The 110,864-nt window shown below is 65.0% G+C and carries 117 protein-coding genes and 2 pseudogenes; 91 read left to right on the forward strand and 28 right to left on the reverse strand.

The features are described 5' to 3' along the window. The 31 genes and pseudogenes from tuf to galE form a co-directional block, all read left to right on the forward strand. Window positions 1-121, forward strand: a pseudogene (tuf, locus tag RBT54_RS05070) (elongation factor Tu); the annotation flags it as partial. A gap of 91 nt (window positions 122-212) precedes the next feature. Continuing rightward, entirely contained in the window at window positions 213-524 is a 312-nt protein-coding gene (gene rpsJ, locus RBT54_RS05075) for a 30S ribosomal protein S10 (protein ID WP_004332388.1), read from the forward strand. A 112-nt stretch (window positions 525-636) separates the two neighbouring features. Continuing rightward, window positions 637-1,275: a 50S ribosomal protein L3 gene (gene rplC / locus RBT54_RS05080; protein ID WP_320364775.1), complete on the forward strand. Its 639-nt coding sequence runs from the start codon at window positions 637-639 to the stop codon at window positions 1,273-1,275. Between the two features lie 10 nt (window positions 1,276-1,285). After that, window positions 1,286-1,906: a 50S ribosomal protein L4 gene (gene rplD / locus RBT54_RS05085; RefSeq protein WP_320364777.1), complete on the forward strand. Its 621-nt coding sequence runs from the start codon at window positions 1,286-1,288 to the stop codon at window positions 1,904-1,906. Between the two features lie 5 nt (window positions 1,907-1,911). Beyond that, window positions 1,912-2,208, forward strand: a complete 297-nt coding sequence (gene rplW / locus RBT54_RS05090) for a 50S ribosomal protein L23 (RefSeq protein ID WP_320365063.1) — start codon at window positions 1,912-1,914, stop codon at window positions 2,206-2,208. A 6-nt stretch (window positions 2,209-2,214) separates the two neighbouring features. After that, the gene (gene rplB, locus RBT54_RS05095; RefSeq protein WP_320364779.1) at window positions 2,215-3,042 is read left to right on the forward strand and encodes a 50S ribosomal protein L2; all 828 of its coding nucleotides are present in this window, start codon (window positions 2,215-2,217) and stop codon (window positions 3,040-3,042) included. A gap of 10 nt (window positions 3,043-3,052) precedes the next feature. Further along, window positions 3,053-3,328, forward strand: coding sequence for a 30S ribosomal protein S19 (gene rpsS, locus RBT54_RS05100; RefSeq protein WP_320364781.1), 276 nt, complete (start codon window positions 3,053-3,055; stop codon window positions 3,326-3,328). 9 nt (window positions 3,329-3,337) lie between these two features. Next, a complete protein-coding gene (rplV, locus tag RBT54_RS05105; RefSeq protein ID WP_281050842.1) occupies window positions 3,338-3,667 on the forward strand; it encodes a 50S ribosomal protein L22 in 330 nt (109 codons plus the stop codon). Window positions 3,668-3,676: 9 nt separating this feature from the next. Next, window positions 3,677-4,444, forward strand: coding sequence for a 30S ribosomal protein S3 (gene rpsC / locus RBT54_RS05110; protein WP_320364786.1), 768 nt, complete (start codon window positions 3,677-3,679; stop codon window positions 4,442-4,444). Further along, window positions 4,444-4,860: a 50S ribosomal protein L16 gene (rplP, locus tag RBT54_RS05115; RefSeq protein WP_320365065.1), complete on the forward strand. Its 417-nt coding sequence runs from the start codon at window positions 4,444-4,446 to the stop codon at window positions 4,858-4,860. Before rpsC ends, rplP begins: the two co-directional genes overlap by 1 nt. A gap of 2 nt (window positions 4,861-4,862) precedes the next feature. Then, entirely contained in the window at window positions 4,863-5,057 is a 195-nt protein-coding gene (gene rpmC / locus RBT54_RS05120; RefSeq protein ID WP_320365068.1) for a 50S ribosomal protein L29, read from the forward strand. Further along, window positions 5,054-5,323, forward strand: a complete 270-nt coding sequence (rpsQ, locus tag RBT54_RS05125; RefSeq protein ID WP_320364788.1) for a 30S ribosomal protein S17 — start codon at window positions 5,054-5,056, stop codon at window positions 5,321-5,323. The genes rpmC and rpsQ overlap by 4 nt, the downstream gene beginning before the upstream one ends. Before the next feature lie 152 nt (window positions 5,324-5,475). After that, entirely contained in the window at window positions 5,476-5,844 is a 369-nt protein-coding gene (gene rplN / locus RBT54_RS05130; RefSeq protein WP_075148071.1) for a 50S ribosomal protein L14, read from the forward strand. Between the two features lie 11 nt (window positions 5,845-5,855). Continuing rightward, window positions 5,856-6,173: a 50S ribosomal protein L24 gene (gene rplX / locus RBT54_RS05135; RefSeq protein WP_320364792.1), complete on the forward strand. Its 318-nt coding sequence runs from the start codon at window positions 5,856-5,858 to the stop codon at window positions 6,171-6,173. A gap of 9 nt (window positions 6,174-6,182) precedes the next feature. Further along, complete coding sequence (gene rplE, locus RBT54_RS05140) at window positions 6,183-6,722, forward strand: 50S ribosomal protein L5 (protein ID WP_320364794.1); 540 nt, start codon at window positions 6,183-6,185, stop codon at window positions 6,720-6,722. Between the two features lie 7 nt (window positions 6,723-6,729). Continuing rightward, a complete protein-coding gene (gene rpsN / locus RBT54_RS05145) occupies window positions 6,730-7,035 on the forward strand; it encodes a 30S ribosomal protein S14 (RefSeq protein ID WP_320364796.1) in 306 nt (101 codons plus the stop codon). Between the two features lie 13 nt (window positions 7,036-7,048). Beyond that, window positions 7,049-7,444, forward strand: a complete 396-nt coding sequence (rpsH, locus tag RBT54_RS05150; RefSeq protein WP_320364798.1) for a 30S ribosomal protein S8 — start codon at window positions 7,049-7,051, stop codon at window positions 7,442-7,444. Between the two features lie 10 nt (window positions 7,445-7,454). Continuing rightward, the gene (gene rplF / locus RBT54_RS05155; protein ID WP_320364799.1) at window positions 7,455-7,988 is read left to right on the forward strand and encodes a 50S ribosomal protein L6; all 534 of its coding nucleotides are present in this window, start codon (window positions 7,455-7,457) and stop codon (window positions 7,986-7,988) included. Window positions 7,989-7,999: 11 nt separating this feature from the next. After that, window positions 8,000-8,353 carry a 50S ribosomal protein L18 gene (rplR, locus tag RBT54_RS05160; RefSeq protein WP_320364802.1) on the forward strand — a complete coding sequence of 118 codons (354 nt, stop codon included), beginning with the start codon at window positions 8,000-8,002 and terminating at the stop codon, window positions 8,351-8,353. A 12-nt stretch (window positions 8,354-8,365) separates the two neighbouring features. Beyond that, window positions 8,366-8,890: a 30S ribosomal protein S5 gene (gene rpsE, locus RBT54_RS05165; protein WP_320364804.1), complete on the forward strand. Its 525-nt coding sequence runs from the start codon at window positions 8,366-8,368 to the stop codon at window positions 8,888-8,890. Between the two features lie 3 nt (window positions 8,891-8,893). Beyond that, window positions 8,894-9,076, forward strand: a complete 183-nt coding sequence (rpmD, locus tag RBT54_RS05170) for a 50S ribosomal protein L30 (protein WP_320364806.1) — start codon at window positions 8,894-8,896, stop codon at window positions 9,074-9,076. A gap of 1 nt (window position 9,077) precedes the next feature. Then, entirely contained in the window at window positions 9,078-9,515 is a 438-nt protein-coding gene (gene rplO, locus RBT54_RS05175) for a 50S ribosomal protein L15 (RefSeq protein WP_320364807.1), read from the forward strand. A 14-nt stretch (window positions 9,516-9,529) separates the two neighbouring features. Continuing rightward, window positions 9,530-10,855 carry a preprotein translocase subunit SecY gene (gene secY, locus RBT54_RS05180; RefSeq protein WP_320364809.1) on the forward strand — a complete coding sequence of 442 codons (1,326 nt, stop codon included), beginning with the start codon at window positions 9,530-9,532 and terminating at the stop codon, window positions 10,853-10,855. A gap of 6 nt (window positions 10,856-10,861) precedes the next feature. Then, window positions 10,862-11,080 (forward strand): translation initiation factor IF-1, encoded by a 219-nt coding sequence (gene infA / locus RBT54_RS05185; protein WP_320364811.1) that lies wholly within the window; start codon window positions 10,862-10,864, stop codon window positions 11,078-11,080. Between the two features lie 27 nt (window positions 11,081-11,107). After that, complete coding sequence (rpmJ, locus tag RBT54_RS05190; protein ID WP_002931619.1) at window positions 11,108-11,221, forward strand: 50S ribosomal protein L36; 114 nt, start codon at window positions 11,108-11,110, stop codon at window positions 11,219-11,221. A 53-nt stretch (window positions 11,222-11,274) separates the two neighbouring features. Continuing rightward, window positions 11,275-11,637, forward strand: a complete 363-nt coding sequence (gene rpsM / locus RBT54_RS05195) for a 30S ribosomal protein S13 (protein WP_320364817.1) — start codon at window positions 11,275-11,277, stop codon at window positions 11,635-11,637. A gap of 12 nt (window positions 11,638-11,649) precedes the next feature. Next, window positions 11,650-12,039, forward strand: a complete 390-nt coding sequence (rpsK, locus tag RBT54_RS05200; RefSeq protein ID WP_002931621.1) for a 30S ribosomal protein S11 — start codon at window positions 11,650-11,652, stop codon at window positions 12,037-12,039. Window positions 12,040-12,053: 14 nt separating this feature from the next. Continuing rightward, a complete protein-coding gene (gene rpsD, locus RBT54_RS05205) occupies window positions 12,054-12,683 on the forward strand; it encodes a 30S ribosomal protein S4 (RefSeq protein ID WP_320364822.1) in 630 nt (209 codons plus the stop codon). A 39-nt stretch (window positions 12,684-12,722) separates the two neighbouring features. Further along, on the forward strand, window positions 12,723-13,703 hold the full coding sequence (locus RBT54_RS05210; RefSeq protein WP_320364824.1) for a DNA-directed RNA polymerase subunit alpha: 981 nt from the start codon (window positions 12,723-12,725) through the stop codon (window positions 13,701-13,703). Window positions 13,704-13,728: 25 nt separating this feature from the next. Further along, the gene (gene rplQ, locus RBT54_RS05215) at window positions 13,729-14,127 is read left to right on the forward strand and encodes a 50S ribosomal protein L17 (RefSeq protein WP_320364826.1); all 399 of its coding nucleotides are present in this window, start codon (window positions 13,729-13,731) and stop codon (window positions 14,125-14,127) included. A gap of 132 nt (window positions 14,128-14,259) precedes the next feature. Continuing rightward, complete coding sequence (gene galE, locus RBT54_RS05220; RefSeq protein ID WP_320364829.1) at window positions 14,260-15,282, forward strand: UDP-glucose 4-epimerase GalE; 1,023 nt, start codon at window positions 14,260-14,262, stop codon at window positions 15,280-15,282. Here galE and uvrA read toward each other — a convergent pair. Then, window positions 15,267-18,125, reverse strand: coding sequence for an excinuclease ABC subunit UvrA (gene uvrA, locus RBT54_RS05225; protein ID WP_320364831.1), 2,859 nt, complete (start codon window positions 18,123-18,125; stop codon window positions 15,267-15,269). The genes galE and uvrA overlap by 16 nt on opposite strands. Before the next feature lie 95 nt (window positions 18,126-18,220). On the opposite strand from uvrA, the gene RBT54_RS05230 reads away from it, so the two are divergent. The 8 genes from RBT54_RS05230 (at window position 18,221) to RBT54_RS05265 (ending at window position 27,121) form a co-directional block, all read left to right on the forward strand. After that, window positions 18,221-19,426 carry an MFS transporter gene (locus RBT54_RS05230; protein ID WP_320364833.1) on the forward strand — a complete coding sequence of 402 codons (1,206 nt, stop codon included), beginning with the start codon at window positions 18,221-18,223 and terminating at the stop codon, window positions 19,424-19,426. Between the two features lie 73 nt (window positions 19,427-19,499). Continuing rightward, the gene (gene ssb / locus RBT54_RS05235) at window positions 19,500-19,997 is read left to right on the forward strand and encodes a single-stranded DNA-binding protein (protein ID WP_320364835.1); all 498 of its coding nucleotides are present in this window, start codon (window positions 19,500-19,502) and stop codon (window positions 19,995-19,997) included. Window positions 19,998-20,114: 117 nt separating this feature from the next. Next, entirely contained in the window at window positions 20,115-21,080 is a 966-nt protein-coding gene (locus RBT54_RS05240) for an MBL fold metallo-hydrolase (protein WP_320364837.1), read from the forward strand. Between the two features lie 3 nt (window positions 21,081-21,083). After that, entirely contained in the window at window positions 21,084-21,917 is an 834-nt protein-coding gene (locus RBT54_RS05245) for a tRNA threonylcarbamoyladenosine dehydratase (RefSeq protein WP_320364839.1), read from the forward strand. Continuing rightward, window positions 21,914-22,300 carry a CbiX/SirB N-terminal domain-containing protein gene (locus RBT54_RS05250; protein WP_320364841.1) on the forward strand — a complete coding sequence of 129 codons (387 nt, stop codon included), beginning with the start codon at window positions 21,914-21,916 and terminating at the stop codon, window positions 22,298-22,300. Before RBT54_RS05245 ends, RBT54_RS05250 begins: the two co-directional genes overlap by 4 nt. A gap of 119 nt (window positions 22,301-22,419) precedes the next feature. Then, on the forward strand, window positions 22,420-23,598 hold the full coding sequence (locus tag RBT54_RS05255) for an efflux RND transporter periplasmic adaptor subunit (RefSeq protein ID WP_320364844.1): 1,179 nt from the start codon (window positions 22,420-22,422) through the stop codon (window positions 23,596-23,598). Window positions 23,599-23,612: 14 nt separating this feature from the next. After that, entirely contained in the window at window positions 23,613-26,903 is a 3,291-nt protein-coding gene (locus RBT54_RS05260) for an efflux RND transporter permease subunit (RefSeq protein WP_320364846.1), read from the forward strand. Continuing rightward, window positions 26,900-27,121, forward strand: a complete 222-nt coding sequence (locus RBT54_RS05265; RefSeq protein WP_004367771.1) for a DUF2892 domain-containing protein — start codon at window positions 26,900-26,902, stop codon at window positions 27,119-27,121. Before RBT54_RS05260 ends, RBT54_RS05265 begins: the two co-directional genes overlap by 4 nt. Window positions 27,122-27,125: 4 nt before the next feature. Here RBT54_RS05265 and RBT54_RS05270 read toward each other — a convergent pair whose 3' ends face one another. Together RBT54_RS05270 and RBT54_RS05275 are read right to left on the reverse strand one after the other, a co-directional pair. Continuing rightward, on the reverse strand, window positions 27,126-27,632 hold the full coding sequence (locus RBT54_RS05270) for a disulfide bond formation protein B (RefSeq protein ID WP_320364850.1): 507 nt from the start codon (window positions 27,630-27,632) through the stop codon (window positions 27,126-27,128). 85 nt (window positions 27,633-27,717) lie between these two features. Next, entirely contained in the window at window positions 27,718-28,614 is an 897-nt protein-coding gene (locus tag RBT54_RS05275) for a LysR family transcriptional regulator (RefSeq protein ID WP_320364852.1), read from the reverse strand. Window positions 28,615-28,711: 97 nt separating this feature from the next. On the opposite strand from RBT54_RS05275, the gene RBT54_RS05280 reads away from it, so the two are divergent. Together RBT54_RS05280 and RBT54_RS05285 are read left to right on the forward strand one after the other, a co-directional pair. Next, window positions 28,712-29,311, forward strand: coding sequence for an FMN-dependent NADH-azoreductase (locus RBT54_RS05280; RefSeq protein ID WP_320364854.1), 600 nt, complete (start codon window positions 28,712-28,714; stop codon window positions 29,309-29,311). Between the two features lie 81 nt (window positions 29,312-29,392). After that, window positions 29,393-30,277 carry a pirin family protein gene (locus RBT54_RS05285; protein WP_320364856.1) on the forward strand — a complete coding sequence of 295 codons (885 nt, stop codon included), beginning with the start codon at window positions 29,393-29,395 and terminating at the stop codon, window positions 30,275-30,277. 75 nt (window positions 30,278-30,352) lie between these two features. Here RBT54_RS05285 and ybiB read toward each other — a convergent pair whose 3' ends face one another. Then, entirely contained in the window at window positions 30,353-31,267 is a 915-nt protein-coding gene (gene ybiB / locus RBT54_RS05290) for a DNA-binding protein YbiB (protein ID WP_320364858.1), read from the reverse strand. A 76-nt stretch (window positions 31,268-31,343) separates the two neighbouring features. Between ybiB and RBT54_RS05295 the strand changes: the two genes are divergently transcribed. Together RBT54_RS05295 and RBT54_RS05300 are read left to right on the forward strand one after the other, a co-directional pair. Further along, a complete protein-coding gene (locus tag RBT54_RS05295) occupies window positions 31,344-32,225 on the forward strand; it encodes an NAD(P)-dependent oxidoreductase (RefSeq protein WP_320364860.1) in 882 nt (293 codons plus the stop codon). A gap of 20 nt (window positions 32,226-32,245) precedes the next feature. Next, window positions 32,246-33,106: an NAD(P)-dependent oxidoreductase gene (locus RBT54_RS05300; RefSeq protein WP_320364862.1), complete on the forward strand. Its 861-nt coding sequence runs from the start codon at window positions 32,246-32,248 to the stop codon at window positions 33,104-33,106. Between the two features lie 157 nt (window positions 33,107-33,263). Here the strand turns inward: RBT54_RS05300 and RBT54_RS05305 are convergent, their stop codons facing one another. The 4 genes from RBT54_RS05305 to RBT54_RS05320 all read right to left on the reverse strand — a co-directional run bounded on the left by RBT54_RS05305 (window position 33,264) and on the right by RBT54_RS05320 (window position 36,961). Then, window positions 33,264-33,704 carry an REP-associated tyrosine transposase gene (locus RBT54_RS05305; protein ID WP_320364864.1) on the reverse strand — a complete coding sequence of 147 codons (441 nt, stop codon included), beginning with the start codon at window positions 33,702-33,704 and terminating at the stop codon, window positions 33,264-33,266. A gap of 205 nt (window positions 33,705-33,909) precedes the next feature. Continuing rightward, complete coding sequence (locus RBT54_RS05310) at window positions 33,910-34,665, reverse strand: class II aldolase/adducin family protein (RefSeq protein WP_320364866.1); 756 nt, start codon at window positions 34,663-34,665, stop codon at window positions 33,910-33,912. Continuing rightward, the gene (mtnA, locus tag RBT54_RS05315) at window positions 34,662-35,732 is read right to left on the reverse strand and encodes an S-methyl-5-thioribose-1-phosphate isomerase (protein WP_320364867.1); all 1,071 of its coding nucleotides are present in this window, start codon (window positions 35,730-35,732) and stop codon (window positions 34,662-34,664) included. Before mtnA ends, RBT54_RS05310 begins: the two co-directional genes overlap by 4 nt. A 71-nt stretch (window positions 35,733-35,803) precedes the next feature. Next, entirely contained in the window at window positions 35,804-36,961 is a 1,158-nt protein-coding gene (locus RBT54_RS05320; protein ID WP_320364873.1) for a pyridoxal phosphate-dependent aminotransferase, read from the reverse strand. 176 nt (window positions 36,962-37,137) lie between these two features. Between RBT54_RS05320 and RBT54_RS05325 the strand changes: the two genes are divergently transcribed. The 31 genes from RBT54_RS05325 (at window position 37,138) to pth (ending at window position 73,419) form a co-directional block, all read left to right on the forward strand. After that, window positions 37,138-37,380 carry a PP0621 family protein gene (locus RBT54_RS05325; protein WP_320364878.1) on the forward strand — a complete coding sequence of 81 codons (243 nt, stop codon included), beginning with the start codon at window positions 37,138-37,140 and terminating at the stop codon, window positions 37,378-37,380. Further along, window positions 37,346-38,965, forward strand: coding sequence for a sensor histidine kinase (locus RBT54_RS05330; protein WP_320364880.1), 1,620 nt, complete (start codon window positions 37,346-37,348; stop codon window positions 38,963-38,965). The genes RBT54_RS05325 and RBT54_RS05330 overlap by 35 nt, the downstream gene beginning before the upstream one ends. Continuing rightward, window positions 38,962-40,392 (forward strand): sigma-54 dependent transcriptional regulator, encoded by a 1,431-nt coding sequence (locus RBT54_RS05335; RefSeq protein ID WP_320364882.1) that lies wholly within the window; start codon window positions 38,962-38,964, stop codon window positions 40,390-40,392. Before RBT54_RS05330 ends, RBT54_RS05335 begins: the two co-directional genes overlap by 4 nt. 112 nt (window positions 40,393-40,504) lie before the next feature. Further along, window positions 40,505-41,914 carry an MBL fold metallo-hydrolase gene (locus RBT54_RS05340; RefSeq protein ID WP_320364885.1) on the forward strand — a complete coding sequence of 470 codons (1,410 nt, stop codon included), beginning with the start codon at window positions 40,505-40,507 and terminating at the stop codon, window positions 41,912-41,914. Window positions 41,915-42,263: 349 nt separating this feature from the next. Beyond that, window positions 42,264-42,845, forward strand: a complete 582-nt coding sequence (locus RBT54_RS05345; RefSeq protein ID WP_320364887.1) for an XrtA/PEP-CTERM system exopolysaccharide export protein — start codon at window positions 42,264-42,266, stop codon at window positions 42,843-42,845. Between the two features lie 83 nt (window positions 42,846-42,928). After that, on the forward strand, window positions 42,929-44,473 hold the full coding sequence (locus tag RBT54_RS05350) for an XrtA system polysaccharide chain length determinant (RefSeq protein WP_320364889.1): 1,545 nt from the start codon (window positions 42,929-42,931) through the stop codon (window positions 44,471-44,473). Window positions 44,474-44,486: 13 nt separating this feature from the next. Next, window positions 44,487-45,449, forward strand: coding sequence for an XrtA-associated tyrosine autokinase (locus RBT54_RS05355; RefSeq protein WP_320364891.1), 963 nt, complete (start codon window positions 44,487-44,489; stop codon window positions 45,447-45,449). Beyond that, window positions 45,418-46,959: a TIGR03016 family PEP-CTERM system-associated outer membrane protein gene (locus RBT54_RS05360; RefSeq protein WP_320364893.1), complete on the forward strand. Its 1,542-nt coding sequence runs from the start codon at window positions 45,418-45,420 to the stop codon at window positions 46,957-46,959. The genes RBT54_RS05355 and RBT54_RS05360 overlap by 32 nt, the downstream gene beginning before the upstream one ends. An 11-nt stretch (window positions 46,960-46,970) precedes the next feature. Then, on the forward strand, window positions 46,971-48,065 hold the full coding sequence (locus RBT54_RS05365; RefSeq protein WP_320364895.1) for an XrtA/PEP-CTERM system-associated ATPase: 1,095 nt from the start codon (window positions 46,971-46,973) through the stop codon (window positions 48,063-48,065). Next, complete coding sequence (wecB, locus tag RBT54_RS05370; RefSeq protein WP_320364897.1) at window positions 48,062-49,225, forward strand: non-hydrolyzing UDP-N-acetylglucosamine 2-epimerase; 1,164 nt, start codon at window positions 48,062-48,064, stop codon at window positions 49,223-49,225. The genes RBT54_RS05365 and wecB overlap by 4 nt, the downstream gene beginning before the upstream one ends. 1 nt (window position 49,226) lies before the next feature. Next, window positions 49,227-50,081: an XrtA system polysaccharide deacetylase gene (locus RBT54_RS05375; protein ID WP_320364899.1), complete on the forward strand. Its 855-nt coding sequence runs from the start codon at window positions 49,227-49,229 to the stop codon at window positions 50,079-50,081. A 24-nt stretch (window positions 50,082-50,105) separates the two neighbouring features. Further along, window positions 50,106-51,155: a FemAB family XrtA/PEP-CTERM system-associated protein gene (locus RBT54_RS05380; protein ID WP_320365070.1), complete on the forward strand. Its 1,050-nt coding sequence runs from the start codon at window positions 50,106-50,108 to the stop codon at window positions 51,153-51,155. Window positions 51,156-51,271: 116 nt separating this feature from the next. Continuing rightward, the gene (gene xrtA, locus RBT54_RS05385) at window positions 51,272-52,789 is read left to right on the forward strand and encodes an exosortase A (RefSeq protein WP_320364901.1); all 1,518 of its coding nucleotides are present in this window, start codon (window positions 51,272-51,274) and stop codon (window positions 52,787-52,789) included. Beyond that, window positions 52,786-53,994 carry a TIGR03088 family PEP-CTERM/XrtA system glycosyltransferase gene (locus RBT54_RS05390; RefSeq protein WP_320364903.1) on the forward strand — a complete coding sequence of 403 codons (1,209 nt, stop codon included), beginning with the start codon at window positions 52,786-52,788 and terminating at the stop codon, window positions 53,992-53,994. Before xrtA ends, RBT54_RS05390 begins: the two co-directional genes overlap by 4 nt. A 76-nt stretch (window positions 53,995-54,070) precedes the next feature. Then, on the forward strand, window positions 54,071-56,023 hold the full coding sequence (locus tag RBT54_RS05395) for an XrtA/PEP-CTERM system amidotransferase (RefSeq protein ID WP_320364905.1): 1,953 nt from the start codon (window positions 54,071-54,073) through the stop codon (window positions 56,021-56,023). A gap of 30 nt (window positions 56,024-56,053) precedes the next feature. Next, window positions 56,054-56,266, forward strand: a complete 213-nt coding sequence (locus tag RBT54_RS05400; protein ID WP_320364907.1) for an antitoxin MazE family protein — start codon at window positions 56,054-56,056, stop codon at window positions 56,264-56,266. After that, window positions 56,266-56,586, forward strand: a complete 321-nt coding sequence (locus RBT54_RS05405) for a type II toxin-antitoxin system PemK/MazF family toxin (RefSeq protein WP_320364909.1) — start codon at window positions 56,266-56,268, stop codon at window positions 56,584-56,586. Before RBT54_RS05400 ends, RBT54_RS05405 begins: the two co-directional genes overlap by 1 nt. Before the next feature lie 12 nt (window positions 56,587-56,598). Then, on the forward strand, window positions 56,599-56,799 hold the full coding sequence (locus RBT54_RS05410; RefSeq protein ID WP_320364911.1) for a hypothetical protein: 201 nt from the start codon (window positions 56,599-56,601) through the stop codon (window positions 56,797-56,799). Next, window positions 56,796-57,050 (forward strand): hypothetical protein, encoded by a 255-nt coding sequence (locus RBT54_RS05415; protein ID WP_320364913.1) that lies wholly within the window; start codon window positions 56,796-56,798, stop codon window positions 57,048-57,050. Before RBT54_RS05410 ends, RBT54_RS05415 begins: the two co-directional genes overlap by 4 nt. 2 nt (window positions 57,051-57,052) lie before the next feature. Continuing rightward, window positions 57,053-58,273, forward strand: a complete 1,221-nt coding sequence (locus RBT54_RS05420; protein WP_320364915.1) for a TIGR04063 family PEP-CTERM/XrtA system glycosyltransferase — start codon at window positions 57,053-57,055, stop codon at window positions 58,271-58,273. A 2-nt stretch (window positions 58,274-58,275) separates the two neighbouring features. Continuing rightward, window positions 58,276-60,204, forward strand: a complete 1,929-nt coding sequence (gene asnB, locus RBT54_RS05425; RefSeq protein ID WP_320364917.1) for an asparagine synthase (glutamine-hydrolyzing) — start codon at window positions 58,276-58,278, stop codon at window positions 60,202-60,204. 13 nt (window positions 60,205-60,217) lie between these two features. Next, a complete protein-coding gene (locus tag RBT54_RS05430) occupies window positions 60,218-61,429 on the forward strand; it encodes a TIGR03087 family PEP-CTERM/XrtA system glycosyltransferase (RefSeq protein WP_320364919.1) in 1,212 nt (403 codons plus the stop codon). Beyond that, complete coding sequence (locus RBT54_RS05435) at window positions 61,426-62,742, forward strand: nucleotide sugar dehydrogenase (protein ID WP_320364921.1); 1,317 nt, start codon at window positions 61,426-61,428, stop codon at window positions 62,740-62,742. The genes RBT54_RS05430 and RBT54_RS05435 overlap by 4 nt, the downstream gene beginning before the upstream one ends. Then, on the forward strand, window positions 62,739-63,770 hold the full coding sequence (locus RBT54_RS05440; RefSeq protein ID WP_320364923.1) for a hypothetical protein: 1,032 nt from the start codon (window positions 62,739-62,741) through the stop codon (window positions 63,768-63,770). Before RBT54_RS05435 ends, RBT54_RS05440 begins: the two co-directional genes overlap by 4 nt. Before the next feature lie 47 nt (window positions 63,771-63,817). Continuing rightward, entirely contained in the window at window positions 63,818-64,897 is a 1,080-nt protein-coding gene (locus RBT54_RS05445; protein WP_320364925.1) for a glycosyltransferase family 4 protein, read from the forward strand. Next, on the forward strand, window positions 64,894-66,276 hold the full coding sequence (locus tag RBT54_RS05450) for a phenylacetate--CoA ligase family protein (protein ID WP_320364927.1): 1,383 nt from the start codon (window positions 64,894-64,896) through the stop codon (window positions 66,274-66,276). The genes RBT54_RS05445 and RBT54_RS05450 overlap by 4 nt, the downstream gene beginning before the upstream one ends. Then, window positions 66,269-67,588 (forward strand): putative O-glycosylation ligase, exosortase A system-associated, encoded by a 1,320-nt coding sequence (locus tag RBT54_RS05455; protein WP_320364929.1) that lies wholly within the window; start codon window positions 66,269-66,271, stop codon window positions 67,586-67,588. Before RBT54_RS05450 ends, RBT54_RS05455 begins: the two co-directional genes overlap by 8 nt. 78 nt (window positions 67,589-67,666) lie before the next feature. Then, complete coding sequence (locus tag RBT54_RS05460) at window positions 67,667-68,575, forward strand: polysaccharide deacetylase family protein (protein WP_320364930.1); 909 nt, start codon at window positions 67,667-67,669, stop codon at window positions 68,573-68,575. Next, a complete protein-coding gene (locus RBT54_RS05465) occupies window positions 68,572-70,062 on the forward strand; it encodes a polysaccharide lyase (RefSeq protein WP_320364932.1) in 1,491 nt (496 codons plus the stop codon). Before RBT54_RS05460 ends, RBT54_RS05465 begins: the two co-directional genes overlap by 4 nt. Window positions 70,063-70,099: 37 nt before the next feature. Further along, window positions 70,100-71,287, forward strand: a complete 1,188-nt coding sequence (locus tag RBT54_RS05470) for a hypothetical protein (RefSeq protein ID WP_320364933.1) — start codon at window positions 70,100-70,102, stop codon at window positions 71,285-71,287. A gap of 221 nt (window positions 71,288-71,508) precedes the next feature. Next, on the forward strand, window positions 71,509-73,419 hold the full coding sequence (gene pth, locus RBT54_RS05475) for an aminoacyl-tRNA hydrolase (RefSeq protein WP_320364935.1): 1,911 nt from the start codon (window positions 71,509-71,511) through the stop codon (window positions 73,417-73,419). 457 nt (window positions 73,420-73,876) lie between these two features. Here the strand turns inward: pth and RBT54_RS05480 are convergent, their stop codons facing one another. From RBT54_RS05480 to RBT54_RS05515, 8 genes and pseudogenes are all read right to left on the reverse strand, one after another. Further along, complete coding sequence (locus tag RBT54_RS05480) at window positions 73,877-74,860, reverse strand: hypothetical protein (protein ID WP_320364937.1); 984 nt, start codon at window positions 74,858-74,860, stop codon at window positions 73,877-73,879. 40 nt (window positions 74,861-74,900) lie between these two features. Further along, window positions 74,901-75,758, reverse strand: a pseudogene (locus RBT54_RS05485) (sugar-transfer associated ATP-grasp domain-containing protein); the annotation flags it as partial. 18 nt (window positions 75,759-75,776) lie between these two features. After that, window positions 75,777-76,004: a hypothetical protein gene (locus tag RBT54_RS05490; RefSeq protein WP_320364940.1), complete on the reverse strand. Its 228-nt coding sequence runs from the start codon at window positions 76,002-76,004 to the stop codon at window positions 75,777-75,779. 49 nt (window positions 76,005-76,053) lie between these two features. Next, on the reverse strand, window positions 76,054-77,148 hold the full coding sequence (locus RBT54_RS05495) for a sugar-transfer associated ATP-grasp domain-containing protein (protein WP_320364942.1): 1,095 nt from the start codon (window positions 77,146-77,148) through the stop codon (window positions 76,054-76,056). Between the two features lie 68 nt (window positions 77,149-77,216). Continuing rightward, window positions 77,217-78,116, reverse strand: a complete 900-nt coding sequence (locus tag RBT54_RS05500; protein ID WP_320364944.1) for a polysaccharide pyruvyl transferase family protein — start codon at window positions 78,114-78,116, stop codon at window positions 77,217-77,219. A gap of 71 nt (window positions 78,117-78,187) precedes the next feature. Next, entirely contained in the window at window positions 78,188-79,675 is a 1,488-nt protein-coding gene (locus RBT54_RS05505) for a lipopolysaccharide biosynthesis protein (protein WP_320364946.1), read from the reverse strand. Then, complete coding sequence (locus RBT54_RS05510) at window positions 79,672-80,676, reverse strand: glycosyltransferase family A protein (protein WP_320364948.1); 1,005 nt, start codon at window positions 80,674-80,676, stop codon at window positions 79,672-79,674. The genes RBT54_RS05505 and RBT54_RS05510 overlap by 4 nt, the downstream gene beginning before the upstream one ends. Before the next feature lie 45 nt (window positions 80,677-80,721). After that, window positions 80,722-81,426, reverse strand: coding sequence for a GNAT family N-acetyltransferase (locus tag RBT54_RS05515; protein ID WP_320364950.1), 705 nt, complete (start codon window positions 81,424-81,426; stop codon window positions 80,722-80,724). Between the two features lie 179 nt (window positions 81,427-81,605). On the opposite strand from RBT54_RS05515, the gene RBT54_RS05520 reads away from it, so the two are divergent. Genes RBT54_RS05520 through RBT54_RS05540 form a run of 5 tightly spaced genes read left to right on the forward strand, consistent with a single transcriptional unit; the run spans window position 81,606 to window position 85,506 of the window. Further along, window positions 81,606-81,854 carry an acyl carrier protein gene (locus RBT54_RS05520; protein WP_320364953.1) on the forward strand — a complete coding sequence of 83 codons (249 nt, stop codon included), beginning with the start codon at window positions 81,606-81,608 and terminating at the stop codon, window positions 81,852-81,854. Window positions 81,855-81,862: 8 nt separating this feature from the next. Further along, the gene (locus RBT54_RS05525; protein ID WP_320364956.1) at window positions 81,863-82,684 is read left to right on the forward strand and encodes a hydrolase 2, exosortase A system-associated; all 822 of its coding nucleotides are present in this window, start codon (window positions 81,863-81,865) and stop codon (window positions 82,682-82,684) included. Beyond that, complete coding sequence (locus tag RBT54_RS05530; protein WP_320364958.1) at window positions 82,681-83,553, forward strand: hydrolase 1, exosortase A system-associated; 873 nt, start codon at window positions 82,681-82,683, stop codon at window positions 83,551-83,553. The genes RBT54_RS05525 and RBT54_RS05530 overlap by 4 nt, the downstream gene beginning before the upstream one ends. Beyond that, the gene (locus RBT54_RS05535) at window positions 83,550-84,275 is read left to right on the forward strand and encodes a tetratricopeptide repeat protein (protein WP_320364960.1); all 726 of its coding nucleotides are present in this window, start codon (window positions 83,550-83,552) and stop codon (window positions 84,273-84,275) included. The genes RBT54_RS05530 and RBT54_RS05535 overlap by 4 nt, the downstream gene beginning before the upstream one ends. Window positions 84,276-84,306: 31 nt before the next feature. Continuing rightward, complete coding sequence (locus tag RBT54_RS05540; RefSeq protein WP_320364962.1) at window positions 84,307-85,506, forward strand: GNAT family N-acetyltransferase; 1,200 nt, start codon at window positions 84,307-84,309, stop codon at window positions 85,504-85,506. On the opposite strand, the gene RBT54_RS05545 is transcribed toward RBT54_RS05540, so the two are convergent. From RBT54_RS05545 to RBT54_RS05565, 5 genes are all read right to left on the reverse strand, one after another. Beyond that, window positions 85,493-86,158 (reverse strand): GNAT family N-acetyltransferase, encoded by a 666-nt coding sequence (locus RBT54_RS05545; RefSeq protein WP_320364964.1) that lies wholly within the window; start codon window positions 86,156-86,158, stop codon window positions 85,493-85,495. The genes RBT54_RS05540 and RBT54_RS05545 overlap by 14 nt on opposite strands. Window positions 86,159-86,185: 27 nt before the next feature. After that, on the reverse strand, window positions 86,186-87,121 hold the full coding sequence (locus RBT54_RS05550) for a GNAT family N-acetyltransferase (protein WP_320364966.1): 936 nt from the start codon (window positions 87,119-87,121) through the stop codon (window positions 86,186-86,188). Window positions 87,122-87,126: 5 nt separating this feature from the next. Next, on the reverse strand, window positions 87,127-88,089 hold the full coding sequence (locus RBT54_RS05555; RefSeq protein ID WP_320364968.1) for a hypothetical protein: 963 nt from the start codon (window positions 88,087-88,089) through the stop codon (window positions 87,127-87,129). Between the two features lie 296 nt (window positions 88,090-88,385). Then, on the reverse strand, window positions 88,386-89,744 hold the full coding sequence (locus RBT54_RS05560; protein ID WP_320364970.1) for a UDP-glucose/GDP-mannose dehydrogenase family protein: 1,359 nt from the start codon (window positions 89,742-89,744) through the stop codon (window positions 88,386-88,388). A 274-nt stretch (window positions 89,745-90,018) separates the two neighbouring features. Next, entirely contained in the window at window positions 90,019-90,219 is a 201-nt protein-coding gene (locus RBT54_RS05565) for a type II toxin-antitoxin system RelE/ParE family toxin (RefSeq protein ID WP_320364972.1), read from the reverse strand. 337 nt (window positions 90,220-90,556) lie between these two features. On the opposite strand from RBT54_RS05565, the gene RBT54_RS05570 reads away from it, so the two are divergent. Beyond that, window positions 90,557-90,820: a hypothetical protein gene (locus RBT54_RS05570; RefSeq protein WP_320364974.1), complete on the forward strand. Its 264-nt coding sequence runs from the start codon at window positions 90,557-90,559 to the stop codon at window positions 90,818-90,820. A 37-nt stretch (window positions 90,821-90,857) separates the two neighbouring features. On the opposite strand, the gene RBT54_RS05575 is transcribed toward RBT54_RS05570, so the two are convergent. The 6 genes from RBT54_RS05575 to RBT54_RS05600 all read right to left on the reverse strand — a co-directional run bounded on the left by RBT54_RS05575 (window position 90,858) and on the right by RBT54_RS05600 (window position 98,592). Further along, window positions 90,858-92,099 (reverse strand): pyridoxal-dependent decarboxylase, exosortase A system-associated, encoded by a 1,242-nt coding sequence (locus tag RBT54_RS05575; protein ID WP_320364977.1) that lies wholly within the window; start codon window positions 92,097-92,099, stop codon window positions 90,858-90,860. 51 nt (window positions 92,100-92,150) lie between these two features. Continuing rightward, entirely contained in the window at window positions 92,151-93,257 is a 1,107-nt protein-coding gene (locus RBT54_RS05580; protein ID WP_320364979.1) for a hypothetical protein, read from the reverse strand. A 64-nt stretch (window positions 93,258-93,321) separates the two neighbouring features. Beyond that, entirely contained in the window at window positions 93,322-93,642 is a 321-nt protein-coding gene (locus RBT54_RS05585; protein WP_320364981.1) for a metal-sulfur cluster assembly factor, read from the reverse strand. 63 nt (window positions 93,643-93,705) lie between these two features. Continuing rightward, window positions 93,706-95,439, reverse strand: a complete 1,734-nt coding sequence (locus RBT54_RS05590; RefSeq protein WP_320365072.1) for an asparagine synthase C-terminal domain-containing protein — start codon at window positions 95,437-95,439, stop codon at window positions 93,706-93,708. Window positions 95,440-95,723: 284 nt separating this feature from the next. Beyond that, window positions 95,724-96,923, reverse strand: coding sequence for a hypothetical protein (locus RBT54_RS05595; protein WP_320364983.1), 1,200 nt, complete (start codon window positions 96,921-96,923; stop codon window positions 95,724-95,726). A gap of 82 nt (window positions 96,924-97,005) precedes the next feature. Continuing rightward, complete coding sequence (locus RBT54_RS05600; protein WP_320364985.1) at window positions 97,006-98,592, reverse strand: acyl-CoA ligase (AMP-forming), exosortase A system-associated; 1,587 nt, start codon at window positions 98,590-98,592, stop codon at window positions 97,006-97,008. 245 nt (window positions 98,593-98,837) lie between these two features. Between RBT54_RS05600 and dnaX the strand changes: the two genes are divergently transcribed. From dnaX to RBT54_RS05645, 9 genes are all read left to right on the forward strand, one after another. Beyond that, complete coding sequence (gene dnaX / locus RBT54_RS05605) at window positions 98,838-100,922, forward strand: DNA polymerase III subunit gamma/tau (protein WP_320364987.1); 2,085 nt, start codon at window positions 98,838-98,840, stop codon at window positions 100,920-100,922. A 106-nt stretch (window positions 100,923-101,028) separates the two neighbouring features. Beyond that, the gene (locus RBT54_RS05610; protein WP_320364989.1) at window positions 101,029-101,352 is read left to right on the forward strand and encodes a YbaB/EbfC family nucleoid-associated protein; all 324 of its coding nucleotides are present in this window, start codon (window positions 101,029-101,031) and stop codon (window positions 101,350-101,352) included. Between the two features lie 13 nt (window positions 101,353-101,365). Next, window positions 101,366-101,959: a recombination mediator RecR gene (gene recR / locus RBT54_RS05615; protein ID WP_320364991.1), complete on the forward strand. Its 594-nt coding sequence runs from the start codon at window positions 101,366-101,368 to the stop codon at window positions 101,957-101,959. 184 nt (window positions 101,960-102,143) lie between these two features. Next, a complete protein-coding gene (gene petA / locus RBT54_RS05620; RefSeq protein ID WP_320364993.1) occupies window positions 102,144-102,737 on the forward strand; it encodes a ubiquinol-cytochrome c reductase iron-sulfur subunit in 594 nt (197 codons plus the stop codon). Window positions 102,738-102,740: 3 nt separating this feature from the next. Continuing rightward, window positions 102,741-104,009, forward strand: coding sequence for a cytochrome bc complex cytochrome b subunit (locus RBT54_RS05625; protein ID WP_320364995.1), 1,269 nt, complete (start codon window positions 102,741-102,743; stop codon window positions 104,007-104,009). After that, entirely contained in the window at window positions 104,006-104,761 is a 756-nt protein-coding gene (locus tag RBT54_RS05630; protein ID WP_320364997.1) for a cytochrome c1, read from the forward strand. Before RBT54_RS05625 ends, RBT54_RS05630 begins: the two co-directional genes overlap by 4 nt. Before the next feature lie 108 nt (window positions 104,762-104,869). Continuing rightward, window positions 104,870-105,466 carry a glutathione S-transferase N-terminal domain-containing protein gene (locus RBT54_RS05635; protein ID WP_320364999.1) on the forward strand — a complete coding sequence of 199 codons (597 nt, stop codon included), beginning with the start codon at window positions 104,870-104,872 and terminating at the stop codon, window positions 105,464-105,466. Between the two features lie 64 nt (window positions 105,467-105,530). Further along, the gene (locus tag RBT54_RS05640) at window positions 105,531-106,001 is read left to right on the forward strand and encodes a ClpXP protease specificity-enhancing factor (RefSeq protein WP_320365001.1); all 471 of its coding nucleotides are present in this window, start codon (window positions 105,531-105,533) and stop codon (window positions 105,999-106,001) included. A 9-nt stretch (window positions 106,002-106,010) separates the two neighbouring features. Next, the gene (locus RBT54_RS05645; RefSeq protein ID WP_320365003.1) at window positions 106,011-106,514 is read left to right on the forward strand and encodes a bacteriohemerythrin; all 504 of its coding nucleotides are present in this window, start codon (window positions 106,011-106,013) and stop codon (window positions 106,512-106,514) included. Window positions 106,515-106,528: 14 nt separating this feature from the next. Here RBT54_RS05645 and RBT54_RS05650 read toward each other — a convergent pair whose 3' ends face one another. Continuing rightward, a complete protein-coding gene (locus tag RBT54_RS05650) occupies window positions 106,529-107,782 on the reverse strand; it encodes a D-amino acid dehydrogenase (protein WP_320365074.1) in 1,254 nt (417 codons plus the stop codon). 226 nt (window positions 107,783-108,008) lie between these two features. Between RBT54_RS05650 and RBT54_RS05655 the strand changes: the two genes are divergently transcribed. Both RBT54_RS05655 and RBT54_RS05660 read left to right on the forward strand, forming a co-directional pair. Then, window positions 108,009-109,010 (forward strand): class 1 fructose-bisphosphatase, encoded by a 1,002-nt coding sequence (locus tag RBT54_RS05655; RefSeq protein WP_320365005.1) that lies wholly within the window; start codon window positions 108,009-108,011, stop codon window positions 109,008-109,010. 29 nt (window positions 109,011-109,039) lie between these two features. Further along, complete coding sequence (locus tag RBT54_RS05660; RefSeq protein ID WP_320365007.1) at window positions 109,040-110,779, forward strand: autotransporter assembly complex family protein; 1,740 nt, start codon at window positions 109,040-109,042, stop codon at window positions 110,777-110,779. The last annotated feature ends 85 nt before the right edge of the window (window positions 110,780-110,864 follow it).

Genomic DNA, 110,864 nt, shown 5'->3' on the forward strand with positions numbered 1-110,864 from the left:
CAACGTGTCGATCACCGTCAAGCTGATCGCCCCGATCGCCATGGAAGAAGGTCTGCGCTTCGCGATCCGCGAAGGTGGCCGTACCGTCGGCGCCGGCGTCGTCGCCAAGATCATCGAGTAATCGACTTGATCGAAGGGGTGGTTGCATGCAATCACCCCCGCTTTGTTCTTTGCGCTCTTTGATTGCAGTACCAGCTCTTTAGGGGAACCCCATGCAGAACCAGAAGATTCGTATCCGTTTGAAGGCCTTCGACTATCGTCTGATCGACCAGTCGGCTCTCGAGATCGTCGAAACCGCCAAGCGCACCGGCGCCGTTGTTCGTGGTCCCGTACCGCTTCCCACCCGCATCGAGCGCTTCGATCTGCTGCGCTCGCCGCACGTCAACAAGGCGTCGCGCGACCAGATGGAAATCCGTACGCACCAGCGCCTGATGGACATCATCGATCCGACCGACAAGACGGTCGATGCCCTGATGAAGCTGGACCTCCCCGCGGGTGTGGATGTAGAGATCAAGCTCCAGTAAGCAAACCCTGCTTGCGGAAGTTTGGAACAGGCCGGTATAATCCGGCCTTTGTGCCTTCTGGCGCATTAATTGTGACCCCCGGTCAATCGCAACCGGGATTCAGGAGAAAAAAATGAGTCTAGGCCTTGTAGGACGCAAGGTCGGCATGACTCGCATTTTCGCCGAGGATGGCAGGACCATCCCGGTGACTGTGCTTGACGTGTCGGATAATCGTGTGTCCCAGATCAAGACGATCGAAACCGACGGCTATGCCGCGGTTCAGGTCGCTTACGGCAAGCGCCGCGCCAGCCGCATCACGAAGCCGGTCGCGGGTCATCTTGCCAAGGCGGGCGTCGAGCCCTGCCGCGGCATCAAGGAGTTCCGTGTCGAAGTCGATCAGGCCGGCGGAATGAATGCCGGCGACGCCATTGGCGCAGACCTTTTTCAGGTCGGTCAGAAGGTCGATGTCACGGGCGTGACGATTGGCAAGGGCTTTACCGGCGCAATCAAGCGTCACCACTTTTCGTCGAACCGCGCCTCGCACGGTAACTCGATTTCGCATAACTCCGCGGGCTCGATCGGCATGGCGCAGGATCCGGGTCGTGTCTTCCCTGGTAAGCGCATGGCCGGCCAGCACGGCAACGTTCAGCGTACCACGCAGGGTCTCGAGATCGTTCGCGTGGATGTAGAGCGCCAGCTCCTTCTCGTGAAGGGTGCGGTGCCGGGTGCCAAGGGTGGCGACGTGGTCGTCCATCCGGCAGTCAAGGCCTGAGGAGCGCGCAATGGAATTGAAACTCTTGAATGAGCAGGGTCAGGCTGCGTCGACGCTGCAGGCGTCGGATGTGCTGTTCGGCCGTGAATACAACGAAGCGCTCGTGCATCAGGTTGTGACCGCGTACGCCGCTAATGCGCGTTCGGGCAACCGGAAGCAGAAGGGGCGTTCGGAGATCGCCAAATCGACCCGCAAGCCGTTCCGCCAGAAGGGTACGGGTAATGCGCGTGCCGGTATGGCTTCGAGCCCGCTGTGGCGCGGGGGCGGCAAGATCTTCCCGAATACCCCGGACGAGAACTTCAGCCAGAAGGTCAACCGCAAGATGTACCGCGCCGGCGTCGCAGCGATTCTGTCGCAGCTCGCGCGCGAGGACCGTCTGGCGATTGTCGAGAGCTTCAGCGTCGAGGCGCCGAAGACTCGCCTGCTGTCGCAGAAGCTCAAGGGTATGGGCCTGGATTCGGTCCTGGTCATTACCGACGAAATGGACGAGAACCTGTTCCTGTCTTCGCGCAACCTGCACCAGGTGCTGGTGCTGGAAGTGAATGAGGCGGATCCGGTGTCGCTCGTGCGGTTCCCGAAGGTGCTCGTCACCAAGGGCGCGCTGGCGAAGATGGAGGAAGCGTGGCAATGAGCGCGATCACTCAGGAGCGTCTGCTGCAGGTGCTGCTCGCCCCGCAGATCTCCGAAAAGGCGACCTACGTCGCCGACAAGAACGAGCAAGTGGTGTTCAAGGTGTCCTCCGACGCTACCAAGCCCGAAGTGAAGGCGGCTGTCGAGTCGCTGTTCAAGGTTGAGGTCAAGTCGGTGCAGATCCTGAACGTCAAGGGCAAGGCCAAGCGCTTTGGCAAGACCATGGGTCGCCGCAAGGACTGGAAGAAGGCTTTTGTGTGCCTGAAGCCGGGCCAGGAAATCAACTTTGCGGCCGGGGAGTGATAGATCATGGCAATCGTAAAACTTAAGCCTACGTCTGCCGGCCGTCGCGCCCAGGTCAAGGTGGTGAACCCCGATCTGCACAAGGGTCGCCCCGTTGCTGCGCTGGTTGAGAAGCAGAGCAAGAAGGCCGGTCGTAACAACTACGGTCGGATCACGATGCGTCACCAGGGTGGTGGCCACAAGCAGCACTATCGTCTGGTTGATTTCCGTCGCAACAAGGATGGCATCCCGGCGAAGGTCGAGCGTATCGAGTACGACCCGAACCGCTCCGCGCATCTTGCGCTCCTGTGCTACGCCGATGGTGAGCGTCGGTACATCATCGCGCCGCGCGGCGTTGAGGTGGGCCAGCAACTGATCAGCGGCGCTGAGGCGCCGATCAGGCCGGGTAACTCTCTTCCGATCCGCAACATTCCGGTCGGCTCGACGATCCATTGCATCGAGATGGTTCCTGGTAAGGGAGCTCAGATCGCGCGTGCTGCCGGCACTTCGGTGCAGCTGCTCGCACGTGAAGGTTCGTACGCCCAGCTGCGTCTGCGCTCCGGCGAGATTCGCCGCGTGCATGTCGAGTGTCGCGCAACCGTCGGTGAGGTGGGTAACGAAGAGCATGGCCTGCGCAAGATCGGCAAGGCCGGCGCAAACCGCTGGCGTGGCATCCGTCCGACCGTGCGCGGTGTGGCGATGAACCCGGTCGATCACCCGCATGGCGGTGGTGAAGGTCGCACTGGCGAAGCTCGCGAGCCGGTGAGCCCGTGGGGTACGCCGAGCAAGGGTTATCGGACGCGTTCGAACAAGCGCACCGACGGCATGATCGTGCAGCGTCGTCACAAGCGTTAAGGGGTAAGAGATGGCACGTTCTATCAAGAAAGGCCCGTTCATCGACGCGCACCTGCTCAACAAGGTCGACGCGGCTCGGACGAGCAACGACAAGCGCCCGATCAAGACCTGGTCGCGTCGCTCCACGATCCTGCCCGACTTCATCGGCCTGACGATCGCGGTTCACAACGGCAAGCAACACATTCCGGTGTTTGTGACCGAGAACATGGTCGGTCACAAACTGGGCGAATTCGCGCTGACGCGTACCTTCAAGGGTCACGCTGCCAGCAAGAAGGCCAAGCGGTAAGGGGACGACATGGAAACCAAAGCTATTCTCCGTGGCGTTCGGCTGTCGGCCCAAAAGGGCCGTCTGGTGGCCGATCTGGTCCGCGGCAAGCCCGTCGATCAGGCGCTCAACACGCTGGCCTTCTCGCCGAAAAAGGGCGCGAAGATCATCCGCAAGGTGCTCGAGTCCGCAATTGCGAATGCCGAGCACAACGACGGCGCCGACATCGACACGCTGAAGGTCAAGACCATTCACGTGGAAGAGGGCATGACGCTCAAGCGCTTCACCGCGCGTGCGAAGGGTCGCGGCAACCGCATCCTCAAGCCCACCTGCCACGTCTATCTGACTGTTGGCGAGTAAGGAGTAAACATGGGTCAGAAAATCCATCCCACTGGGTTCCGCCTTGCCGTCACGCGGGACTGGAGTTCGCGCTGGTTTGCCAACAGCAAGGACTTCGCCGGTATGCTGCATGAAGACCTCAAGGTCCGTGAGTACCTGAAGAAGCGCCTGGCGCATGCTTCGGTGGCTCGTGTGCTGATCGAGCGTCCTGCCAAGAACGCCCGCATCACCTTGTTCAGTGCGCGTCCGGGGGTCGTCATCGGCAAGAAGGGCGAGGACATCGAGGCGCTCAAGCGCGATCTGCAGAAGATCATCGGTGTGCCGGTTCATGTGAACATCGAGGAAGTGCGCAAGCCCGAACTCGACGCCAAGCTGATTGCCGATTCGATCGCGCAGCAGCTGGAGAAGCGGATCATGTTCCGCCGCGCCATGAAGCGCGCGATGCAGAACGCGATGCGCCTTGGTGCCCAGGGCATCAAGATCATGAGCTCCGGCCGTCTTAACGGCGCTGAGATCGCCCGTACCGAGTGGTATCGCGAAGGTCGTGTGCCGCTGCACACCCTGCGCGCCAACATCGACTATGGCGTTTCCGAAGCCAAGACGACCTACGGGATCATCGGGATCAAGGTGTGGGTGTTCAAGGGTGAGATGCTCGGTCGTAACGAGCAGCCCGTCGCCGCCGAGCCGGAAGCTGATAACCGCCGGGGCCGCCGTGGTGCACCGCGTGACGGTGAGCGCCCGGGTCGTCGTCCCGCCCGTCGTGGCGAAGGCCGGCAAGAAGAAAGCAGGAGTGAATGATGCTGCAGCCGACTAGAAGGAAGTATCGGAAGGAGCAGAAAGGCCGCAACACCGGTATCGCCACGCGTGGCGCGAAGGTGTCGTTTGGCGAGTATGGCCTCAAGGCCGTCGGCCGTGGTCGACTGACTGCACGTCAGATCGAGTCGGCCCGTCGTGCGATGACGCGCCACATCAAGCGCGGTGGCCGCATCTGGATCCGAATTTTCCCGGACAAGCCGATTTCGAAGAAGCCGGCGGAAGTCCGTATGGGTAACGGTAAGGGTAACCCCGAGTACTGGGTCGCGGAGATCCAGCCGGGTAAGGTGCTCTACGAAATGGACGGCGTGGATGAAGCCCTCGCGCGCGAAGCGTTCCGGCTTGCTGCCGCGAAGCTGCCGATCGAGACCGTGTTCGTTACGCGTCTGATTGGGGGTTGAATATGAAGGCAACAGATCTCCGCGCCAAGAGCGCCGATGAGTTGAACAAGGAACTGCTCGAGCTGCTGAAGGCACAGTTTTCGCTGCGCATGCAGCATGCCACCCAGCAACTGGGCAACACGAGTCAGATTGGGAAGGTTCGTCGCGACATCGCACGCGTTCGCACCCTCCTGCGCGAAAAGGCGGGTCAGCAATGAGCGAACAAGTTGAAAAGGTTCGCCGCGCGCTGGTTGGGCGTGTGGTGAGCGACAAGATGCAGAAGACGGTGACTGTGCTCGTCGAGCGTCGGGTCAAGCACCCGCTGTACGGCAAGATCATCACGCGTTCGGCCAAGTACCACGCCCATGTTGAAGACGGCATCGCCGGCGAGGGCGACCTGGTGGAAATCGAGGAATGCCGTCCGATCTCGCGCACAAAGACCTGGCGTGTTGCCAAGGTGCTCGAGAAGGCTCGCATCATCTGATCAGAGTTACTTGCAGGTCGCAAAAAACAGCTTGGCACCTCGGTGTCAGGCTGTTATAATTTTGCCTCTTTGCTCCGGGGCTCGCTCGGGGCATCCCACCCTGACGGGTTCCAAGACTGTCCGCAAATGCGGGATAAGTTGGAGATATTTTCATGATTCAAATGCAGTCCAAGCTGGACGTGGCCGATAACTCCGGCGCGCGCTCGGTGATGTGCATCAAGGTTCTGGGTGGTTCGAAACGCCGTTACGCTGGCGTGGGCGACATCATCAAGGTCACCGTGAAAGATGCAGCGCCGCGCGGTCGTGCGAAGAAGGGTGACGTCTATAACGCGGTCGTCGTGCGCACTGCGAAAGGCGTTCGTCGTCCCGACGGTTCGCTCATCAAGTTCGACAATAATGCGGCCGTGCTTCTGAACAACAAGCTCGAGCCGATCGGCACCCGCATCTTCGGGCCGGTCACGCGTGAGCTGCGCACCGAGCGGTTCATGAAGATCGTCTCGCTGGCGCCTGAAGTGCTCTGAGGAGTCGAGAGATGAACAAGATCCGCAAGGGTGATGAAGTTTTGGTGCTGACGGGCAAGGATCGCGGCCGTCGCGGTACCGTGCTGCGCCGCGTTGATGAAGAGCGCGTCGTGGTTGAGGGTGTGAATCGTGTGAAGAAGCACGTGCGCCCGAACCCGCTGAAGGGTGAAGTGGGTGGCATCGTCGAGAAAGAGATGCCGATCCATGTGTCGAACGTCGCGCTGTTCAATCCCGCCACCCAGAAGGGTGAACGTGTCGGGATCAAGACGCTTGAGGATGGCCGCAAGGTCCGCTTCTTCAAGTCGAACGGCGAGCTGGTGAACGCCTAAGGAGTGACGATGGCTCGCTTGCAACAGGTTTACAAGGACGAAGTGGCTCCGGCGCTCAAGCAGCAGTTCGGCTACAAGTCCGTGATGGAAGTTCCTCGCATCACCAAGATCACCCTGAACATGGGTGTCGGTGAGGCGGTTGGTGACAAGAAGATTCTCGAACACGCGATCGGCGACATGACGAAGATCGCGGGTCAGAAGCCGGTCTCTACGAAGGCTCGCAAGTCGATCGCGGGCTTCAAGATCCGCGACGGTTATCCGATCGGTTGCATGGTCACCCTGCGTGGTCCGCGCATGTTCGAGTTCTTCGATCGACTGATCACCATCGCGCTGCCGCGAGTGCGTGACTTCCGTGGTATCGCGTCGAAGGGCTTCGATGGTCGGGGTAACTACAACCTCGGTGTCAAGGAACAGATCATTTTTCCTGAGATCGAGTACGACAAGATCGATGCGCTGCGCGGGATGAACATCAGCATCACGACGACGGCTAAGACCGACGACGAAGCCCGTGCGCTTCTCGCCGCGTTCAAGTTTCCGTTCAAGAATTGAGGGTGATATGGCGAAACTCGCTCTGATCAACCGCGAAGCGAAGCGTGCAAAGCTGGTGGAGAAATTCGCTGCCAAGCGTGCCGCGCTGATCGCAACGGTCAAGGACACCAGTCTGTCCGAAGAAGAACGCATGGCTGCCCGCCTGGCCCTGCAGCAACTGCCCCGCAACGCCAATCCGACTCGTCAGCGTAATCGCTGTGCGCTCACCGGGCGTCCGCGTGGTGTTTTCCGCAAGTTCGGTCTGTGCCGCAACAAGCTGCGCGAGATCGCTTTCCGCGGTGAAGTGCCTGGCATGACCAAGGCGAGCTGGTAAGGAGAATTCGAAGATGAGTATGTCCGATCCGATCGCCGACATGCTGACGCGTATCCGCAACGGCCAGCAGGCCCAGAAGGCTTCGGTTTCGATGCCTTCGTCGAAGCTGAAAGTTGCGATCGCCAAGGTATTGCAGGACGAAGGTTACATCGACGGTTTTGCCGTTCGTGACGAAGCCGGTAAGGCTTCGCTCGATGTGACGCTCAAGTACTACGCCGGTCGTCCGGTCATCGAGCGCCTGGAGCGCGTGAGCCGTCCCGGCCTGCGCATCTACAAGGGCAGCGAAGATCTGCCGCGCGTGATGAACGGCCTTGGCGTGGCCATCGTTTCCACGCCGCGTGGCTTGATGACTGACCGCACTGCGCGCGCAAATCGCGTCGGCGGCGAAGTCATCTGCCTGGTCGCCTAAGGGGAATGCGATGTCTCGTGTAGCCAAGAATCCGGTAGCGATTCCGCAGGGTGTCGAAGTGATGATCTCCGACGCCGAGATCGCCGTGAAGGGTCCTCTGGGGACCCTGCACCAAGCGCTGACTGGTGCGGTACAGGTTGCTCGCGAAGGCGATGCAATCGTGTGCAAGGCCCGTGACGGGGTGGAAAATGCCCGCGCGATGTCGGGTACTGTCCGCGCGCTGGTAAATAACATGGTCACCGGTGTGACCAAGGGCTTTCAGCGCAAGCTGACCTTGGTTGGAGTGGGTTACCGCGCTCAGGCGCAGGGCGACAAGCTCAATCTGTCGCTCGGTTTCTCGCATCCAGTCGTGCACCAGATGCCGGAGGGCGTGAAGGTGGAGACGCCCACCCAGACCGAGATCGTGATCAAGGGTACCGACAAGCAGCAGGTCGGCCAGGTCGCTGCCGAGGTGCGTGCATACCGCGCTCCCGAGCCTTACAAGGGCAAGGGCGTCCGTTATTCGGACGAGGTGGTGGTGCTCAAGGAAACCAAGAAGAAGTAAGGCGGTTCGTCATGAACAAGAAAGAAACTCGTCTTCGCCGTGCGCGCAAAACTCGCGCCAAGATTGCGGAGCTCAAGGCGGTTCGCCTGACGGTGTTCCGGTCCAACTGCCATATCTACGCCCAGGTCATCTCGGGTTGCGGCTCGCGCGTTATCGCGGCTGCATCCACGGTCGAAGCCGATGTTCGTTCGCAGGTCGCCAATGGCGGCAACAAGACTGCGGCCGAGCTCGTCGGCAAGCTGATCGCCGAGCGTGCCAAAGCTGCCGGTGTCGAGCAGGTCTCCTTCGACCGCTCGGGCTTCCTGTATCACGGCCGCGTGAAGGCGCTGGCCGAGGCCGCCCGCGAAGGCGGTCTCAAGTTCTAAGCGAGGAATCGAATGGCTAAGCAGCAAACCAAACGTGCGCAAGCCTCCGACGAGCGCGACGACGGTCTGAAGGAAAAGATGGTCGCGATCAATCGCGTGACCAAGGTCGTCAAGGGCGGCCGGATCCTCGGCTTCGCTGCGCTGACCGTGGTTGGCGACGGTGACGGTGCGATCGGCATGGGCAAGGGCAAGTCGCGCGAAGTGCCGGTGGCGGTTCAGAAGGCGATGGACGAAGCGCGGCGCAAGCTGCGCAAGGTGTCGCTTAAGAACGGTACCCTGCAGCACACCGTGATCGGGAAGCACGGCGCCGCTTCGGTGCTGATGCAGCCGGCTCCGGCCGGTACCGGCATCATTGCCGGTGGCCCGATGCGCGCCGTGTTCGAGGTGATGGGCGTGACCGACGTGATCTGCAAGTGCATCGGTTCGGCCAATCCGTACAACGTCGTCCGTGCCACGATCAATGGCCTGATGGCGATCAACACCCCGGCGGAGATTGCAGCCAAGCGCGGCAAGTCCGTCGAAGAAATCCTGGGGTAAGCGATGTCGGACAAGAAAATCAAGGTGACGCTCGTCAAGAGCGTTATCGGCACCAAGCAGTCTCACCGCGCAACCGTGCGTGGCCTGGGGCTGCGCCGGATGCACCACACCGTGGAACTGGCGGATACGCCGGAGATCCGCGGCATGGTCAATAAGGTGTCCTACCTGGTCAAGTGCGAGGGTTGATATGCGGTTGAATACCATCAAGCCCGCTGAAGGGTCCAAGAAGGCCGCACGCCGTGTCGGGCGCGGCATGGGTAGCGGTCTCGGCAAGACTTGCGGTCGCGGTCACAAGGGTCAGAAGTCGCGCGCTGGTGGCTTCCACAAGACCGGCTTCGAAGGCGGCCAGATGCCGCTGCAACGTCGGCTGCCGAAGCGCGGTTTCGTGTCGCTGACGCGTGCGCGCAACGTGGAAGTTCGACTCTCTGAATTGGACAAGTTGCCGATTGACGAGATCGACCTGCTGACACTGAAGCAGGCAGGCGTGATTGCCGCTGACGCACTGTCGGCGAAGGTCGTGCTTTCGGGCGCCATCAGCCGCAAGGTTGCTTTGCGCGGTATCGGGGCGACGCAGGGTGCCAAGGCGGCTATTGAAGCTGCCGGTGGTTCCGTGGCGGCCGAGTAAAAAAGGAAACCGTTGTGGCGAATCCTGCTGCCACGCTGGGAAGCACCGGAAGGTTCGGCGACCTCAAGCGTCGCCTTCTCTTCCTGCTGGGCGCGCTGATCGTCTATCGGATCGGTGCGCACATTCCGGTACCGGGTATCGACCCACAGGGGCTGGCTGAGTTGTTCCAGTCCCAGCAGGGCGGCATTCTGGGGGTTTTCAACCTTTTCTCGGGCGGTGCGCTGTCCCGTTTCACGATCTTTGCGCTGGGCATCATGCCCTACATCTCTGCGTCGATCATCATGCAGTTGATGAGCGTGGCGGTCCCGCGGTTGGAGGCGCTCAAGAAGGAAGGCGAAGCAGGTCGGCGAAAGATCACGCAGTACACGCGCTACGGCACGCTGGTGCTTGCGCTGGCACAGTCGCTGGGTATCGCGATTGCGCTCGAGGGTCAGGCTGGATTGGTGCTCGATCCGGGCGTCATGTTCCGTTTTGTCACTGTTGCGACGCTGGTTACGGGCACGATGTTCCTGATGTGGTTGGGTGAGCAGATCACCGAGCGCGGGATCGGAAACGGCATTTCGCTCATCATCTTCGCGGGTATCGTCGCGGGGCTGCCGAGTGCAATTGGTGGGTTGTTCGAACTGGTTCGCACCGGCGCGATGCATCCCTTTACCGCGCTGCTGATCTGCGTCCTCGTGGTTCTGGTCACTGGCTTCGTGGTATTTGTCGAGCGTGGCCAGCGCAAGATCCTGGTGAATTATGCCAAGCGGCAGGTCGGTAACAAGGTGTATGGCGGGCAGAGCTCCCATCTGCCTCTGAAGCTGAACATGTCGGGTGTGATTCCTCCGATTTTCGCCTCGAGCATCATTCTGTTCCCGGCAACTCTGGGGCAGTGGTTCGGGTCGTCCGAGGGGATGTACTGGCTGCGCGATATCGCGTCGACGCTCTCTCCAGGGCAGCCGATCTACGTGATGCTTTACGCAGTGGCGATCGTGTTCTTCTGCTTCTTCTATACGGCGCTGGTGTTCAACGCCCGTGAGACGGCAGATAACCTGAAGAAGAGCGGGGCCTTTGTCCCCGGGATTCGTCCCGGTGACCAGACCGCGCGCTACATCGACAAGATTCTCATGCGGCTGACGCTTGCCGGGGCGGTGTATATCACCCTGGTGTGCTTGCTGCCGGAGTTCCTGATCCTGAAGTGGAACGTTCCGTTCTATTTCGGCGGTACCTCGCTGTTGATCATCGTCGTGGTGACGATGGACTTCATGTCCCAGGTTCAGGCGTCCGTGATGTCTCATCAGTACGAGAGTCTGCTGAAGAAGGCGAATTTCAAGGGGGCGGGTTTCCCGGGCAGGTAAGTCCATATGGCGAAGGAAGATGTCATCGAGATGCACGGCGAGGTCACCGAAAACCTCCCCAATGCCACATTCCGCGTCAGGCTCGAGAACGGTCACATGGTGCTTGGGCACATATCGGGGAAGATGCGGATGCACTACATCCGCATCCTGCCTGGTGACAAGGTGACGGTTCAGCTCACCCCCTACGACCTGACCAAGGGACGGATCGTTTTCCGGACCAAGTGAAGATTTAAGAGAAACAGGAGCAAGACCATGAGAGTCCAGGCATCGGTTAAGCGGCTCTGCCGCAATTGCAAGATCATTCGCCGCAAGGGTGTGGTTCGCGTCATTTGCAGCGATCCGCGGCACAAGCAACGCCAGGGTTGATCTGATCAACTTAAGGCATTAGAATTTAACGTTTTTCGTTTTGGGGTATACGGATGGCCCGTATTGCTGGGGTAAACATTCCCAATCACAAGCATGCCGAGATCGCGCTGACCGCCATCTATGGGATCGGCCGTTCGCGTGCTCAGAAAATTTGCGACGCTGCCGGTCTCGGTCGCTCGGTGAAGATCAAGGATCTGACCGAGTCGGACATGGAGAAGCTGCGTGACGAAGTCGGTCGCTTCATTGTCGAAGGCGATCTGCGTCGTGAAGTCACGATGAACATCAAGCGATTGATGGACCTGGGCTGCTACCGCGGCGTTCGTCATCGTCGCGGCCTGCCGATGCGTGGTCAACGCACCCGCACCAACGCCCGCACCCGTAAGGGACCGCGCAAGGCGATCGCCGGCAAGAAGTAATAGGAACCGATAATGGCTAAGACTGGAACGAAGGTTCGGAAGAAGGTCAAGAAGAACGTAGCGGAAGGTATCGCACACGTTCACGCGAGCTTCAACAACACCATCATCACCATCACTGATCGTCAGGGCAACGCCCTGTCGTGGGCAACGTCTGGCGGCGCGGGCTTCAAGGGTTCGCGCAAGAGCACGCCGTTTGCCGCGCAGGTGGCGGCTGAGGCGGCCGGCAAGGTCGCTCAGGAATGCGGCATCAAGAATCTCGAAGTGCGTATCAAGGGCCCTGGCCCGGGTCGTGAGTCGTCGGTTCGTGCGCTCAACGCGCTGGGAATCAAGATTTCCAGCATCACCGACATCACCCCCATCCCGCACAACGGCTGCCGCCCGCCGAAAAAGCGCCGTATCTGACAAGGAGTTGATAAGTGGCTCGTAATCTCGATCCCAAGTGCCGTCAGTGCCGTCGCGAAGGCGAAAAGCTCTTTCTGAAGGCCGAGAAGTGTTTCACCGACAAGTGCGCCATCGAGCGCCGCGCCTATGCGCCTGGCCAGCACGGTCAGCGCTCCGGTCAGCGACTGTCGGGTTATGGCGTCCAGCTTCGTGAGAAGCAGAAGATCCGTCGCCTGTATGGCGTCCTCGAGCGTCAGTTCCGCAAGGTGTATGCCGAGGCCGACCGCCGTCGCGGTCAGACCGGCGAAAACCTGCTGCAGCTGCTCGAGGGTCGTCTGGACTCCGTGGCCTATCGCATGGGCTTCGGTGGTTCCCGTGCAGAGGCCCGCCAGGTCGTGCGTCACAATGGCGTGCTGATCAACGGCAAGCGTGTGAACATTCCGTCCTACGTCGTGCGGCCCGGTGACGTGGTTCAGCTCACCGAGCAGGCCCGTGGTCATCTGCGTGTCAAGGCTGCCCTCGAGGCCGCCGAGTCGCGTGGCTTCCCCGAGTGGCTGGAAGTCGACATCAAGGCCGGCAAGGGTACGTTCAAGGCTTATCCGGTGCGCAGCGAACTGCCTGCAACGATCAACGAAGGCCTGGTTGTGGAACTGTACTCCCGTTAATCGGGCGACTGATCCTCTACTAGTTCCGAGGAAATGCTGATGCAAAGCAATGTACTGCTGAAACCGCGCATCATCGACGTCCAGAGCACCTCGCCGGTTCAGGCGCGGGTGACGATGGAGCCGTTCGAGCGCGGCTTCGGCCATACGCTGGGGAATGCGCTGCGGCGCATCCTCCTGTCGTCGCTTCCCGGCCACGCGCCGACCGAAGTGACGATCGAAGGGGTGCTCCACGAGTACTCCACGCTCGACGGCGTGCGTGAAGACATGGTCGACCTGCTGTTGAACCTCAAGGGTGTGGTGTTCAAGCTCAACGGCCGTAGTGAAGTCATGCTGCGTCTGGCGAAGGCGGGAGAGGGCGTGGTCACCGCGGGCGATATCGAGGTCGGTCACGACGTCGAGATCATCAACCCCGAACACGTGATTGCGCATCTTGCACCTGGCGGCAAGCTGGAGATGCAGATCAAGGTCGAGGAAGGCCGGGGCTATGTGCCTGGCAACGCCCGTCCGGAAAACGCGGAGAGCAAGTCGATCGGTCGCGTCGTCCTCGACGCTTCGTTCGGCCCCGTGCGTCGCGTCAGCTATCTGGTCGAGAGTGCCCGTGTCGAGCAGCGTACCGACCTGGATCGTCTGATCATCGACATCGAGACCAACGGTGCGGTCGATCCCGAAGAGGCGATCCGCTATGCGGCGCGCGTGCTGATGGATCAGTTGTCGGTGTTTGCCGACCTGCAAGACACTGCGCCTGTGCGTTCCGACGAAGTGGCGCCGGTCGTGGACCCCCTGCTGCTGCGTCCGGTCGATGACCTCGAACTGACGGTGCGTTCTGCGAACTGTCTCAAGGCCGAGAACATCTACTACATCGGTGACCTGATCCAGCGCACCGAGACCGAGTTGCTGAAGACTCCGAACCTGGGTCGTAAGTCGCTGAACGAGATCAAGGAAGTGTTGGCCTCCCGTGGGCTGACGCTCGGCATGAAACTGGAAAACTGGCCGCCGGCCGGGCTTGAAAAGCTCGGTTGAGTTGCCGGGCAAGTGAGGAATTGAAATGCGTCACCGTAATGGTCTTCGCAAGCTGAATCGTACCAGCAGCCACCGCCAGGCGATGTTCCGCAACATGGCTAATTCGCTGCTGCGTCACGAGGCGATCAAGACGACCCTGCCGAAGGCGAAGGAACTTCGCCGCGTGGTCGAGCCCATGATCACCCTGGGCAAGAAGCCCAGTCTTGCCAATCGTCGCCTGGCCTTCGATCGCCTGCGCGACCGCGATATGGTCGTCAAGCTTTTCGACGAGCTGGGTCCGCGCTTCGCCAGCCGTAACGGCGGTTATCTGCGTATCCTGAAGTGCGGTTTCCGTGATGGCGACAACGCACCGATGGCTTACGTCGAGCTGCTCGACCGTCCGGATGTGGAAGCGGTCGAAGTGGAAGAAGCGGAAGCGGCTTGATCAGGGCTGCGTTCGAGGGAAAACCGGGCTAGTCCCGGTTTTTTTACGCCTGCCGCCGAGGTGGAAGTGGCCTTGGGGCGGCTGGCGGAGCGGCCGGATGCAGCAGATGCGGCGACGTGAAGGAGTTCAGGGATGAGTGTCACCCTCGTTACGGGCGGTGCCGGTTACATCGGATCGCACACCTGCGTGGAGTTGCTGCAGGCCGGGCGCGAGGTCGTGGTGGTCGACGACCTTTCCAATTCATCGCCCGAGGCGCTGCGGCGCGTCGAGGTGCTTGGTGGGCGGCCGTTGGCGGCCTTCGTGCGCGGCGATGTCCGCGATCGCGCCCTGATGCGCGAGGTGTTCACCCAGCATACGATCGATGCCGTCATTCATTTCGCGGCGAAGAAGGCCGTCGGTGAGTCGGTGGCACAGCCACTGGCCTATTACGACAACAATCTTCAGGGCCTCATCAGCGTCCTGCAGGCGATGGACGAGGCCGGGTGCCGACACATGGTGTTCAGCTCATCGGCGACCGTCTATGGTGATCCTGCGCGTGTTCCGATCGATGAAGACTTTCCGACCACTGCGACCAATCCCTATGGCTGGACGAAGCTCATGGGTGAGCAGATCCTGCGCGACCTCGGTTGTGCGGATGCGCGCTGGAACCTCGTGCTGTTGCGCTACTTCAACCCGGTGGGTGCCCACCCCAGCGGGCAGATCGGCGAGGACCCGGACGGTGTGCCCAACAACCTGATGCCGTTCGTGAGCCAGGTGGCGGTGGGACGTCTGCCGCGTTTGCGCGTGTTCGGGGACGACTACCCGACGCCGGACGGCACCGGGGTGCGCGATTACATTCATGTAGTCGATCTCGCCCTCGGTCATCTGCGTGCGCTTGAGCGCATCGCGACGCTGCCCGGCGTCACGACGCTCAATCTCGGCACGGGCAGGGGCTACAGCGTGCTCGAGATGGTGGAGGCCTTCGAGGCCGCTTCAGGCTGCAGCGTGCCCTACGACATCGTCGATCGCCGCCCGGGCGACGTGGCGGCATGCTGGGCCGATGCCAGCCGTGCGCGCGAACTTCTGGGGTGGAGCGCAGCGCGCGACCTGCGCATGATGTGTGAGGACGCGTGGCGGTGGCAGCGCAACAATCCGCGCGGTTACAAGGACGATTGAGGGGCTGCGGCGCGGGCTTCGGCGCGCCCCAGCATCCGCCGCAGGTACCTTCCGGTGTAGCTGTCGGGATTTTCGGCCACGGTTTCGGGCGTGCCGCAGCACACCATCGTGCCGCCTCCGTGGCCGCCTTCCGGCCCCATGTCGATGAGCCAGTCTGCCGTCTTGATGACGTCGAGGTTGTGCTCGATGACGACGACGGTGTTGCCGTGATCGCGCAAGCGCTGAAGCACCTTGAGCAGGAGTTCGATGTCCTGGAAGTGCAGGCCGGTCGTCGGCTCGTCGAGGATGTAGAGCGTGCGCCCGGTATCGCGCTTCGAGAGTTCGAGGGCGAGCTTGATGCGCTGGGCCTCGCCACCCGACAGGGTGGTTGCGCTCTGGCCCAGCCGGATGTAGCCGAGGCCCACGTCGGTCAGCGTCTCGAGCTTGCGCGCAACGGTCGGTACGGGCTGGAAGAAGGTCAGCGCCTGCTCCACCGTCATCTCTAGCACCTCCTGGATGCTGCGTCCCTTGTAGCGGATCTCGAGGGTCTCGCGGTTGTAGCGCTTGCCGTGGCAGACATCGCAGGGCACGTACATGTCGGGCAGGAAGTGCATCTCGACCTTGATCAGCCCGTCGCCCTGACAGGCTTCGCAGCGACCACCGCGGACGTTGAAGGAGAAGCGCCCCGGCCCGTAGCCGCGCGCGCGCGCTTCCGGCACGCCGGCGAAGAGTTCGCGGATCGGGGTGAGCATGCCGGTGTAAGTCGCCGGATTGGAGCGCGGCGTACGCCCGATCGGGGCCTGATCGACGTTGATCACCTTGTCGAAACCGTCCAGTCCCTCGATGTCGTCGTGGGGCGCGACTTCCGCGCTCGAGCCGTACAGCCGGCGCGCCGCGGCGGCGGCGAGGGTGTCGTTGATCAGCGTCGATTTGCCCGAGCCAGAGACCCCGGTGATGCAGGTGAACAGACCTACCGGCAGGGAAACGGTTGCCGACCGGAGGTTGTTGCCGCGCGCGCCGACGATGCGCAACTGCTTGTCGGGATCGGGCGCCCGCCGACGTGCGGGCACGGCGATCGCACGCCGGCCCGACAGATAGTCCCCGGTGACCGACGCAGGATTGGCGATCACCTCGGCCGGGGTACCGTGGGCCACGATGTGCCCGCCGTGCGCGCCCGCACCCGGCCCCATGTCGACCAGGTAGTCCGCGCTGCGGATCGCGTCCTCGTCATGCTCGACCACGATCACCGTGTTGCCGAGGTCGCGTAGCTGCGTCAGCGTGGCGAGCAGACGGTCGTTGTCGCGCTGGTGCAGGCCGATCGAGGGTTCGTCGAGCACGTACATCACGCCGGTCAGGCCCGAGCCGATCTGGCTGGCGAGGCGGATGCGCTGCGCCTCGCCCCCGGAGAGGGTATCGGCCGAGCGGTCGAGCGACAGGTAGTCCAGGCCGACGTTGATCAGGAAGCTCAGACGGTCGGCGATCTCCTTGACGATCTTGTCCGCCACCTGCGCGCGCGCGCCGGCGAGCTTCAGCGTGGCGAAGAAGTCGCGGCACTCGCCGAGCGGCAGGCGGCCGATCTCGTGCAGGGCGCGCCCGCCGATGAGCACGTGGCGGGCCTCGCTGCGCAGGCGGGTGCCGTGGCAGCTCGGGCAAGCTCGGGTGGCGCGGTATTTCGACAGCTCCTCGCGCACCGCGACCGAGTCGGTCTCGCGCAGGCGCCGCTCGAGATTGGGGAGGATGCCCTCGAACGGATGCTCCTTCAGCACCATGCGCCCGTTGTCGGCCATGTAGCGGAAGGCGATCTTGGTTCGCCCCGAGCCGTGCAGCACGACATCGCGCACGCGCTCGGGCAGCGCCATCCAGGGCGTCTCGATGTCGAAGGCGTAATGGGTCGCGAGGCTGGCCAACATCTGAAAGTAGAACTGGTTGCGCCGATCCCAGCCGCGGATCGCGCCCGCGGCGAGCGAAAGCTCGGGGTGGGCAACGACGCGTGCGGGGTCGAAGAAATCGACCTGGCCGAGGCCGTCGCATTTGGGGCAGGCGCCCGCCGGATTGTTGAACGAGAACAGGCGTGGCTCGAGCTCCGCGAGCGCGAAACTGCACACCGGGCAGGCGAAGCGCGCGGAAAACAGGTGTTCGCGCCCGCTGTCCATCTCGACCGCGATTGCGCGCCCGTCGGCGTGCGTGAGCGCGGTCTCGAAGGATTCAGCCACCCGTCCGCGCAGGTCGGGGCGCACCTTGAGGCGGTCGATGACCACCTCGACGTCGTGGCGCCGACCCTTCTCCAGCACCGGCATCGCGTCCAGTTCCATTACCTCGCCATCCACCCGCACGCGCACGAAGCCCTGCGCACGCAGGTCGGCGAACAGGTCGTGTTGCTCGCCCTTGCGCCCGGCCACGACCGGGGCGAGGATCATCAGCCGGGTTTCTTCCGGCAGCGCGAGCACGTGGTCCACCATCTGCGCCACGCTCTGCGCTTCCAGCGCGTGTTCCGGGTGATCCGGGCAGTGCGGGGTGCCGGCGCGGGCGTAGAGCAGGCGCAGGTAGTCGTGGATCTCGGTCACCGTGCCCACGGTGGAGCGCGGGTTGTGGCTGGTGGCCTTCTGCTCGATCGAGATCGCCGGCGACAGGCCCTCGATCAGGTCCACGTCCGGCTTCTCCATCAGCTGCAGGAACTGGCGCGCGTAGGCGGACAGCGACTCCACGTAGCGCCGCTGCCCCTCCGCGTACAGCGTGTCGAAGGCCAGCGAGGACTTGCCCGAGCCCGACAGGCCGGTGATCACGGTCAGGCGGTTGCGGGGCAGGTCGACGCTGATGTTCTTCAGGTTGTGGGTGCGGGCACCGCGGATGCGGATCTCGTCCATGGCTGCTGCCGTGCTCGGGGAAACCGAAGACTATACGACGATACGCCGGCGGCGGAATGCTAGAATCCCGCTCTTTCATCCAGCCGGTTCCTCGTATGTCCGTTCCCGCACGCGACCCGATGACGCGCGAAGAACGCCGCGCCGGCATGAGCCTCGCCGCGATCTTCGCCCTGCGCATGCTCGGCCTGTTCCTGATCCTGCCGGTGTTCGCCGTCCATGCGGCCGAGATTCCCGGTGGCGACAACCTCACCCTGGTCGGACTGGCGATCGGCGCCTACGGCCTCACCCAGGCTTGTCTGCAGATTGCCTACGGGGCGGCGTCCGACCGTTTCGGTCGCAAGCCGGTCATCGTCTTCGGCCTGGTGCTGTTCGTCATCGGCAGCGTGGTCGCCGCGCTCGCCGACGGCATCCACATGATCATCGTCGGCCGCGTGCTGCAGGGCGCGGGCGCGATCTCGGCCGCGGTCACCGCGCTCGCCGCCGACCTCACCCGCGACCAGCACCGCACCAAGGTGATGGCGATGATCGGCTCCTCGATCGGGCTGGTGTTCGCGCTCTCCATGGTGGCCGCGCCGCTGCTCTACGCTGCGATCGGCATGTCGGGCATCTTCTGGATGACTGCGGTGCTCGCCTTCGGCGCCATCGGCGTGCTGCTGTGGGTCGTGCCCGCGGCGCCGCCGGTGCCGCGCGCCACCGGCAAGCTGATCGACGTGCTGCGCGACGGCCAGCTCATGCGGCTCAACTTCGGCGTGTTCGCGCTCCATCTGATCCAGACCACGATGTGGGTGATGGTGCCCTCGGCCCTGGTCGCCAGCGGTGGCCTGCCGATGCCCGAGCACTGGAAGGTGTATCTGCCCGCGGTATTGCTGTCCTTCGTGGTGATGGTGCCGGCGGTGATCATCGCCGAGCGTCACGACAAGTTGAAGCCGGTATTCAACGCCGCCATCGTGCTGCTCGCCTTCGTGCAGTTCGGGCTGTGGCTGTTCGGCGACGGCCTGATACCATTGGCATTGTTGCTGACGCTCTTCTTCGTCGCCTTCAACGTGCTCGAGGCCACCCAGCCGTCGTGGATCTCGCGCATCGCGCCGCCCAGTTCCAAGGGTACGGCGCTCGGGGTCTACAACACGCTGCAGTCGCTCGGGCTGTTTCTCGGCGGCGTGCTCGGTGGCTGGCTGGGGCAGGCCTACGGCCCGGCGGCGGTCAGCCTGTTCTGTGCCGTGCTGGCACTGGTGTGGCTGGCACTGGCCAGCTCGATGAATCCGCCGCCGCTGCGCGTGACGCCAGCCGCGGCGCCGCGCTGAAGCTTCATTCACGATCTACATCGCGTAGCGGCGCACAGCGCGCCGTGTGCAAATGCATTCAAAGGAGAACCGGATGGCATCCCTCAACAAAGTCATCCTGATCGGCAATCTTGGCGCCGATCCGGAAAGCCGCTTCGCCCCTTCGGGCGACGCGATCTGCAACATTCGCCTGGCCACCACCGAAAACTGGCGCGACAAGAGCACCGGTGAGCGCCGCGAGGCCACCGAATGGCATCGCGTGTCCTTCTACGGCAAGCTCGCCGAGATCGCCGGCCAGTACCTGCGCAAGGGCAGCCAGGTGTACATCGAGGGCAGCCTGCGTACGCGCAAGTGGCAGGACAAGGACGGTCAGGATCGCTACACCACCGAGATCCGCGCCGACGAGATGAAGATGCTCGGCCGCCGCGAGGGTGGCGATGCGCCGATGCGCAGCAACGAAGGTGGCGGTGGCTGGGATGCCCCGGCCCCCGCGCCGCGCAGCGCGCCCGCCCAGGCCGCGCCGCGCCCGCAGTCGGCGCCTGCGCCCCAGTCCGGTGGTTTTGGCGACTTCGACGACGACATCCCCTTTTAGTATCCATTCGTTGCAGCCGGCGTGCGCCCCTGACCGCCCTGCGGGCAAGGGGCGGCCGCGCTGGCACGCATTGAAACCGGGAGAGCCGACCCCAGATCGGCAAGGGAAGGAGGCAACATGAAGGAACTCATCAGTTACGCAGATGGCGTGCATGCGGTGGACTCGGGCTATGGCCGCCCGCAACTTGCCGCGATACACATCGTCGTGCACGACGGTCGCGCAGCGATCGTCGATACCGGCAGCAACGCATCGGTGCCACAGGTGCTCGGCGCGCTCGCCGCGCTGGGCATTGCGCCCGAAGCCGTGGATTGGGTGATGCTCACCCACATCCACCTCGATCACGCCGGCGGCGCGGGCAGCCTGATGTGCGCATTCCCGCACGCCCGCCTGCTGGTGCATCCGCGTGGCGTGCGCCACATGATCGACCCGAGCAAACTCTGGGAAGGCACGTGCGCGGTCTACGGTGCCGAGCGCGCCTACGATCTGTACGGCCACCTCGTTCCCGTTCCCGCCGCGCGCATCGTGCCGGCGACCGACGGCCTCGAGGTCCACCTGGGCAGCCGGCTGTTCCGCGTGTTCGATACGCCGGGCCACGCGCGTCATCACATCTGCATCTGGGATGCGAACGCGCGCGCCTTCTTCACCGGCGACACCTTCGGCCTGTCCTACCGCGAGTTCGATGTCGATGGCCGGCCTTTCATCATGCCCACGACCACGCCGACCCAGTTCGACCCGCAGGCCATGCATGCCTCGATCGATCGCATGCTGGCGATGCAGCCGCAGGCGATGTACCTGACCCACTACAGCCGCGTGGCCGACGTCGAGCGCCTCGGCGCCGACTTGCACCGGCTGATCGACACCATGGTGGCGGTGGCGTCGGCCGCACGCGGCACGGGTGTTCCGCGCCACGTCGAGATTCTCGCTGGCCTCGAGCAGATCGTGCGCGAGGAAGCTGCCCGCCAGAACTGGGCGCTCAGCGAGGACGAGACGCTCGAGCTCCTGCGCATGGATCTGGAGCTCAACGCCCAAGGGCTGGGCGTCTGGCTGGACAGCCAGCGCGTGGCCGAGGCGGAAACGGCCTGAAGCGTGCCGCCGACACAGATCGACGTCGACCCCGCGCGCCGCTTCGGCGGCATCGACCGGCTCTACGGAGCCGGCTCGATCGATGCGCTGCGCGCCGCGCACGCCTGCGTGATCGGCATCGGCGGCGTGGGCTCGTGGGCGGTCGAGGCGCTCGCGCGCAGTGGCGTCGGCCGGCTCACGCTGATCGACCTGGATCACGTGGCCGAGTCGAACATCAACCGCCAGGCGCATGCGCTGGATGCCACGCTCGGCATCGCCAAGGTCGAGGCCATGGCAGCCCGTATCGCCGGCATCCATCCGGCTTGCCGGGTCGAGGTGGTCGAAGACTTCGTCACGCCCGAGAACGCGGCCGAGCTGCTCCACGGTTTCGACGTGGTGATCGACGCCATCGACAACGTGCGCGCCAAGGTGGCGATCGCCGCAATCTGCTGCCAGCGCCGCATCCCGCTGGTAATGGCGGGCGGGGCAGGGGGTAAGTCGGACCCGGCGCGCATCTGCATCGACGATCTCGCGCGCACGCTGCAGGACCCGCTGCTGTCGAAGGTGCGGGCGCGGCTGCGCAGGGAACACGGCTTCACCCGCGATCCGAAGAAAAAATTTGGCATCGAAGCGGTCTTCTCTACTGAACCCCTGCGCTATCCGGCGGTCCAGGCTTGCGACGTCGACACCGCGCCTGCCGCGCCCCAGGGGCTGGCGTGTGCCGGCTATGGCTCGAGCATGGCGGTCACCGCCAGTGTCGGGCTGTTCTGCGCGGCGCGCGCGCTCGAACACCTGTTGCGCGCCGGCTCTCGTCGTATCGAACATGCCACCGCCCCTCCAACGGAGATTGTTTCATGACTGCAGCGCACCAAGCCGATTCCGCCATCGTCCTCTTCGGGCATGGTGCCCGCGACCCCGAATGGGCGGGCCCGATGCGCCGCATTCGCGACACCGTCCTGGCGCGCCCCGATGCGCCGAAGGTGGAACTCGCCTTCCTCGAGTTCATGAGCCCGACCCTGCCCGAGGCAATCGCGGCGCTGGTCCAGGATGGCGTGAAGAAGGTGGCCGTGGTACCCGTCTTCCTCGCCCAGGGTGGTCACCTCAAGCGTGATCTGCCGGTGCTGCTCGATGAAGCGCGCGCTGCCCATCCGGGCTGCGAGGTCACGCTTGCGACCGCGGCCGGCGAGGCCGAGCCGGTCGTCCGCGCCATGGCCGACTACGCCGCCAGTTGTTTGGGCTGATTGCGCTTCCGGGCCTCGGTCCGGCCCTTTTTCGCGGGCAAGCCCGCTACTGAGCCCGCGCATCCGGTGCGCTGCGCACGGCGCTTGACCGGGCTTTGTATAAGAATATACTTATACATATGAAGCCCATCATGCTCCCCGCCCTTGCGCATTCGTTCTTGCCACGTTCGGCCCTTGCGTACGCGCCCGGTCTGCTGCTCGCGGCAGCGCTCGCCAGTTTCAGCCTGCCCGGTCACGCCGAGGTGCCCACGGTCCGCATCGAGACGCGCGCACTGGTGCCCTTCGTGGTCGCCGAGGCGACGATCGAGGCGGTGCAGCAGTCCACGCTGGCAGCGCAGATGCCGGGTCGTATCCTGGCCCTTGCCGTTGATGCAGGCGACCGCGTCAGCAAGGGGCAGGTGCTGGTCCGTATCGATCCCGCCGAGGCGGCGGCGGCGGTGGCGGCCGCTGAAGCCGGCATCGCCCAGGCACAAACGGGCTTGGCCAACGCCCGCTCCGAATACGCGCGCGCGCGCAGTCTGGTCGAGCGCAAGTTCCTCAGCCAGTCCGCCCTCGACGGCGCGCGCACCCAGTTCGAGGCCGCGGAGGCGCAGCTGGGTGCCGCGCGTGCCCAGCGCGAGCAGGTGGCGACGGTCAGGGGCTATGCGGAGGTCCGCTCGCCGCTCGACGGCGTGGTTGCCGCGCGGCACATCGAAGCCGGCGAAATGGCCCAGCCCGGGCGCAACCTGCTCACCATCTACGACCCCGCGCAGATGCGCGCGGTGGTAGACCTCGCGCCCCAGCGCCTCGCCGAGCTCGGCGGCGGCCCGCTGCGTGCCAGCGTCGAGCTGCCCGCCAGCGGGCGGACGATCGAGGCCACCGCGGTCACCGTGCTGCCCGCAGCCGACGCCCGTACGCACACCGTGCGCGTGCGCGTCGAGCTGCCCGCCGGCACCGCGGACGTGCTGCCCGGCAGCTTCGCGCGCGTGCATTTCCAGGGTCAGCCCGCCGCTGCAGGCGCGGGCTTCGATGTGTCTTCCGCCGCGTCAGGCGCGAGCCCGAGCGGGACCCCTACCGCCGCAAGCGCCGCCGGCCCCATCGTGATCCCCGCCGCCGCGGTGCTGCGCCGCGGCGAGCTCACCGCCGTGTATGCCGCCGACGGGCAGGGCGGCTTCATGCTGCGCCAGATCCGCCTCGGCCGCACGCTGCCCGGCGGCGACGCCGTCGAGGTGCTGTCCGGCCTCACGGGTGACGAGACCCTCGCCCTCGACCCGGTCCAGGCCGGCATCCAGGCCCGCACGGCTGCGGCCGCGCGCTGAGCCGGGAGGCGACGATGGAAAAACCCCTCGGCATCTCCGGCCGCATCGCGGCCGGCTTTCAGCGCAACGCGATCACGCCCTTGCTGGCCCTGGTTCTGCTTCTGGCCGGCATCTTCGCCACGCTGATCACGCCCAAGGAAGAAGAGCCCCAGATCGACGTCACCATGGCCAACGTGCTGGTGCCGTTCCCGGGCGCGTCGGCGCGCGACGTCGAATCCCTCGTGGCGCGCCCGGCCGAGCAGGTGCTCTCGCGCATCGCCGGCGTCGAGCACGTCTACACGGTGTCGCGCCCCGGCATGGCGGTCATCACCGTGCAGTTCGAGGTCGGCGTGCCCAACCAGACCGCGCTGGTGCGGCTCTACGACACGGTGGATTCGCACGCCGACTGGCTGTCGCCGCAGCTCGGCGTCGGCACGCCGCTGATCAAGCCCAAGGGCATCGACGACGTGCCCATCGTCAGCTTCACCTTCTGGACCGCCGACCCCGAGCGCGCCGCGTTCTCGCTGCAGCAGGTCGCGCGCGCGACCGAGACCGAGCTCAAGCGCATCCCCGGCACCCGCGATGTCGCCACCATCGGCGGCCCCGGCCATGTGATCCGGGTGGACATGGACACCGAGCGCATGAACGCGCACGGCATCACCGCCCAGGACCTGCGCGGTGCGCTGCAGCTCGCCAACGCCTCGCAGCCGGCGGGTAGCCTGGTGTCCGGCAACCGCGAGGTGCTGGTGCAGACGGGCACCTACCTCGAATCCGCCGAGGACGTGCGCAACCTGGTGGTGGGCGTGCAGGACCGCAAGCCGGTCTTCCTGCGCGACGTCGCCGAGGTGGTCGATGGCCCCGACCAGCCCTCGCAGTACGTCTGGTTCGGCACCGGCGCCGCCGCCGAGGCGCGCGGCATCGACCAGCAAGGACTCTTCCCCGCTGTCACCCTGGCGCTGTCGAAGAAACCCGGCGCCAACGCCGCAGATGTCGCCCAGGCGGCGATGCAGCGCCTGGAGAACCTGCGCGGCAGCGTCATCCCGGAAGGCGTGGAGGTCACCGTCACCCGCGACTACGGCAAGACCGCCAACGACAAGGCCACGCAGCTCATCGGCAAGCTCGCCTTCGCCACCGCGGCGGTGGTGGCGCTGGTGTTCTTCGCGCTCGGCTGGCGCGAGGCCGTCATCGTCGGCATCGCGGTCACGCTCACGCTCGCGGCGACGCTGTTCGCGTCCTGGGCCTGGGGCTTCACGCTCAACCGGGTGTCGCTGTTCGCGCTCATCTTCTCGATCGGCATCCTGGTCGACGACGCCATCGTGGTGGTCGAGAACATCCACCGCTGGCACACGCTCGAGCCCGACACGCCCCTGTGGAAGCTGATCCCCAAGGCCGTGGACGAGGTCGGCGGCCCCACCATCCTCGCCACCTTCACCGTGATCGCGGCGCTCTTGCCGATGGCCTTCGTCACCGGCTTGATGGGGCCCTACATGAGCCCGATCCCGATCAACGCCTCGATGGGCATGTTCATCTCGCTGGTGGTGGCTTTCGTGGTCACGCCCTGGCTGGCGCAGAAGCTCTTGAAGCGCGTCGATGCCCACCATCACGAGGGCGAGGACAAGATGACGCGGCGGCTCGACGGCCTCTTCCGCCGGGTGATGACGCCGATGTTCGACGCCCGCCGCGGCGGGCGCAACCGGCTCGCGCTGTGGGTCGTGGTGTTTGCGCTCATCGGCGCCTCGGTGGCGCTGCCGGTGGTGCAGCTCGTGGTCATGAAGATGCTGCCCTTCGACAACAAGAGCGAATTCCAGGTCGTGCTCGACATGCCGGTGGGCACGCCGGTGGAAGACACCGCACGCGTCCTGAACGAGATCGGCGCCCATCTGGCCACCGTGCCCGAGGTCACCGACTGGCAGTCCTACGCCGGCAGCGCGGCGCCGATCAACTTCAACGGCCTTGTGCGCCAGTACTACCTGCGCAGCGCGCCCGAGCAGGGCGACATTCAGGTCAACCTGGTCGACAAGACCGCGCGCGACCGCCAGAGCCACGAGATCGCAGTGTCGGTGCGCGACGCCGTCACCGAAATCGCGCTGCGTAACGGCGGCAACGTCAAGGTCGTCGAGGTGCCGCCCGGCCCGCCGGTGCTGTCGCCGATCGTCGCCGAGATCTACGGCCCCGACTACGACGGCCAGGTGGCGGTGGCGAAGCAGGTGCGCGCCGCCTTCGAGGACACGGCCGACATCGTCGGCGTGGACGACACGGTGGACGAGGACGCGCCCAAGCTGGTGCTGCGCGTAGACCAGGCCAAGGCGGCGCGCATGGGCGTGGCCCAGGCCGACATCGTGGAGGTGGTGCGCCTTGGGTTGAGCGGCGAGAACGTCACCCCGGTGCATGGCGGCGACAACAAGTACGAGATCCCGGTGCGCATCCAGCTTCCGGCGGTGCGCCAGTCCGAACTGGGCAACCTGCTCACCATGCAGGTGCGCGCGCGCGGCGGCGACAGCGCCGGCCAGCTCATCAACATCTCGGAAGTGGTGCAGGTCGCCGAGACCCGGCGCGAGCAGATCCTGTATCGCAAGGACTTGCTGCCGGTGGTGTACGTGACCGGTGACATGGGTGGCCAGCTCGACTCGCCGCTGTACGGCATGTTCGACATCCGCTCACGCGTCAACGGCATGGCGCTCGAAGGCGCGCCGGGGCTGGCCGGTACGCTCGGCGAGTGGTTCATCACCCAGCCCGACGACCCCTACTCGGGTTATCAGTTGAAGTGGGACGGCGAGTGGCAGATCACCTACGAGACCTTCCGCGACATGGGCGCCGCCTACGCCGTGGGCCTGGTGCTGATCTACCTGCTGGTGGTGGCGCAGTTCAAGAGCTATCTGGTGCCGCTGATCATCATGGCGCCGATCCCGTTCACCATCGTCGGCGTGATGCCCGGCCACGCGCTGTTCGGCGCGCAATTCACCGCGACCTCGATGATCGGCATGATCGCGCTCGCCGGCATCATCGTGCGCAACTCCATCCTGCTGGTGGACTTCGTCAATCAGCAGGTGCGCGGCGAGGATGGCAAGCCGGGCATGGAGTTCGGCGAGGCGCTGATCCGCGCCGCAGCGGTGCGCGCCAAGCCGATCGGGCTCACCGCGCTGGCGGCGATGATCGGCGCGGTGTTCATCCTCGACGACCCGATCTTCAACGGGCTGGCCATCAGCCTGATCTTCGGCATCTTCGTGTCCACCGTGCTCACCCTGGTGGTGATCCCGGTGCTCTACTACGCGGCCATGCGTGGCCGCATCGCAAGCCTGCAAAACCCCGAGGAGAATCCCGCATGACCACCAATGAATACGTCCGCGCCTTCGCCGGTGCCTTCGTCCTGATTTCGCTCGCGCTCGGCGTCGAGGCCTCGCCGCTGTTCGTCAGCAAGCACTTCCTGTGGGTGACCGGCTTTGTCGGCCTGAACCTGTTCCAGAGCGCCTTCACCGGGCTGTGTCCGCTGGTGAACATCCTGCACAAGCTCGGCGTCAAGGACGGCCCGGCGAGCTGCGGGTGAGCGTTCAGCCGCGGCGCAGCAGCATCCAGCCGGCAAAGAGCACGGTCGCGGTGAAGCTCACCAGCGACCAGTTGGCGATCGACAGGCCGAGGAAGGTCCACTCGATCACGGTGCAGTCGCCCGCGCCGCGGAAGATCATCGGTAGCACCTGCGCGAGCGGGAAGCTCTCGAGCATGAACTCCAGCCCCGGACCGCACTCCGGGATCAGCGGCGGGTCGATCTGCATCCAGCTCTGGCGCGCGGCGATGGTGCCGCCGGTCAGCGCCGCGGCGCCGATCAGCACGGCATAGACGCGCTCGCCGCTGCGACCCGGGCCGTGGATGGCCGCGATCAAGCCGATCAGCGCGGCGGTGGCGAAGGCGTAGCGCTGCATGATGCACATCGGGCAGGGCTCCAGGCCCAGCCCATGCTGCAGGTAGAGGCCAAAGCTCAGCAAGCCGGCCGCGACCAGGAACAGGGCGAGGTAAAGCACCCGTGCGGGCAAGTGAAGGATCTTCAGAAGCAGGGTCATCGTGATTCAGTTTCCGGAATAGGGCGCCATTGTATGTCGCGCGAGGCCCCGACGCTCCGTAGGACCGTGTTTCCCGCGCGGCCGTTCAAGTCGCGAACGCCGCCTGCAGCATGTCCAGAAACGCCCGCGTCTTTGCCGGCATCAGCTTGCGCCCCGGAAACACCGCCCACGCGGTGATCGACGGCGGACACCATTCGGGCAGCACGCGCTGCAACTCGCCGCGGCGCACGTAGGGGCTGGCGAAGTAGTCCGGCACAGCGGTGATGCCGGCGCCCGCACGCGCGAAACGGATCAGCAGCTCGGGCGAGTTGGCGGTGATCGAGCCGGGCGGCACGCCCTCCCAGCGCTTGTCGCCGCGCAACAAGGTCCAGCCGATCGGCTCGCCGGTGCGCGCCAGCAGGCGCAGCGCGCGGTGGCGGTGCAGGTCTTCCGGCCCCGACGGCTCGCCGTGTTCCGCGACATAGTCGGGCGAGGCGTACAGCCCCCACGGAAACTCCGCCAGCCGGCGCGCGACGAGCAAGGTGTCGTCGGGCAGGGCGCCCATGCGGATCGCGACATCGAAATTCTCGCCGAGCAGATCCACCCGGCGCGGCGACAGGTCCAATTCGAGTGTCACCGCCGGATGCAGCGCCGAGAATGCGGCCAGCATGTCGGTCAGCAGCAGGTTGGCGAAATCGTTCGGCATCGACACGCGTAGCCGCCCGCTTGGCCGCGCCTGGCGACTTTCGGCGAGCGCCGCAACCGCTTCCACTTCGGTGTCCACCTGGCGCGCATGTTCGAGCAGGGCGCTGCCGAACTCGGTGATGCTGAGCCGGCGCGTGGTGCGCAGCAGCAGGCGCTCGCCGAGTCGTTCCTCGAGCTGCGACAGGCGACGCGACACGGTTGATTTCGGCAGCCCGAGCCGCTCTGCCGCCGCGGTGAAGCTGCCTTCGTCGATGACGCGGGCGAAGATCAGCAGGTCGTTGGGGTCTATTTGTTCCATAAGGGGAACAATAATGTCCATTTAAGGGGGTTAGTGCAATGAGATGCATCGAATAGACTCTGTCTCACTTGATCCCCCAACCGATGAGGTCCCGAACATGAAGATCCTGCAAATCAATGGCAGCGCCCGTTCCGAAGCCGGCAACTCCACCCGTATCGCCAATGACATCGTCGCCCGCCTGCAGGCCGCCAACCCTGGCGCGACCCTGGTACAGCGCGACCTGGCCCGCGACCCAGCGCCGGTGATCGACGAGGCGGCACTCGGTGCCCTGTTCACGCCCGCCGAGCAGCGCACGTCCGAGCAGACCGCCCGCGTGGCCGCCAGCGACGCGCTGGTCGCCGAAGTGCAGGCCGCCGACGTGCTGGTGATTGGCGTGCCGATGTACAACTTCGGCATCTCCACCCAGTTGAAGAACTGGATCGACGCGATCGCTCGCGCCGGCGTCACCTTCCGCTACACCGAGAACGGCCCCGAGGGTCTGGTGAAGGGCAAGAAGGTCTTCGTCGCCTTCGCCCGCGGCGGTCGTTATCGTGGCACCGCGGCCGACACGCAGACGCCCTACCTGCAGACAGTGCTCGGCTTCCTCGGCATGACCGACATCCACTTCGCCTACGCCGAAGGCCTGAACATGGGCGAGGACGCGGTCAAGCAGGGCTTCGCCGAAGCCGAGGCCGACATCGAGGCCGCGCTGGGCTGATCGCTCGTCCCAGGCCGTGCTGGCAGTGCATGACGAGGGCGGGACCACCCGCTCCGCACCCCAACCCCAAGGAGAATGCAGATGAGCACCGTCACCCAGCCGCAAGTTCCTTCGGCAAGCGTCAGCCGTCCCCGCCACGTCGAGCGCCTCGTCACCGGCGTGCCGACCTCGGACGGCGCGGGCGTCAAGCTCACCCGCGTGCTCACCCAGCAACTGCAGCGCCGGCTCGATCCCTTCCTGATGCTCGACGCCTTCGGCAGCGACAAGCCGGACGACTACATCGCCGGCTTTCCCGACCACCCGCACCGCGGCTTCGAGACCGTCACCTACATGATCGCGGGCCGCATGCTGCACCGTGACAGCGCCGGCCACGAAGGCCTGCTCGAGAACGGCGGCGTGCAGTGGATGACGGCGGGTCGCGGCGTGATCCACTCCGAGATCCCGCAGCAGGAAGAAGGCGTCATGGAAGGCTTCCAGCTCTGGCTCAACCTGCCGGCCAGGGACAAGATGAGCGCGCCCTGGTATCGCGATTTTGCGGCGACCGAGCTGCCGCGCTTCACTACTGATGCGGGCGTAGACGCGATCGTGATCGCCGGCGAAAGCCACGGTGTCACTGGCGCCGTCACGCGCGAGACCACCGCGCCGCTCTACATCGACCTGCACCTGCCCGCGGGCGCAAGGTTTTCGCAGCCGCTGCCGGCCGGGCACAACGCCTTCGTCTACGTCTATCGCGGCGCGCTGCAGCTGGGCGCCGAGACGGTGCCGGTGCGCAACATGGCGGTCCTGGCCAACGACGCGGACAGCGACGGCGTGACGATCGAAGCCACCACCGACACCCGCGCGCTGCTGATTGCCGGCCGCCCGCTCGGCGAGCCGATCGCGCAGTACGGCCCCTTCGTCATGAACACCGAGCAGGAGATCTACCAGGCGGTGGCCGACTACCGCGCCGGGCGACTGGCAGCCTGATTCAGGCGGGGCTCACGGACGCCGACCGTGGGAGCGGGCTTGCCCGCGAATCGGGCTACCCAGCCTGGAGTCGACTCACGCCGCGAGCGCCCGCAGCGCTGCCACCTGCTTCAGGATCGCCCCCGGCACGGGCGCCTTGCCCGCCAGCATCGCGCGGATCAGCGTGGCGTTTTCCGCCACCGAGGGCGCGTCGGGCAGCCCGGCGAGCGGCGGGGCGCCGCCTTCCTCGCCCGCCACGCCGACCGACGCAGCGCCATCCACATACACCTTCATCTCCGGGCAGCGCCGCGGGTTGGCGTAGATCTCGCCCTCGGTGCCGCGCATCAGCATCGCGCGCCCGCCGTCGGCGCGCAGGAAGTCATCCATGCGCTCGAGGTACTCGGGGTGGGTCACCGCCACCACGCGCACGCTGCGTCCGCGGCAGGGGTCGATGAGTTTGGCCATGGTGTGGCCGCTGGCGCGTACGCCCATGCGCAGACGCAGCGCGAGCAGGGGGTCGAGCCCGGGCAGCAGCTTGTCCACACCGACGCAGGCGATGTGCCGCTGCGCGAGCTGCGCTGAAGCCACTGCCGCGTCCGCCGCCGGCTGCAGATCCAGCGCCGCCAGCAGCTCGAACGGGCTCACCCGCGTCTCGAAATCGTGCCGCCCCTGGATGAGCACAGGCACGCCCTCGCGTGCGAGCAGCAGCGCCACCAGGGGCATCAGGTTGGCCTGGCGGCGCGCGCCGTTGTACGTCGGCAGCACCACGCAGCGCGGGCCCTCGGGCACCGCCAGCTGCGCGGTGCGCGCGTCCATCGCCTGCTTGAAGCCGAGCAGCTCGGGCAGCGCCTCGCTCTTGATGCGAAAGGCGATCAGGATCGCGCCGAGCTCGAGCTCGGGCACCGCGCCGTCCAGGATGTCACCGAAGAGCGCCGCCGCAGCGGCCGTGTCCAGGTCGCGGGCGCCCTTGGCGCCCCGCCCGATTTCCTTGATGATTGCGCCGTATTTCATGGCGGCGATTATGGCGGGCTTGCCCCCGAATGCCAAACACCCGCCCACGCTTCCCCACCCTGGAGGACTTCACTCAATGGACGTCGGATTCATCGGACTTGGCCTCATGGGCCGGCCCATGGCCCTCAACCTCATCAAGGCCGGCCATCGCGTGCACGCCTGGAGCCGCCGGCGCGAATCGATGCAGCCGCTGCTCGATGCCGGTGCGGGCGATTGCGCCAGCGCGGCGGAGGTCGCGCGCCATGCATCGATCACGATCAGCATGGTGGCCGACGCGCCCGACGTCGAGCAGGTCACCCTCGGCGCGGATGGCGTCGCCGACGGCGCCAGCCCCGGTCACATCCACATCGACATGAGCACCATCGCCCCGGCCGCGGCGCAGTCCATCGCCGCCCGCCTGGCCGAGCGCGGCGTCGTCGCGCTCGATGCGCCGGTGTCGGGCGGCGAGCCGGGTGCCATCGCCGGCACGCTCACCATCATGGTCGGCGGCGAGCTCGAGGCCTGCGCGCGCGTGCAGCCGCTCTTCGAGGCCATGGGCAAGTCCATCACCCGCATCGGCGAAGCGGGCGCCGGCCAGGTCGCCAAGGCCTGCAACCAGATCATCACCGGGGTCGGCGTCGCGTCGGTCGCCGAGGCGCTCAATTTCGCCGCCAGGAGCGGCGTCGATGGCGCGAAGGTGCGCGAGGCCCTGCTCGGCGGCTTCGCGTATTCGCGCATTCTCGAGAACCACGGCCAGCGCATGCTCGAGCGCAACTTCAAGCCCGGCTTCAAGGCCTGGATGCACCAGAAGGATGTGCGCATCGTCATGGACGAGGCTCACCGCCTCGGCCTGGCGCTGCCGACGGCCGCGGCCACCATGCAGCTTTTCAACGCCATGGCCGGCAGCGGCCTCGGCGAGGACGACTCCGTTGCCCTGCTCAAGCTCATCGAGCGCATGAGCGGTGGCGCGGGCGAATGAACGGGGCAGGGGAGAAGCATATGAAGATCGGATTCATCGGCCTGGGCGTGATGGGCGAACCCATGGCCCGCCACCTGCGCGCCGCCGGCCACGACCTGGCGGTGTGGGCGCGCCGCCCCGAGTCGGCTGCGGCGCTGGTCGCCGAGGGCGTGCCGCTGTGCGCGACGCCTGCCGAGCTGGCCGCGCGCAGCGAGGTCGTCATCACCATCGTCACCGCCAGCGCCGACGTCGAAGGCCTCGCCTTTGGCCCCGAAGGCCTGGCCGCAGGCTTTGCGGCCGGCCGCATCCACGTCGACATGAGCACGATCGCCCCAGCGACCGCGCGTTCGCTCGCCGCACGCTACGCCGAGCGCGGCATCGGCTGGGTCGATGCGCCGGTGTCCGGCGGCGGCCAGGGCGCGCGCGACGCCACGCTGGCGATCATGGCCGGCGCCGAGGACGAGACGCTCGCCCGCGTGCGTCCGCTGTTCGAGGTGCTCGGCAAGCGCATCGTGCACATCGGCCCACCCGGCGCCGGCCAGGTCGCCAAGGCCTGCAACCAGATGATCATGGTGTCGACGATCCAGGCCTGCGCCGAGGCGGTGAGCCTGGCCAGCGCCCACGGCGTCGACGTCGCCGCGGTGCGCCAGGCCCTGATGGGCGGCTCGGCGGGCTCCAAGGTGCTCGAGGTGATGGGCGCAAAGATGGTCGAGCGCGACTTCACCGCCGGCATCGAGGCGCGGCTGCACCACAAGGACTTTGCCATCCTGATGGACGAGGCCGCCAAGCTCGGCGCGCCGCTGCCGGTGGCCGCGCAGGTGTGGCAGCAGCTCAATGCGCTGATGGGCGCGGGCTGGGGGCGGGAGGATACGTCCAGCTTGTTGCGGGTGCTGGAGCGGTAGGTTGTTCGCGGGCAAGCCCGCTCCCACAGACAGTTGCACCCACGAGGTGTAGCGGTCCGGACTTCCGTGGGCGACGTGGGGGCCTCCGTGGGAGCGGGCTTGCCCGCGAATGCAGGGCTTGGTCTTGCTTACGCCCTGTTCAGATCCACACCGCATCCTAGTGAGGATAAGCCCTCACCGAGCTCACCAGGCCTGCGCGTACCGGATTCGACACCACATAGCGGGCGATTCCTACCAGATCCTCTTCGGCCCTCACCGCATGGTCGTGAAAGGCTGCTTGCCAGACTTGGCGCCCCGGGGCTGCGTCGAGCCGGTTGAGTGCGATGGCGGTACGCGACTTCATGGTGCGCATGGTCGAAGCGAGATCACCTTCGAGCAGCACAAACAGCCAATGCACATGATCGGGCATCGCGACGTACGCGAGCGTCTTGACGACGCCGGCCTGGTCTGCCTCCTGCATCGTCCGGATCAGGGTGCGGGCATGGGTAAAGTCGTTGAAAAGTGCACGCCTCTCCGCACAGGTCGTGGTAATCAGGTATGCGCGGCTGATCTCAGCCACGCGACCGCGGCGCAGGGCGGCGGAGTGATAACGAGGCATGCTCTCGACCTGGTGATAGAGGTCGAGAGAGTATGCATAATCAATTAAACGGGCAAGTGGGTGAGGGCCATGCAGGCGATGGGGTGAGGCCCGAGGGGCAGGGACTCCCGTGGGAGCGAGCTTGCCCGCGAATGTCTCGAGACCGAACGCTGCCTTCGCGGGCAAGCCCGCTCCCACGGAGGACAGGCGTGCGCTCCCCGATACCTCAGGCCCGTGGCTTGCCGTACCACTTGAAGCGTTCGATCACCTCCGCCATCTCGGCGTCCGACAGCAGCACCGGGGCGCCCAGTTGCAGCGTGCGCCAGTACTGCTCGCACAGGGTCTCGAACTCGATCGCCAGCGCCAGCGCGTGGGTGAGGTCGCGGCCGTAGACCACCATGCCGTGGTTGGCGAGCAGGCAGGCGTTGCGCGCCTGCAGCGCGGCGACGGTGGCGTCCGACAGGGCCTGGGTGCCGAAGGTGGCGTAGCGCGCGCAGCGCACGGTGGTGCCGCCGAAGCGCGCGATCATGTAGTGGAAGGGCGGGATCTCGATGCGCTGGCAGGCGAGCGCGGTGGCGAAGGGCGAATGTGCGTGCAGCACGGCGCCTGCCGCGGGAAAGGCGGCGTAGATGTCGTGGTGCAGCTTCCACTCCGACGAGGGCGCGAGCGGGCCGGGGTAGCGGCCGTCGGCTTCGACCTCCACCATGTCCTGCGGCGTGCAGCGCTCGGCGGGCATGCCGCTCGGGGAGATCAGCATGCGCACGCTGCGGGACTCGCTTCTACCGGACGACCGTTGCTCGAGCGGCTCGACGTGCGCGTCTGCGACTGCCTCCGGCAGCCGCGCGCTCGCATTGCCCGCCGTCCCCACGTTGAGGCCCGCGTCCGACATCGCGCGTAGCGTGGCGAGCAGCTCGGCGCGCAGCGGATCCGGCGCCTGCCAGCCGGCTTCCTCGTGGATGCAGATGCCCGGGGTGTCGCTCATCGTTCGTGCTCCGGATAAAGGCGCGCCAGCTCGCCGGCGGGCGCGATGCCGCGCTCGGTGATGATGCCGCGGATCAGCGCCGCCGGGGTGACGTCGAAGGCGGGGTTGGCGGCGCGGGTGTCGGTGGGGGCGAGGGCAAGCTCTGCGATGTCGCCGGCCGGCGTCAAGCCGCGCACGTGGCAGACCTCGGCGGCGCCGCGGTCCTCGATCGGGATGGCGGCGCCGTCCGCGCAGGCGAAGTCCAGCGTGGAGTGCGGCGCGGCGATGTAGAAGGGCACGCCGGCGGCCTGCGCGGCGAGCGCCTTCAGCCAGGTGCCGACCTTGTTCGCGGTGTCGCCGTTGGCGGCGATGCGGTCGGCGCCGGTGACCACCATATCCACCTCGCCACGCATCAGCAGCAGGCCGGCGGCGTTGTCGGCGATCAGCGTGTGGGGCACGCCGGCGGCGCGCAGTTCCCATGCGGTGAGCAGGCCCTGGTTGCGCGGCCGGGTCTCGCTGACGAAGACCTCCACCGCGATGCCTTCGGCCTGCGCGGCGTAGATCGGCGCGAGCGCGGTGCCAGCGCCACAGGTGGCGAGCCAGCCGGCGTTGCAGTGGGTCATCAGCCGCACCGGGCCGGGGCGGCGCGCGGCGAGGTCGCGGATCAGCGCCAGGCCGTGGCGGCCGATGGCGTCGCAGGTTGCGGCGTCGTCGGCGCGGATGGCATCGGCCTCGGCCCAGGCGGCCTCCAGGCGTTGGGCGGGCGGCAGCGGGCGCAGCGCGGCCTCCATACGGGCGAGCGCCCAGTGCAGGTTGACCGCGGTCGGGCGGGTGGCGCCGAGCACCTGCAGCGCGCGTTCGAGGGCGTCGTCGTCGCCACCTTCGTGGCGCAGCGCCAGCGCCACGCCAAAGGCCGCGGTGGCGCCGATCAGCGGCGCGCCGCGTACCTGCATGCTGCGGATGGCGTGCGCGGCGTCGGCCAGCGTGCACAGCACCACGGTTTCGGTGCGAAAGGGCAGCGCGGTCTGGTCGAGGACGCGGGCGGTGTCGCCGACGCGCTGCAGGGTGGGGCGGGGTTGCTTGAACATCGGGGTGGTCTCGAAGAGGTTACGGTCGTTCAGGCGTTGCAGTCGCGGGCAAGCCCGCGAACTTCATGCGCTCAAATCTTGCACAGCCGCTCGCACGCGGCGGCCAGCGTGCTTTCGTTCTTGGCAAAGCAGAAGCGGATCACGCGCTCGTCGCGGCCGTCGGCGAAGAACGCGGACACCGGGATCGCCGCCACGCCGACCTTGCGCGTCAGGTGCTCGCAGAACGCCGCGTCGCCCAGGTCCGAGACTGTGCCGTAGCGCGCAAGCTGGAAGTAGGTGCCGCGCGCGGGCAGCAGTTCGAAGCGCGAGCCGGCCATCGCATCGCGGAAGAAGTCGCGCTTGCCCTGGTAGAAAGCCGCCAGCGCGAGGTGGCGCGAGGCGTCGGCCATGTAGTCGGCGAGTGCGAGCTGCACCGGCGTGTTCACCGTGAACACGTTGAACTGATGCACCTTGCGAAACTCCGCCATCAGCTCGCGCGGCGCCAGGATGTAGCCGACCTTCCAGCCCGTGATGTGGTAGGTCTTGCCGAAGCTCGACACCACGAAGCTGCGCGCGGCGAGCTCCGGGTGCGCGGCGCAGCTCGCATGCGCGGCGCCGTCGAACACGATGTGCTCATAGACCTCGTCGGCCACCACCACGATGCCGGTGCCGCGTGTGAGCGCCGCCAGGCGCTCGAGGTCGTCCCGCGTCCATACCGTGGCCGTGGGATTGTGCGGGGTGTTGATCATGATCATGCGCGTGCGCGGCCCGATCGCTGCCGCCACCGCGTCCCAGTCCGGACGATAGTCGGGCGCGCTCAGGCGCATGCGCACCACCTTGCCGCCGGCCAGCTCGATCGCCGGCCCATAGGAGTCGTATACCGGCTCGAACACGATCACCTCGTCGCCCGGATGCACGCAGGCGGTGACAGCGGTGAACAGCGCCTGGGTGGCGCCGGCGGTCACGGTGATCTCGTGCTCGACGTCGTAGCGCGCGCCGTACAGCGCCTCGACCTTGGTGGCGATCGCTGCGCGCAGCGGCAGACAGCCCGCCATCGGCGCGTACTGATTGTGGCCGGCGCGCATCCAGTGCGCGACGCGCTCGAACAGCTCGTCGTCGGCGTTGAAGTCGGGAAAGCCCTGCGACAGGTTGATCGCGCCGCACTCCTGCGCCAGCCGCGACATCACGGTGAAGATGGTGGTGCCCACGTTCGGCAGGCGGGACTCGATGGGGGCGGGAAAGCTCGGCATGGGGGCAGCGGTCCGGGGCAAGGTCTGAGAGAGGGCAAGCGCCACATTGTCGCAAAGCTGGCGGGGCGCGGGCGAGTGATCGCTGCAAGCCCGCTCCCACGGAGCCCAAGCGGCCGCATGGTAGAATCCGGGCGTTTTCGACACCCGCTGGCGCAGCTTCTGCGTCGCCCCCTACCGTGCGCAATCTGCTCATCGTCATCCTGGTTTTCATCGGCATCTGGTGGGCGCGCGGCGCGCTGCGGCGCTTCAAGGCGCAGAACGCCCTGCGCCGCAAGGAAGCCGGCAAGCCGGTGACGGCCGAACGCATGCTCGAATGCCGCCACTGCGGCCTGATCGTGCCCGAATCCGAGGGCGTCAGCGCCGACGGTGACTTCTACTGTTGCGATGCCCATCGCCGTGCCGGCCAGCGCGCGGACTGACCTGCGCGCCAGCTCGTTCGCCGAGGGCGACCGCGCGCGCCGCGTATCGCTGCGCTACCTCAACTTCTTCCGGCTGGTCCTCGCCGGGCTGTTTCTCGTCGCCGGCCACGAACTCGGCCTCGGCAGCGAAGCGCCGCGCATCTATCACGCCGTCGCCTTCGCCTACCTCGGCGCGGTGCTGGCGCTCGGCTTCCCCGACGCGGTGCGGCGCTTCGGTTTCGAGCGCACCGTCGCGCTGCAGGTGGTGGTCGATGTACTCGCGCTGTCGCTGATCATGTGGGTCAGCGGCGGTTACCGCAGCGGCATCCCGGCGCTGATCATGGTGATGCTCGCCGGTGCGGGACTGATTGCCGAAGGGCGCATGGTGCTGTTCACCGCCGCGCTCGCCACGATCGCGGTGCTCATCGAGAACACCTGGCGCTACGTCGGTGGCAAACAGTCGGTGGATTTTCTGCAGGTGGGCATCTTCTGTGCGGGCTTCTTCGGCATCGCCCTGGTGGCGCGCCTGCTCGCGCTGCGTGCCAAGGCCAACGCCTCGCTCGCTGCCGAACGCGGCGTCGCGCTCGCCAAGCAGCAAGCGGTCAATGAACACATCATTCGCGACATGCGCGACGGGGTCATCGTCGTCGATGCAGGTGGCCACATCCTGCATGCCAACCTGCAGGCGGTGGATCTGCTCGGCTTGACGCACTCGCGGGTCGACGGGCTGGAGGGCCTTGCGCTCAAGGACCTCGACGAAGCTTTCGAGCCAATGCTGCAGCCCGGTGCAGCGCCCGGCGTGGCCCCCGAGGGCCGGCTGCTGCGCATCGGGCCCGGTGGGCGCCTGCTGCGCTGCCGTGCGGTCGCCGGCGAGCCGGGCAGCGCCGCCGCCGGCGACACGCTGCTCTACCTCACCGACTTCGACGAGATCCAGCGCCAGTTGCAGCAGATCAAGCTCGCCGCGCTCGGCCGCCTCACCGCCAGCATGGCGCACGAGATCCGCAACCCGCTGTCGGCCGTCACCCAGGCCGCCGAGCTGCTGCGCGACGAAAAGCGCAGCGAGATGCAGGGCCGGCTGGTGCGCATCATCAACGACAACGCCCAGCGCATCGAACGCATGATCCGCGACGTGCTCGCGCTCGGCCGGCGCGAGCAGGCCATGCCCGAAGCGCTGCCGCTGGCGGCCTTCGTCGGCGAGGTCATCGATGGCCGCGCCTTTCGTGCGCCGGCCGAGCTGCCCCTGTATGCGGTTGAAATCGACCCGGCGCTCACACTCGCCATCGACCGCGCCCACCTGCATCAGATCCTCGACAACCTGCTCGCCAATGCCGCGCGTTATTGTTCCGGCCAGCCCGGCGCCATCCGCCTGTGGGCCGAAGTGCTGCCCGCCGAGCGCATCGCACTGCACGTGCAGGACGACGGCCCCGGTTTCGGCGACGCCATCCGCGCGCATCTGTTCGAGCCTTTCTTCACCACTCACCCCAAGGGCACCGGGCTTGGCCTCTACATCGCCCGCGAACTGGCCGAGGCCAACGACGCCGACCTCGAGCTCGCCAACGGTGGCCCCGGCGCCCATCTGGTGCTCAGCGCCCACACACGTCCATGACCTACGTCGAACGCCGCAGCCGTCCCCGATCCACCGATGTCCTCGTCGTCGATGACGAAGACGACATCCGCGAACTGCTCGAACTGTCGCTGATGCGCATGGGGCTCGCCTGCGACACCGCCGGCACGCTGCAGGCGGCGCGCGAGCTGCTTGCCCAGCGCCGCTACCGCCTGTGCCTCACCGACATGCGCCTGCCCGATGGTGACGGCCTGGAGCTGGTCGAGCACATCCAGACCAGCCAGCCCGGGCTGCCGGTGGCCGTCATCACCGCCTTCGGCAGCATCGAGACCGCCATCCGGGCGCTCAAGCTCGGTGCCTTCGACTTCGTCACCAAGCCTGTCGAGCTCAAGGCGCTGCGCGAGCTCGTCAGCCACGCGCTCAAGCTCAAGGGCGCCGAAGAGCATGCCGGCGCCGCACCCGCCGGCACGCGCGCCCTCATCGGCCATTCGCCCGCCTTCGTGCAACTTCGCAGCCAGGCCGAAAAGCTCGCGCGCAACCAGGCGCCGGTGTTCATCCATGGCGAATCGGGTACCGGCAAGGAAGTCATCGCACGCTACATCCACAGCCTGGGCGCGCGCGCGGCCGGGCCCTTCGTGCCGGTCAACTGCGGCGCGATCTCGGCCGAGCTGATGGAGAGCGAGTTCTTCGGCCACCGCAAGGGCAGCTTCACCGGCGCCGGCGCCGACAAGGAAGGCCTGTTCCAGGCGGCCAACGGCGGCACCTTGTTCCTCGACGAGATCGGCGAGCTGCCGCTGGCCATGCAGGTCAAGCTGCTGCGCGCGATCCAGGAGCGCGCGGTGCGCCCGGTCGGCGCCCACGCCGAAGAGGCGGTGGATGTGCGCCTGCTGTCGGCTTCGCACCAGGACCTCGGCCGGCTCGTCGCCGAGGGGCGCTTCCGTCAGGATCTGTTCTTCCGCATCAACGTCATCACCCTGCGCGTGCCGCCGCTGCGCGAGCGCCGCGAGGACATCGCCGATCTCGCCACCCACATTCTGGCGCGCCTGGCCGCACGCGAGGGCGGCGCGCTTCACCGGCTGTCCGCCGATGCGCTGCAGGCGCTCCAGCGCTATGCCTTCCCGGGAAACGTGCGCGAACTCGAGAACCTGCTCGAACGCGCCTGCGCGCTGTGTGAGGGCAGCGAGATTGGCGCTGCCGACATCGAGCTCTATCCCGAGCAGACCGCATCGGGCTGGCTCGCCGACGCCGCGCCGGGGGCCTACGGCGCGCACGACGATGCGCTGCACGACTCCGCGCTCGAGTCCCCGGTGGGCGCCAACGGGGGCGACGACGCGAGCGACGACGCCGAGCGCCTGCGCATCATCCGCGCGCTCGAACACACACGCTGGAACCGCTCCGCCGCCGCCCGCAACCTCGGCATGACCCTGCGCCAACTGCGCTACCGGCTGCAGAAGTGGGGGATGGAGTAAGACTGCGGCAATGGCTCCGTGAGCGGCGCTGTGGGAGCGGAGGTAACTCTCCTTCGTGATGAAAACGGCATTCGCCATGGCCCGATGCCAGGTGATTGAATAGAATGTCGGCATGAACCCGACCATCCTCCATCGCGGCGCCCGCAATGGCGTCACCGGCTCCTGTCATCAACTCTTCGTCGAGGGCGACAACGCCCTGCTCGTCGACTGCGGCCTGTTCCAGGGCACCGAGACCGCGCCCGACGGCAAGGCCGGCGCCGACCAGCTCGACATCGACTTCCCGGTCGCCGGCATCGGCGCGCTCATCCTCACCCACGTCCACATCGACCACTGCGGCCGCCTGCCCTGGCTGCTGGCCGCCGGCTTCAAGGGGCCGATCCTGTGTAGCGAGCCCTCCGCGCGGCTGCTGCCCACGGTGCTGGCCGACGCCTTCCAGGTCGGCGTGTCCCGCGACAAGGCCATGGTCGAGCGCTACCTCGACATGGTCGAACCGCGCATCCGCGCGCTGCCCTACGGCAAATGGCACACGGTGTACCGCAGCGCCGGCGCCACCTGTCGCATCCGCCTGCAGCGCGCCGGGCACATCCTCGGTTCAGCCTATGTGGAATGCGAACTCTCCGGCCCCGCCTGGCCTGAAAAGCGCCGCGTCATCTTCTCCGGTGACCTCGGTGCGCCGCATGCGCCCTTGCTGCCGGCGCCGCGTTCGCCGTGGCAGGCCGACGTGCTCGTGCTCGAGACCACCTACGGCGACCGCAATCACGAAGACCGCCGCAACCGGCGCAAGCGCCTGCAGGCCGTGGTCGAACGCGCGCTCGAGGATGGCGGCACGGTGATCATCCCGGCCTTCAGCATCGGCCGCACGCAGGAGCTGCTGTACGAATTCGAGGACATCCTCCACACCCAGCGCCAACGCCCCGGCAAGCACGCCGACAAGTGGGGCCAACTCAGGATCTTCCTCGACTCGCCGCTCGCCCAGCGCTTCACCGAGCTCTATCGCGAGCTCCAGCCCTTCTGGGACGCCGAGGCCCGCGCTCGCGTGCGCGCCGGACGTCAGCCGCTCGCCTACGAGCAGCTCGTCGCCATCGACACCCACGACCGCCACCTCGCCAACGTGCAGCGCCTTGCGCGCAGCCGCGAGCCGGCCATCGTCATCGCCGCCAGCGGCATGTGCGCCGGGGGCAGGGTGGTCAATTACCTCAAGGCCATGCTCGGCGATCCGCGCCACGACGTGCTCTTCGTCGGCTACCAGGCGCGCGGCACGCCCGGACACGCCATCCAGACCTATGGTCCGCGCGGCGGCTACGTGGATATCGACGACGAGCGCATCGAGATCCGCGCCGGCGTGCATTCGATGTCCGGCTATTCGGCCCACGCCGACCAGGAAGACCTCACCCGCTTCGTCACCCGCATGCGCCATCTGCCGGGTGAAGTGCGCCTGGTGCATGGCGAAGACGACGTGCGCGCGGCCTTCGCGCGTCACCTGCAGGCGGCGACCGGCGGTAAGGTCAAGGTCGTGCCCTGATCGGGTGTGTTGCGGGCTGCGAGTTGCACGGCTGTATTCGCGGACAAGCCCGTTCCCACAGGCAGTTGCTCCCACGGGGGCTTGCACTCGAATGTTGCAATGCGGAAAGATGCAGCCTTCTCACGCACCTGCAACAGAACCATAGGATGCTTGTGCGCTGCCGATCTGCGCCGGACTGGCCGTGGCTGTGCATTTGTTCCTGTGTGGTCTTTCGCGTATCTTCATAAGCTTCGTTGAAAGTGTCCGGTCTTCGGCGACCGACGTATCATTCGCGGTTCCGAGTAATTCGAGGGGATTTGTCATGGGCATCAACATGCGTCGCGCGTGGTCTGGAGTGGTTCGTTTTCTGATGCTGGGCACCGCCATCGGCGTGCTGACCGGCTGTGCTTCATCCTTCCCGTCGGCGCCGCCGGCAGCGGCCGATGCCGATTACAACTACGTCATCGGGCCGGGCGATGCGCTCAACATCGTCGTCTGGCGCAACCCCGAGCTTTCCATGTCGGTGCCGGTGCGCCCCGACGGCAAGATCACCACGCCGCTGGTCGAAGACCTGCCGGCGCTCGGCAAGGACGCCACCACGCTGGCGCGCGACATCGAGAAGGAACTCTCCAAGTTCATCCGCGAGCCGGTGGTCACCGTCATCGTCACCAACTTCTCCGGCCCCTACAGCGAACAGATCCGCGTGGTCGGCGAGGCGGCGCAGCCGCGCATCCTGCCCTACACGCAGAAGATGACGCTGCTCGACGTGATGATCGCGGTCGGCGGCCTCACCCAGTTCGCCGACGGCAACAGCGCCAGCATCCTGCGCACCGCCGAAGGCAACAAGCAGTACAGCGTCCGCATCAAGGACCTCATCAAGCGTGGCGACGTCTCCGCCAACGTCGAGATGCGTCCGGGCGACGTGCTCATCATTCCTCAGAGCTGGTTCTGATTTCTCGCTCCCGATTCACCCCTCGGGCAGGGCCGGTGCCGCGCAAGCGGGCGGGCCCGCCCGGAATCCTGCGAAGCTGATTCATGGAAGAACTCGTATCACAGATCACCGGTTACCTGCGCGGCATGTGGCGCTTCCGGTGGTGGGGGCTCGCGCTCGCCTGGATCGTCGGCATCGTCGCCGGCGTCGTGATCTACAAGATGCCGGACAAGTACGAGTCCAGTGCGCGCGTCTTCGTCGACACGCAGTCGGTGCTGCGTCCGCTGATGGCGGGCCTGGCCGTGCAGCCGAACGTAGACCAGCAGATCGCGATGCTCAGCCGCACGCTCATCAGCCGGCCCAACGTCGAACGGCTGATCACGATGGCCGACCTGGATCTGGGACTGAACACCCCAGCGGAGCGTGAGGCGCTGGTCACGCAGCTGTCCAAGGATCTGCGCATCGGCTCGGCGCAGCGCAGCAATCTGTTCACCCTGTCTTACGCAGACACCCGGCCCGAGCGCGCTCAGCGCGTCGTGCAGTCCTTGCTCTCGCTCTTCGTCGAATCCGGCCTGGGCAGCAAGCGTCAGGACGCAGATTCCGCGCGGCGCTTCATCGAAGAGCAGATTCGCAGCTATGAGCAGAGGCTCTCGGAGGCCGAGAACCGCGTGAAGGAGTTCCGCCTTCGCAACATGGGCTTGCTCGGGGATGGTGCTCAGGACTACGTGTCCCAGATCGCCTCCATGGCGGGGCAGCTCCAGCAGGCCCAGCTCGAGCTGCGTGAGGCGGAAAACGGTCGGGACTCCCTGCAACGTCAGCTCGTTGGAGAGGATCCCGTGCTGTTGCCGCAGACGCCCTCGGCGTCCTCGGTCTCCATTCCCGAGATCGATGGCCGCATCGACACGCTCAAGCGCAACCTCGACGAGCTCCTGCTGCGCTACACCGACAAGCACCCTGATGTACTCGGCACCCGGCGCCTCATTGAAGACCTCGAAGCTCAGAAGGTCGTGCAGATCCAGACCATGCAGGCCTCGGGCGGCAGTCAGTTCGGCGCCCTCGACTCCAACCCCGTCTACCAGCAGATGAAGCTTGCCCTGGTCCAGGCGGAATCGCGCGTGGCGTCGTTGCGCGTGCGTGTGGCTGAATACCAGTCCCGTGTCGAGCAGCTGCGCGAGCGGGTCCGCATGGTTCCGGAGATCGAGGCGGAACTGGCCCAGCTCAACCGCGACTACAGCGTCAACAAGAGCAACTACGATGCCCTGGTGGCGCGACGGGAGTCCGCCAGCATTGCGGTGGACATGAACACCCAGACCGGCGTGGCCGACTTCCGTGTCATCGATCCGCCCACGCTGGCCACCAAGCCCTCCGCGCCCAATCGCATGCTGCTGATCCCGCTTGCCGGGCTGGCCGGCTTGGCCGCCGGTTTTGCATTGACCTTCCTGATCAGCCAGCTCCGTCCGGCCTTCAGCGATCCACGCACGCTGCGCGAGATCACCGGATTGCCCGTACTCGGCACGGTTTCCATGCTGCGAACGCCCGAGCGCGCGGCGTCCAGACGGAGAGGGTTGCTTGCCTTCGGGCTTGGCCTGGCCGCCTACGCCGGTGCGTTTGCGGCGGCCGCAGTGGCCTTGCGGCTGATTCAGGGTTGAACGGGACGAAACGATGAGTCTTATTGAAAAAGCCGCACAGCGACTCGACCAGCTCAAGCAGGCCTCGGCCGAGCCCGGTGACGAACCTGCGCAAACCATACTGGCCCAGGCGCCCCTCAAGCCGAAGGCTGCAGAGGGCGTTGCCGCCGAGGCCAAGGACTTCTCCAAGTCGTCCGAGGTGCCGCTGTCCGTGCCGCAGACCCAGTCGGCCACGGTGTCGCGCACGGTGCACATCGATCTCGACATGCTGGCCAACAAGGGCATGGTCACGCCCGAGCAGCCGCGCTCCTCGATCGCGGAGGAATTCCGCGTCATCAAGCGGCCACTGCTGCGTAACGCCACCGACGTCGGCCCCGCGCGCATCGACAACGCCAACCTGATCATGGTCACCAGCGCCATGCCGGGTGAGGGCAAGACCTTCAGCGCCATCAATCTCGCCATCAGCATGGCGATGGAGCTCGACTACACGGTGCTGCTCGTCGATGCCGACGTGTCGCGCCCTTCGGTGTTCCGCCAGCTTGGCCTGCCGCCCGAGCGCGGCCTCATGGACGTGCTCGCGGGCGACGTCACCGACCTCAGCGACGTCCTGCTGCGCACCAACATCGAGAAGCTGTCGATCCTGCCCGCCGGCATGCCGCACCAGCGCGCCACCGAGTTGCTCGCGTCCGAGAACATGAACCGGCTGCTCAAGCAGATCGCCAGCCGCTACTCCGACCGCATCGTGGTGTTCGATTCGCCGCCCTTGCTCGTCACCACCGAATCGCGCGTGCTCGCCACGCACATGGGCCAGATCGTGCTGGTGGTCGAGTCCGAGCGCACCACCCACTCCTCGGTCAAGCAGGCCCTGGCCACCATCGAAAGCTGCCCGATCAAGCTGATGATGCTCAACAAGTCGCGTCACAGCGGGCCCGGGTCGTACTACGGATATGGATACGGATATGGCTATGGCGAAAAGCCGCGCGAAAACGCGGCCTGAGATTGGCGCCCCAGGTCTCGCCCTGATTTCCGCGCTCCTGCTGTCGCTCACCGCGGCAGCCGCGGCGCAGGCGCAGACCGTGCGCATCCAGCCCACGCTGGACACCCGCCTCACCTGGACCGACAACGTCGACACGGAAGAAGACGGCCAGCAGGACTGGATCGCCGAGATCTCACCGGGGCTGTCGATCAGCCGGGAGTCGGGACGCTTCAGCGGTGGCCTCAACATGCGCCTGCGCAACATCGCGCACGTCGAGCAGACCGAGGACAACACCACCTATCTGGCGCTGCAGGGCAGGGGCACGATCGAGGCGATCGAGGATGCCTTCTTCGTCGATCTCGGTGCCTCGATCAGCCGCGACAACCGCTCCGCCTTCAGTGGCCGTTTTGCAGGCGACGAGCTCGACACCGACAAGAACAACGAGACCCGGCTCTTCTCCGTCGGCCCACGCTTCGGTTTCCGCTTCGGCGAGAGCGGGCAGGGCAACATCGGCTACCAGCAGCGCTGGCTCACCGGCGGCAGCAATACCCTGGGTGACCGCGAAACCGGAACCTGGCGCGTTGGGGTCAGCGATCCGGTGGCACTGCGGCTGTTCGGTTGGGGTCTCGACTACACGCGCACGGATACGCAGTACGACGAAGGTGCCAACCGCGACGTGATGGAAGAAGTCGGCCGCGGCACGCTGTTCATCAACATCGACCCTCAGTTCAGGCTGCGCGCGATCGGTGGCTACGAGTCCAACGATTACTCATCGATCAGCGGTGAAAGCGGGGCGATCTGGGGGGCTGGCTTCGATTGGTACCCGACTGAACGCACGGCCATCTCGGCCACGGGCGAAGACCGCATCTTTGGCACTGGCTACGACGTCAGCCTTCAGCATCGGATGGCGCGCTCTGTGTGGAGTTTCTCGGCGACACGGGACATTTCGTCGCAACTTCAGGAGCTTGAGGAAGCTTACTTCCTGACTGAGGAGTATCAGAGCATCCTCAATGCGTTCAAGGGACTGGACCCCGATGGGTTGCTCAGTGACGAGGTGCTTCGGGAGCTCGCTCGACAGTATTACTTTGCAGGTGATCCTGGCTCCATTCGCACCAAGCGCCACTACGTATCCAGGGGAATCAATGCCGGCGTGAGCTTGGTTGGTGTGCGCAATACGGTCACTCTCAGCTTGAGCCAGACCGATCGGTCAGACCTCAGCGCCTTAGAGGGCACAGAGGAAGGCTCCGGCGACTTCGAGGGGCGTAACCGCGTCAAGACCCGTTCGGCGTCGCTCTCGCTCAGCCATCGACTCTCCGGACTCGCGAGCCTCACTGCCCGCGTGCTGCGCTCCAACTCCGAGGGCGATGGTGTGGGTGACGACGAGACGACCCGCACGCTCTACTCCCTCGGTGTCACCCGCAGCCTCAGTCCCGACACCAGCGGCAGCCTCACCTATCGCCACATCAAGTCCGACGGCGACGACAGCTACACCGAAAACGCCGTCACCGCCGTGCTCGGCATGCGGTTCTGATCGGAAACACGATGTACGAAACATTCTTCAAACTCAGCGGAAAGCCCTTCCAGCTCAACCCCGACCCGGCCTTCTTCTACGGTAGCCGCGGTCACCGGCGGGCGATGGCCTATCTCGAGTACGGCCTGCACCAGAGCGAAGGCTTCATCGTCATCACCGGCGAGATCGGCGCCGGCAAGACCACCATCGTGCGCAGCCTGCTCGAGCAGCTCGACCCCGAGCGCGTCGTCGCCGCCAACATCGTCAGTACCCAGATCGATGCCAGCGACGTGCTGCGCATGGTTGCAGCCGCCTTCGGCGTGCCCAGCCGCAACCTCGACAAGGCCGGCCTGCTGCTGGCGATCGAGACCTACCTCGTGTCGATCACGGCTGCGGGCAAGCGCGCGCTGCTGATCGTCGACGAAGCGCAGAACCTGGCCCCCGCGGCGGTCGAGGAGCTGCGCATGCTGTCCAACTTCCAGCTCGAAGACCACGCCCTGCTGCAAAGCTTCCTGGTCGGTCAGCCGGAATTTCGCGATATCATGCAGCGCCCCGAGATGCAGCAACTGCGCCAGCGCGTGATCGCCTCCTACCACCTCGGGCCGCTCGACGCCCAGGAAACCCAGGGCTACATCGAGCATCGCCTCGCGCACGTCGGCTGGGCAAACGACCCCAGCTTCGAGCCCGGCGCCTTCAGCGTCATCTACGGCTACTCGGGCGGTATTCCGCGCCGCATCAACACCTTGTGCGACCGCCTCATGCTCGGTGCCTACCTCGGCGAGCGCCACGTCATCGGCGAGAACGACGTGCGCGAAGTCATCGAGGAACTGAAAGAAGAGTTCGCCTCGGCGCGCGCGCGCCCGGTGCACACGCCGCACTTTGCGGCGGCCGCCAATGCCACGGAAGCGGGCATGGCGCTGCAGCTCGACGCGCTCGCGCTCGACCGCCTGCGCGCCTCGCCCGAACTCGCCGAGCACGCCGCGGGTCTGGCGGGCAACTACGACCTGCAGCGCATCGAGGCGCGGCTCGCCGGCCTCGAGCACTCGGTTTCCGCCACGCTCAGCGTGCTCTCCCAATTGCTGCAGGCGGTGCGCCGCGACACACCGGCAACGGACAAGTCCGAATGAACACCAGCGCAAACAAGCCCGCCCCGGTCATCTGCATCGTCGGTGCCCGCCCCAACTACATGAAGGTCGCGCCCATCATCCGCGCCTTCGCCGCGCACAACCCGCCGATCCCGACGCTGCTGGTGCACACCGGCCAGCACTACGACCCGGCGATGAAGGACCGCCTGTTCGCCGACCTCGCGCTGCCCGAACCCGACGTCAACCTCGCCGTCGGCTCCGGCTCCCACGCGGTGCAGACCGCCGAGGTCATGAAGCGCTTCGAGCCGGTCATCGACGAACATGGCGCCAGCGCGGTGCTGGTGGTGGGTGACGTCAACTCCACGCTCGCCTGCGCGCTGGTTGCGAGCAAGCGTCACATCCCGGTGGTACATGTGGAATCCGGCCTGCGCAGCAACGATCGGCGCATGCCCGAAGAGATCAACCGCATTCTCACCGACCAGATTTCCGACGTGCTCTACACCACCGAGCGCTCCGCTCACGACAACCTGGCGCGCGAAGGCATCGCCCCCGAGCGCGCCGTCTTCGTCGGCAACGTCATGATCGACAGCCTGCGCGCCAGCCTGCCCAAGGCCGTGCCCGCCGAGGTGCTGCTCGCCAACGCCGGCCTGGACGCCAGCCGCATCGCCGGCGGCTATGGCGTGGTCACCCTGCACCGGCCGTCCAACGTCGACCACGCCGACGTGCTCGGCCCGATCATCGACGCCCTGCGCACGGTCAGCCAGCGCCTGCCGCTCGTCTTCGCCCTGCACCCGCGCACGCGCAACAACCTCGAGCAGTTCGGCATGCTCGGCCGGCTCGACGCGCCCGGCTTCCTGATCCTGCCGCCGCAGGGCTACCTCGAGATGCTCGGCCTCATGTCGGGCGCGCGCATGGTGCTCACCGACTCCGGCGGCATCCAGGAAGAAACGACCGCGCTCGGCGTGCCCTGCATCACCATCCGCGAAAACACCGAGCGCCCGATCACCGTGGAGCAGGGCACCAACACCCTGGTCGGCATCGACCCGCAGGCCATTGTCGGCGCGGCCCGCCGCGTGCTCGACACCGGCGGCAAGGCCGGCCGCATCCCGGAGTACTGGGACGGCCGCTGCGCCGAACGCATCGCCGCCCACCTGCACGACTGGCTGCTACGTGACCACGCCGGCCCGCCTGCCGAGAGCTGACATGAACGCCCGCCTGCCCAGCACCCGCATCACCAACGCCTTCACCTGCGACGTCGAAGACTACTTCCAGGTCTCCGCGCTGGCGCCGCACTTTCCGCGCGACCAGTGGGACGCCGTGCCCTGCCGCATCGAGCGCAACGTCGATCGTGTGCTCGAGCTGCTCGACGGCCACGGTGCGCGCGGCACCTTCTTCACCCTGGGCTGGATCGCCGAGCGCTTCCCGCAGCTCGTGCGCCGCATCGCCGATGGCGGCCACGAGGTTGCCAGCCACGGCTACGGCCACCAGCGCGCCAGCGACCTGACGCCGGCCGCTTTCAGCGCCGACATCCGCCTGGCCAAGGCCATCCTCGAAGACATCACCGGCCAGGACGTCACCGGCTACCGCGCGCCCAGCTTCTCGATCAGCAAGGCCAACCTGTGGGCGCACGACTGCATTGCCGAGGCCGGTTACGCCTACAGTTCCAGCGTCTATCCGGTCAAGCACGACCACTATGGCATTCCCGATGCCCCACGCTTTGCGTGGCGGCTGCCCAATGGCCTCGTCGAGGTGCCGATCACCACGCTCAACATGCTCGGCCGCAACTGGCCTGCGGGCGGCGGCGGCTTCTTCCGGCTGCTGCCCTACGCGGTGTCGCGCTGGCAGATTGCCCGTGTCAACGCCGACGACAAGCGCCCGGCGATCTTCTACTTTCACCCATGGGAAATTGATCCAGATCAACCGCGCGTGACGGATGCCACTGTCAAAACCAAGTTCAGGCATTACATTAATCTCAAACGCACCCAGGCTCGGCTCGACCGCCTGTTGTCCGATTTCTCCTGGGGGCGCGCGGACGAGGTGTTCCGCCACGCCACCTGAACTAGAAGAAACAGGATGAACCGCATGGACCGCTTGCCGATTCACGTCAGTATGCTCACTAGCCAGAATCGCGAGCGTTGGGACGAGTTTGTGCAGCGCTGCCCGCAGGCCACGTTCTTTCACCTTTCGGCGTGGCAGGACATCCTGGAACAGGTCTTCGACCACCGCACCTTCTATCTGTATGCCGAGCGGGCCGGTGACATCGTGGCCGTGCTGCCGATGGCGGAAGTGCGCAGCCGCCTATTCGGTCACGCGCTCATCTCGCAGCCGTTCTGTGTCTATGGCGGCATCGCCGCCGATGTCGATGCCGGCGCCGACGTGCTGCACGAGCTCGAATCCAAGGCCGAGACCGTCGCCCGTGCGCTGGGCGTCACCCACCTCGAATACCGCAATCTGAAACTGCGCCACGAAGACTGGCCGCGGCAAGATCTTTACGTCACCTTCCGCAAGGAAATCCTCCCCGACGTCGAGGCCAACATGCTCGCCATCCCGCGCAAGCAGCGCGCCATGGTGCGCAAGGGCATCAAGAACGGGCTGGTCAGCGTGGTCGACGACGACGTCGAGCGCTTCTTCGCCCTCTACGCCGACAACGTGCTGCGCCACGGCACGCCGGCGCTGTCGAAGAAGTTCTTCCAGCGCCTCAAGGACACCTTCGGCGACGCCTGCGAGGTGCTCACCGTCACCACGCCCGAAGGCAAGCCGCTCTCCAGCGTGCTCAGCTTCTACTTCCGCGACGAAGTGCTGCCTTACTACGCCGGCGACGACATGGCCGCGCGCGACCTCGCCGCCAACGACTTCAAGTACTGGGAGCTGATGCGACGCGCCTGCGAGCGCGGCTGCAAGGTCTTCGACTACGGCCGCAGCAAGGTCGGCACCGGCCCCTACAGCTTCAAGAAGAACTGGGGCTTCGAGCCGCAGCCGCTGTCCTACGAATACCGCCTCTTCAAGTGCGACAGCATCCCGCAGAACAACCCGATGAACCCCAAGTACCGCGCCTTCATCGCCCTGTGGAAGCGCCTGCCCATCGGCGTGGCCAACCGGCTGGGGCCGCACATCGTGCGTAGCCTGGGGTAGGGCGTTCGCTCGTGGTCTCCACGTATCCCATGGGAGCGGGCTTGCCCGCGAACGGCGGCCGGTCAGCCCCTGCAAGCCAACGCAGTCGCGGGCAAGCCCGCCCCCACTGATCAGCCATGCCTGCTTCCAGAACCTTTCCTCTCATAGCGCTTGCGCTTTCCCTCACCTTCCTCTGGGTCGTGGGCTGGTACTGGCATACCGCGAGCGAGATCGCCGGCATCTGGTGGCGGTCCGATACCTTTGCCCACGGCCTCGTTGTGCTGCCGGCCTTCGCCTGGCTGGTCTGGCGTGCGCGTGATCGCATCGGCGAACTGCAACCGCAGCCTGTGGGCTGGATGGCGCTGGCGGTGCTCGCAGCCGGCCTGCTCTGGCTGCTCGGTGGCATGGTCAGCGTGGCCGCGGCCCAGCACTTCGCGCTCTTCGCGATGCTGGTGTCGGCGTTTGTCGGGGTGCTTGGCTGGCGCTTGAGTCGTGTGCTGCTCTTTCCGCTGGCGTTCCTGTTCTTCGGTGTGCCCATCGGTGACTTCATGTTGCCGACGCTCATGCACTACACCGCCGAGTTCACCGTGTGGGCGCTGCGCCTGTCGGGCGTGCCGGTCTATCAGGAAGGTCTGCACTTCGTCGTGCCCAATGGCCGTTGGTCGGTAGTCGAAGCCTGCAGTGGCGTGCGCTACCTGATCGCTTCGCTCTTTGTCGGCGCGCTTTACGCTTATCTCAACTACGTCAGCCTCAAGCGCCGGCTGCTGTTCATGGTCGTCGCGCTCGTCATGCCCGTCCTGGCTAACTGGGTACGCGCCTATTTCATCGTGATGCTGGGGTATCACTCGGGCAACAAGATTGCCGTCGGCGTGGATCACATCCTTTATGGCTGGGTATTCTTCGGCGTCGTCATCTTCTTGATGTTCTGGATCGGGGGACGCTGGCATGAGGCTCCCGCAAGCGGCCGCGTTCTGGCGGCGGCAGAGCAGGGCGCGAGTCCGGCGCGCGCGCGCTGGCTCGGGGCATTGCCGGTTGTGCTCGCGGTCGTGCTTTTTCCGCCCGTGTTCAAGGTGCTCGATGCGCCGATTGAAGATTTCCCTGTAACGCTGGTCGCACCCGCGCCTGCATCAGGCTGGCATGCCACGGAACAGCAGTCGCTCGAATATCGGCCGGTCTATTTCGGCGCGCGCGCCGAGACAACCCAGACCTACATGGCCGAGGGCGACACAAGCGTGGTTGGGCTACATGCGGCGTGGTACTACGGCCAGCGTGATGGCAGCGAAATGATCGGCTGGCGCAACGGACCCGCCCCCGCATCCCGCGAGGGCTTTAGCCTTGTCCGGACGGCACGGACGCTCAGCGTCGGGCGTCAAGTCGTGCGCGAGAACCTCGTGTTCACCCCTCAAGGGCGCGTGCTGACCTGGCATTGGTACCGCATCAATGGCCGCCCCGTGGTGGGAGATGCAGAGGCCAAGCTGCGGCTGGCGGCCGACCGGCTCTTTGGTCAGGCCGACGAGTCCGCTGCCGTTGTGCTGTTTACGCCGGTTGTCCCGGACGAAGACATTGCGCGAGCGCGCCTCGAGACTTTCCTGTCCAGCCATCTGGCTGCCATCGAGCAGGCGGTGGAGGCGCCGGCCCGGAGCATCCCGCAGTGAGCGGCGAGCTTCGCGCATCGTCGCGCGACGACCGCCCGCTGATCCTCCACCTGCTCTACAGCTTTGATGTGGGCGGCCTGGAGAACGGTGTCGTCAATCTCATCAACCACATGCCGGCCGACCGCTTTCGCCACGCCGTGGTCGCGCTCGCGCACTGCGCGCCCGCCTTTTGCGAGCGCGTTGCTCGCACCGACGTCGAGTTCATCTCACTGCACAAGCCGCCCGGGCACGGCATCAAGCTTTACCCGCGGCTCTACCGCCTGTTCCGTCGCATGCGCCCAGCGATCCTGCACACGCGCAACCTGGCAGCGCTGGAATTTACCGTGCCCGCACTGTTCGCAGGCGTGCCGGCACGCGTGCATGGCGAGCATGGCTGGGACACCTCCGACCCCGGCGGCACACAGCGCAAATACCAGTTGCTGCGCCGCGCCTACAGCCCCTTCGTGCAGCGCTACGTGGCGTTGTCCGGGCAGATCGAGTCCTACCTCACCGAGCGTGTCGGCATCGCTGCGAACCGTGTCGAACGCATCTGCAACGGCGTCGACACGCTGCGCTTCCAGCCCGCGTCGGCGCGGCAGGCGGTGGCTGGCAGCCCCTTCGACGACCCACACGCCGTCATCGTCGGCACCGTCGGCCGGCTGCAGACGGTAAAGGACCAGCTCAACCTGGTGCGCGCTGTCGCCATCGCGCGCGCGCAGGGCGAGGCCGGCGCGCGACTGCGCCTCGTCATCGCCGGCGACGGCCCGCAGCGCGCCGAGGTCGAGGCCGAGATCGCCGCCACCGGCATCGGCGACATCACCTGGCTGGCCGGTGCGCGCAGTGACGTGCCCGAGCTCATGCGCGCGCTCGACATCTTTGCGCTGCCGTCCCGTGCCGAAGGCATCTCCAACACCATCCTCGAAGCCATGGCCAGCGGCCTACCGGTAGTCGCCACCGACGTCGGCGGCAACGCCGAGCTCGTGGCTGCGGGCGAGACCGGCGCGCTCGTGCCCGCGCAGAACCCCGACGCCATGGCCCACGCCTTACTGCGCTACACTTCAGATGCTGCGTTGCGGCAAAATCATGGTGCCGCCGGCCGCAAGCGGGTCGAGCAAAATTTCAGCATCGACAACATGGTGGCGCGCTATACCAATCTTTATGAGCAATCGCTTCACCGTGGGAACAGTCCTCGTGGGAGCGGGCTTGCCCGCGAATACAGCGACTAAGACCCTATTCGCGGGCAAGCCCGCTCCCACGAAAACCCGCTCCAACGGAAGCGACACACTTACAGGACCCTGAACCATGTGCGGCATCGCCGGCCTCTTCGACACCCGCGGCAAACGCGACTTCGACCGTGCCCTCATGCAGCGCATGAACGACGTCCAGCACCACCGCGGCCCGGACGAAGGGGGCTACCACTTCGAGCCCGGCGTTGCGCTTGCCCACCGCCGGCTTTCGATCATCGACCTCGCCACCGGCCAGCAGCCGCTGTTCAACGAGGACGGCTCGGTGGCCGTGGTGTTCAACGGCGAGATCTACAACTTTCAGGAACTGGTCCCCGAGCTCGAAGCCCTGGGCCATGTCTTCCACACCCGCAGCGACACCGAGGTCATCGTCCACGCTTGGGAAGCCTGGGGCGAGGACTGTGTTCAGCGCTTTCGCGGCATGTTTGCCTTTGCCCTGCACGACCGCAACCGCGACACCCTGTTCATGGCGCGCGACCGCCTCGCGGTCAAGCCGATGTTCTACGCGCTGCTGGCCGACGGCACGCTGGCCTTCGGTTCCGAACTCAAGGTGCTGATGCAGCACCCCGACCTCGATCGCCGCATCGATCCGCTCGGCGTCGAGGAATACTTCGCCCTCGGCTACGTCGCCGAGCCGCGCACCATCTTCCTCGGCGCCAAAAAGCTCGGCCCCGGTGAATCGCTGTGCATCCGCCGCGGCCAGCCCATCCCCGCGCCCAGGCAGTACTGGGACGTGCGCTTCACCCTCGACAACAACATCTCCCTGATTGAGGCCACTGCCGAGCTCACCGAGCGCCTGCGCGAATCCGTGCGCCTGCGCATGATCTCCGAGGTGCCGCTAGGCGCCTTCCTGTCCGGCGGGGTCGATTCCAGTGCCGTTGTCGCCACCATGGCCGGCCTCAGCGACGAGCCGGTCAACACCTGCTCCATCGCCTTCGACGACCCCAAGTTCAACGAGTCCGAATTCGCGCAGAAGGTCGCCGACCGCTACCGCACCAATCACTTCGTCGAGACGGTCAAGTCTGACGACTTCGACCTCATCGACACCCTGGCCGCGCTCTACGACGAGCCATACGCCGACAGTTCCGCCATCCCCACCTACCGGGTGTGCCAGCTCGCGCGCAAGCACGTCACCGTGGCGCTGTCGGGCGACGGCGGGGACGAGAGCTTCGGCGGCTACCGGCGCTACCGCATGCACCTGATGGAAGAGAAGATGCGCGCCGCGCTGCCCATGGGCGTGCGCCGGCCGCTTTTCAGCCTGCTCGGTCGCGTCTACCCCAAGGCCGACTGGGCGCCGCGCGTGTTTCGCGCCAAGACCACCTTCCAGGCCATGGCGCGCGACGCCACCGAAGCCTACTTCCACAGCGTGTCCATCCTGCGCGGCGACATGCGCCAGCAACTCTTCAGCGCCGACTTCCGCGCGAAGCTCGGCGGCTACGACGCGCTCGACGTCTTCCGCCGCCACGCCGGCCAGGCCAACACCGACGATCCGCTCGCGCTCATCCAGTACCTCGACCTCAAGACCTACCTGGTCGGCGACATCAACACCAAGGTCGACCGCGCCAGCATGGCTCACTCGCTCGAGGTGCGCGAGCCGCTGATGGATCACAAGCTGGTCGAATGGCTCGCCACGCTGCCCTCCGGCCTCAAGATCCAGGGCAGCGAAGGCAAGTACCTGTTCAAGAAGGCGATGGAACCCTTCCTCCCCGACGAGGTGCTCTACCGTCCGAAGATGGGCTTTTCTGTGCCGCTCGCGCGCTGGTTCCGCGGCCCGCTCAAGCAGCGCGTGCGTGACGCAGTGCTGGGCGAAACCCTCGCTGCCACCGGTATCTTCAACCGCGACTACCTGCAACACCTGGTTGACGCCCACCAGTCCGGCGCCCGCGACTACAGCTCGCCGCTCTGGACTCTGCTGATGTTCGAAGCCTTTGTTCGCAACAACGGATCAATGGGGTCAGGCTCGATTGATTCTGGCGTTGCATGTAACGTCGGCGCGGTCTATGCTTCGTAGCATGTAACGACGCAGAGAGTGGGGGATTAAATGGCTGCCAGTGTTTCGGAACGTGTTGGGCGCTACCGCACAAATCTGCGCGAGGCAGGCTTGCGCCCGGTACAGATCTGGGTGCCTGACACGCGCAAGGCGGGTTTTGCCGAGGAGTGCCGCAGGCAGTCGAGCTTGCTTAAGGATGATCCGCAGGAGCAGGAAGTGCTCGACTGGCTCGAGCGGGCTGCTGACACGGACGGCTGGGTGTGATGCGCGGCGCCCTGATTACCGTCGCCTTGCAGGGCGACTATGGCAAAGCCCGTCCCGCTGTGGTCATTCAGTCGGACTTGTTCGACGAGCACCCGTCGGTCACGCTCCTGCCGCTGACCAGTGATTTACGCGACACACCGCTGTTTCGCATCACCATCGAGCCGTCACCCGAAAATGGCCTGCGCCAGCGATCGCAGATCATGATCGACAAGATTCATACGGTACCCAGGGCCAAACTCGGTCCCAGCCTGGGCCGGCTGTCCGACGACGAGCAGATTGCCGTGAATCGTTCTTTGATGTTGTTTCTCGGACTGGCGTGAAGGAGAACTGAAATGACCCGACTTGAAGAAGTTGAGAAGCATGTAGAGGCCATGTCGCCCCAGGAGTTTGCAAGCTTTCGTGATTGGTTTGCGCGTTTTGAAGAGACGGTATGGGATGACAAATTCGAGCGTGATGCTTCGTCTGGAAAGTTGGACACCCTGGCGGGAGCCGCGTTGAATGCGCATCGTGCTGGTAAGAGCCGCGAACTGTGAGGCATTACGCGTCGGACGACTTCTGGGCGCGATTCGACGCCTTACCGGAGCATGTGCAGGAACTGGCGAGGCAGAATTTCGAGTTGCTGAAGCTCAATCCGTCTCACCCCTCACTGCATTTCAAGAAAGTCGGGAAATACCGCTTTGCTCGCGTTGGGCTCAAGTTTCGCGCTCTGGGCGTTGAGGTCGAAGACGGTGTTCTCTGGTTCTGGATCGGCAGCCATGCCGAGTACGACCGACTGCTGGCCTAACCATGCGCATCCTCCACATCCTCGACCACTCCCTCCCGCTGCACAGCGGCTACACCTTCCGCACCGCGGCCATCCTGCGCGAGCAGCGCGCGCTCGGCTGGGAGACATTTCACCTGACCACGCCCAAGCAGGGCTTCTCGACGGTCGAGGTGGAAGAGGCTGATGGCCTGCGCTTCTACCGCACGTTGGCGCCCGAGGGCACCGGGCTCGTTGCGCAGATGCGCCTCACCGCGCGCCGCATCGACCAACTCGTCGACCAACTGCAGCCGGACCTCATCCACGCCCACTCCCCGGTGCTCAACGCGCTGCCGGCCGAATGGGTGGGGCGCAAGCGTCGGCTGCCGGTGGTGTATGAGATGCGCGCCTCGTGGGAGGACGCCGCGGTCGACCACGGCACCACCACCGAAGGCAGCCTGCGCTACCGCGTGTCGCGCGCGCTCGAGAGCTTCGCGCTGCGCCACGCCGATCAGATCACCACCATCTGCGAAGGTCTGCGCGGCGACATTCGGCAGCGCGGCATCCCCGCCGACAAGATCACCGTGATCCCCAACGCGGTCGATGCCGAAGCCTTCCAGTTTGGCGCCGAGCCCGACGCCGCGCTGCGCAGCGAGCTCGGCCTCGACGGCTGCACCGTGCTCGGCTTTGCTGGCTCGTTCTACGGCTACGAAGGGCTCGACCTGCTGGTGGCGGCCACTGCCCGCCTGGCGGCGCGCGACCCGCAGATCCGCCTGCTGCTGGTCGGCGGCGGGGTGCAGGAAGCAAACCTCCGCAGCCAGGCCGCCGAGCTGGGCATCGCCGACCGCGTCATCTTCACCGGCCGCGTGCCGCACAACCGCGTGCAGAAGTACTACGAACTCATCGACGTGCTCGCCTATCCGCGCCTGCCGATCCGGCTCACCGAGTTGGTCACGCCCCTCAAACCGCTCGAGGCCATGGCGCAGGGCCGTATGTTCGTCGCCTCGGACGTCGGCGGCCACCGCGAGCTCGTCCGCCATGGCGAAACCGGTTTCCTGTGCAAGGCCGGCAGCGTCGAGGCCCTGGCCGACGCCATCGCCGACGTGCTCTCCCATCGCGAGCGCTGGCCCGCCATCCGCCGCCAGGCGCGCGATTTCGTCGAGCGCGAACGCACCTGGGCCAACAGCGTGGCCCGCTACCGCGAGGTCTATCGTCGTGCGCTCGCCACCCGCGGGCGCGAATCCACCCTTGCCGAGGAGGCACGCTGACCATGTGCGGCATCCACGGTCTCTACCGCCTCGACGGCGCGCGCGTCGAACCTGCCCAGCTCAGCGCGATGGGCAACGTCACCGCCCACCGCGGCCCCGATGACGAAGGCCAGCACATCACGCCCGATGGGCGCTGCGGCATCGCCATGCGCCGGCTGTCGATCATCGACCTCGAAGGCGGCCACCAGCCCATCTCCAGCGCCGACGACAACCTGTGGCTGGTGTGCAACGGCGAGATCTACAACTTCCGCGAGCTGCGCAGCGACCTGCAGGCGCGCGGCTACCGTTTCAAGACCGGTTCCGACAGCGAAGTCCTGCTTCACCTGTACGACCTCTACGGCGACGAGTTCGTGCACCGGCTCGACGGCATGTTCAACTTCGCGCTCTGGGACAACCGTCGCAAGCGCCTGCTCATCGGCCGCGACCACCTCGGCGTCAAGCCGCTGTACGTGCATCAGTCGGCCGGCATGCTCGGCTTTGCCACCGAGGCCAAGGCGCTGCTGCAGCTGCCCGGCGTGCAGGCCGAACTCAACCGCGAGGTGCTGGGCGACTACCTGCACCTGGGCTACGTACCTGCGCCGCATTCACTGTTCAAAGGCATGCGCAAGCTGCCGCCGGCCACGCTGCTGGCGGTGGAAAACGGCGAGATTCGTGAGTGGCGCTACTGGCGCCTGCCGTCCCGCATCGACCGCGTCACGTCCGAGGCCGAGTGGATCGAACGCATCGGCGCCGGCATGGAGGCCGCCGTGCTGCGCCAGATGGTGTCCGACGTGCCGATCGGCGCCTTCCTCTCGGGCGGCGTCGACTCCAGCGCCGTGGTCGCCTACATGGCCAGGCATTCCGACCAGCCGATCCGCACCTACGCCATCGGCTTCGAGGGTGGCGAGGCCGAGCGCCTGTACAACGAACTCCCCTACGCCCGCCAGGTCGCCACCCTGCTCGGCACCGAGCACCACGAGATCGTCGTCAAGCCCGATGTCGTCGGCCTGCTGCCCAAGCTGCTGTGGCACATGGACGAGCCGGTGTCCGACTCGGCCTTCCTCACCACCTACCTGGTGTCGGAGTTCGCCCGCCAGGACGTCAAGGTCATCCTGTCCGGCGTCGGCGGCGACGAGCTCTTCGGCGGCTACCGTCGCTACCTCGGCGACCACTACGTGCGCAAGCTGCAGATGCTGCCGCGCTGGTCGCGCCTGCTGATGTCGCGTACCGCCGGCCTGCTGCCGAGCGACCGCCACTCCAAACTGCTCAACACCCTGCGCCTGGCGCGCGGCTTCCTGGCCTCGGCGGAGCTGTCGCCCGACGATCGTTACCGCGCCTACCTGCAGGTACTCGACCGCGACACCGTGTCCGCGCTCACCCGCGGCGCCACTGGCAGCAGCGACGCGCTTGCCGCTGCGTTCGCCGGGGCCGGCTCTGATGACGCGCTCAACCGCATGTTCGCGGTCGATGCCGAAACCCAGCTCCCCGACGACCTGCTGCTGCTCACCGACAAGATGAGCATGGCCGTGTCGCTCGAGTGCCGCGTGCCCTTGCTCGACCGCGAGCTGGTCGAACTCGCCGCCTCCATCCCCGAGTCGCTCAAGGTCAAGAACGGCCGCCTCAAGCACCTGATGAAGAGCGCGCTGGCCGACACCCTTCCGCCCGACATCCTCGACCGCAAGAAGCGCGGCTTCGGCACGCCGATGGGCGCCTGGCTCAAGCGCGACCTCGCCCCGGTGCTGCACCGCCTGCTCGGGCGCGACGTGGTGCGCGACCGCGGCCTGTTCGACCCCGACGTGGTCGCCCGCCTGGTCGCCGACCACGAATCTGCCCGCATCGACGGCACCGACGCGCTGCTCGCCCTCATGAACCTCGAAATCTGGAGCCGGCTCTTTCTCGACCGTCACTCGCCCGACGACGTCACCGCCGAGTTGAAGAGCCTCATCGCATGAAGACGCTTATCGCATGAAGATCCTCTACGTCTGCCATCGCTTCCCGTTCCCGCCCAAGCGCGGCGGCAAGATCCGCCCCTTCAACATGATCCGCCACCTGTCGCAGAACCATGAGGTGACGGTGTGCTCGCTCGCCCGCAGCGAGGCCGAGGCGGAGGAGGGCCGTGGCATCGCGCCGCACTGCGCGCGCTTCGAGATGGCGGTGGTCTCCAACGCCGCGCAGACCCTGCGCATGGTCGCGCGCCTGCCCACACCGGTGCCCTCGTCGATGGGCTACTTCTACTCGCCCGAGCTCGCCGCCAAAGTGGACGAGCTGCTCGCCAAGGAACGCTTCGACCTCATCTTCGTGCATTGCTCGTCGGTGGCGCAGTACGTCGAGAAGGTGCGCGGCATCCCCAAGATCCTCGACTTCGGCGACATGGATTCGCAGAAGTGGCTCGAGTACGTCAACTACAAGTCCTTCCCGCTCAACATGGGCTACTGGCTCGAGGGCACCAAGCTCGTGCGCGAGGAAAAGCGCCTCGCCCGCCAGTTCGACCTGTGCACCGCCACCACCCGCGCCGAATGGGAAACGCTCGAGTCCTACCGCACCGGCGTGTCGTCCGACTGGTTCCCCAACGGTGTCGATGCCGGCTTCTTCAAGCCCGACGGCGAGGGTTACGACCCCGACACGATCAGCTTCATCGGGCGCATGGACTACTACCCCAATCAGGAGGCCATGTTCCGCTTCTGCGATGACGTGTGGCCGCTGCTGCGCAGCAAGCGCCCCGACATGAAGCTGCTCATCGTCGGCGCCGACCCGATCCCCGCGGTGCAGAAGCTGGGCGAACGGCCCGGCATCACCGTCACCGGCTCGGTGCCCGACGTGCGCCCGTTCATCCTGCGCTCGGCGGCCATGGTGGCGCCGCTCAACATCGCCCGCGGCACGCAGAACAAGATCCTCGAGGCCATGGCCATGGGCGTGCCGGTGGTGTCCAGCCGCATCGCGGCGGGCGGCGTCGACGCGGTGAGTGGGGAGCATTTCCTCGTTGCCGACACGGCCGAGGAGTACGCTCAGGCCATCAGCAGCATCGTCGACAACCCGGCCGAGCGCGCGCGTCTCGCCCAGTCCGGCCGCGACCGCATGCTGTCGCACCACGCCTGGCCGCGGTCCATGGAACGGCTCGACGCCATCATCGACCGCTGCCTTACAGAATTTCGAAGCAAGCACGGAGCAACACAATGAAGATCAGCATTTTCGGCCTCGGTTACGTCGGCGCAGTGTCGCTGGCCTGCCTCGCGCGTGACGGTCACCAGGTCATCGGCGTCGATATCGATCAGACCAAGCTCGACCTCATCAAGGCCGGCACCACCCCGGTGGTGGAAGAGGGCATGGTCGACCTCATGGCCAGCGTCGCCGCCAGCGGCCGTGTCAGCGTCACCACCGACGTCGGCCAGGCCCTGCTCGACAGCGACATCTCGCTCATCTGCGTCGGCACGCCCTCGGCGTCCAATGGCAGCCAGGACCAGGGCGCGGTGCTGCGCCTGGCCGCCGACCTCGGCAAGGCCATCGCCAGGAAGGCCGCGCCGCACGTGCTGGTGTTCCGCTCCACGCTCGCCCCGGGAACGGTGGAAGAAACCCTGATCCCCATCCTCGAGCGCGAATCCGGCAAGCGCGACGGCGAAGGCTTCTTCACCTGCTTCCAGCCCGAATTCCTGCGCGAAGGCTCGTCCATCCGCGACTACGACAAGCCGCCCTTCACCGTCATCGGCGCCAACCACGACTACCCGATCGAACGCCTGCGCGAGCTCTTCGGCCACCTGCCGTGCAAGTTCCTGCGCACCTCGGTGCGCTCGGCCGAGATGATGAAATACGCGTGCAACAACTTCCACGCGCTCAAGATCACCTTCGCCAACGAAACCGCACGCCTGTGCGAGGCGCTGGGCGTGAACCCCTTCGAGGTCATGGACCTCGTCTGCCAGGACACCCAGCTCAACATCTCGCCCGCCTACCTCAAGCCCGGCTTTGCCTTCGGCGGCTCGTGCCTGCCCAAGGACCTGCGCGCCACCACCTACCTGGCCAAGACGCACGACGTCGAGCTGCCCATGCTCGGCGGCATCATGCAGTCGAACCGCCAGCACATCGACCGCGCCATCGCCAAGGTGCTCGAATCCGGCTGCCGCAAGGTCGGCATGCTCGGTCTGTCGTTCAAGACCGGTACCGACGACCTGCGCGAAAGCCCGCTCGTCATCCTCGCCGAGCAGCTCCTCGGCAAGGGCGTGCAACTGTCGATCTTCGACCCCGACGTGCAACTGTCGCGCCTGCTCGGTGCCAACCGCCGCTTCATCGAAACGCAACTGCCGCACATCGGCGACCTGCTCAAGCCCGACCTCGACGCCATCATCGCCGAGGCCGACATGCTCATCGTCGGCGTCTCCAACCCGGCGATCTTCGACGCCCTGGCCACCCACGCGCGGCCCGAGCAGAAGGTGCTGGACCTGGTGAATCTGCCCAAGGGCATGGCGCTGCGCGCCCAGGTGGAAGGGCTCTGCTGGTGAGCACTGGCGCGGCACGGCCGGGCAGGGCGGGCGCAGCCCGCCTGTGGTTGCGACTGTTCTGGCTCAGCGCACTGCTGACGCTGGCGGTGGGCGCCACCCTCGTGCCGCACCTGCGCGACTCGGCCGAGCTCGTGCGCATGCGCAATGCGCTGCTGCTGCAGTCCGAACCCGCTACGCACGACTGGACACCCGCCAGCGTGCCCGCCGGGTTTGCGCTCGAGCGCGCCGCGCCACTGCCGCTCTATGCCGACATCGTCACCCGCAACCAGCTCGACATCGAAGGCGACGACTGGGCCACCGCGCTTGCCATCGGCCGCCACCTGCTGCCCGACGGCCGGCGCAGCGGCGGCGCCATCCAGGCCGACCTCGCCGACACCTACACCCGCATCACGCAACAGGGCGAAGGCTACTGCGGCGACTTCGCCGACAGCTTCACCGGCTTTGCCACCGCGGCGGGCGTGTTCTCGCGGCCGTGGGCGTTTTCCTTCGACGGCTTCGGTGGCCGCGGCCATATCTTCAACGAGATCTGGGACAGCCAGAACGCGCGCTGGATCATGATCGACGTGTTCAACAACTTCTACGTCACCGACGCCAGCGGCCAGCCGCTGTCGGCGATGGCTTTTCGCGCGGCGCTGCAGGCGGGCGCGACCGACATCAAGCTGGTGCCGGTCGACCCCATGGCGCGGCCGGGATTCAAGCACGAGGACAAGGCCATCGACTACTATCGCCGCGGCCTGCCCGAGTGGTACATGTGGTGGGGCAACAACGTGTTCGAGTACGACCAGGCGCCGCTGGTGCGCGCGCTGGGGGGCGTGCATCGGGCGGTGGAGCAACTCGGCGGCGTGGCCTCCGGCGTTCATCCGGTCATCCGCATCCTTGCAACCGAGCAGAACCGGGCGCAGCGCGAGGCGATCGAGTCGCTGCGCACGCGTTTGCTGGCTGTCGTCGTGTTCGGCCTCTTCGCTGGTTTGTTCTTCGTCATCTGGCTGGCCCGCCGCCGCTCGTCGCGCGGACTCAATACGCAATGAATGCACCGATTCCAGATCCCATCCTGCCGACCGCAAAGGCGAGGGCAGTGCCCGCCCTGTGCATCGTCGGGCCGTTGCCGCCGCCTTCGGGCGGCATGGCCAACCAGTGCGAGCAGCTTGTGCGCCTGCTGCGCCAGGAAGGCATCCACGTCGAACTCGTGCGCAACAACTCCCCTTACTCGCCCGAGTGGGCTGGGCGCATCCCGGTGCTGCGGGCGCTTGTCCGCCTCCTTCCATACCTGGCCAGGCTGTGGGTGGTGTCGGGCCGGGTACAGGTCATGCACATCCTCGCCAACTCCGGCTGGGCCTGGCATTTGTTCGCCGCGCCGGCGGTGTGGATCGGGCGCGCGCGGGGCGTCAGGGTGATCGTCAATTACCGTGGCGGTAACGCCGACACTTTCTTCGCCAGTGCGCCGCGCCACGTGCTCGCCACCCTGCGCATGGCCAGCGAGCGCGTCACGCCCTCGGGCTTTCTGCAGCGCGTCTTCGCGCGCTATGGTCTGGCTGCCGCGATCGTGCCGAACATCATCGACCTATCGCGCTTCAGCCCGGCACCCATACGCGACTTTGGCGATGCGCCGCACCTGATCGTTACCCGTAACCTCGAGCCGATCTACGACATCCCGACCGCAGTTGGCGCTTTTGCGCGCATCCGCCAGGTCTTGCCGGGCGCGCGGCTCACGGTCGCCGGAACCGGGCCCGAACTCGGCCGGCTGCAGGCACTGACCCGGGAACTGGGCATCGAGGACGCAGTGCGCTTCGCCGGCCGCATCGACAACGCCGACATTCCGGCGCTCTATGCCTCGGCCGATTGCATGCTCAACCCGAGCACCGTGGACAACATGCCGATTTCGATTCTCGAGGCCTTCGCCAGCGGCGTACCCGTGGTCAGCACCGACGCCGGCGGCATCCCCGACATGGTCGAGGACGGCGTGTCTGCGCGCCTGGTGCCGATCGGCGACGCCGAACGCATGGCCGCCGAGGCCTTGCGTTGTTTGGCTGAACCGGCACGCGCGGCATCCATGCGCGCCGCCGGCATCGAGGCTGCGGCGCGCTACGCCTGGCCCACGGTTCGGGAGCAATGGCTCGATCTCTACCGGCGTTTCGCCGGTCAACAGGACGCGTGATGGGGCTCTACACCGCGCTTTGCGCCAATCTTCTTTTTCCGCTGCACGAGCGGCTCAAGCATCACGACTCGGTCGCACGTCGCCGGCAACTCGAGGACAGCCAGTGGTGGCCCGCCAGCCGCATCGAGCAGCAGCGCATACAGCGCCTGCGCGCCTTTCTTGGCGAGATCGGGCGGACGGTGCCGTATTACCGCGACCTGTTCGCGCGCGAAGGCTTCGACCCTGCAGGCATCGACTCGCTTGCGGCGCTCCAGCGCCTGCCCTTCCTCACCAAGCCCGTCATCCGCACCAACGTCGAGCAGCTCAAGGCCGAAGGCCATGGTCCGCTCAGCCGCTACAACACGGGTGGATCATCCGGCGAGCCGCTGATCTTTTACATCGGCAAGTCGCGCAAGAGCCACGACGTTGCCGCCAAGTGGCGGGCCACGCGTTGGTGGGGCGTCGACATCGGCGACCCCGAACTGGTGGTGTGGGGCAGCCCGGTCGAACTCGGCGCCCAGGACCGCATTCGCCAGCTACGCGATGCGCTGATGCGCAGCCACCTGCTGCCCGCCTTCGAGATGTCGCCCGCCAACCTCGACAGGTTCGTCGACACCATTCGCCGTGTGCGCCCGGCGATGCTGTTCGGCTACCCGTCGAGCTTGTCTTTGATTGCGGAACATGCCCGCAAGAAGGGCATCGCGATGGACTCGCTCGGCATCAAGGTCGCGTTCGTCACCTCCGAGAAGCTCTACGACGAACAGCGCCGTATCATCAGCGAAACCTATGGCTGCCCGGTGGCCAACGGCTACGGCGCGCGCGACGCCGGCTTCATCGCCCACGAATGCCCCTCTGGCAGCCTGCACATCAGTGCCGAAGACATCATCGTCGAGACCGTACGCGCCGATGGCACGCCCACCGCGCAGGGCGAGGCGGGCGAGATCGTCGTCACCCACATGGCGACGGCGGAGTTCCCCTTTGTGCGATATCGCACCGGCGACGTCGGTGTGCTGAGCGATGCGCCTTGCGCCTGCGGCCGCGGCCTGCCGGTGCTGGCCGAAGTGCAGGGGCGCACTACCGATTTCGTCGTCGCGCAGGATGGAACCATCATGCACGGCCTCGCACTCATCTATACGGTGCGCGACCTGCTGGGGGTGGAGCGCTTCAAGATCGTTCAAGAATCGCTCGACCGTACAACGGTGCTGCTCGTCCCCAATGAGCGATTCGATCCTGAGTCTGAGGCACGCATCGTCCGTGAATTCAAGGCGCGTCTCGGCCTCGGTGTGGAGATATCGGTGCAGTGTGTCAATGAAATTCCGCCTGAAAAATCAGGTAAGTATCGGTATGTGACCAGCAAGGTCGATCTCGCCCTGCGTCGGGAGGCCTCTGCTCATGCGTGACCTCCTGATTACTGGAATCGTTCTGGGTGCGGTGCCATTCATCTTCCGTCATGCGTGGATCGGAGTGTTGATGTGGACCTGGCTCAGCATCATGAACCCGCACAAACTTGCGTTCGGGTTTGCACATAACGCACCGTTCGCGGCTCTAGTTGGGGGCGTGACCCTGATCGCGCTGATAACTGGCAAGGACAAGATTAGCCTGCCACGCAACGGCACTGTCTGGGCGTTGATCTTCCTCTTGCTATGGATGGGCGTCACAACCGCATTTGCCATCTACCCTGAGGACTCACTCAATCAGTTTGAGAAAGTCCTGAAGATCCAGGTCATGACCTTTGTGGCGCTTGCCGTGCTGCACGAGCGTTCGCACATCCAGTTATTCGTTTGGGTCAACGCGATGTCGATCGGATTCTACGGTTTGAAGGGCGGCCTATTCACGCTTAGATCGGGTGGTGGCGAGCGCGTTTGGGGGCCACCCGGAGGCTTCATCGAAGGTAACAACGAGCTCGGCCTGGCAATGCTGATGGTGATTCCATTGCTCTTCTATCTCTTTGCCACGACTGAGCACAAATGGGTTCGACGAGGCCTCTTGTTGACCATGCTGATGTCTGCTGTGGCCGTCCTCGGAACGCACTCGCGTGGAGCACTCCTAGCCATTGTGGCCATGGGCGGCATGTTGTGGCTTCGCTCGCCAGTCAACAAGCTCACCTCGGGTGTTGCGATTCTTGTCGCGGGGGGGCTGCTGTTCACGTTCATGCCCAGCAATTGGCACGAACGTATGGGCACGATTCGCACCTATGAGCAGGACAGCTCGGCGATGGGTCGCATCAACGCTTGGGAAACGGCACTGAATATTGCCAAAGATAGGCCTACCGGCGCCGGCTTCGAGGCCTATACGCCCCTGGTCTTCGGTATCTACGCGCCGAATCCGGCTGAGGATCGGGCGGCCAACCCGAATCACGCCAGAGCGTCGCACAGCATCTACTTTCAGGTTCTGGGAGAGCATGGCTGGATCGGGTTGTTCCTGTTCCTTTCGATCTGGTGGCTCGTGTGGCGAGAAGCGGGGCGGTTGAGGACGCAGACGAGAGGAAAACGCGAGTATGACTGGGTGGTCCATCTGGCCAGCATGTGTCAGGTAACTCTTGTTGGCTACGCAGTAGGAGGCGCTTTCCTCAGCCTTGCTTATTTCGATTTGCCGTATAACCTGATGGTGATAGTACTTGTCATGCGACGCTGGTTGGATACGCAACTGGCAAGCAGGCAGACGCCTGTCGGGAGTGCTATGCCCAGTCCTGTCGGATCTGGAGTTGTCTGAACGCACGAGGGGAGCGAGAACATAATGTTGGTTCGCCTGCTAGGAACGCTTCTCTCCCCGCCCGGTAAGCGCGGGGCCTTGTCGATCTTGATCTTTCATCGCGTGCTGGCGCGAGCGGACCCGATCTTCCCAGATGAGCCCGATGCGCAGCGCTTCGACGCGCTTTTGTCGTGGATCGGAGCGGCGTTCAACGTCATGCCGCTTGAACTCGCCGTTGTCGCGTTGGAAGAGGGACGCCTGCCTGCGCGTGCGGCGGTGATTACGTTCGATGACGGATACGCGGACAACTACACCGTGGCGCTGCCGATCCTGCAAAAGCACCGGATGAACGCGACCTTTTTCGTTGCGACGGATTTCCTCGACGGCGGCCGTATGTGGAACGACACCGTGATCGAGGCCGTACGCGGTTATGCGGGCCATCGCCTGGATCTCAGCGATCTCGGCCTTGGTCACTTCGAACTCCAGACGCCCGCGGACCGACGCAACGCGATACAGGCCTTGTTGCCGGCCATCAAATATCTGCCGGCCGTAGAGCGCAGCGCGCAGGTTGCTGCCATTGGTGAGATCGCGCGCTGCTCGCTGCCGGACGACCTGATGATGCGCTCCGACCAGTTGCGGGCGTTGCGCTCTGCCGGCATGGGCATCGGTGGGCACACATGCTCCCACCCCATACTAGCGCGCGTCGATGACGATGCAGCCTACCGGGAAATCGCAGACGGCAAGCAAACACTTGAGCACATTCTCTCGGAACCGGTGTCGCTTTTCGCTTTTCCGAACGGCAAGCCCGGCAAGGACTATGAGGCCAAGCACGTGCGGATGGTCCGCGACGCTGGGTATCGGGCCGCGGTGTCAACGTCGGCGGGTGCCGCGCGCCGTGATGCGGACGTCTTCCAGTTGCCCCGCTTCACGCCGTGGGACAGTACGCGGTTGCGCTTCGGCCTGCGTCTCGTCGATAACATGCGGGCGAGAGGGAAGGTCGCCGCATGAAGGGGCCACTCATCGTTTGCTTTTTCGTGGGGGCGACGGCCTTGGCCGCGGGCTCGGCTGCGGCGCGTGCAGGGGTGCCCCTCACCGACGGCAAGGATGGCATGACCTGTCACTACTATGCGGCCAACAGCATGCTGGCGTGGCGGCAGAGCGGGGGCGACTGGGCCGATGCGGCGGGCGCGCGCAGCGAAGACCGGCCCTATGCGAAGCAGGTGGTTTCGACTGCGAAGGCGCTGCAAGGGGTCGAGTTCGACATCACGTCGCTGGCCAACGACTGGGTGGCCGGCAAGGCGACGCCCGGCGCCCTCTACCTTCGGGGACTCGAGGGCGGCAGATCGGGCATCGTCAATTTTCTCAGCCGTGAGCACGAGAACGGCACGGCGCATCCTGAACTGCTGCTCGACTGGGACGACAGCACGCGATCGCGACTCCGTCCATCCGCGGACACCTACTTTGCGTGTCCCACGCACAAGAGCCTCGGTAGCCGGAAGATCTTCCAGGTTGGGGGAAGCTACGGTGCAGCGCTCGTGTTCCCATTTGAGGCACGCGCGGGACAGCGGGTGAAGCGGGCTGTTCTCCGACTTGCCAGCGACAAGCAGTACAGCGGTGGCGCAACGATCGGCGTGTTCAGCCTGGCACTCCCGGTGGATCCGAACGCGGAGGTGCGTACCGGCATCGCGGCCGGTTTTAGGCGCGATGCGGGAATCGAATCCCACCCTTCGGTCGTCTTTGCCGAGCGTTTCGAGGGGTGGCGTTGGCAGTCCGATTGGCAAGACGTCGACCCAAACGGCAATGCGGAAACGGTGTCGTCCGATTCAGGTAACAAATTCGCCGTGCTCGACGGCAAGGCGCTCAGGGTCAAGGTCAAGGCGCGCAGCCGGCTCGGGCTCAGCATGCACCAGCGCTTTGCCAAGCTGAAGGGCGGCGAGCCGGAGGAGATCTACTTCCGCTACTACTTGCGCTTCGGTGAGGACTGGGATCCCGTTGTCACCGGCGGCAAGCTGCCTGGGCTCGCCGGGACTTACGAACGTGCCGGGTGGGGAGGGCGCAAGCCGGATGGCACCAATGGCTGGTCGGCGCGCGGCGCGTTCTTCCAACTCCTGAAGAACGCGCCCGAGTTCGGCCCGTTCCGCTCGATCGGTTCCTACGTCTATCACATGGATGGTGCGAGTGAGTATGGAGATCCCGTTGGATGGAATCTGGGGCCCACCGGATTGCTTGAAAAGAACCGCTGGTACAGCATCGAGCAGTACGTGAAGCTCAATCGCCCAGGCTCGGCGGACGGCGTGCTGCGCGCGTGGATCGATGGCCGCCTGGCATACGAGCGTACGGATCTTCGCTATCGCAGCGTGCCGGACCTGCGTATCGAGTCGGTCTGGATGAATGTCTATCATGGCGGCATTGCCAAGGCACCGGCTGATCTGACGCTCTATATCGACAATGTGGTCATCGCGCGCGAGTACATCGGTCCGTCGGGCACCCGTTAGCGGTGAGGCGGCAGGGCCTTCGTTCATGCAGGGTGGGGTGCCTGCCCTGCTTGTCGCGCTGCTTTTCTATTGCACCCAGGCTTCGGCTACGGAGCTCGCACCCAATGCCGAGGTGCAGCGTCGAATACGGGCCCTGGCGCCCAATCAGGCGGTCAATCTTGGCCTGGCGCGTGTGCTCGGGGATTTCAATGAGGTCGCCCGGCGTTTCGAACTCGATCGTACCGGGCCGCGCGCACGCGACTATTCGCTGAAGATGGTGTGGGCGCCCGAGCGGAGTCGTGCCCTGTTCCTCGGGGCAAACCATGGTCGCCCCCACCGGCTCAACGACGTCTGGGAGTTCGATCTCGCTGCCATGGCGTGGCTGCTCCTGTACGCGCCCGATAACCCACGCAATTACGCTGATCTGGGGCGTGATGCGAGTGACGTCGTGTTCGAGGATGGCGTTCTCGTCACGCGCCGGGGCGGTCCTGCGATCATCGCTCACACCTGGTCTGGCGTGACCTACGACCCGATCCGCCGGCAAGTGCTCTTCATGAATACCTGGCCGATCAAGCAGGACGAACTGATCCGTGGGCGCGGCGGTGATCCGAAGCAGCGCTATGCCGGCCCGCCCTTGTGGTCGTTCTCGCCCGAGTCGCGCACATGGTCGCTGCACAGGGTGAACGCGGAAGCTCCCCGTGCGCCCGTCGGTGGCATGCTCGAGTACGTGCCGGAGCTGGGGGGCGCGATCTGGCATATGAACAACTGGCAGATGCGCTCGACCTGGCTGTACGAGCCGGACAAGACCCGGTGGCAGAAACTGGCTGTGGCGACAAAGAAGAACGATTTCGAGCAGAGTGCACCGTCCAGGGAGCTCGTTGGCTATCACGACCCTGTGCGCCAGTTGGTGATCGCTCGACAGGGGCGAGGCACATTCCATTTCGACACGCGCAGACGGGTATGGGAAAAGGTCGATGAAACGCCTGCGGACGCTGCAGCCGTGCCGGACGGCCATGATGCGCGCAACGTCTTCTATCACGACCCAGGCAGTGGTCACGGCCTGCTCGTTGATTTTTCGTCGCAATCCATCTGGTCCTATGACCCGGATCGCGCAGCCTGGCATCAGCAGGTGCCCGTCGGGGATCCGATGCCTGCCGGGAAGCGCATGCTGGCCTATCTCGATCCCGAATACGGGGTGCTGGTGGTGATCGACGATCGGGGAGTTTGGGCCTATCGCTATCGCTAAGATAGGTGCATGTTTTCCGCGGATGCGGTTACCGGCGGGTGAGTGTCGCACGATGCGGTGTTGTCGTTGAAAGTTGCAGCAGGCGTCTGGCATCGTGGCGCTTCACGGTTAGCGAATCGACTTTTGTCAAAGCGCCTCTTTATAACTGAATGCGATAGTGCTCGCGTTTGTGCGTAATGACTTTCTGAAAGCGTCCCGTAATTCGAGGTGCCAACATGTCAATGGCTCGTATGAAGTCGGATCTTTCAAGACTGGCTGCAAGGCTCGGTCGAGCTTTCGAATATGCACGGAAAGCGGCACGGCGTTGCGTGCTTTATCCGCATGCGTGGTTAATCCGTCGACTCCGTGGTCACTCAGTCACCGTAGTTGGCATCACGGGAAGCGCAGGCAAGACGACGACCAAGGATCTATGTCAGACCATCCTTTCCGAGTTTGGACCCTGTCAGAGTAATCCACGCTCAGAGAACGAGCATTTCGACATTGCCCAGACCATCACGAACGTGGGCAGGCGCCATCGCTTCTGTGTCCTCGAACTGTCCGGCGGGCGCCCGGGCTATCTTGATTTCGCACTTCGACTGAGCCGGCCGGATATCGCGGTCTTGACACTCATCGCACGCGATCATTTCAGTGCATTCAAGAGCCTCGAGGCGATAGCGCACGAGAAGGGAAAGATCGTGTCTTCACTGCCCGAGCGTGGTATCGCTGTGCTCAATATGGACGATCCGCTGGTCAGGCAGATCGGCGAGTCGTGCTCACGGCGCGTGCTTTGGGTCGGAAAAAGCGAAGGTGCGACGCTGAGACTGCGCGAGGCGAGATCTCGTTGGCCTCAACCTCTCACCCTAACGGTCGATTACGAGGGAAGAACCTACGATATAAGCACCGCCCTGCATGGGACTCATCTTGCACTTTCCGCGCTCATGTCATTGGGTGTGGCGGTTGCAATGAACCTCCCCATTTCAAGCGCGATTCAGGCACTCCGTAGCGCAGCTCCTCCGGAAGGACGCATGCAGGTATTGACGTTGGAGAACGGCATCACCTTTGTCCGCGATGACTGGAAGGCTCCATTATGGTCGCTGCAGGCTCCCTTCGACTTCATGAAAGATGCACAGGCACGTCGCAAGGTCTTGATCGTCGGAACACTATCCGACTATTCGGCGTCTGCATCGAAAGTGTACCCAAAGGTCGCCCGGGAAGCGCTCGAAATTGGCGACCTAGTTGTGTTCGTAGGGCCACATGCGATGCGTGCATTAAAGGCACCCATTGTGCGCGCGGAACAGGAGTTGCTGGCGTTCCCTTCTGCCGGGGAGGCTTCGGCCTACCTGCGAACAGCATTGCGTGCTGGCGATCTGGTCTTACTCAAAGGCTCGAACAAGGCAGATCACCTCGTACGACTGCTCTTGGATCAGGAAAGGCGAGTTCACTGCTGGAAGGAAAAGTGCGGTTTGGCAACGTTCTGTGCGCGGTGCCCCGTGGTCTACGCAGGTGCGCCTCCTGAAGATCACGGTGTGGAGTTCTTGCGTCGGGCAGACGAGGTGCTGCGGGCAGGCGAACTGGAGAATCCCTCCGCGACGGAGGGACCATTCGTGATTGTGGGGCTGGGCAACCCCGGGGCCGAATATTGCGACACGCCTCACAATGTGGGATATCGAGTGCTTGATCGTCTGGCAGCGCGTGTTGGAGGAGCCTGGGAGACCCACAAGGAAGGAGCGGTGAGTTTTGGGCCTTACGGAGGGACGACACTTGCGCTGTTCAAACCAGGTCTCTACATGAATCGGAGTGGCGAGGCTCTGCGGCTTTTTCTAGAGCGGGTGGGGGGCTCCCCCGAGCGATGCACAATCATTCACGATGACATCGACCTTCCTCTCGGCGATGTGCGGATCAAACGAAACGGAGGCGATGCGGGCCACCTCGGCGTTCGCTCGATCATTGGCTGTCTCGGTACCGGAGAATTCGAGCGGATACGCGTCGGCGTGCGTACCGCGGGCGATGCGCAGAAAGCGAAAGAACGCGTCTTAAAGCGTTTTTCCCCTGACGAGATATACGTCATCAATGGGTCGGTTGCGCAAGCGGCAGAGATCGCAGTCGCTCGTGTGGTCGATCTGGCCGACAGTTCTAAATCCCTGTCAGCGTGATGAAGCCAAGACGCCCCGCTTCGGGAGGGCAGCAAGACAGGGCGTAAGCGCCCGGCGAACCCATCTTCCCCCAGCCTGTTAGCCCATTGAAAATCGTGTCCATCAGATTCGATGGTGGGCACCATGGATGTGGTTATCCCGCACCGGACCCGGCGCAAGCGGGTCGGCGCAGGACTCACTGCCTTGGCCGAGCCGGGCTTTGTCCCGTGCAGGTCGCTCCCGCAGTCCAGGCGCCGGTGATCCGCGTTAAAGTGCAGCGGGCCGAGGCCCACGCCAAACTCGAATAGCCCATCCAGGCCGCTGAGGCGTGTGGAGCGTGGGTGCTCGAGTGGCTCGCATGATCCGCATCGAGGCGCTGTTGCTGTCGGTCGCCCCCTTGGACATGCGCGCCGAGAGACAGATGGTCCTGGAGGATATGTGCATGACATGACGTGGTGTCTTGCAGCGGGCCTTCAGCTCAATATCCGCCCTGCGTAGTGACTTGGGTGAGCGTGCCCGCGTGTGCAGGGGCGCGCGCGGTCTCGGCAAGTCCGCGAATCCTCGCCCAGTTGCGGGCGTCGAAGTCAAAAAGATGGTCGAAATAGCGTTTGGCCGATTCGGCCTCCCAGTGGCCATTTTCCACTTGAGGCCAGTGTTCCAGGTCTTGAATGTCAACAAGGTATGGCGGCCGTAGTTGGGCTGGAATCGACGTGTGGCCGAGCGCTTTCATCGCAGCGAGCCGATGAACCCCGCCACGACAGACGAATCGGAACTCGCTTCCGCGCCGCAATATATAGACGTTGATATCGCCATGGGAGCGATCGTAGCCGAGGCGGCCAAGGGCCCGGTGGACGCGTATGAGCCTGTCCAACTCGACGCGCCCCAGTTCAGTGCTGACGGGGCCGTGAAACTTGAACCCATCGACCTCCAGCCGCAGGTCCGGACAATGGTGCTCCACGTAGTCGGCTGCGTAGTACCGGCGAATCTCTTCGATGGTCTCATTCAGCGAGAGCGTTGACCACGGCGTGAAATGGTAGCCATGCGGTGGCGCTCCGCGGAGCACTGCGGGTGGATGAGTGAAGCCGGCGACGGCCTCGGCCGCGTCGCCTGGTTGCCAAAGGGTGTAGAACTGACGGAGCACGGAGTCGCCGAAGACCGAGATGCTGTCGGCTGCGAACTGCTCTAACGCCGCACTGAATGGATGCCAGCCCGAGGGGCCGAAGCCGAACCCGTTCAGCATCACAATCTGATCAAGCGGGCAGGCGAAAGCGCTCGGGCCCATCGAGCGACTGCGTACCAATGCCGTTAGCGGATGAGCGTGCATGGGCGGTGGCTCGATGGCCTTCTTGCTTGAAGCCGCATGAGGCACGAGTTCGTAGCCGAGACGACGTAGCAGGCGATTCAGAACTCTTGGCAGTATCGAAATCGCACCCGACCGTGAGTTCTGAGATTTAGTGCTCATGGTCACGCTCCTTGTCAGCTTGATGACGCCCGGAGTCCTGCTACTTGAGGGCGTTCAGGAGTTCGTCCTTCAGGCCGCGCTGATGTGCGATCTGAAGAATGGACACATCGTAGGTGGTATTCGTCTCGACGAGCATGACGCCGTCGCGGGTCGCGGCGATGTCCCATCCCAGGGTCAGTAGCTGCGGCAAGCTCTCCTGCGCCCTCAGCGCAAGCGCGGTGAGTTCATTCCAGAACGTCAGGCGATAGCCCTCGATCATCCTATCCGTTTCGGGATGCCGCTGGTACGACATCATGTCAGGCCAGTCCCGTCGGGCGGAGCCCCATGCGGTGCCGAGCGAACCCGACTCAACCGAAATGCCAGCGAGCAAGTTGCCGGATTTCCCCTTGGAGAAATTGTCCACCACGCTGTCGCCGACGGTGATCTTGAGGTCGGCGATGAGCAGCTCGGCCTTGCCTTTGCAAATGTGTGTAACGGCGCGTACTGTCGCCAACCCGTGGGGGGAAACGATTCCATCGAGGGATGGGTGTGAACGCATGCGTGGCTGAACCAGCCAGCCACGTTCGTGCACAAGCCGATTCTTCAGGTGCGCAAAAAGATCATCGACCGAGCCTGAGCAGCCGTCGAATTCGACGGCGGTGCCATCCTTCGACACCACGAAGGCGCCTTCGCCATAGGTGCCATCGATTGGCTTGATGAACAACTCGGTGGGCGCGTCCCGCATGACGGTCCGCCAATGATCGAGCGTGCAGACCCACTCGACGCCCTCGACAGTCGGTCCGGGGCTCTTGGCGACGACGCAGATGACGGGAATGGTAGGCAGGCCGTTCTCGACACAATGCTGGTAGAACTTCAATTTGTTGTTTCCAATGTCGCGAAGATGCTCGGGGTTGAGCGACTTTAGAAATTGCTTGAACTACGGGCCGTCGGTGATATAACTCTTCCAGCGTTCCCGAGGTACACCCGAAAGTCGATAGAGCGAGTAGTGGACAGGGCCAATGCCGTGCAGTAGACGCGCCTCCATGATCCGGAAGGCACTCTTAATGTTGCCGATGGCCGTGCCCTTGCCCTCGGCAGCAATGGCGGTGCGATATTGCTGCAGAACGCGCCGCGCCTCGTTCTTCAAGTATTTTGCTTTTTTCATGGGCCTGTCGATGCTGGTGGTCGGAGAAGGTGACGATGTGGCTGGTGATTCAGCCCCGCAATGTGTCGGCCAATTCGCATAAGCCCCGATAGATGTCTCCCATGCGAGCTTCGCCTGATAGTGTTGCCCACGTGACGTTGCCTTCGATGAGGGTAGGGGTCTCAGGCGTCACGGCGACATCCCAGCCGATGGAACGTAGCGGCATGAACTTCTGGGCCGCGCCAATGGCGAGCTCGCGGACGGCAGGCCAGTCTGGGACCTCGAAACCGATCAACTCGTGCCCCGTGCGCGGATGACGCGTCACCGGCTGCATCTCATAGCGGGCGCTCGAACCGCCGACTGCCGATTCGATCCGACCGTTTTCCGGGTTGAGGATTGCAATGACGTTGCCGGTCTTGCCGAATTCAAAGTTGTCATGCGCGACGTCGCCGCAAATCAGCCGCAGGCGGGCGGCGAGTATGCATACCCTGTTGGCGCGATCGACGACGGTGACGACGCGAACGGTCTGCAGTCCGGTGGTATTCGACAGCGCTGCAAGGGCCGGGTGTCCGCGCACGACGCGCTGGAAGAGCCAGCGCGCGTATGGGGTCCGAGTCATCGTGTCGAGCAGTTTGGGTGCGTCGAATGCCGCGCCATGGGTGTCTCGCCATTGTCCCTCATGACGTTCGAGGCGCATGACGCCTTCGCCGTTAACACCGGCAACCGGCTTCAAAATGAAGCTGTCCGTGTGTGTGCTGCACAAAAAAGTGTCCAGCCCATTGACGTCCTTGATCTGGGGGATGTCGCCGGCACGTTGCGACTGCCCTCGATCGTAAAGCGCGAAGATATCGGGTACGGGCAGTTGGTTTTCGCGGCAGAAGCGGTTGAACTCGATCTTGTCCTCCGTGCGCGCGTGAAGCGCAAGGGGATTGAGGCGGGCCTGAACGGCGAGCAGTTCTTCCTTGCTCACGGCGCGCAACAGATCCGTTTCGGAAAGTGTGGGATCGAGCAGGCGTTGGAAGTGAATCTCGTCTGGCGAAAACTGCCGCCGGCGGTACAGGGCCCAATAGCGCCGCGCGGCGGAGATCGGGTTGGCGCCGTAGCGGCGAACTGTTTCGAGGAAGCGGATGGCTTCCGGACCCAGCTTGCGGATTAGTGCGGACATGGTGCGCTTCCGTGGATTCTGAAAGGGTGGGGTGCCTTCTGGCAGGGCGCCGCGAGGACCAGAAGCCCTTATTTGCGCCGAGTGATCTGGTTGAGCAGTTCGAGATAGCGCTCGACGTGCCTGTTGAGGATCGTCTCCGAACTGAGGTATGCAGGGCGCTGTGCGGCGACGCGCAGTTCGTTTGCGGCGCGTTCATACTCGGCTCGTCCGGTCGGTACGCGAGGGGGAGGGGTCCAGCGATCCGACCAGATTCCCACGGACCGGAGTTGCCGCTTCAGGTGGTTCCTGAGTCTGGATGAAAGCGGGTGATGGCGCTCGATGTCATACAGCGAAGTGACGGGCGTCGGCGTATACGGGAGATCGAGGGTGGACAACCAGTCGCGCCACTTGAAGGCCGATATGTAGTCGTAGCAGGTCACCGGGATCCAGGGGATTCGGAGCGTGTCCGCGGCGATCGCGCCGTGCATCGCTTCGCACAGCAAGGTCTCGCACTTGCTCATTTCAACCAGCACTTTCTCGACATCCCATTCGGCGCTGATGTACTTCAGGCCGAGTTGATCGCAGACCGATTCCCAGTTGAAGTACCGGCTGCTCTGACAATGCGGGATAAAGCCGGCACGGTGGGTCTTGTGCTCTGCGCGAGGTACGGTGACCGCTCGCAGCAGGACCGCCGCGTCCGTGATTGCGAGCGCGGGGTCCAGTCCCAAGACGCGGGCAGTTTCGTAACCACGCACCGCGTGGACGACGAAACGGTCATCGATTTTCGGCGGATCGCCATATCCATACCCGGAGCCGACGATGTGCTTCACTGGCTCTGCAGGGAGACGGTGATTGATTAGTGTGCCGATGCCAACGAAGAGTTCGTGGGCGTCGTCATCGAGGAAGTCGGGTAGCAATTGGCCCCAGAGCCAGGGGTTCAGATCGTCGCCGAAGTTTCCCTTCGGATCCTTGAAGTAATAGAGCTTCATATTTGGGCGCCTGGATGATGAACTGACATGCGGTGCGAGGATGAGTGTGCGGGCCGATTGTCGTCTGCGGCCTATCTCGCGCGTAGCGGCTGGAGGCGCTCCAGCAACAATGACAAAAGCTTACGTTCTGTGCCATTCGGTTTGCCCACGGCATACCAGACGCCCAGCACGGTTATCCCGAATACGAGCGCGCCCAGCGGGACGGCGATAAGGAGCGTCCAGACAGCTTCGAGCGTGCTGGTCGGGAGGCCAAGTGTTCGTATCAGCCATTCAAGCGCGAGCGCCATCAGCGCGGCGCCAAGCACGGGGCGCCAGGTGATCCGAAGTCGGTCGCGGAAGCTCAGGCGCAGCACGCGTGATATCAGGATGACGGCGCAGGGGACGACGATGGCTGAGCCGACAACGTACGACCATGCGGCGGACTCGATCGCATGACCCGAATAGATCAGCCAGCCAAGCAACGGTAGTACCGAGAGCAGTTCGAGCACCATTAGGCTGGTGTTCCAGTATGGCTTTCCGAGTACGTTGAAGATGGCGTTGTTGGTCGTCTGGAATACGCGAAGCGCGCCGTAGAGGCCAAGGATCTGGATCAGGGGGATCGCCTCGAGCCAGTTGAAGCCGAGTAGGGCTTTGACGAAGGGGTCGGCGAGCATGACGATACCTACACCGGCCGGGAGGGTGAGCATGATGATGCTGCCCTGTACGGCCAGGTAGGCCTGCTTCAGCGCATCACGATCGTGGGCCACCTTTGCGTAGCCGGGATAGGCCGCGCGGGCGATCGGAAACATCAACTCGGTGGTCGGCAGGGTGGCGAGTTCGTTCGCGACGCGAAAGACGCCGACGCTGCCGGCGCCGGCGAGTCGGCCTAGGATGAAGTCGGGACCGCGCGTCCTGAAGTAGCCGAGGATCCCCGTGAGGAGCACCCACTTGGAGAAGCCCAGGAGTTCCCGTGTGGCGCTGAAGCTCAGGCGTGGGCGATAGGGATGAACCACGTAGCTGAGGATGACGCCGGCGGTGCGCGATGCGAGGATGCCGCCGACCAGCGCCCAGTAGCTCTTGAACGCGAACGCAAGCGATACCGTGCAGGCAAAGGCGATGAGCTTCTTCGCGAGGAAGAAGTTGAAGTCCTTGCGGAACTTCAGATCCTTGCGGAACAGCATGATGCCGATGTTCTCGAAGCTCTGTACGACGGCGATCGCCGCAAGTACATGGACAATGTCCTCGAGACGCGGCTCTTTGAAGAACTGTGCTGCCGGCGCGGCGAGCAATGCCAGGGCGAGGCCCGATAGGAGTCCGTGGCAGATCGTCAGCGTCCATGCGGTATCGAGCTGCGAGCGCGTTACATCCTGCTTGCGGATGATTGCGTGATCGAAGCCGAACTGTCCGGTCAGTTCGAGAACGGCGAAGATGGCCATGGCCATGGCGACCAGGCCGAAATCTGCCGGGATCAGCAGGCGCGCGAGGATGGTGGTCGAGATGACGCCGATGCTGCGTTCGATGACCTTGAGCGCGATCATCCAGAGCGCCCCGGTAGCGACGCTCTTGCCGATGGCGGTCATTTTGCCCTCCGCGTTTCGCTACCGAGCTTGCCGCGGGACAGCTGCTCCGCCAGGGTGCGTCGCGCCTTCCGCAGCGGCGGCAGGATTGGGGCGATGAGTGACTTGAGATAGAAGCCCACGTAGCCGGGCAATCGACCTGCCTCACGGCTACGCCTGAGCACCTCGCGTGCATCGACGCCGGCACCGCGTACGAGGAGATCGGAAACCCAGCGGCGATAGACTGCCATGCGCTGCGCGTCGAGGAGCTCGTGCTGTTCAGCGTTCAGCCCCGACAGCGACCGCGCCAGCCGGTCGAAGACGCGCAGATTGTCGGCGTAGCCGCGAATCTGCGTGGTCAGGCTGCCATGCCTGAGTTGGGCGCGGGTGAGGGACTGGTGAAGAATCGCATACGAGCGACCTTCGCATAGCCTGAAATACAGGTCGACGTCCTCGCCGAGTGGCAGGCTGGTGTCGAAGCCGCCGACTTCGCGCAAGGCGCTTGCGTCGACGATGACGGTTGGCGTTCCGAGGTAGGGATTGCGAAGCAGTTCCGTCAGGTCGTGGAAGACGCGCACGTGATCGGCCTGAAACGGTGGGCTGGCGTCTGCGGTTGCCTCGGTGGCGTCGCCCGGGCGCTCCCAAATGAAATCGCACGACACCAGCACAAGCCCGGGATGGCGGCGAAACACCTCGACCTGGTTGGCGATCTTGGTCGGGAGCCAGTAGTCGTCCGCATCAAGAAAGGCGACATACGCACCGCGTGCCATTCCAATGCCCGCGTTGCGTGCCGAGGAGGCTCCGCCGTTGGGTTGCGTGACGCTGCGAATGCGGTTTCCGAACGCGGCGATGACATCGGTCGTGCGGTCGGTCGAGCCATCATTTACGACGATGCACTCGATGCCGCTATAGGTCTGAGCGAGTGTGCTCGATATGGCGCGGGCGAGGTAGTGCTCGCAGTTGTAGGCGGGGATGACGACACTCACCAGGGGGGCGGCGTCATTCGATTCCGTTATGAGAGCCATCTTATGGAAAGCCTGGAATGCGGCTATGGCGTTGCGGCAAGCTGTTCATGCCGAACCATGTTGACGCGGGGGGGAGAGTCGGAGCGTCGGCCGCGATCGCTGCGATAAGGAAACGTGCACGTAGGGCGCAGCACCGGCGAAGGTCAGTTGCACGGGGCCAAGGCACACGAAAGTGACGCTGAACAGCTTGCGGATACCGAGGCGCCGATGGGCATGAAGCGAGCCGGGGTTGGACGATTCGATGCGGGAGAAACACCACCGGACTCCTTCGCTGCGCAGTTGTTCGTTGGTGGCGTCCCACAGTCGGACGAAGGTGCGGCCGACCCGAAAGTCGGGGTCGACGAAGACGTCGAAATCCCAGGCGCTCTCCGCGGGGTAGGCGAACTCGTAGCGACAGCGAACCATGTCTTCGTCGTAGCCGCCACGTGCTAGCCAGATGAAACCAGCAAAGCGATCGCCTGATTTCGCGGCAAGGCAGCGGCTGCCGCTGCGGTAACGTTGCGCTACGACTTCTGGGGCGCGAGGAAACTGCTCAGTGAACGGGTCGCCGTGGTCGATCAGCCCAATCGTCGTCTTGTTGGATGGACGAGTTGGGTAGGCGCCGCACTGGACTGGTTGAGCCATGATGTGGTAACGGATAATCCGTGCCCGCCGTCCAGTCAGTTTTGACAGTGTGCGCGCGGTGAGAAAGAAGAGGCCGTCAACCCAGCCTAGTTGTGAAATGTTGGCGACGATGCGTTGATAAGGCATGCCGTTCAGGTCCCTTCCTCGGTGTTTGCGTGCTACCAGTGTCGCGTTCGCGGGCCCGTGCCGCAGAAAAACTCCTTCGCCGGGCCAGTGCTTGAGGCGTCTATAATAGCAACCTCATTTTGACGGTATCGTAGAATCCGTCACTCATTGGGCGTGAAAACACAGTCGGGAGCGAAGATTTGGACACCATGCGAGAAGTTCTGGCCATTCTGGATGAGGTGCTGAGCTTGGGTGGGCGCGCAAACGGCTTCAGTCGTGAGACGGAGCTACTGGGCGTCTTGCCTGAACTGGACTCGATGGCGGTAGTTGGTGTCATCAACATGCTCGAGGAACGGTTTGGATTCACGGTGGAAGACGACGAGATCGATGGATCGTCCTTCGCAACCGTCGGATCTCTGGTGGCCTTCGTCGATGGCAAGCTTGGCTGACGTACCACGTGAGACGTCAGGCTTTTTTCCTTGACGCGCCTGGAGGCGGACGTTTTTGCCTGGTTACATGGCCGGAAGGGCCTCCTGTTGGATGCATCCTGCATGTTCACCCCTTTGCCGAAGAGCTAAATAAGGCGAGGCGTATGGCCGCTCTCGCCGCTCGGGCGTTTGCTGAGCGCGGTTGGGTAGTTCTGCAGATGGACCTTTTTGGTTGTGGTGACAGCGCTGGAGACTTCAGGGATGCTTCATGGGCTGATTGGTTGGATGACCTGTCTCTAGCGTGGGCCTTGCTTGCGACCCTGTGCGCCGCCCCTACAGTGGTTTGGACTGTTCGTGCAGGAAGCCTGCTTGCTGCAGACTGGCTTGCAAGCCATGAGGGACGCTCCCCCGCTTTGCTGATGTGGCAACCCGTGACCAACGGCCGGCAACACCTTACCCAGTTCCTGCGTCTTAAGGCTGCTGGCGAAATGCTCGTTGATGGTGACGCCAAGGTTGCGATGGCAAACATGCGCACCGACTTGGAGTCTGGACGTGCTGTTGAGGTGGCGGGTTACAACTTGTCGCCGCAACTTGCGAGTGGTTTGGATGCGGCTACTCTACGCCTGCCTCCGTCGTACCAAGCTTCCGTGGGGGTTCTCGAGGTATGTGGCGGTGACCGTGTTGAGGCGTCTCCAGCGCTTCGAGTGCTCCAGCAAAAGTGGGGGGAGAGCGGTATCGACGTAGAGCTGGATGTGTTGAGTGGCCCGGCTTTTTGGCAGACGCAGGAGATTGAGACTGTGCCTGCCTTGGCGGACCGGTCCACGGCTTGGCTTGATCGACTCTTGTCATGACCTTGCGCGAATCGGCCTTTCTTTTCGGCTGCGAGGGCGAGGAGCTCGTGGGCCTTATTGCGGTCCCCGCAGATGATGTTGAGATGTCTGCGGTCGGCGTCCTCGTTGTTGTTGGCGGTCCCCAGTACCGCGTCGGAAGTCACCGGCAGTTTGTATTGTTGTCCCGGTTTCTGGCGGAGAAGGGCATTCCCTGTATGCGGTTCGACTATCGCGGAATGGGTGATGCGAGTGGTACTCCGCGAGTCTTTGAGGAAGTGGATGATGATCTCAAAGCGGCAATGGACGAGTTTTTCCGCCAGGTGCCCAGCCTGAAGAAGGTTGTGATATGGGGTTTGTGTGATGGTGCAAGCGCAGCATGCCTTTATGCGCGCCATGAATCGCGTGTCGCTGGCCTGGTGTTGCTCAATCCGTGGGTGAAAACAGACGCTGGCGTGGCGCGAACGTTTCTTAAGCACTATTACCTGCGCCGATTGTTTGATCCGAGCTTCTGGAAAAAACTGTTCTCTGGCCGTGTCTCCATTGGCAAGTCGGCTGGTGAGCTAGTGGGTGCCGCGAAGCTGGCGCGGGGGACGGCACCAGTGGAACCTGAAAACGTCAGTCTCCCCGAAAGAATGGGCGCGGCCCTGTCCAGTGGAGCAGTCCCTTTCGTTTTTTTTCTAAGTCGGCGTGATTTTGTAGCACGGGAGTTCGAGGATGTTGCCGGGCGAGTCCCGACGTGGCAGCAACTCTTGAAGCGAGATTCTTGTTTCGGCATCCAGCACTTTGAGGCTGATCACACCTTTTCGACGACGAAAGCTAAAGCCGACGTTGCGTGCGCCACGCTTGAACAGGTGCAACTTTTCGCGCGTTGGCAGGGAGATCTGCTATGACGGTCAGACGATACGCAATCTTGGGAAGTGTCCTTGCGTTTGCATTGCAGTTGCCTGTGGCGTTCGCACAAGGCCAGGCCGTGTGCGGCAGCCTGAATAACGGCTACGGTCCGTTCGACTATCGGACCCAGAAAGACCGTTTAGAGGTCGTCGAGCGCTTTCATTTCACCCCGGAAGTGGAAACCTTGTCCAAGGGTAAGTCGAGCAGCGCGATCGGAGCGGATATTGCATACACCTTGCGCGCATTTCCCAATCATCATCGCGCGTTGATGGCGATGCTTAAATTGGCGGCGCGGGAAAAGACCTCTACTCCCAAGGGCTCGGACTACACCATGAGTTGCTGGTTTGATCGAGCTGAACGATTTCGTGCAGATGATGCCATGGTGAAGGTTATTCATGGCATTTACCTGATACAGACAGGAAAGTCTGGAGAGGCGCTTGGAAAGCTGGAGGCCGCGCGTGCGTTGGATGGTGGGAGCGCGAACGTTCACTACAATTTGGGGTTGGCATACTTCAACCTTGGGCAATACGAGAAGGCGCTAACCAGTGCCCATGCTGCATATGGTGCGGGATTTCCGCTCCCGGGGCTGCGAGACAAGCTCAAGCGAGCGGGAAGGTGGCGAGAAGGCTCCCCCACCCCGGACGCCGGTGCAGCTGTGGGTCAAGGAAGGGAGGTGGCGCCTGAAGTTGACGCGACTGAGGGTTCGGCGGATGCGCGGTGATGTGCAAGCGGATCTGATGGGCTTGATCTGAATGTCACAGGAAGCTCGCGACGAATTGGCCGGAGGGCCGTTGAGCAAGTGCGCTGACGAGGCGTGCGTGCCGATTAGTGCAGCCGGAAGGTCCTCGCACTGGCAGGCCTCCTTGTTGAGGCAGGGCGATAGGGGAATTGAACAGCTGGACGACGAAGTTGTCGATCACAATGTCGACTGGCTACTGGCTCAATGCGACCAAGCGCATAAGGCGGTTCTGGTGCTTCGCGATGATTCAGGGAGGGTCGTTCCGCTATTTGTTCATGATGGTCAGGTGGATATCGGCTTTGGAAGCACCGCAGTCTGTGCGGTAAAGATTCGCCGCCATGTACTTGTAGGTAATTTCCCCGAGAGTCCACCGGTCGACTGGTCCGCCGCTATGAACGCGCTTGCCGAAATGATGCCGTCGAATGGGGCGGTTTTTCTACTTGGAGTGGTGCGTGATGAGGGCTTGGGGCAAGCGCTGGCGAGTGGTGCATTGAAGCGTTCGTTCTTCGTTTGTGAGCATGGTGCAGAGTATGCGCGCCGCCTTTGTGTTCTTGGAAACAGCCTTGATGAATATCTCGCGAGCTTGCCTGCGAAAAGCCGACAGGATCTGCGGCGTAGTATTCGGCGATTCGAGTCCAATTTCGCGGGGCGCTTCGAATTTTCAACGTCTTGCAGTACCGCTGAAGTAACTGATTTTCTGAATCGGGTTGAGGCGGTATCGAAACGGACTTATCAGGCACGCCAACATGGCCTAGGAATCGTTGCTGATAGCTATATTGGAAACAAAGTCATCGAGGGGGCTCTACGTGGCTACGCGCGCTGCTATCTACTTACAGTGGACGGTCAGCCTGTTGCGTGGAGGATCGGCTTTCTTTTTAATGAGGTTTATTCGAGCCATCACGTAGGCTATGACCCGGACTTTGAGAAATGGCATCCCGGGGTCGTGTTGCACCTTCACTCTGTGCGTGACCTGAGTGAAAATTTTATGGGCGTTCACACGCTTGATATGCTTTACGGTGATAACGATTTCAAGCGCAAGGCTAGCAATCTCTCACGCATTGAGCGGAACTATTACCTTTTTCCTCGAACTCCACGTGGCTGGGCGACCAGTTTCGCTTTGAGGTCGTTCAACGGACTGTCGGGGCTGATTGGGTGGGTGTTGGACCGTGCGGGGGTTAAGGTTGCAATTAGGCGTTGGCTTAGACGCGCTTGAATTGCGTGATTTGCATACCAGACTGCTCGCAGCCAGGGGCTGCGATTAGGCGGCCCGACGTGGTAGAGATGATGCGCCCGCAGGTAGTCCAGCCGGCTTTCCGAAATGATGATAGTGAGGCATGGTTTGTCGCGCGGATATGCGCCAAGCAGCGGTGTAATCCTTTTCTTGCCAAGTCTTCACAAGCGAGGCTAATCAGTTTTCCCGCCAGGCCGTGCCCGCGATAGGCATCTCGTGTGTACAGGTAGTTGAGAAAAGCCGTCCCGCTTTCGAAGCGCAGGATAAGATCGATCGGGGAGTCGACGACGACTTCGCTCTGACGGATGTTGAGCTGGCAGGCAAGCTTCTCGCCGTCCATGAGAAGGTAGATACGGGCGTTCTGCTCAAACAAATCGCGGCAGGAAAAACCTGATTGCTCATTCAGTTGAATTTCAATGTTCTTAGGGAGCTTCTTAAGGTCAGCTTCACTCTCGAGAACGAAAAATTCCAATGGGAGGGCTACCTGAGTGCTTGTCGAAGAATTGAGGTATGTGGCGTAGACGAAGTGAAACTGTACTCCCGTAAGCCTACGAATGGCCCAGTATGTCCCCGCAGAGACATAGGATCGGTTCGTCAGGTTTCTTACAAGGCGATGGATGTGGGCGGTGATCATTGTTCTCTATCGTATCGACCGCGCAGTCTAGGCTTTGTGTCGTAGCCATTTCTTTATACGGCTTTTGAGACCTATCCTGTCGAGGCCTTCACCCATGATCGTTGATGCTCTATCGACACCCCGGTGAACTCGGGCCTTCAGGTGGGTGGATAGATTGGGTTGTAGGAGCAGTTCTAGGCTACAGGGAATCTGATGGGTGCTGAAGAAGCGCTTGTGTTCTGATTCGCCCTCGGTGAAATCGAAAGCGGTAAACCTTCCCTCTGCAAAGAGTTTTTCGAGTGCCAGCCACTGGAGCACTGTGCCCGGGGAAAGCTTCGAGAACTCGGGTATATACCCGAGAAACGCATATTCGAGGACATCCTCGCGGATCGGGCAATACAAATAAGACACTGCTCGGTCGCCGGAAAAGAGCAGGAAAGCCCGTATTTCATCGCGGCCCGCTGCCGCTATTGCCTCCTCCATAAACGGCCGATCTGTGGGTAGGCCACAGTCGAGTAGGCGTTCTTGATAACTGTCTGCAGAAACCGGTCGAGCGAGTTCGAAGAATTCCTTAACTTCGCTAGGTGTCTTGTAGCATCTGAAATCTAGTGCACCTACGTGCTCCGCAAATTTGCGTACCTTGCGGTTAATCCCCGATCGCGTCTTGCTCGAAAACTTGGCCTGATAGCGGTTGAAATCACCCGACATGTCGATGTAGCAGCGGAGGTAAGCCTTCAGGCAGTAACTTATGAAATGCTCTTGGCGACTAATGGAGCCTGTAATCCCCTCTTGAGGGATATTGGCGAGGAGATAGCCCTCTAGAGAGCGAGGAAGCGCCGGTAACGCGGGGAAACTATTGAAATTGCGGATGTCGTTCAACGAGTAGACTTTTCGCAGTACATGGAGGCGGCTTTGGCCGAGCGTGATCTCGCCGAGTCGGTACTTGAGCTCGTACTCGAACGGATGCCATTGGGCTGTATTCATTAGGGTCAGTTCAGGCGTCTAAGTGCTTGCTCGGCGAAGCGAACGAAAGTCGATAGTCTGCTGGCCCGTGGAAGGGGAAGCCCCCGCGGCGCAGGGCGTTCGGTGAGATCATTGAAGCCAGCGGTTGGAAGGGAGTCTTTCTGATTAGCGAGGAATCTGCAGAGGGCTTCAAATCGCCTGACGACGATTGTGTCGGGCTTTACCTTGTCGGGAACCAATAGCTCGAAATTGTGAGACAAGGCGATGAATGACGTCCAGCCATCGGACTTTGAGCACTCGATTGCTTCGATGAGCTCACCCGTGCCGCATGCCCCGATCTGTGCGTGGCGGAGACGTCCGAAGCCATCGCGGAAGATCGTCATGGGATAGACGTCTAGTTCATTGACAGTGAAAGGTTCGCATAGACCGGCAGATACTGGTTGGGCACGGCCCGGCGTCGACACTGGGAGGGTACGGTTTATGCTGCTGTCGAAGCGTAATCGGTTTGCCGCGATGGCGGAGAAGGTGTCTTCATTGCACGCAAAGCTTCCTGATCGGAAGGCCGAAGGTGGTTCTGCGCCGACCTCACGCAGCAGGCGCAGCCCGTGCCTGATCAAGGCTTCTTGCTCGTCCCTCGTGTAGTAGGACAAGTGCTGGCGTTTGGTGGCCACGTTCGGCAGTAGTGGCGTCGTTGCCTCGTCCGTCCATTCTGGATGCAGATGGAGCTGGATCTCGTGGCCGCCCTGCTTGATGAGGTCGACAATTGTGGCCAGCGGTTCGAGGCCGAAGCGGGCGGCAAACAGCGGCTCGACGAAAAAGACACCGTGGAGACCGTGGCGATCGAGAACTTCCAGCGTCTTTGGAAGAGCAAAGTCGCCCTCTTTGGAGCGCCCGAACACGTAGCGTTCGAAGCTCGACGCAAAATCTTTGTCCAGGGTCGTCCAGCTGTTGCACCAGACCTCAATGTCGAAGGTGAGGAGTACGTTCACTCAGGCGCCTCTTGTGCCTATGTTGCTGCAATAAAGCGTAAGAGGGGCTGATTCCTCAAGTTGCTGGATCAGCCCGCGACCGCCCCCAGTAACAAAGCCAGTCGCTCACGATGAAATGCGTCGTGGTTTTATAGCTTGGCTGGGTCAGCTCGCACTTAGGTCAGGATTCGCTTGGGGGCCAGGCCACGAAGGTTAAGGCCGAAGGATGACAGGGACAAGGGGCAGATGTCACGCATTTGGGCATTATCGGGGAGAGGAGTGTGCCGTAGCGGGTCCATGGAAGGGAGTCTGCTTCTTTATTGCTCAGCGACAGACGCTCCTGAGCAGTGGTTGCGCCCGATGCTGAAATAGGCCCAACCGTCCTCGTTCAGACGTGCAGGGCTGTATATATTGCGTCCGTCGATGATCACCTTGTTGAGAAGCAGCCTCTCCATCTCATCAAAGTCTGGCGCTCGGAACTGCTGCCATTCGGTGCAGATCGCCAGTGCGTGGGCGCCTTCGAGCACGTTGTACTTGTTGCTCGCCAGCGCCAGGTCTTCGCGCCGGCCATAGATCCGGCGCATCTCGCCCATCGCCACCGGATCATAGGCCTGCACCTTGGCGCCTGCCGCCCACAGCGCCTCGATGAGCGTGCGGCTGGGCGCCTCGCGCATGTCGTCGGTGTTGGGCTTGAAGGCCAGGCCCCAGACGGCGATGGTCTTTCCCTTCAGCGAGGCGGCGCCGCCGAAGTGCTTGGTGAGCTTGGTGAACAGGGTGGTTTTCTGGCGGTTGTTGACCGCCTCGACGGCCTTGAGCAGCGGGGCGTCGTAGCCGATCTGGTCGGCGGTGCGGCCCAGGGCCTGGACGTCTTTGGGGAAGCAGCTGCCGCCGTAGCCGCAGCCGGGGTAGATGAAGTGGTAGCCGATGCGCGGATCGGCGCCGATGCCCTTGCGCACTTCCTCGATGTCAGCGCCGAGGAGCTCGGCCATGTTGGCGAGCTCGTTCATGAAGCTGATCTTGGTGGCGAGCATGGCGTTGGCAGCGTACTTGGTGAGCTCGGCGCTCTTCACGTCCATGAACTGGGTGCGTTCGTGGTTGCGGTTGAAGGGCTCGTAGAGCTCGCGCATGCGTTCCTGCGCGCGGGCCGAACGCGTGCCGATGATGATGCGGTCGGGCTTGAGGAAGTCGCCCACGGCGGCACCTTCCTTGAGGAATTCGGGGTTGGAGACGACATCGAAGGGGATCGCTTCGCCGCGCTCGGCGAGGATCTGCTCGACCTTGGCCTGGACATTGTCGGCGGTGCCGACCGGGACGGTGGATTTGTTGACGATGACGCGGTAGCGCGGCATGTGGCGGGCGATGGCCTCCGCGACCGCGAGCACGTACTGGAGGTCGGCGGAGCGGTCTTCGTCGGGCGGCGTGCCGACGGCGATGAACTGCACGTCGGCGTGCTTGACGGCTTCTTCCACATCGGTGGTGAAGCGCAGTCGGCCTTCGGCGACGTTACGGGTGACGATGGGTTCGAGGCCCGGTTCCCAGATCGGGATGATGCTGGCCTTGAGCCTGTCGATCTTGCCTTGGTCGACGTCCATGCAGACCACAGTGTGGCCGACTTCCGCCAGGCAGGCGCCGGTGACGAGGCCGACGTAGCCGGTGCCGAAGATGGTGAGTTTCATCGCTGGTTCCCGCTGATGGTAAGGGCGGTGCATCTGCACGAGGCATTGATGCGATGCGGCAAACCTAGCGGGTCTCGATGACAACTTTAGTAGGCTGACGTCGCGATTGGGGGGAGATGGGGCGGGCGAGGGAGGCAGGGGCGATTAAGGTGCTGCATTCGCGGGCAAGCCCGCTCCCACAGACACTTGTTCCTACGGGGGGTGGTTAGAGCATCTTGATGATGAGCCGCTTGCCGCATGCGTGGGCGAACTGGCCCGGCGCGGCGTTATCTTGTCAGTCCCGTTTCAGGGCGCGGTAGAAGTTTTTGTGTGGCCCAACGGCCTTGAGGTAGACCAGGCGCGCCTCCCCCGAAACCGTGTAGCCGAGGAGGTACAAGTCGGGTGTGGCGTGCTCGAGGCTGGGGGCGCCGTTCGGTTTGCTGAGCCACTTGAGGACACGGCGGTTCGAGGTTTGTTTGACGGTGCCGATGGTCATGGAGTACGCAGACGTGCTCGGTCGGCCCGGGATTGTGCCTCTCCTCGTTTTCGCCGGCTGGCGGTCGTGACTCCGGCAGAGTTTTTGGCACATCTTGAAAAGGAACTGCGATGAGTACCCTCAGTGTTCGTCTGCCGGATTCAATCCGCTTGGGTTTGCCTGGGGGAAACCGTGTCGGGATTTTTTACACCAGGCTGCTGCCCGAGGCGTGCGAGGCCCGTCCGCGTTGTGCGCCAGTTACCAAAATGCATGATTACATGCATGTTGTTGGCGTGGCTTGACGCGTGAGAACGATTCTTGCTTAGTGACACCGATGCAAATTTAAAGGGGCGTGTTCATGCGCGCTGAAAACAGGGCCCAGCAGATGGACCAGCGTGTGCGGGTACGGTTGCGCCGTCTGATCGATCTGTGCGTGGATGGGGTTTCGCGCGGTGTCATGCCCATGCAGCGGGCGGCCCAGACGATGGAGTCTGCTGGGGCGCCGTTCGAGGTTGTGTGCCGGGTGCTGATGCCGTTCAAGAACGGCACGGCGACACCGGCCGACGGCTCGGCAGTGGCTCACCCGAGCGTGCAACACTGGAAAGACGTTGCGGCGCGCTAGCCAGGAGGCTGCGCCCGCCACCTGATCGTTCCTTCGGTCAGATCAGCACTTCCACAACACCCGGATGACCCAGAAAGCGCTGCGGGCTGGCCGTAGCCCCATAGGCGCCGGACTGGTAGATCGCCACCAGGTCGCCCGGCTCGGCGGCGGGCAGGGTCATGCGGTCGGCGAGGAGGTCGAGCGGGGTGCACAGCGGGCCGACGACCGAGACCGTTTCCATTGCGCTGGTGTCCATGCGGTTGGCGATGGCGGCCGGGTAGTTCTTGCGAATGACCTGGCCGAAGTTGCCCGATGCCGACAGGTGGTGGTGCAGGCCGCCATCGGTGACCAGGTAGGTGAGCCCGCGCGAGACTTTCTTGTCGAGCACCTTGGCCACGTACAGCCCCGCTTCGCCGACGAAATAGCGGCCGAGCTCGATGACGATCTCGGCCTGGGGTAGCGCGGCCTTGGCCTGTTCGACGATGTCGGCGAGGTTGGCGCCGATGGGGGCGAGGTCGAGCGGCTGTTCGCCCGGGAAATAGGGGATGCCGAAGCCGCCACCGAGGTTGAGGAACTTGACCGGCGCGGGCGCGTGTTCGGCCAGCCGGCAGGCAAGGGCGAAGCTCTTTTGCTGGGCCTCGACGATCGATTCGGGCTTGAGGTTCTGCGAGCCCGCGAAGAGGTGAAAGCCCTCGAACGCGAGCCCGGCGCGGCCGACCTCGGCGAGCAACTCGGGCACCTGTTCGGCATCGACACCAAACTGCTTGGGCCCGCCGCCCATCTTCATGCCCGAGGACTTGAGCTCGAAATCCGGATTGACGCGCACCGCCACCCGCGCCGGCAGCCCGAGCGTCTGCTGCGCCGCAGCCAGGATCGGCACCTCGCGGAAGGATTCGACGTTGATCAGGATCCCGGCGGCCACCGCCTGGTGCAGCTCGGCCTCGGTCTTACCGGGGCCGGCGAAGCTGACTTCCTGCGGATCGGCGCCCGCGTCCAGTGCGACCAGCAGCTCGCCCGCCGAGGCTACGTCGATGCCATCGACCAGGCGCGCCATGTGGCACACCAGAGCCGGCATCGGGTTGGCCTTCATCGCGTAGTGCAGCTTGATCTCCTTTGGCAGCGCGGCCCGTAACTGTGCGACGCGCGCGTCGAGCAGGCTGCGGTCATACGCATAGAAGGGCGTGTGCCCCACCCGCGCCGCAATGCGGCTGATCGGCTGGCCATTGACGAGCAGCTCGCCGCCTTCGCTGCGAAACTGCGACATCGGGGTGTGGATGGGGGGCTGGCGGGTCTCGGTCATGGCGGGCTCGGAGGGTTTGCGGGTCGGGCGGGATTGTACCGGCTACACCGCTTACGTCGTGCGGCGTCCGCTGCGGCGGGCGGGCTGGCGGCTGCCGCGGATGACGCTGGCGATCATGGTGGCGATGAACACGGCGAGCGTGGCGGCGTTCGCGAGTGCGCCCCATTGGCGCAGCGCGAGATGGTCGGCCAGGCCGCCGAACACGCGCAGCGCGAGCGACAGGTGGAGCAGGGCCAGGGGCACGTAGAAGAAGGGGTGATACGGGATCTTCACCTTGAGCACGGCCGGGAAGATGATGGCGGCGTGACCGAACACCATTGCGAACACGAAACCGAGGGCGACTGCGTGCATCGCGGTGTCGTGCAGCGGGCTGGCCGGACTGAAGCCGCCCGCGAGCCCGGCGAGCGCGCCGGCACCGAGCCAGACATAACCGGTGAGCAGGCAGATGCCGATGAAGCGGGTGAGACCGTGCTGGCCGGCGGTGTGGCGGGCGATGTCGAAGGCGAGCAGCCAGACGGCGAGGGCGAGCAGCCCTGCGGCGAAGATCACCAGGCCGAGCGTTTCGGCGAAGGGCGCGAGCAGCGCGCCGGCGAGGATCACACTGCTTATGGCGACGAAGCTTGGGGCTGCTGCGGGCCGTGCGGGCAAAAAGCGGGTGAGCTCCAGCCGTTCGCCGGCAATGGTCAGCACGAGGAAGGCGAGCCAGAAGGGGATCGCGGCGTGCAGGTTGCCGGTGCCGATCCAGACCAGGTTGCCCGCAAGCCAGCAGCCCGCACCCACCGCGAGCATGACGGTGAAGAGTGCCATCTGCTTCCTGGTGACGACGAGGCTGCCGCCCAGCAACACGGCGGACGCGAGCACGAACAGGCTCTGCGCCACCCCGAGCGGCCCACCGAGCAGCAACAGCACGCCGCCGCCGCCCGCGAGTGCCGGCCCGAGGAAGGGCCACAGGCCGCCGAGGGCAACCGCGCGCTCCAGGCTGATCACCGTGCCGAAGAACGCGCAGATCATCAGCGCGGCGTGAGTGCCGGCCTGCATGGCACCGAAGTCCGGCACGCTCACGCCCACGCGCGCGAGCCCGGCGAGCACGCCGGTGACGAGCGAGGCGAGCCCGAGCACCAGCAGCGGCACGCGGGCGAGCGGGGGCAGGGTGTTCATCGCCAGCCGCCGCGGCGGATGCGCTGCCGCTGCGCAGGAATGATCGGCGCGATGCGGCGGGGGCTCATTTCTTCCAGCCGAAGTGCTCGCGCGCCTCGGGCGCCATCTTGTCCGGGGTCCACGGCGGGTCCCAGACGATCTCGACGCGAATCTCCACCTCGGGCGGCACCAGCGGGTCGAGCACGCTGTCGATGTCGTCGAGGATCATGTCGGCGAGCGGGCAGGCGGGCGAGGTCATCGTCATCTCGACGTAGAGCTCACCGGGCTTGCTTTCGATCTTGTAGATGAGACCGAGGTCGACGATGTTCACGCCGACTTCGGGATCGATCACGCGGCGCAGGGCATGGCGGATGGCGTCGGGGTCGGGGGTGGGGAGGGTGCTCATGGAGGGCTTCCTTGTCGTCAGCCGCCTTTGTGGGCGGGCGGTGGCTGAGTTCAATGACGCGGATCAGTCGAGTCCGACTCCATCGAAATGTTCGCGCATCCAGAACTCCATCATCATCAGGATCCAGACCATCTCGCCGTAGTAGCCCGGGTGGGCGGGGAGGTGCACCGAGAGCAGTTCGTCGATGAAGCCCGGGCGGACGATGCCGCGGTTGCGGAAGCTGCCGAGCGCGTCAGCGGCCAGCGCCTTGAGGCCGGGGTGCTGGCAGGCCCACACGCCGAAGGGCAGGCCGAAGCCGTGCTTCTTCTTGGCGATGATCTCGTCGGGCAGGAAGCCGCGCAGCGCTTCCTTGAAGAACCAGCGCAGGGTCAGGCGCTTGAGTTTCCAGTCGGGCGGCAGCGTGGTGGAAAAGTCGGTGAGCTCGTCCGACAGCAGCGGAAAGGCCACCTCCACCCCGGCGAGGCCGGTGGTGCCGATGACCTTGGGCAGGTCGTTGTCGGCGAGGGTGTATTTCCAGTCGTAGTTGAGCATCAGGTTGATGTGCGAGCGCGCGTTGGTCGCCTTCCACACTTCGCGCTGCTCGACGTTCGGGCGGCCGGTGTCGACGCGGGCGAGGAAGTCGGGCTCGAACACGTTCTCCATGCCCAGGCGCACCAGCATGTTGTACATGTGGATGCGGTCGGGCATGGGCACGCGCGCCTGCTCGACGTAGCTCTGGCCCTTGCGCGTGACCGGGATGCGGTCCATGCCGGGGAGCGCCAGCGCCGGTTCGAGCAGGCCGCGGCGCAACACGCCGGGCACGCCGTCGTACCAGCCGAACACGCGCTGCTTGGCGTAGCGGCTGTTGCCGCCGAAGAGCTCGTCGCCGCCGTCGCCGGCGAGGATGCGCTCGACGCCGTCCTCTCGCGCCCGCGTGGCGCAGATCCAGCCCGGCAGCGCCGACGAGTTGCCGAAGGGCTGGTCGTAGTGGGTGGCGACCTTGGGGATGCCGTCGACCAGGTCGGCGGGGGTGACGTAGTACTCGCGGTGGTCGGCGCCGAAGCGTTTGGCGGCGAGGCGGGCGTACTCCATCTCGTCGTAGCCGCTGGCGTCGAAGCCGATGGAGTAAGCGCGTGCGGGCTGGCCGAGCACCCTGCACAGCATGCCGGTGACGGTGGAGCTGTCGGTGCCGCCGGACAGGAAGCAGCCCACGCTGGTGCCGTCGACCTCGCGCCGCACGCCGTCCTCGATGATCTGCAGGAAGCGGGCTTTGGCTTCGTCGAAGCTGGGGCTGCCTTGTTCGTCGAACTGCGGATTCCACCAGCGCCGGCATTCGGCTTTGCCGCCCTGCCACTTGAGCAGATGGCCGTGGGGCAGGCGCACGACGCCGTCGAAAACGGTCGTCGGCGCCGGGATCATGTGGAAGAAGAGGTATTCGAACACCGCCTGCGGGGCGATCTTGCGCGCGATGCCAGGCACGGTGTCGGCGCGGTCGGAGAAGTGCAGCCGGCCGTCGCGCTCGGCATAGCAGATCGGCCAGGTGCCGAAGCGGTCGGTGGCGAGCACGGCTTCGCGGCCGTCGTCGGCCAGCGTGACCACGCAGAAGCGGCCGGCGGCCTGCTGCACGGCCTCGTCGCCGAAGCGCGCAAAGGCCTGCGCCCAGGCGGCCGCGGGGCCTTGCGCGGTATTGATTTGCTGCAGGGCGTCGTCGTGAAAGCGCGGCCGGCCCAGCGCGATGCAGATGCGGCCGCCCTCCTGGAAGGATGTCACCTCGGGCTGGTAGGCCAGCGCGCCGGCAGGAAACTGCAGCCGCGCCATCTGGCCGGGAAGGGAAGCCGCCGCGTCGGGCGTGCCGAGAACTCCACAGAATCGTTCGCGCACCATCTTCTCCATCGGCCACCGTTCGGGGCCGTATTGCATTGAACCGCCCGGATGATGCCCCATGCTGCGCGGATTGTCAGTGAACTGTGGCGCGCGGTGGCCCGGATGACCGTGGGAGCGGGCTTGCCCGCGAATGCGACGATCAGGCGAACATTTTTCGCGGGCAAGCCCGCTCCCACAGTGTCGCCTTTGTCGGTGTCACCTGTGTTGGGGGGCGCCGCTCAGTACCCTAGCTGCACGGCGCCTGGCAGCCATGCTTCAGGTGGGGTGAGCGGCCGGGTGCCGATCGGCAGGGCGAATTCAGCCTCCGGCTGCAGCGACACACCACGCGCCTCGCCTGCGGCCGAGGTGAAATGACGCAGCAAGCTGGCGCCGAGCGGGCGGAAGTCGAGCGTGTCCGGGTCCTGCAGTGTGCCGGGGGGCAGCGGTACATTGCCGCGGTAGTCGCCACCGTTGATCAGCGTGAGGCTGCCGAGACCGACACTGAGATTATTGATGCCGACGATCTCGGCGTCCGCCGGCAGGCGGTCGGCCCAGGTGCGCAGGAACAGGGTGCCGGTGTGGCGGTCGCTGAGCAGGGTGTTGTGGGCGAGGTAGAGCGCACTTTCGGGCCAGGCATTGCCCTCGGCGCCGTAGGCGACGATGGTCGGGTTCTGGGTGGCGGCACTCTGGCCGATGATGTTGCCGACCACGAAGGCGAGTCCGCCGTTGGGCAGGTCGAGTTCGTAGGAGGCCTCGCCCTGGGGGCCGTCGTAGAGGAGGTTGTAGCGGATGTCGTTGTAGCGCGCGCGCGACTTGAGCAGATGGCCGCGATAGCCCTGGTGGAAGCGACTGCCGCTGACCTCGAAGCGGGCGATGCGGCCCACGTACAGCAGGTGCGGCAGCGACTGCATCTGCTGGGGGGCCTGGGCAAACAGGCTGTCGCGGACGATCAGTTCGGCGTCATCGAAATTGGCGGCGAGGATGCCGGTCTGGTTGTCGATGAAGACGCTGTTGCGCACCTCCAGTCGGCCGCGCTCGAAGCGAATGCCGGCGCCGTTGTGGTCGGCGGCGCGCGCGCCGCGGAACTCGATGTTGTCGATGAGGATGTCGCCGTTGGCGATCACCCAGATCGCCTTGCCCTGCTCGATCTTGCCGTCGGCGATCAGCACCGGGCGTTCGCCGATGCCACGGATCAGCAACTTCTTCTGGCGCCAGGTCGCGACATCGCCGCGGTATTCGCCCGGGAGGATCTCGACGATGTCGCCATCCTTGGCAGCCTTGGCGGCGTCGGCGATGCGGGTGAAGGTCTCACCGGGGCCGACGCGCAGGGTGTCGGCGTGGGTGGAGGTGCAGGCGATCGCTGCAAGTACTGCGGTCGCGACGTACCTTGCCGACTTGCCTGCTGTCGTGGCGCGCCGATTTGCGGTATTCGCGGGCAAGCCCGCTCCCACGGCGGTCGCTCCCACAGGGGGGCTGGCGCCAGCGGTTGCTGTGGGAGCGGGCTTGCCCGCGAAAGTCACGTCAGTCTCCGAGTTCGCTTGCCAGCGTCTTGCGGTCGATCTTGCCATTGGGGTTGCGCGGCAGCGGGCCGTCGCGCACCTCGATGCGCCCGGGTACCATGTAGGCCGGCATGCGGGTGCGGCATTCGGCGTGCAGCGCCGCGGTGTCGAGCGTGCCGCCGGCCGGCGCCGTGGCGATGACGACGATGCTGTGGCCGAGCGTGTCGTGGGCGACACCGAAGGCGGCGCACTCGCCGACCAGCTTGGTGGCGTAGAGGATCTCTTCCACTTCGGTGGGGCTGACGCGGTAGCCCGAGGTCTTGATCATCTCGTCGCGGCGGCCGATGAAGTACAGGTAGCCTTCCTCGTCGCGGCGCACGGTGTCGCCCGAGAATACCGCGATCTCGGGCAGCACCAGCCCGCTCTGACGGCCGGGGGACTTGGCGGGCAGGGGCTTGAAGCGCTCGGCGGTCTTGTCGGGGTCGTTCCAGTAGCCCATGGCGACCAGCGCGCCGCGCTGCACAAGCTCGCCCGGCTCGTTGGGCGCGCATTCGCTGCCGTCCTCGCGCAGCACCATGACCTCGGCGTTGGGGATGGCCTTGCCGATGGAGTCGGGGCGGACGTCGGCCTGTGGCGGCGGCAGGTAGGTGGCGCGGAAGGCTTCGGTGAGGCCGTACATCAGGAAGGGCTTGGTCTTGGGCAGCATGGCGCGCAGGGTCGTCAATGTTTCGAGCGGCATGCGCCCGCCGGTGTTGGCGATGTAGCGCAGGTGCTCGGTGACGGTCTCGGGCCACTGCAGTTGCGAGAGCTGGATCCACAGCGGCGGCACGGCGGTGAGGCCGGTGACCTTTTCCTTTTCGACGGCCTTGAGCACGTCGCGCGGCATCAGGTAGTTGAGCAGCACCACGCGCGCGCCGGCATGAAAGGCGGTGGTGAGCTGCGAGAAGCCGGCGTCGAAGGACAGCGGCAGCGCGGCGAGCAGGGTGTCACCGGCGTTGTTTTCCAGATACTGGGCGACGCTCTTGCCGCCGGCGACCATGTTGCGATGCGACAGCACCACGCCCTTGGGCCGGCCGGTGCTGCCGGACGTATACAGGATGGCCGCCATGTCGGTGTCGATGATGCGGTGGCCGATTGCCGGCGGCGCGGCGCACAGCGCGTCCCAGCGCACGACGCTGGCGCCGGGGAGCTCGGGCAGCGTATCGACCTTGCCGGTGAGCACAACGTGGCGCAGGTCGTGGCAGGTGGCAAGGGTGTCGCGCAGGGTGGCGAAGCGCTCGGGCGAGGTCACCAGCACGCGCACGTTGCAGTCCTGCAGGATGTAGCCGACCTGCTCGGCCTTGAGGATCGGGTTGACCGGCACGAACACGCCGCCCGCCGCGCTGGTGCCGAAGAAGGCGGTGACGGTCTCGGGGCGCTTGTCGAGGTAGATCGCGACGCGCTCGCTGCGCTCGAGGCCCAGGCCAGCGAGGCCGGCGGCAAAGCGCGCGATGGCGGCGTCGAGCTCGGCGTAGCTTTGGGTGGCGCCCGAGAAGGTCAGTGCGGGGGCGTCGGGATTGCGTTGGGCCGAAGCGGTGATCAGGTGGTGGAGCAGGGTGGTGTGGTTCATGCGGACCGGATCCTGTTGAAAATGGCCGCTCCGCCCCGGGGCGAAACGGCCATGAACGATATCTGTTCGAAGGGTAGCGCCGCAGCCTGGCAATCACAATGACGCAGTGCACGTCGATTTGTGACTCATGGGCCGTCGGAGGGGCGCGCGAGCGCGCGGCGCCGTATTTTTCGCCGCGCTTCGCCCTGCCCATGCGGCGAACAAGCTCCCGAGCCCGTCTCCTTGCTCTGCTAGAATCGCCCGCCATGAGCTATCAGGTCCTCGCACGCAAGTGGCGGCCGAAGTCCTTCGGCACGCTGGTCGGTCAGGAGCACGTCGTGCGTGCTCTGACGCACGCGCTCGCCACCGGGCGGCTGCATCACGCCTGGCTGTTTACCGGCACGCGCGGCGTGGGCAAGACCACGATCAGCCGCATCCTGGCCAAGGCGCTCAACTGCGAGACCGGCATCACGCCCGAGCCCTGCAACGCGTGCAGCGCCTGCCGCGCGATCGACGCCGACCGCTTTCCCGATTACGTCGAGATGGACGCAGCGTCGAATCGCGGTGTCGAGGACATGGCGGCGCTGCTCGACAAGGCGGCGTATGCGCCGGTGCAGGGGCGCTTCAAGGTCTTCATGATCGACGAAGTGCACATGCTCACCGGGCATGCGTTCAACGCGATGCTGAAGACGCTGGAAGAGCCGCCGGAGCATGTGAAATTCATCCTCGCCACCACCGACCCGCAGAAGATCCCGGTGACGGTGCTGTCGCGCTGCCTGCAGTTCAACCTCAAGCAGATGCCGCAGGGGCGCATCGTCGACCACCTGTCGCAGATCCTGCAGGCCGAAGGCGTGGCCTTCGAGCCGGGCGCGCTGCGCCACCTGGCGAAGGCGGCGGCGGGGTCGATGCGCGACGCGCTGTCGCTGCTCGACCAGGCGATCGCGCACGGCGCGGGCAAGCTCGAGGAGGAGCAGGTCACCCACATGCTGGGTACGGTGGGCGACGACCATCTGTATGCGGTGCTCGACGCGCTCGCCGCGGGCGATGTGCCGGCGCTGCTCGCGGTGGCTGACGCCATGGAGGCGAGGAGCCTGTCCTTCGATGCCGCGCTGCAGGCGCTGGCGACGCTGGTGCACCGGATCGCGCTCGCGCAGTACGCGCCGGAGGCGATCGGCGACGAGGTGGAGCGCGCGCGCATCCTCGGCTACGTCGAGCGCTTCGATGCGGAGTTCCTGCAGCTTGCCTACCAGATCGCGATTCATGGTCGGGACGAGCTGCCGCTGGCGCCGGACGAATACACCGGTTTCACGATGACGCTGCTGCGCCTGCATGCGTTCCGGCCCGAGCAGCCGGCGGCGCTTGGTGGGCCGGGGGTGCAGCCGGGGCCGGCGGGGCGTGCGCGGGAGATCGGGGCCGGGCAGGGAACGGGGCAGGGAACGGGGCAGGGCTCGTTCGCGGGCAAGCCCGCTCCCACGGGGCGAGGTGCCGCAGCTGCTCCGGAGGTGTCGGCGCCGCCGGCCGTTTCCGCGCCGACTCCCGCACCGCCCGCGCCTTCCGTGGGAGCGGGCTTGCCCGCGAATCCCGCACCGCCCTCCGCATCCGCCGCGCCTTCCGTGGGAGCGGGCTTGCCCGCGAATCCCGAGCCGGCGCAGACGCGTCCCGAGCCTTCGCCGGCTCGCGCGCAATCCCCCGTGGATGGGCGCCCCGCTGCGCCCAGCCGGGCGTCCGGGCCGGCGGCTGCGGTCGAGCACGATGTGCCGCCGTGGGAGGACTTGCCGGCGGAGGCGTATGCCGATGACGACGGGCGACCCTCGCGGAGCGAGCGCGTGCCCGCCCCGGAGCCCGAGCTGTCATCGCGCCCGGCCAGCGAGTCGTGGACGCGCGCGCCGCTGGTTGCGCCCGTGCCAGCTGAGGATCCTGCGGCGTCCGCATCCACTGGGGCCAGTGGCGACGCGAGCGTGTTGCTCGCGCTGGGCGACTGGCGCGGCCTCATCCGTGCCCTCGGGTTCGGCGGGCTGGTGCGCGAGCTGGCGCAGCATTGCGAATGGGTCGAGTGCGGCGATGACGGGCTGCAGTTGCGCCTGTCGGTCGCGCACCGCCACCTGCTCGACATGAACCGCGGCGCGGCCGAACGCATCCAGGATCAGCTTTCGACGGCGCTCGGGCGGCCGTTGAAGGTGCGCATCGAGGTCGGCGATATCGCCAGCGAGACGCCGGCCCAGCGCGATGCGATCGAACGCCGCGCGCGCCACGCCGAGGCGGTGGCGGCGCTGGAGGCCGACCCCTTCGTGCGTGAGTTGATCGAACGTTTCGACGCCACGCTCGTCGAGAGCACGGTGAAACCTTTGTAATCCCGCCGGTTCGCGGCCGCCGTCACCGACGGGGTTGCTTGCGCACCTGCGTGCGAGCCCTTGTGATCCCTATTCCTTCCACAATCGACTTACTGGAGAAATCACCATGATGAAAGGCGGTATCGCCGGCCTGATGAAGCAGGCCCAGCAGATGCAGGAAAACATGAAGAAGATGCAGGACCAGCTCGCCTCGGTCGAGGTCGAGGGCCAGTCCGGCGCGGGCATGGTCAAGGTGCAGATGACCTGCAAGTACGACGTGCGTCGCGTGTCGATCGACGCGTCGGTGATGGACGACAAGGAAATGCTCGAGGACCTGGTCGCTGCGGCGCTCAACGACGCCGTGCGCAAGGTCGAGGCCGCGACCCAGGAGAAGATGGCGGGCGTGACCGCCGGGCTGAACCTGCCGCCGGGCATGAAGATGCCGTTCTGAGCGCCCCGCCACGATGTCGCCCTCCAGTCTCGATGAGTTGATCGAGGCCTTGCGCTGCCTGCCCGGCGTGGGGCCGAAGTCGGCCCAGCGCATGGCCTACCACCTGCTTCAGCGCGATCAGCGCGGCGCGGCGCGGCTTGGTCATGCGCTCACGCATGCGCTCGAGGTCCTGCGCCACTGCGAGCGTTGCAACACGTTTGCCGAGGAAGCCGTCTGCCAGCGCTGCGCCAACCCGCGGCGTGATCCTGCGCTGCTGTGCGTGGTCGAAATGCCGGCCGATCTGGCGATGATCGAGCAGACGCAGTCCTACAACGGGCTCTATTACGTGCTCATGGGCCGGCTGTCGCCGCTGGACGGCATCGGTCCGCGCGAACTGCGGCTCGACAAGCTGATCGCGCGCGCCACCGAGGAGGGCGTGCGCGAGGTGATCCTCGCGACCAACTTCACCAACGAGGGCGAGGCTACCGCGCATACCGTGGCCACCCTGCTTTCGGCGCGGGGTGTGAAGGTCAGCCGGCTCTCCCGCGGCGTGCCGGTCGGTGGCGAGCTCGAGCACACCGATACCGGCACCATCGCGCAGGCTTTGGTCGAGCGGCGATCTGTCTGAGCCCCGATGTTGCGTTGCAAAAATGCGACGATTCCGATCGCCCTGACCAGCGTCTGTTTTCGTGCGGAAAGCCTTGTTCCTGCTGGAGATGCGCGGTTTGCGCTTTCTCTGCTGCAGCGTCTTCGATATAATCAGGCAGTTATTTGTATCCAGGTCTTTCGTTTTCCATTTTGGGAAGAGGGTCATGAGCGTTGATCAAAAGATGGACAGCAGCCGCCGAACACTGCTGCTGGCAACGTCCGCCGCTGGCGGCGTGGCCGCAGTGGCGACCGCGGTGCCGTTTGTTGCCAGCCTGACGCCGTCCGAGCGCGCCAAGGCAGCCGGTGCACCGGTAGAAGCGGATGTGAGCAAGCTCGCACCGGGCGAGATGATGACGGTGGAGTGGCGCGGCAAGCCCGTGTGGATCCTGCGTCGTACGCCCGAGATGCTGGCGTCGCTCGACAAGACCGAAGACAAGGTCAGCGATCCGGCGTCCGACAAGCCGATGCAGCCGGAATACGCCAAGAACAAGCACCGGTCGATCAATCCGGAATTCCTCGTTGCCGTCGGCATCTGTACCCACCTGGGTTGCTCGCCGTCCGAGAAGTTCAAGATGGGCACCGAGAGCGGCATGGGTGCGGACTGGCCCGGCGGCTTCCTCTGTCCCTGCCACGGTTCGCTTTTCGACCTGGCTGGTCGCGTGTACAGCAGCATGCCCGCGCCGGACAACCTCGAGATTCCGCCGCACCACTACCTCGCGGACACCACGATCCTTGTTGGCGAAGACGGGAAGGCATAAGCGATGACCACGAAATCCCAGGCTGTACTGAACTGGATCGACGAGCGTTTCCCGCTCACGTCGTCCATCAAGGGGCACCTCACCGAGTACTACGCCCCGAAGAACTTCAACTTCTGGTACTTCTTCGGCTCCCTGGCGCTGATGGTGCTGGTGATCCAGATCCTGACCGGCATCTTCCTGGTCATGCACTACAAGCCGGACGCCTCGCTCAACGCCTCCGGCATCCCGGTGGCGTTCGCCAGCGTCGAGTACATCATGCGCGAAGTGCCGGGTGGCTGGCTGATCCGCTACCTGCACTCGACCGGTGCATCGGCCTTCTTCGTCGTGGTGTACCTGCACATGTTCCGTGGCCTGCTCTACGGTTCGTATCGCAAGCCACGCGAGCTGATCTGGGTGTTCGGTACGCTGATCTTCCTGGCGCTGATGGCAGAGGCCTTCATGGGCTACCTGCTGCCGTGGGGACAGATGTCGTACTGGGGCGCGCAGGTGATCGTGAACCTGTTCTCGGCGATCCCGATCATCGGGCCGGACCTCTCGCTCGTGATCCGCGGTGACTTCGTCATCGGCGACGCCACGCTGAACCGCTTCTTCGCCTTCCACGTCATCGCCGTGCCGCTGGTGCTGATCGGCCTGGTGCTCGCGCACATCGTCGCGCTGCACGAAGTCGGCTCGAACAACCCCGACGGTGTCGAGATCAAGAAGAAGAAAGATGCGCGCGGCATCCCGCTCGACGGTATCCCCTTCCATCCGTACTACACGGTGAAGGACATCGTCGGTGTCGTGGTCTTCCTGTTCTTCTTCAGCGCGGTCGTGTTCTTCATGCCTGAAGGTGGCGGCTACTTCCTCGAGTACAACAACTTCATCCCGGCCAACCCGATGGTGACCCCGCCGCACATTGCGCCGGTGTGGTACTTCACGCCCTTCTACTCGATCCTGCGCGCGGTGACCTACCCGCTGTTCGGTCTCGACGCGAAGTTCTGGGGCGTGGTGGCCATGGGCGCTTCGGTGGTGATCATCGCCTTCCTGCCGTGGCTGGACCGCAGCCCGGTGAAGTCGATCCGCTACAAGGGTCCGATCTTCAAGATCGCGCTGGTCATCTTCCTGATCTGCTTCTTCATCCTCGGTTACCTGGGTGTGCTGGCTCCGACCCCGGGTCGCACGCTGGTTTCGCAGATCTGCTCGGTGCTGTATTTCGCCTTCTTCCTGCTGATGCCCTGGTACAGCAAGCTTGACAAGTGCAAACCCGAACCGGAAAGGGTGAATTTCAAATGAACAAGCGTCTAATCAACCTGATCAAGCGGGCGGCGGCGGTGCTGCTGTTCGCGCCGGCGGTGGCGATGGCGGCGGCGGCCTCTGTACAGCTCGACAAGGCGCCGGTCAGCACTGATCCGGCTGCCCTGCAGCACGGTGCCAAGTTGTTCGTGAACTACTGCCTGGGCTGCCATAGCGCGAGCTTCATGCGCTACAACCAGCTCACCAATCTCGGTCTTTCGGAGCAGGAGATCCGCGACAACCTGATGTTCACCGGCGAGCGTGTCGGCGACCTGATGAAGATCTCGGCGCGTCCGGCAGAGTCGAAGGCGTGGTTCGGCGCTGCGCCCCCCGATCTGACCCTGATCGCGCGCCAGCGCGCTTCGGGCGACGGTAGCGGTGCCGACTGGCTGTACACCTATATGCGCCAGTTCTACCGCGACACCGAGCGTCCCACGGGCTGGAACAACGTGATCTTCCCGAACGTCGGCATGCCGCACGTGTTCTGGCAGCTCCAGGGCGAGCAGGCGGCCAAGGTCACCGATAACGCGGACGGCTCGAAGACGATCGAACTGTCGCTCGCCAAGCCCGGTACGCTGGCGCCTGCCGAGTACGACAAGGCGGTCGCCGATCTGGTGTCGTTCCTGGTCTGGATGGGCGAGCCGGTGGCCGAAAAGCGCAAGTCGATCGGCACCGTCGTGCTGATCTTCCTCGCCGGCATGTTCGTGCTCGCTTATGCGCTGAAGAAGAACTACTGGAAGGACATTCATTGATCCCAGTCGCCACGGCCCCGCGGGCCGGTTAGGGCGGTCCTGACCCAGACGCACCACGCGACAAACGCGTGGTGCGCTTTTGCTTTTGAATTCCGGAGTCGCAACACCATGATGAACCTCTATTCGGGCACGACCGACCCCTTCAGTCACCGTTGTCGGATCGTGTTGTTCGAAAAGGGCATGGATTTCGAAGTCATCGACGTCGATCTCTACAACAAGCCCGAAGACATCGCGATCATCAACCCTTACAACCGCGTGCCGGTGCTCGTCGACCGCGACCTCGTGCTGTACGAGGCCAACATCATCAACGAGTACATCGACGAGCGCTTCCCGCATCCGCAACTGATGCCGCCCGACCCGATCATGCGTGCCCGTGCCCGCCAGTTGCTGCACACCTTCGAGCAGGAGTTGTTCACTCACCTCGAGGCGCTCGAGGCTGCGCAGAAGGGTGTCGACAAGGTCCGTACTCACGTGCGCGACCACCTCACCCAGCTCGCGCCGGTGTTCACCAAGCAGAAATACATGCTCGGCGAAGAGTTCTCGATGCTCGACGTCGCGATCGCGCCGCTGCTGTGGCGTCTCGAGCACTACGGCATCGAACTGCCCAAGGCCGCCGCTCCGCTGATGAAGTACGCCGAGCGCATCTTCAGCCGTCAGGGTTTCATCGACGCGCTGACCCCTTCCGAAAAGGTCATGCGGCGCTGACCCGCCCGATCGCAACCACGCCGTGCGCCGCCCGAAGGGCTGCGGCACGGCCGCCGGAGACCCGATGAGCACTGTCTCGACCAAGCCTTACCTTCTGCGTGCCATCTGGGAGTGGTGTGTGGATCAGGGTTTCACGCCCTACCTCGCTGCCCTGGTGGACGAGAACACCCGCATACCGCCCGGCTATGCCCGTGACGGCCAGATCGTGTTGAACCTGGCGGCCGATGCGACCGGCCAGTTGCAGATGGAGAACGAGTACATCAGCTTCCAGGCCCGCTTCGGTGGCGTGGCGCATTCGCTGGTGATTCCCGTTGCCAACGTGATCGCCATCTATGCGCGCGAGAACGGGCAGGGCATGGCCTTCGAGCCCGCGCTCGAGGCCGGCGAGGAGGCCGATGTGTCACTCGTTGAGGACGCGGATGCGGCAGGGGCCGAGGACGTGGCCGAAGCGGACGCAGCACGGCGCCAGGAGCAGGCGCCCGCTGATGCGCCGCCCCGTCCGCCGCGTGGCAGCCACCTCAAGGTCGTCAAATAAGGAACACCAATGCCCAGCCTGACCTGGAACGCTGCGCTCGAGAACAACCTGGCGCAGATGGACGAGACGCACCGCGAGTTCGTCGAGTGCTACAACGCGGTCGCCTCGGCAGCGCCCGAGGATTTCCTGCCCGCGTTCGATCGCCTGATCGCGCACACCGTGGCGCATTTCGACCTCGAGAACGGTTGGATGGCGGCGGTCGATTTTCCCGGCTGCCACCGTGGCGAGCACGATCGCGTGCTGGCCGTCATGCACGACATCCGCAAGCGCGTCGAAAGAGGCGACATGTTCCTCGGTCGTCGGTTGATCGAGGAGCTGCCTGCCTGGTTCGAGAACCACGTGAACGGCATGGACGCTGCGCTCGCTTTCCATCTGTCTTCGATCGGTTTCGATGTCGAGCAGGGTGCGCTCAAGCCCCTGGCTGACGGTGAGCAGCGTGGGGCGGGCTGTGCCTGTGCGAGCATGAATACACCCGAAGAGGCCAGCACGGCAGCCGCGACCGGCGCCGCCTGAGCCCGCGCCGTCTCTCAGGCGGCGAGGAAGGGAAAGTCCACCGGGGGGCGACGCCCGCACATCAGCTCGGCCAGCGCCGCGGCCGAGCCGCAGGACAGCGTCCACCCCAGCGTGCCGTGGCCGGTGTTGAACCACAGGTTGGTCCGGCGGCCACGCCCGATCAGCGGGACGTTGCCCGGCGTGGCGGGGCGCAATCCTGCCCAGTGTTCCGCGCGGTCGATGTCGATCGCCCCGGGGAAGCGGTTTTGCGCCCACGCCAGGATGCCGGCGATGCGTTCCGGGCGGACATGGGTATCGAAGCCGTTCAGTTCGGCAGTGCCTGCGATGCGCAGCCGTGATCCGAGCCGCGAGCACACGATCCGACGCGACTCGTCGGTCAGGCTAACGCTCGGGGCTCGCGCCGGGTCGGCGACCGGGGCGGTGATTGAATACCCCTTCACCGGATAGATCGGCAGACGCTCGCCCAGGGCCGAGAGCAGGCGCGGCCCGTAGCTGCCCAGACAGACGACGTAGGCGTCGGCGCGCAGGGTTTCGAGCTGGCCATCGGCGCTCCGTACCTCCATGCCGACGATGTCATCGCTGTTGTTTGCGGTGAGCAGACGCACGATCTCACGATCCCAGTGCAGCGTTGCACCTTGCGCGGCGACATGGGCGGCGAGCGCCTGCGTGAACCGGAAGGCATCGCCCGACTCGTCTCCGGGGGCGTAGATCCCGCCGGCCAGCGTCGCAGCCTGCGCGGCGAGCGCGGGCTCGATCTCCACGCAGGCGTCCCTGTTGCACAGGCGTGCCTCGATGCCGAAAGCTTTGAGCGCGCGCGCGCGCTCGGGCGCATGCGCGAACTCGGCTGCGCTGTAGAACAGGTGAAGAATGCCGCGCTCGAGTTGGTCATACTCGAGCCCCAGTCGCGCGCGCAGCTCGCGCAGTTGGCGCCCACTCCAGGTGGCGAGCGCCGCGACCGCGCGCGTGTTGCGCTGGGCGCGCGCCGGCAGGCACTCGAGCAGGAAGCGCGCCCCCCAGAGCCACTGCGCCGGGTCGCGTGTGGGTCGGAACTTGAGTGGGGCATCGTCGCGTCCGAGCCAGCGCAGAATCTGCCATGGCGCGCCGGGGTTGGCCCACGGCTCGGGATGGCTGATCGAGATCTGTCCGCCGTTGGCGAAGCTGGTCTCGCGCGCGGCCTCGGGCTGGCGGTCGACCAGGCTGACGTGGAAACCGGCCTGCTGGAGATACCACGCCGTCGTCACGCCGGACAGGCCGGCGCCGAGAACCATGACGTGCGTGCGCGGGTGTTGCGCGATGAGGGTGTGCGGGTGCAAGGAATGGCGCCGGTGGACGGCATGGCCGTGATCGGCGTCGATGATACCCCTTGGTGCGGCGTCGATACACCACGGGGCCGCGCCGGGTTGACGCCGTCGATGCACTTTTGTCCGTGCGCTTGTGGCCTGGAACCGCGATAATTCGCGCCTGTCCGTCTTGTACGTCTTCGTGGAGTTGCCAATGCGCCGAGTCACCCTAACCCAGTTCCTGATCGAGCAGCAGCGCGCCGGGCGCATCAATCCCGAGCTTCGCCTGCTGATCGAAGTCGTCGCGCGCGCGGTGAAGGCGATCAGCGTCAACATCTCCAAGGGTGCGCTCGCAGGGGTGCTCGGCGAGGCCGGCACCGACAACGTGCAGGGCGAGGCGCAGAAGAAGCTCGACGTCATCGCCAACGAGATCCTGCTGCAGGCCAACGAGTGGGGCGGCCACCTCGCAGCGATGGCTTCGGAAGAGGTCGAGACGGTTCACCAGATTCCGTTCGACTATCCCAAGGGCGGCTTCCTGCTGCTGTTCGATCCGCTCGACGGCTCGTCGAACATCGATGTGAACATCTCGGTGGGCACCATCTTCTCGGTGTTGCGTAATCCGCCCGACCACACCGAGCCGACCGAAGACGACTTCCTGCAGCCGGGGCGCGAGCAGGTCGCCGCCGGATATGCGGTGTATGGACCTTCGACCCAGTTCGTGCTGACGGTCGGCAAGGGCGTACACGGCTTCACGCTGGATCGCGAGATGGGCAGCTTCATCTATACCCAGCCCTTCATGACCATCCCGGCCGACACGCACGAGTATGCGATCAACGCCTCGAACGCGCGCTACTGGGAGCCGCCGGTCAAGCGTTACGTCGACGAGATGACGCTGGGCGAGAGCGGTCCGCTGGGCAAGGAGTACAACATGCGCTGGGTGGCATCGATGGTTGCTGACGTGCATCGTGTGCTTACCCGTGGCGGCATCTTCATGTACCCGATGGACGAGAAGTGCCGTGACAAGGGCGGCAAGCTGCGCCTGATGTACGAAGCCAACCCGATGGCGATGCTGGTCGAGCAGGCCGGCGGTGCGGCGTCCACCGGGCGCGAGCGCATCCTCGACGTGCAACCGACGCAACTGCACCAGCGCGTGCCGGTGATCCTCGGCTCGAAGAACGAAGTTGAGCGCGTGGTTGGTTACCACGAGGGCGCCTGAGATCCGTGCGCGGTCTGGCTGATCGGTCCATGCGCGGTCGCCGGCTTGGTGCGGTGCTGGTGCTGGGTCTGGCGCTTGCAGCCACCCCGGCTGCCGGCCAGGAGCGGCTGACGGTCCGTCTCGAAGCGCCGGATGTGGTGCGGCCGGTGCTCGAGGAACATGTCCGCCTGCTCAAGCGCGACGGATTGCAGTTGCCGGAGCAGCAGGCCGATCGTGCAGCAATGACCCGGCGCGCCCGGCGCGAGATCGCCGACCTGCTCGCCACCGAAGGCTATTTTTCGCCGCGCATCCGTTTCAACCGGGACGACCCCGCCAACTGGGTGCTGGAGGTGGAGCCTGGACCGCGTACCGTGATCGCAGCGGTCGACATCGCCTTCACCGGCGATCTGGCCGTCAGCGGCGAAGGCGGGCAGGCCTACCTCGAACTGCTGCGTGCCAGTTGGGGGCTCCCGGTCGGGCAGCCGTTCCGGCAGTCCGCATGGGATGGCGCCAAGGGGGCGCTGCTCGACACGGTGAGTGCGCGCACATACGCGGCCGCCCGGATCGCCGAGAGTCGTGCCGAGATCGACCCCGAGACCGCGCAGGCACGGCTGAAGATGCGCATCGACAGCGGCCCGGCCTTCTACCTGGGTGAGCTCGAGGTCGAGGGCATCGAATATCTGCCCGCCGACCTCGTCCAGCGCTACAGCCAGCTGAAGCCGGGCTCGCCGTACGACCGTGAGGAGCTGCTCGCCTTCCAGACCCACTTGCAGAACACGCCGCACTTCGGCTCGGTGATCGTCGACATCGAGCGCGACCCTGCGCTCGCGGCAGCGGTGCCGGTGCGGGTGCAGGTGACCGAGGCGCTACCGCGCTATGCCGGCGTGGGTGCGGGCTTTTCCACCAACACCGGGGCGCGGGTCGAGCTCACCTACCGTGATTCGAACCTGCGCAAGCGCGGCTGGGAGTTTTCCACCGGGCTGCGCGTGGAGCAGCGGCGCCAGGCGCTGTATGCCGACGTGTTCCTGCCGCCGCGCGGCAAGCATCGCGACAGCTTCGGGGCGCTCGCCGAAAGCAGCGATCTCGAAGGGCTGAAGGTGGATTCGCAGGCCGTGGGCGCCACGCGCACCACGGTGCGCGGCGACATCGAGACCCAGCTTGCGCTGCGCTTGCAGCACGAGAAGATCGAGCCCGCAGGCGGCGAGTCGCGTACGAGCAATACGCTGACCGCCAACTGGACGTGGATCAAGCGCGCGGTCAACGACCTGCTCGATCCCACCGATGGTTATCTGCTCGAATTCCAGGTCGGCGGTGGGCCGGAGATCGCGCTGGCCGAGCAGGACTTCCTGCGCCTGTATTCGCGCTTCGTGCGCTATCAGCAGGTGCGCGGCAGCGACGTCTTCATCGTGCGCGGCGAGGCGGGCGTCACGCTGGCCGAGAGCCGCGACGGAATTCCGCAGGCCTTCCTGTTCCGTACCGGCGGCGCGCAGTCGGTGCGCGGGTACGACTATCTGAGCCTGGGGGTGAAGGACGGCGACGCCACCGTGGGTGGGCGTTACCTCGCGACCGCCAGCGCGGAGTACGTGCATTGGTTCAAGCCGCAGTGGGGAACCGCGGTGTTCGTCGATGCCGGCGACGCGACCGATACGCGCGAGGACTTCGATCTGCGCGTGGGTTATGGCGTGGGTGCGCGCTGGCGCAGCCCGGCAGGGCCGCTCGCGATCGATCTCGCCTGGGGGCATCAGGAGCGCAGCTTGCGGCTCCACTTCGGGGTGGCGATCGCGTTCTGAGCCGGCCGCGCCGCGGGGGCTACGCCTTGCGGAGCGGTGTTGGATAGTGGCCTGGGGTGGCGGTCCGGGGTGGCGGTTTACTGAA

Origin of the sequence: Thauera sp. (assembly GCF_034003485.1) — a bacterium.
Classification (GTDB): domain Bacteria; phylum Pseudomonadota; class Gammaproteobacteria; order Burkholderiales; family Rhodocyclaceae; genus Thauera.

Bases quoted from the DNA above. Each gene is read 5' to 3' on its own strand.
- rpsM (WP_320364817.1), top strand. From the start codon at position 11,275: ATGGCCCGTATTGCTGGGGTAAACATTCCCAATCACAAGCATGCCGAG.
- ybiB (WP_320364858.1), bottom strand. From the start codon at position 31,267: ATGAAATACGGCGCAATCATCAAGGAAATCGGGCGGGGCGCCAAGGGC.
- RBT54_RS05350 (WP_320364889.1), top strand. From the start codon at position 42,929: ATGGAAGAACTCGTATCACAGATCACCGGTTACCTGCGCGGCATGTGG.
- RBT54_RS05330 (WP_320364880.1), top strand. From the start codon at position 37,346: ATGCCCATCGCCGTGCCGGCCAGCGCGCGGACTGACCTGCGCGCCAGC.
- RBT54_RS05455 (WP_320364929.1), top strand. From the start codon at position 66,269: ATGCGTGACCTCCTGATTACTGGAATCGTTCTGGGTGCGGTGCCATTC.
- RBT54_RS05510 (WP_320364948.1), bottom strand. From the start codon at position 80,676: ATGGCTCTCATAACGGAATCGAATGACGCCGCCCCCCTGGTGAGTGTC.
- RBT54_RS05400 (WP_320364907.1), top strand. From the start codon at position 56,054: ATGGCTGCCAGTGTTTCGGAACGTGTTGGGCGCTACCGCACAAATCTG.
- xrtA (WP_320364901.1), top strand. From the start codon at position 51,272: ATGCCTGCTTCCAGAACCTTTCCTCTCATAGCGCTTGCGCTTTCCCTC.
- RBT54_RS05255 (WP_320364844.1), top strand. From the start codon at position 22,420: ATGAAGCCCATCATGCTCCCCGCCCTTGCGCATTCGTTCTTGCCACGT.
- rplF (WP_320364799.1), top strand. From the start codon at position 7,455: ATGTCTCGTGTAGCCAAGAATCCGGTAGCGATTCCGCAGGGTGTCGAA.
- RBT54_RS05580 (WP_320364979.1), bottom strand. From the start codon at position 93,257: ATGAACACCCTGCCCCCGCTCGCCCGCGTGCCGCTGCTGGTGCTCGGG.
- RBT54_RS05340 (WP_320364885.1), top strand. From the start codon at position 40,505: ATGAACCCGACCATCCTCCATCGCGGCGCCCGCAATGGCGTCACCGGC.
- RBT54_RS05285 (WP_320364856.1), top strand. From the start codon at position 29,393: ATGAGCACCGTCACCCAGCCGCAAGTTCCTTCGGCAAGCGTCAGCCGT.
- rpsE (WP_320364804.1), top strand. From the start codon at position 8,366: ATGGCTAAGCAGCAAACCAAACGTGCGCAAGCCTCCGACGAGCGCGAC.
- RBT54_RS05265 (WP_004367771.1), top strand. From the start codon at position 26,900: ATGACCACCAATGAATACGTCCGCGCCTTCGCCGGTGCCTTCGTCCTG.
- RBT54_RS05210 (WP_320364824.1), top strand. From the start codon at position 12,723: ATGCAAAGCAATGTACTGCTGAAACCGCGCATCATCGACGTCCAGAGC.
- rpsK (WP_002931621.1), top strand. From the start codon at position 11,650: ATGGCTAAGACTGGAACGAAGGTTCGGAAGAAGGTCAAGAAGAACGTA.
- RBT54_RS05280 (WP_320364854.1), top strand. From the start codon at position 28,712: ATGAAGATCCTGCAAATCAATGGCAGCGCCCGTTCCGAAGCCGGCAAC.
- rplP (WP_320365065.1), top strand. From the start codon at position 4,444: ATGCTGCAGCCGACTAGAAGGAAGTATCGGAAGGAGCAGAAAGGCCGC.
- RBT54_RS05610 (WP_320364989.1), top strand. From the start codon at position 101,029: ATGATGAAAGGCGGTATCGCCGGCCTGATGAAGCAGGCCCAGCAGATG.
- rpmD (WP_320364806.1), top strand. From the start codon at position 8,894: ATGTCGGACAAGAAAATCAAGGTGACGCTCGTCAAGAGCGTTATCGGC.
- RBT54_RS05645 (WP_320365003.1), top strand. From the start codon at position 106,011: ATGCCCAGCCTGACCTGGAACGCTGCGCTCGAGAACAACCTGGCGCAG.
- RBT54_RS05560 (WP_320364970.1), bottom strand. From the start codon at position 89,744: ATGAAACTCACCATCTTCGGCACCGGCTACGTCGGCCTCGTCACCGGC.
- RBT54_RS05240 (WP_320364837.1), top strand. From the start codon at position 20,115: ATGAAGGAACTCATCAGTTACGCAGATGGCGTGCATGCGGTGGACTCG.
- mtnA (WP_320364867.1), bottom strand. From the start codon at position 35,732: ATGTTCAAGCAACCCCGCCCCACCCTGCAGCGCGTCGGCGACACCGCC.
- rplB (WP_320364779.1), top strand. From the start codon at position 2,215: ATGGCAATCGTAAAACTTAAGCCTACGTCTGCCGGCCGTCGCGCCCAG.
- rpsJ (WP_004332388.1), top strand. From the start codon at position 213: ATGCAGAACCAGAAGATTCGTATCCGTTTGAAGGCCTTCGACTATCGT.
- galE (WP_320364829.1), top strand. From the start codon at position 14,260: ATGAGTGTCACCCTCGTTACGGGCGGTGCCGGTTACATCGGATCGCAC.
- RBT54_RS05355 (WP_320364891.1), top strand. From the start codon at position 44,487: ATGAGTCTTATTGAAAAAGCCGCACAGCGACTCGACCAGCTCAAGCAG.
- RBT54_RS05260 (WP_320364846.1), top strand. From the start codon at position 23,613: ATGGAAAAACCCCTCGGCATCTCCGGCCGCATCGCGGCCGGCTTTCAG.
- RBT54_RS05365 (WP_320364895.1), top strand. From the start codon at position 46,971: ATGTACGAAACATTCTTCAAACTCAGCGGAAAGCCCTTCCAGCTCAAC.
- RBT54_RS05360 (WP_320364893.1), top strand. From the start codon at position 45,418: ATGGCGAAAAGCCGCGCGAAAACGCGGCCTGAGATTGGCGCCCCAGGT.
- RBT54_RS05310 (WP_320364866.1), bottom strand. From the start codon at position 34,665: ATGAGCGACACCCCGGGCATCTGCATCCACGAGGAAGCCGGCTGGCAG.
- RBT54_RS05505 (WP_320364946.1), bottom strand. From the start codon at position 79,675: ATGACCGCCATCGGCAAGAGCGTCGCTACCGGGGCGCTCTGGATGATC.
- RBT54_RS05305 (WP_320364864.1), bottom strand. From the start codon at position 33,704: ATGCCTCGTTATCACTCCGCCGCCCTGCGCCGCGGTCGCGTGGCTGAG.
- RBT54_RS05640 (WP_320365001.1), top strand. From the start codon at position 105,531: ATGAGCACTGTCTCGACCAAGCCTTACCTTCTGCGTGCCATCTGGGAG.
- petA (WP_320364993.1), top strand. From the start codon at position 102,144: ATGAGCGTTGATCAAAAGATGGACAGCAGCCGCCGAACACTGCTGCTG.
- RBT54_RS05295 (WP_320364860.1), top strand. From the start codon at position 31,344: ATGGACGTCGGATTCATCGGACTTGGCCTCATGGGCCGGCCCATGGCC.
- RBT54_RS05535 (WP_320364960.1), top strand. From the start codon at position 83,550: ATGACGGTCAGACGATACGCAATCTTGGGAAGTGTCCTTGCGTTTGCA.
- RBT54_RS05300 (WP_320364862.1), top strand. From the start codon at position 32,246: ATGAAGATCGGATTCATCGGCCTGGGCGTGATGGGCGAACCCATGGCC.
- rpsC (WP_320364786.1), top strand. From the start codon at position 3,677: ATGGGTCAGAAAATCCATCCCACTGGGTTCCGCCTTGCCGTCACGCGG.
- rplD (WP_320364777.1), top strand. From the start codon at position 1,286: ATGGAATTGAAACTCTTGAATGAGCAGGGTCAGGCTGCGTCGACGCTG.
- RBT54_RS05395 (WP_320364905.1), top strand. From the start codon at position 54,071: ATGTGCGGCATCGCCGGCCTCTTCGACACCCGCGGCAAACGCGACTTC.
- dnaX (WP_320364987.1), top strand. From the start codon at position 98,838: ATGAGCTATCAGGTCCTCGCACGCAAGTGGCGGCCGAAGTCCTTCGGC.
- RBT54_RS05320 (WP_320364873.1), bottom strand. From the start codon at position 36,961: ATGCCGAGCTTTCCCGCCCCCATCGAGTCCCGCCTGCCGAACGTGGGC.
- RBT54_RS05635 (WP_320364999.1), top strand. From the start codon at position 104,870: ATGATGAACCTCTATTCGGGCACGACCGACCCCTTCAGTCACCGTTGT.
- RBT54_RS05275 (WP_320364852.1), bottom strand. From the start codon at position 28,614: ATGGAACAAATAGACCCCAACGACCTGCTGATCTTCGCCCGCGTCATC.
- RBT54_RS05500 (WP_320364944.1), bottom strand. From the start codon at position 78,116: ATGAAGCTCTATTACTTCAAGGATCCGAAGGGAAACTTCGGCGACGAT.
- RBT54_RS05630 (WP_320364997.1), top strand. From the start codon at position 104,006: ATGAACAAGCGTCTAATCAACCTGATCAAGCGGGCGGCGGCGGTGCTG.
- RBT54_RS05465 (WP_320364932.1), top strand. From the start codon at position 68,572: ATGAAGGGGCCACTCATCGTTTGCTTTTTCGTGGGGGCGACGGCCTTG.
- RBT54_RS05435 (WP_320364921.1), top strand. From the start codon at position 61,426: ATGAAGATCAGCATTTTCGGCCTCGGTTACGTCGGCGCAGTGTCGCTG.
- RBT54_RS05585 (WP_320364981.1), bottom strand. From the start codon at position 93,642: ATGAGCACCCTCCCCACCCCCGACCCCGACGCCATCCGCCATGCCCTG.
- rplE (WP_320364794.1), top strand. From the start codon at position 6,183: ATGGCTCGCTTGCAACAGGTTTACAAGGACGAAGTGGCTCCGGCGCTC.
- wecB (WP_320364897.1), top strand. From the start codon at position 48,062: ATGAACACCAGCGCAAACAAGCCCGCCCCGGTCATCTGCATCGTCGGT.
- rplN (WP_075148071.1), top strand. From the start codon at position 5,476: ATGATTCAAATGCAGTCCAAGCTGGACGTGGCCGATAACTCCGGCGCG.
- RBT54_RS05625 (WP_320364995.1), top strand. From the start codon at position 102,741: ATGACCACGAAATCCCAGGCTGTACTGAACTGGATCGACGAGCGTTTC.
- rplX (WP_320364792.1), top strand. From the start codon at position 5,856: ATGAACAAGATCCGCAAGGGTGATGAAGTTTTGGTGCTGACGGGCAAG.
- RBT54_RS05480 (WP_320364937.1), bottom strand. From the start codon at position 74,860: ATGAGCACTAAATCTCAGAACTCACGGTCGGGTGCGATTTCGATACTG.
- RBT54_RS05550 (WP_320364966.1), bottom strand. From the start codon at position 87,121: ATGAATACAGCCCAATGGCATCCGTTCGAGTACGAGCTCAAGTACCGA.
- RBT54_RS05405 (WP_320364909.1), top strand. From the start codon at position 56,266: ATGCGCGGCGCCCTGATTACCGTCGCCTTGCAGGGCGACTATGGCAAA.
- RBT54_RS05565 (WP_320364972.1), bottom strand. From the start codon at position 90,219: ATGACCATCGGCACCGTCAAACAAACCTCGAACCGCCGTGTCCTCAAG.
- RBT54_RS05375 (WP_320364899.1), top strand. From the start codon at position 49,227: ATGAACGCCCGCCTGCCCAGCACCCGCATCACCAACGCCTTCACCTGC.
- rplQ (WP_320364826.1), top strand. From the start codon at position 13,729: ATGCGTCACCGTAATGGTCTTCGCAAGCTGAATCGTACCAGCAGCCAC.
- rpsQ (WP_320364788.1), top strand. From the start codon at position 5,054: ATGAGCGAACAAGTTGAAAAGGTTCGCCGCGCGCTGGTTGGGCGTGTG.
- pth (WP_320364935.1), top strand. From the start codon at position 71,509: ATGGCTCGTATGAAGTCGGATCTTTCAAGACTGGCTGCAAGGCTCGGT.
- ssb (WP_320364835.1), top strand. From the start codon at position 19,500: ATGGCATCCCTCAACAAAGTCATCCTGATCGGCAATCTTGGCGCCGAT.
- RBT54_RS05515 (WP_320364950.1), bottom strand. From the start codon at position 81,426: ATGCCTTATCAACGCATCGTCGCCAACATTTCACAACTAGGCTGGGTT.
- rplV (WP_281050842.1), top strand. From the start codon at position 3,338: ATGGAAACCAAAGCTATTCTCCGTGGCGTTCGGCTGTCGGCCCAAAAG.
- RBT54_RS05410 (WP_320364911.1), top strand. From the start codon at position 56,599: ATGACCCGACTTGAAGAAGTTGAGAAGCATGTAGAGGCCATGTCGCCC.
- RBT54_RS05345 (WP_320364887.1), top strand. From the start codon at position 42,264: ATGCTGGGCACCGCCATCGGCGTGCTGACCGGCTGTGCTTCATCCTTC.
- RBT54_RS05590 (WP_320365072.1), bottom strand. From the start codon at position 95,439: ATGGCGCGGCTGCAGTTTCCTGCCGGCGCGCTGGCCTACCAGCCCGAG.
- RBT54_RS05600 (WP_320364985.1), bottom strand. From the start codon at position 98,592: ATGAACCACACCACCCTGCTCCACCACCTGATCACCGCTTCGGCCCAA.
- RBT54_RS05230 (WP_320364833.1), top strand. From the start codon at position 18,221: ATGTCCGTTCCCGCACGCGACCCGATGACGCGCGAAGAACGCCGCGCC.
- RBT54_RS05490 (WP_320364940.1), bottom strand. From the start codon at position 76,004: ATGAAAAAAGCAAAATACTTGAAGAACGAGGCGCGGCGCGTTCTGCAG.
- RBT54_RS05660 (WP_320365007.1), top strand. From the start codon at position 109,040: ATGCGCGGTCGCCGGCTTGGTGCGGTGCTGGTGCTGGGTCTGGCGCTT.
- RBT54_RS05570 (WP_320364974.1), top strand. From the start codon at position 90,557: ATGCGCGCTGAAAACAGGGCCCAGCAGATGGACCAGCGTGTGCGGGTA.
- rplC (WP_320364775.1), top strand. From the start codon at position 637: ATGAGTCTAGGCCTTGTAGGACGCAAGGTCGGCATGACTCGCATTTTC.
- RBT54_RS05545 (WP_320364964.1), bottom strand. From the start codon at position 86,158: ATGATCACCGCCCACATCCATCGCCTTGTAAGAAACCTGACGAACCGA.
- asnB (WP_320364917.1), top strand. From the start codon at position 58,276: ATGTGCGGCATCCACGGTCTCTACCGCCTCGACGGCGCGCGCGTCGAA.
- RBT54_RS05250 (WP_320364841.1), top strand. From the start codon at position 21,914: ATGACTGCAGCGCACCAAGCCGATTCCGCCATCGTCCTCTTCGGGCAT.
- RBT54_RS05430 (WP_320364919.1), top strand. From the start codon at position 60,218: ATGAAGATCCTCTACGTCTGCCATCGCTTCCCGTTCCCGCCCAAGCGC.
- RBT54_RS05650 (WP_320365074.1), bottom strand. From the start codon at position 107,782: ATGGTTCTCGGCGCCGGCCTGTCCGGCGTGACGACGGCGTGGTATCTC.
- rpmC (WP_320365068.1), top strand. From the start codon at position 4,863: ATGAAGGCAACAGATCTCCGCGCCAAGAGCGCCGATGAGTTGAACAAG.
- infA (WP_320364811.1), top strand. From the start codon at position 10,862: ATGGCGAAGGAAGATGTCATCGAGATGCACGGCGAGGTCACCGAAAAC.
- rpsS (WP_320364781.1), top strand. From the start codon at position 3,053: ATGGCACGTTCTATCAAGAAAGGCCCGTTCATCGACGCGCACCTGCTC.
- uvrA (WP_320364831.1), bottom strand. From the start codon at position 18,125: ATGGACGAGATCCGCATCCGCGGTGCCCGCACCCACAACCTGAAGAAC.
- RBT54_RS05380 (WP_320365070.1), top strand. From the start codon at position 50,106: ATGGACCGCTTGCCGATTCACGTCAGTATGCTCACTAGCCAGAATCGC.
- RBT54_RS05575 (WP_320364977.1), bottom strand. From the start codon at position 92,099: ATGACCGAGACCCGCCAGCCCCCCATCCACACCCCGATGTCGCAGTTT.
- rpmJ (WP_002931619.1), top strand. From the start codon at position 11,108: ATGAGAGTCCAGGCATCGGTTAAGCGGCTCTGCCGCAATTGCAAGATC.
- RBT54_RS05530 (WP_320364958.1), top strand. From the start codon at position 82,681: ATGACCTTGCGCGAATCGGCCTTTCTTTTCGGCTGCGAGGGCGAGGAG.
- RBT54_RS05335 (WP_320364882.1), top strand. From the start codon at position 38,962: ATGACCTACGTCGAACGCCGCAGCCGTCCCCGATCCACCGATGTCCTC.
- RBT54_RS05270 (WP_320364850.1), bottom strand. From the start codon at position 27,632: ATGACCCTGCTTCTGAAGATCCTTCACTTGCCCGCACGGGTGCTTTAC.
- rplR (WP_320364802.1), top strand. From the start codon at position 8,000: ATGAACAAGAAAGAAACTCGTCTTCGCCGTGCGCGCAAAACTCGCGCC.
- recR (WP_320364991.1), top strand. From the start codon at position 101,366: ATGTCGCCCTCCAGTCTCGATGAGTTGATCGAGGCCTTGCGCTGCCTG.
- RBT54_RS05655 (WP_320365005.1), top strand. From the start codon at position 108,009: ATGCGCCGAGTCACCCTAACCCAGTTCCTGATCGAGCAGCAGCGCGCC.
- RBT54_RS05495 (WP_320364942.1), bottom strand. From the start codon at position 77,148: ATGTCCGCACTAATCCGCAAGCTGGGTCCGGAAGCCATCCGCTTCCTC.
- rpsN (WP_320364796.1), top strand. From the start codon at position 6,730: ATGGCGAAACTCGCTCTGATCAACCGCGAAGCGAAGCGTGCAAAGCTG.
- rpsH (WP_320364798.1), top strand. From the start codon at position 7,049: ATGAGTATGTCCGATCCGATCGCCGACATGCTGACGCGTATCCGCAAC.
- RBT54_RS05540 (WP_320364962.1), top strand. From the start codon at position 84,307: ATGTCACAGGAAGCTCGCGACGAATTGGCCGGAGGGCCGTTGAGCAAG.
- RBT54_RS05420 (WP_320364915.1), top strand. From the start codon at position 57,053: ATGCGCATCCTCCACATCCTCGACCACTCCCTCCCGCTGCACAGCGGC.
- rplO (WP_320364807.1), top strand. From the start codon at position 9,078: ATGCGGTTGAATACCATCAAGCCCGCTGAAGGGTCCAAGAAGGCCGCA.